103 protein-coding genes, 1 tRNA gene, 2 pseudogenes and 1 riboswitch (1 of these 107 running past the window's edge) are annotated in these 114,545 nt (G+C 59.6%); of the genes and pseudogenes, 38 read left to right on the forward strand and 68 right to left on the reverse strand.

Features of this window, described 5'->3' with window-relative positions:
* Positions 1–207: 207 nt before the first annotated feature.
* From AC3WR3_RS03800 to ppx, 3 genes are all read left to right on the forward strand, one after another.
* The gene (locus tag AC3WR3_RS03800) at positions 208–720 is read left to right on the forward strand and encodes a glycine cleavage system transcriptional repressor (protein ID WP_139434884.1); all 513 of its coding nucleotides are present in this window, start codon (positions 208–210) and stop codon (positions 718–720) included.
* A 76-nt stretch (positions 721–796) separates the two neighbouring features.
* Positions 797–2,866, forward strand: coding sequence for a polyphosphate kinase 1 (gene ppk1 / locus AC3WR3_RS03805; protein ID WP_247626569.1), 2,070 nt, complete (start codon positions 797–799; stop codon positions 2,864–2,866).
* Entirely contained in the window at positions 2,856–4,346 is a 1,491-nt protein-coding gene (gene ppx, locus AC3WR3_RS03810) for an exopolyphosphatase (protein ID WP_319913397.1), read from the forward strand. The genes ppk1 and ppx overlap by 11 nt, the downstream gene beginning before the upstream one ends.
* Before the next feature lie 58 nt (positions 4,347–4,404).
* Here the strand turns inward: ppx and mgtE are convergent, their stop codons facing one another.
* From mgtE to AC3WR3_RS03880, 14 genes are all read right to left on the reverse strand, one after another.
* On the reverse strand, positions 4,405–5,748 hold the full coding sequence (mgtE, locus tag AC3WR3_RS03815; RefSeq protein WP_202046125.1) for a magnesium transporter: 1,344 nt from the start codon (positions 5,746–5,748) through the stop codon (positions 4,405–4,407).
* A 124-nt stretch (positions 5,749–5,872) separates the two neighbouring features.
* Positions 5,873–6,042, reverse strand: a riboswitch (M-box (ykoK) riboswitch).
* Positions 6,043–6,221: 179 nt separating this feature from the next.
* The gene (gene flgL / locus AC3WR3_RS03820; RefSeq protein WP_404836744.1) at positions 6,222–7,430 is read right to left on the reverse strand and encodes a flagellar hook-associated protein FlgL; all 1,209 of its coding nucleotides are present in this window, start codon (positions 7,428–7,430) and stop codon (positions 6,222–6,224) included.
* Positions 7,431–7,433: 3 nt separating this feature from the next.
* A complete protein-coding gene (locus AC3WR3_RS03825) occupies positions 7,434–9,422 on the reverse strand; it encodes a FlgK family flagellar hook-associated protein (protein WP_492291215.1) in 1,989 nt (662 codons plus the stop codon).
* A 3-nt stretch (positions 9,423–9,425) separates the two neighbouring features.
* Positions 9,426–10,538 carry a flagellar assembly peptidoglycan hydrolase FlgJ gene (gene flgJ, locus AC3WR3_RS03830; RefSeq protein WP_319913393.1) on the reverse strand — a complete coding sequence of 371 codons (1,113 nt, stop codon included), beginning with the start codon at positions 10,536–10,538 and terminating at the stop codon, positions 9,426–9,428.
* Between the two features lie 115 nt (positions 10,539–10,653).
* Entirely contained in the window at positions 10,654–11,751 is a 1,098-nt protein-coding gene (locus AC3WR3_RS03835) for a flagellar basal body P-ring protein FlgI (RefSeq protein WP_111910118.1), read from the reverse strand.
* Between the two features lie 61 nt (positions 11,752–11,812).
* Positions 11,813–12,484: a flagellar basal body L-ring protein FlgH gene (gene flgH / locus AC3WR3_RS03840; RefSeq protein WP_139434917.1), complete on the reverse strand. Its 672-nt coding sequence runs from the start codon at positions 12,482–12,484 to the stop codon at positions 11,813–11,815.
* 16 nt (positions 12,485–12,500) lie between these two features.
* Positions 12,501–13,289 (reverse strand): flagellar basal-body rod protein FlgG, encoded by a 789-nt coding sequence (flgG, locus tag AC3WR3_RS03845; protein WP_010675290.1) that lies wholly within the window; start codon positions 13,287–13,289, stop codon positions 12,501–12,503.
* Between the two features lie 14 nt (positions 13,290–13,303).
* Positions 13,304–14,050 carry a flagellar basal-body rod protein FlgF gene (gene flgF / locus AC3WR3_RS03850; protein ID WP_492291216.1) on the reverse strand — a complete coding sequence of 249 codons (747 nt, stop codon included), beginning with the start codon at positions 14,048–14,050 and terminating at the stop codon, positions 13,304–13,306.
* A 146-nt stretch (positions 14,051–14,196) separates the two neighbouring features.
* The gene (flgE, locus tag AC3WR3_RS03855; protein ID WP_492291217.1) at positions 14,197–15,555 is read right to left on the reverse strand and encodes a flagellar hook protein FlgE; all 1,359 of its coding nucleotides are present in this window, start codon (positions 15,553–15,555) and stop codon (positions 14,197–14,199) included.
* A gap of 10 nt (positions 15,556–15,565) precedes the next feature.
* A complete protein-coding gene (locus tag AC3WR3_RS03860) occupies positions 15,566–16,303 on the reverse strand; it encodes a flagellar hook assembly protein FlgD (RefSeq protein ID WP_492291218.1) in 738 nt (245 codons plus the stop codon).
* A gap of 105 nt (positions 16,304–16,408) precedes the next feature.
* Entirely contained in the window at positions 16,409–16,828 is a 420-nt protein-coding gene (flgC, locus tag AC3WR3_RS03865; RefSeq protein ID WP_005329775.1) for a flagellar basal body rod protein FlgC, read from the reverse strand.
* On the reverse strand, positions 16,828–17,226 hold the full coding sequence (gene flgB / locus AC3WR3_RS03870; RefSeq protein ID WP_005329774.1) for a flagellar basal body rod protein FlgB: 399 nt from the start codon (positions 17,224–17,226) through the stop codon (positions 16,828–16,830). The genes flgC and flgB overlap by 1 nt, the downstream gene beginning before the upstream one ends.
* Before the next feature lie 62 nt (positions 17,227–17,288).
* Positions 17,289–18,113 carry a CheR family methyltransferase gene (locus tag AC3WR3_RS03875; protein ID WP_005329773.1) on the reverse strand — a complete coding sequence of 275 codons (825 nt, stop codon included), beginning with the start codon at positions 18,111–18,113 and terminating at the stop codon, positions 17,289–17,291.
* Between the two features lie 17 nt (positions 18,114–18,130).
* On the reverse strand, positions 18,131–19,042 hold the full coding sequence (locus tag AC3WR3_RS03880; protein ID WP_025327540.1) for a chemotaxis protein CheV: 912 nt from the start codon (positions 19,040–19,042) through the stop codon (positions 18,131–18,133).
* Between the two features lie 236 nt (positions 19,043–19,278).
* Here AC3WR3_RS03880 and flgA point away from each other — a divergent pair, with 236 nt between their 5' ends.
* From flgA to AC3WR3_RS03895, 3 genes are all read left to right on the forward strand, one after another.
* Entirely contained in the window at positions 19,279–19,884 is a 606-nt protein-coding gene (gene flgA / locus AC3WR3_RS03885; RefSeq protein WP_310650727.1) for a flagellar basal body P-ring formation chaperone FlgA, read from the forward strand.
* Between the two features lie 94 nt (positions 19,885–19,978).
* A complete protein-coding gene (flgM, locus tag AC3WR3_RS03890; RefSeq protein WP_025327542.1) occupies positions 19,979–20,299 on the forward strand; it encodes a flagellar biosynthesis anti-sigma factor FlgM in 321 nt (106 codons plus the stop codon).
* A complete protein-coding gene (locus AC3WR3_RS03895; protein WP_265436682.1) occupies positions 20,296–20,712 on the forward strand; it encodes a flagella synthesis protein FlgN in 417 nt (138 codons plus the stop codon). The genes flgM and AC3WR3_RS03895 overlap by 4 nt, the downstream gene beginning before the upstream one ends.
* Before the next feature lie 33 nt (positions 20,713–20,745).
* On the opposite strand, the gene yfcE is transcribed toward AC3WR3_RS03895, so the two are convergent.
* The gene (gene yfcE / locus AC3WR3_RS03900; RefSeq protein WP_492291219.1) at positions 20,746–21,300 is read right to left on the reverse strand and encodes a phosphodiesterase; all 555 of its coding nucleotides are present in this window, start codon (positions 21,298–21,300) and stop codon (positions 20,746–20,748) included.
* A gap of 10 nt (positions 21,301–21,310) precedes the next feature.
* The gene (locus AC3WR3_RS03905) at positions 21,311–22,948 is read right to left on the reverse strand and encodes a peptide ABC transporter substrate-binding protein (protein ID WP_139434861.1); all 1,638 of its coding nucleotides are present in this window, start codon (positions 22,946–22,948) and stop codon (positions 21,311–21,313) included.
* 301 nt (positions 22,949–23,249) lie between these two features.
* Here AC3WR3_RS03905 and AC3WR3_RS03910 point away from each other — a divergent pair, with 301 nt between their 5' ends.
* Positions 23,250–24,173, forward strand: coding sequence for a DMT family transporter (locus AC3WR3_RS03910; protein ID WP_202046134.1), 924 nt, complete (start codon positions 23,250–23,252; stop codon positions 24,171–24,173).
* Positions 24,174–24,342: 169 nt separating this feature from the next.
* Here AC3WR3_RS03910 and rsuA read toward each other — a convergent pair whose 3' ends face one another.
* Positions 24,343–25,035 carry a 16S rRNA pseudouridine(516) synthase RsuA gene (gene rsuA, locus AC3WR3_RS03915; protein WP_106886353.1) on the reverse strand — a complete coding sequence of 231 codons (693 nt, stop codon included), beginning with the start codon at positions 25,033–25,035 and terminating at the stop codon, positions 24,343–24,345.
* Between the two features lie 174 nt (positions 25,036–25,209).
* Here rsuA and AC3WR3_RS03920 point away from each other — a divergent pair, with 174 nt between their 5' ends.
* A complete protein-coding gene (locus AC3WR3_RS03920) occupies positions 25,210–26,397 on the forward strand; it encodes an HD-GYP domain-containing protein (RefSeq protein WP_492291220.1) in 1,188 nt (395 codons plus the stop codon).
* On the opposite strand, the gene AC3WR3_RS03925 is transcribed toward AC3WR3_RS03920, so the two are convergent.
* Both AC3WR3_RS03925 and fsa read right to left on the reverse strand, forming a co-directional pair.
* Complete coding sequence (locus tag AC3WR3_RS03925; RefSeq protein ID WP_139434855.1) at positions 26,394–26,582, reverse strand: hypothetical protein; 189 nt, start codon at positions 26,580–26,582, stop codon at positions 26,394–26,396. The genes AC3WR3_RS03920 and AC3WR3_RS03925 overlap by 4 nt on opposite strands.
* A gap of 114 nt (positions 26,583–26,696) precedes the next feature.
* Positions 26,697–27,350, reverse strand: a complete 654-nt coding sequence (fsa, locus tag AC3WR3_RS03930) for a fructose-6-phosphate aldolase (RefSeq protein ID WP_201994331.1) — start codon at positions 27,348–27,350, stop codon at positions 26,697–26,699.
* A gap of 127 nt (positions 27,351–27,477) precedes the next feature.
* On the opposite strand from fsa, the gene AC3WR3_RS03935 reads away from it, so the two are divergent.
* From AC3WR3_RS03935 to AC3WR3_RS03955, 5 genes are all read left to right on the forward strand, one after another.
* The gene (locus AC3WR3_RS03935) at positions 27,478–28,374 is read left to right on the forward strand and encodes a glycyl-radical enzyme activating protein (RefSeq protein WP_342059943.1); all 897 of its coding nucleotides are present in this window, start codon (positions 27,478–27,480) and stop codon (positions 28,372–28,374) included.
* A gap of 4 nt (positions 28,375–28,378) precedes the next feature.
* A complete protein-coding gene (locus tag AC3WR3_RS03940; protein ID WP_492291221.1) occupies positions 28,379–30,811 on the forward strand; it encodes a formate C-acetyltransferase/glycerol dehydratase family glycyl radical enzyme in 2,433 nt (810 codons plus the stop codon).
* 95 nt (positions 30,812–30,906) lie between these two features.
* Complete coding sequence (locus AC3WR3_RS03945) at positions 30,907–31,653, forward strand: DeoR/GlpR family DNA-binding transcription regulator (RefSeq protein WP_139434846.1); 747 nt, start codon at positions 30,907–30,909, stop codon at positions 31,651–31,653.
* Positions 31,654–31,790: 137 nt separating this feature from the next.
* Complete coding sequence (locus AC3WR3_RS03950) at positions 31,791–32,684, forward strand: EamA family transporter (RefSeq protein ID WP_139434844.1); 894 nt, start codon at positions 31,791–31,793, stop codon at positions 32,682–32,684.
* Between the two features lie 136 nt (positions 32,685–32,820).
* Positions 32,821–34,626 (forward strand): extracellular solute-binding protein, encoded by a 1,806-nt coding sequence (locus AC3WR3_RS03955; RefSeq protein ID WP_492291362.1) that lies wholly within the window; start codon positions 32,821–32,823, stop codon positions 34,624–34,626.
* Positions 34,627–34,712: 86 nt separating this feature from the next.
* On the opposite strand, the gene AC3WR3_RS03960 is transcribed toward AC3WR3_RS03955, so the two are convergent.
* Positions 34,713–35,105 carry a DUF2750 domain-containing protein gene (locus AC3WR3_RS03960; RefSeq protein ID WP_492291222.1) on the reverse strand — a complete coding sequence of 131 codons (393 nt, stop codon included), beginning with the start codon at positions 35,103–35,105 and terminating at the stop codon, positions 34,713–34,715.
* A 94-nt stretch (positions 35,106–35,199) separates the two neighbouring features.
* Positions 35,200–35,757 (reverse strand): hypothetical protein, encoded by a 558-nt coding sequence (locus tag AC3WR3_RS03965; protein ID WP_139434840.1) that lies wholly within the window; start codon positions 35,755–35,757, stop codon positions 35,200–35,202.
* A 248-nt stretch (positions 35,758–36,005) separates the two neighbouring features.
* Here AC3WR3_RS03965 and AC3WR3_RS03970 point away from each other — a divergent pair, with 248 nt between their 5' ends.
* Complete coding sequence (locus tag AC3WR3_RS03970) at positions 36,006–36,254, forward strand: TIGR02647 family protein (RefSeq protein WP_139434838.1); 249 nt, start codon at positions 36,006–36,008, stop codon at positions 36,252–36,254.
* Here AC3WR3_RS03970 and AC3WR3_RS03975 read toward each other — a convergent pair.
* The 7 genes from AC3WR3_RS03975 to AC3WR3_RS04005 form a co-directional block, all read right to left on the reverse strand.
* On the reverse strand, positions 36,241–36,537 hold the full coding sequence (locus AC3WR3_RS03975) for a hypothetical protein (protein WP_342059947.1): 297 nt from the start codon (positions 36,535–36,537) through the stop codon (positions 36,241–36,243). The two genes, AC3WR3_RS03970 and AC3WR3_RS03975, sit on opposite strands and share 14 nt — an antisense overlap.
* Before the next feature lie 95 nt (positions 36,538–36,632).
* A complete protein-coding gene (locus AC3WR3_RS03980) occupies positions 36,633–36,842 on the reverse strand; it encodes a cold-shock protein (protein WP_005331438.1) in 210 nt (69 codons plus the stop codon).
* Between the two features lie 205 nt (positions 36,843–37,047).
* A complete protein-coding gene (locus AC3WR3_RS03985) occupies positions 37,048–38,148 on the reverse strand; it encodes a dihydrolipoamide acetyltransferase family protein (RefSeq protein ID WP_454009922.1) in 1,101 nt (366 codons plus the stop codon).
* A gap of 94 nt (positions 38,149–38,242) precedes the next feature.
* Positions 38,243–39,229: an alpha-ketoacid dehydrogenase subunit beta gene (locus AC3WR3_RS03990; RefSeq protein ID WP_202046144.1), complete on the reverse strand. Its 987-nt coding sequence runs from the start codon at positions 39,227–39,229 to the stop codon at positions 38,243–38,245.
* Entirely contained in the window at positions 39,222–40,319 is a 1,098-nt protein-coding gene (gene pdhA / locus AC3WR3_RS03995; protein ID WP_492291223.1) for a pyruvate dehydrogenase (acetyl-transferring) E1 component subunit alpha, read from the reverse strand. The genes AC3WR3_RS03990 and pdhA overlap by 8 nt, the downstream gene beginning before the upstream one ends.
* 261 nt (positions 40,320–40,580) lie before the next feature.
* Positions 40,581–41,597: a succinylglutamate desuccinylase gene (astE, locus tag AC3WR3_RS04000; protein ID WP_139434830.1), complete on the reverse strand. Its 1,017-nt coding sequence runs from the start codon at positions 41,595–41,597 to the stop codon at positions 40,581–40,583.
* Positions 41,598–41,869: 272 nt separating this feature from the next.
* A complete protein-coding gene (locus AC3WR3_RS04005) occupies positions 41,870–42,079 on the reverse strand; it encodes a DUF1127 domain-containing protein (RefSeq protein WP_005331430.1) in 210 nt (69 codons plus the stop codon).
* A gap of 523 nt (positions 42,080–42,602) precedes the next feature.
* Here AC3WR3_RS04005 and AC3WR3_RS04010 point away from each other — a divergent pair.
* Positions 42,603–43,496, forward strand: a complete 894-nt coding sequence (locus AC3WR3_RS04010) for a DNA replication terminus site-binding protein (RefSeq protein ID WP_492291224.1) — start codon at positions 42,603–42,605, stop codon at positions 43,494–43,496.
* A gap of 88 nt (positions 43,497–43,584) precedes the next feature.
* Here AC3WR3_RS04010 and AC3WR3_RS04015 read toward each other — a convergent pair whose 3' ends face one another.
* From AC3WR3_RS04015 to rfbB, 22 genes and pseudogenes are all read right to left on the reverse strand, one after another.
* Positions 43,585–47,427: a DEAD/DEAH box helicase gene (locus AC3WR3_RS04015; RefSeq protein WP_492291225.1), complete on the reverse strand. Its 3,843-nt coding sequence runs from the start codon at positions 47,425–47,427 to the stop codon at positions 43,585–43,587.
* Positions 47,428–47,633: 206 nt separating this feature from the next.
* Positions 47,634–48,287: a YceH family protein gene (locus AC3WR3_RS04020; RefSeq protein ID WP_042649459.1), complete on the reverse strand. Its 654-nt coding sequence runs from the start codon at positions 48,285–48,287 to the stop codon at positions 47,634–47,636.
* 171 nt (positions 48,288–48,458) lie between these two features.
* Positions 48,459–48,911: a glycine zipper 2TM domain-containing protein gene (locus AC3WR3_RS04025; protein ID WP_202046148.1), complete on the reverse strand. Its 453-nt coding sequence runs from the start codon at positions 48,909–48,911 to the stop codon at positions 48,459–48,461.
* A gap of 177 nt (positions 48,912–49,088) precedes the next feature.
* Entirely contained in the window at positions 49,089–50,804 is a 1,716-nt protein-coding gene (locus AC3WR3_RS04030) for a PglL family O-oligosaccharyltransferase (protein ID WP_404836760.1), read from the reverse strand.
* Between the two features lie 95 nt (positions 50,805–50,899).
* Positions 50,900–52,105 carry an LPS O-antigen chain length determinant protein WzzB gene (locus AC3WR3_RS04035; protein ID WP_492291226.1) on the reverse strand — a complete coding sequence of 402 codons (1,206 nt, stop codon included), beginning with the start codon at positions 52,103–52,105 and terminating at the stop codon, positions 50,900–50,902.
* Between the two features lie 247 nt (positions 52,106–52,352).
* Positions 52,353–52,676 (reverse strand): sugar phosphate nucleotidyltransferase, encoded by a 324-nt coding sequence (locus AC3WR3_RS04040; protein WP_492291227.1) that lies wholly within the window; start codon positions 52,674–52,676, stop codon positions 52,353–52,355.
* A complete protein-coding gene (gene rfbD / locus AC3WR3_RS04045) occupies positions 52,636–53,553 on the reverse strand; it encodes a dTDP-4-dehydrorhamnose reductase (protein ID WP_492291228.1) in 918 nt (305 codons plus the stop codon). Before rfbD ends, AC3WR3_RS04040 begins: the two co-directional genes overlap by 41 nt.
* A 6-nt stretch (positions 53,554–53,559) precedes the next feature.
* Positions 53,560–54,831 (reverse strand): sugar transferase, encoded by a 1,272-nt coding sequence (locus AC3WR3_RS04050; RefSeq protein ID WP_479759634.1) that lies wholly within the window; start codon positions 54,829–54,831, stop codon positions 53,560–53,562.
* Between the two features lie 53 nt (positions 54,832–54,884).
* The gene (locus tag AC3WR3_RS04055; RefSeq protein WP_492291229.1) at positions 54,885–56,321 is read right to left on the reverse strand and encodes a phosphomannomutase; all 1,437 of its coding nucleotides are present in this window, start codon (positions 56,319–56,321) and stop codon (positions 54,885–54,887) included.
* Positions 56,314–57,765 (reverse strand): mannose-1-phosphate guanylyltransferase/mannose-6-phosphate isomerase, encoded by a 1,452-nt coding sequence (locus tag AC3WR3_RS04060; RefSeq protein ID WP_479759630.1) that lies wholly within the window; start codon positions 57,763–57,765, stop codon positions 56,314–56,316. Before AC3WR3_RS04060 ends, AC3WR3_RS04055 begins: the two co-directional genes overlap by 8 nt.
* A 1-nt stretch (position 57,766) precedes the next feature.
* Complete coding sequence (locus AC3WR3_RS04065) at positions 57,767–58,765, reverse strand: WaaS/CpsH family glycosyltransferase (RefSeq protein WP_492291230.1); 999 nt, start codon at positions 58,763–58,765, stop codon at positions 57,767–57,769.
* On the reverse strand, positions 58,755–59,354 hold the full coding sequence (locus tag AC3WR3_RS04070) for an LbetaH domain-containing protein (protein WP_492291231.1): 600 nt from the start codon (positions 59,352–59,354) through the stop codon (positions 58,755–58,757). The genes AC3WR3_RS04065 and AC3WR3_RS04070 overlap by 11 nt, the downstream gene beginning before the upstream one ends.
* 3 nt (positions 59,355–59,357) lie before the next feature.
* Positions 59,358–60,395, reverse strand: coding sequence for a glycosyltransferase family 4 protein (locus AC3WR3_RS04075; protein ID WP_492291232.1), 1,038 nt, complete (start codon positions 60,393–60,395; stop codon positions 59,358–59,360).
* Positions 60,392–61,447: a hypothetical protein gene (locus tag AC3WR3_RS04080; protein WP_492291233.1), complete on the reverse strand. Its 1,056-nt coding sequence runs from the start codon at positions 61,445–61,447 to the stop codon at positions 60,392–60,394. The genes AC3WR3_RS04075 and AC3WR3_RS04080 overlap by 4 nt, the downstream gene beginning before the upstream one ends.
* Positions 61,448–61,640: 193 nt before the next feature.
* Complete coding sequence (locus AC3WR3_RS04085; RefSeq protein ID WP_479759621.1) at positions 61,641–62,543, reverse strand: glycosyltransferase family 2 protein; 903 nt, start codon at positions 62,541–62,543, stop codon at positions 61,641–61,643.
* Between the two features lie 23 nt (positions 62,544–62,566).
* Positions 62,567–62,716: pseudogene (locus AC3WR3_RS04090) on the reverse strand (DapH/DapD/GlmU-related protein); the annotation flags it as partial.
* 395 nt (positions 62,717–63,111) lie between these two features.
* Positions 63,112–63,618: an acyltransferase gene (locus tag AC3WR3_RS04095; RefSeq protein ID WP_492291234.1), complete on the reverse strand. Its 507-nt coding sequence runs from the start codon at positions 63,616–63,618 to the stop codon at positions 63,112–63,114.
* A 3-nt stretch (positions 63,619–63,621) separates the two neighbouring features.
* Positions 63,622–65,109 carry a lipopolysaccharide biosynthesis protein gene (locus tag AC3WR3_RS04100; RefSeq protein WP_492291235.1) on the reverse strand — a complete coding sequence of 496 codons (1,488 nt, stop codon included), beginning with the start codon at positions 65,107–65,109 and terminating at the stop codon, positions 63,622–63,624.
* Positions 65,109–65,936 carry an NAD-dependent epimerase/dehydratase family protein gene (locus AC3WR3_RS04105; protein ID WP_492291236.1) on the reverse strand — a complete coding sequence of 276 codons (828 nt, stop codon included), beginning with the start codon at positions 65,934–65,936 and terminating at the stop codon, positions 65,109–65,111. The genes AC3WR3_RS04100 and AC3WR3_RS04105 overlap by 1 nt, the downstream gene beginning before the upstream one ends.
* Positions 65,937–65,938: 2 nt before the next feature.
* Entirely contained in the window at positions 65,939–66,490 is a 552-nt protein-coding gene (gene rfbC, locus AC3WR3_RS04110) for a dTDP-4-dehydrorhamnose 3,5-epimerase (RefSeq protein WP_492291237.1), read from the reverse strand.
* 11 nt (positions 66,491–66,501) lie between these two features.
* A complete protein-coding gene (gene rfbA / locus AC3WR3_RS04115) occupies positions 66,502–67,365 on the reverse strand; it encodes a glucose-1-phosphate thymidylyltransferase RfbA (protein ID WP_492291238.1) in 864 nt (287 codons plus the stop codon).
* A complete protein-coding gene (rfbB, locus tag AC3WR3_RS04120) occupies positions 67,365–68,450 on the reverse strand; it encodes a dTDP-glucose 4,6-dehydratase (RefSeq protein WP_492291239.1) in 1,086 nt (361 codons plus the stop codon). The genes rfbA and rfbB overlap by 1 nt, the downstream gene beginning before the upstream one ends.
* A gap of 948 nt (positions 68,451–69,398) precedes the next feature.
* Between rfbB and AC3WR3_RS04125 the strand changes: the two genes are divergently transcribed.
* Together AC3WR3_RS04125 and AC3WR3_RS04130 are read left to right on the forward strand one after the other, a co-directional pair.
* Complete coding sequence (locus AC3WR3_RS04125; RefSeq protein WP_025327574.1) at positions 69,399–70,073, forward strand: response regulator; 675 nt, start codon at positions 69,399–69,401, stop codon at positions 70,071–70,073.
* Between the two features lie 23 nt (positions 70,074–70,096).
* On the forward strand, positions 70,097–71,455 hold the full coding sequence (locus tag AC3WR3_RS04130) for an ATP-binding protein (protein ID WP_492291240.1): 1,359 nt from the start codon (positions 70,097–70,099) through the stop codon (positions 71,453–71,455).
* Between the two features lie 387 nt (positions 71,456–71,842).
* Here the strand turns inward: AC3WR3_RS04130 and glk are convergent, their stop codons facing one another.
* Positions 71,843–72,811, reverse strand: a complete 969-nt coding sequence (gene glk, locus AC3WR3_RS04135) for a glucokinase (protein ID WP_492291241.1) — start codon at positions 72,809–72,811, stop codon at positions 71,843–71,845.
* A gap of 348 nt (positions 72,812–73,159) precedes the next feature.
* Between glk and AC3WR3_RS04140 the strand changes: the two genes are divergently transcribed.
* Entirely contained in the window at positions 73,160–74,014 is an 855-nt protein-coding gene (locus tag AC3WR3_RS04140) for a MurR/RpiR family transcriptional regulator (RefSeq protein WP_167402227.1), read from the forward strand.
* A gap of 161 nt (positions 74,015–74,175) precedes the next feature.
* On the forward strand, positions 74,176–75,615 hold the full coding sequence (pyk, locus tag AC3WR3_RS04145) for a pyruvate kinase (protein ID WP_139744459.1): 1,440 nt from the start codon (positions 74,176–74,178) through the stop codon (positions 75,613–75,615).
* 65 nt (positions 75,616–75,680) lie between these two features.
* Here pyk and AC3WR3_RS04150 read toward each other — a convergent pair whose 3' ends face one another.
* From AC3WR3_RS04150 to psrA, 4 genes are all read right to left on the reverse strand, one after another.
* Complete coding sequence (locus tag AC3WR3_RS04150) at positions 75,681–76,724, reverse strand: efflux RND transporter periplasmic adaptor subunit (RefSeq protein WP_492291242.1); 1,044 nt, start codon at positions 76,722–76,724, stop codon at positions 75,681–75,683.
* Between the two features lie 15 nt (positions 76,725–76,739).
* On the reverse strand, positions 76,740–79,802 hold the full coding sequence (locus AC3WR3_RS04155) for an efflux RND transporter permease subunit (protein ID WP_492291243.1): 3,063 nt from the start codon (positions 79,800–79,802) through the stop codon (positions 76,740–76,742).
* 163 nt (positions 79,803–79,965) lie between these two features.
* Positions 79,966–82,290, reverse strand: a complete 2,325-nt coding sequence (locus AC3WR3_RS04160) for an acyl-CoA dehydrogenase (RefSeq protein ID WP_492291244.1) — start codon at positions 82,288–82,290, stop codon at positions 79,966–79,968.
* A 47-nt stretch (positions 82,291–82,337) separates the two neighbouring features.
* Positions 82,338–82,991: a TetR family transcriptional repressor PsrA gene (gene psrA, locus AC3WR3_RS04165; RefSeq protein WP_025327582.1), complete on the reverse strand. Its 654-nt coding sequence runs from the start codon at positions 82,989–82,991 to the stop codon at positions 82,338–82,340.
* A 463-nt stretch (positions 82,992–83,454) separates the two neighbouring features.
* Between psrA and AC3WR3_RS04170 the strand changes: the two genes are divergently transcribed.
* Both AC3WR3_RS04170 and AC3WR3_RS04175 read left to right on the forward strand, forming a co-directional pair.
* Positions 83,455–84,195, forward strand: a complete 741-nt coding sequence (locus AC3WR3_RS04170; protein ID WP_492291245.1) for a phosphatase — start codon at positions 83,455–83,457, stop codon at positions 84,193–84,195.
* Positions 84,196–84,281: 86 nt separating this feature from the next.
* Positions 84,282–84,357 (forward strand) — tRNA-Thr (locus AC3WR3_RS04175).
* A gap of 183 nt (positions 84,358–84,540) precedes the next feature.
* Here AC3WR3_RS04175 and AC3WR3_RS04180 read toward each other — a convergent pair.
* The 3 genes from AC3WR3_RS04180 to AC3WR3_RS04190 are packed head-to-tail and all read right to left on the reverse strand — an operon-like array spanning position 84,541 to position 90,309.
* Positions 84,541–85,956: an efflux transporter outer membrane subunit gene (locus AC3WR3_RS04180; RefSeq protein WP_492291246.1), complete on the reverse strand. Its 1,416-nt coding sequence runs from the start codon at positions 85,954–85,956 to the stop codon at positions 84,541–84,543.
* The gene (locus AC3WR3_RS04185; protein ID WP_492291247.1) at positions 85,949–89,098 is read right to left on the reverse strand and encodes an efflux RND transporter permease subunit; all 3,150 of its coding nucleotides are present in this window, start codon (positions 89,096–89,098) and stop codon (positions 85,949–85,951) included. The genes AC3WR3_RS04180 and AC3WR3_RS04185 overlap by 8 nt, the downstream gene beginning before the upstream one ends.
* A gap of 17 nt (positions 89,099–89,115) precedes the next feature.
* Positions 89,116–90,309: an efflux RND transporter periplasmic adaptor subunit gene (locus AC3WR3_RS04190; RefSeq protein ID WP_265436618.1), complete on the reverse strand. Its 1,194-nt coding sequence runs from the start codon at positions 90,307–90,309 to the stop codon at positions 89,116–89,118.
* A gap of 152 nt (positions 90,310–90,461) precedes the next feature.
* Here AC3WR3_RS04190 and AC3WR3_RS04195 point away from each other — a divergent pair, with 152 nt between their 5' ends.
* The 3 genes from AC3WR3_RS04195 to AC3WR3_RS04205 all read left to right on the forward strand — a co-directional run bounded on the left by AC3WR3_RS04195 (position 90,462) and on the right by AC3WR3_RS04205 (position 93,167).
* Complete coding sequence (locus tag AC3WR3_RS04195; RefSeq protein ID WP_139434716.1) at positions 90,462–91,103, forward strand: TetR family transcriptional regulator; 642 nt, start codon at positions 90,462–90,464, stop codon at positions 91,101–91,103.
* A 99-nt stretch (positions 91,104–91,202) separates the two neighbouring features.
* The gene (locus tag AC3WR3_RS04200) at positions 91,203–91,871 is read left to right on the forward strand and encodes a class I SAM-dependent methyltransferase (protein ID WP_492291248.1); all 669 of its coding nucleotides are present in this window, start codon (positions 91,203–91,205) and stop codon (positions 91,869–91,871) included.
* 117 nt (positions 91,872–91,988) lie between these two features.
* Entirely contained in the window at positions 91,989–93,167 is a 1,179-nt protein-coding gene (locus AC3WR3_RS04205) for a dicarboxylate/amino acid:cation symporter (RefSeq protein WP_492291249.1), read from the forward strand.
* Positions 93,168–93,231: 64 nt separating this feature from the next.
* Here AC3WR3_RS04205 and tesB read toward each other — a convergent pair whose 3' ends face one another.
* The 7 genes from tesB to rnm form a co-directional block, all read right to left on the reverse strand.
* Entirely contained in the window at positions 93,232–94,095 is an 864-nt protein-coding gene (tesB, locus tag AC3WR3_RS04210) for an acyl-CoA thioesterase II (RefSeq protein ID WP_454010198.1), read from the reverse strand.
* Positions 94,096–94,286: 191 nt separating this feature from the next.
* Complete coding sequence (locus AC3WR3_RS04215) at positions 94,287–94,658, reverse strand: endonuclease domain-containing protein (RefSeq protein ID WP_492291250.1); 372 nt, start codon at positions 94,656–94,658, stop codon at positions 94,287–94,289.
* Positions 94,659–94,824: 166 nt separating this feature from the next.
* Entirely contained in the window at positions 94,825–95,748 is a 924-nt protein-coding gene (gene rluB, locus AC3WR3_RS04220) for a 23S rRNA pseudouridine(2605) synthase RluB (RefSeq protein WP_139439557.1), read from the reverse strand.
* A 110-nt stretch (positions 95,749–95,858) separates the two neighbouring features.
* Positions 95,859–96,431, reverse strand: coding sequence for an SMC-Scp complex subunit ScpB (gene scpB / locus AC3WR3_RS04225; protein ID WP_025327615.1), 573 nt, complete (start codon positions 96,429–96,431; stop codon positions 95,859–95,861).
* A 35-nt stretch (positions 96,432–96,466) separates the two neighbouring features.
* Complete coding sequence (locus tag AC3WR3_RS04230) at positions 96,467–97,348, reverse strand: segregation and condensation protein A (protein ID WP_492291251.1); 882 nt, start codon at positions 97,346–97,348, stop codon at positions 96,467–96,469.
* A complete protein-coding gene (locus AC3WR3_RS04235) occupies positions 97,341–97,961 on the reverse strand; it encodes an L-threonylcarbamoyladenylate synthase (protein ID WP_010673702.1) in 621 nt (206 codons plus the stop codon). The genes AC3WR3_RS04230 and AC3WR3_RS04235 overlap by 8 nt, the downstream gene beginning before the upstream one ends.
* A gap of 129 nt (positions 97,962–98,090) precedes the next feature.
* On the reverse strand, positions 98,091–98,972 hold the full coding sequence (gene rnm / locus AC3WR3_RS04240) for an RNase RNM (RefSeq protein WP_492291252.1): 882 nt from the start codon (positions 98,970–98,972) through the stop codon (positions 98,091–98,093).
* Between the two features lie 421 nt (positions 98,973–99,393).
* On the opposite strand from rnm, the gene AC3WR3_RS04245 reads away from it, so the two are divergent.
* The 9 genes from AC3WR3_RS04245 to AC3WR3_RS04285 all read left to right on the forward strand — a co-directional run bounded on the left by AC3WR3_RS04245 (position 99,394) and on the right by AC3WR3_RS04285 (position 109,214).
* Positions 99,394–101,031: an anthranilate synthase component 1 gene (locus AC3WR3_RS04245; protein WP_454010190.1), complete on the forward strand. Its 1,638-nt coding sequence runs from the start codon at positions 99,394–99,396 to the stop codon at positions 101,029–101,031.
* 80 nt (positions 101,032–101,111) lie between these two features.
* Positions 101,112–101,711: an aminodeoxychorismate/anthranilate synthase component II gene (locus tag AC3WR3_RS04250; RefSeq protein WP_005323478.1), complete on the forward strand. Its 600-nt coding sequence runs from the start codon at positions 101,112–101,114 to the stop codon at positions 101,709–101,711.
* Between the two features lie 9 nt (positions 101,712–101,720).
* The gene (trpD, locus tag AC3WR3_RS04255; protein WP_429107508.1) at positions 101,721–102,734 is read left to right on the forward strand and encodes an anthranilate phosphoribosyltransferase; all 1,014 of its coding nucleotides are present in this window, start codon (positions 101,721–101,723) and stop codon (positions 102,732–102,734) included.
* Positions 102,731–104,230 carry a bifunctional indole-3-glycerol-phosphate synthase TrpC/phosphoribosylanthranilate isomerase TrpF gene (gene trpCF, locus AC3WR3_RS04260; RefSeq protein WP_492291253.1) on the forward strand — a complete coding sequence of 500 codons (1,500 nt, stop codon included), beginning with the start codon at positions 102,731–102,733 and terminating at the stop codon, positions 104,228–104,230. Before trpD ends, trpCF begins: the two co-directional genes overlap by 4 nt.
* A 74-nt stretch (positions 104,231–104,304) precedes the next feature.
* Entirely contained in the window at positions 104,305–105,498 is a 1,194-nt protein-coding gene (trpB, locus tag AC3WR3_RS04265; protein WP_319916574.1) for a tryptophan synthase subunit beta, read from the forward strand.
* Positions 105,495–106,301, forward strand: coding sequence for a tryptophan synthase subunit alpha (trpA, locus tag AC3WR3_RS04270; protein ID WP_492291254.1), 807 nt, complete (start codon positions 105,495–105,497; stop codon positions 106,299–106,301). Before trpB ends, trpA begins: the two co-directional genes overlap by 4 nt.
* A 1,065-nt stretch (positions 106,302–107,366) precedes the next feature.
* A complete protein-coding gene (locus tag AC3WR3_RS04275; RefSeq protein ID WP_492291255.1) occupies positions 107,367–107,894 on the forward strand; it encodes a hypothetical protein in 528 nt (175 codons plus the stop codon).
* A gap of 297 nt (positions 107,895–108,191) precedes the next feature.
* Positions 108,192–108,725 (forward strand): hypothetical protein, encoded by a 534-nt coding sequence (locus AC3WR3_RS04280; protein WP_492291256.1) that lies wholly within the window; start codon positions 108,192–108,194, stop codon positions 108,723–108,725.
* A gap of 162 nt (positions 108,726–108,887) precedes the next feature.
* Entirely contained in the window at positions 108,888–109,214 is a 327-nt protein-coding gene (locus AC3WR3_RS04285; protein ID WP_492291257.1) for a hypothetical protein, read from the forward strand.
* Here AC3WR3_RS04285 and AC3WR3_RS04290 read toward each other — a convergent pair.
* Positions 109,201–109,466, reverse strand: a pseudogene (locus AC3WR3_RS04290) (metal-dependent hydrolase); the annotation flags it as partial. The gene AC3WR3_RS04285 and the pseudogene AC3WR3_RS04290 sit on opposite strands and share 14 nt — an antisense overlap.
* Positions 109,467–109,494: 28 nt before the next feature.
* Here AC3WR3_RS04290 and AC3WR3_RS04295 point away from each other — a divergent pair.
* From AC3WR3_RS04295 to AC3WR3_RS04305, 3 genes are all read left to right on the forward strand, one after another.
* Positions 109,495–110,289: a hypothetical protein gene (locus AC3WR3_RS04295; protein WP_492291258.1), complete on the forward strand. Its 795-nt coding sequence runs from the start codon at positions 109,495–109,497 to the stop codon at positions 110,287–110,289.
* Between the two features lie 113 nt (positions 110,290–110,402).
* Positions 110,403–111,035, forward strand: coding sequence for a hypothetical protein (locus AC3WR3_RS04300; protein ID WP_492291259.1), 633 nt, complete (start codon positions 110,403–110,405; stop codon positions 111,033–111,035).
* A 463-nt stretch (positions 111,036–111,498) separates the two neighbouring features.
* Positions 111,499–111,741 (forward strand): DUF3297 family protein, encoded by a 243-nt coding sequence (locus tag AC3WR3_RS04305; RefSeq protein ID WP_005302916.1) that lies wholly within the window; start codon positions 111,499–111,501, stop codon positions 111,739–111,741.
* A gap of 268 nt (positions 111,742–112,009) precedes the next feature.
* Here the strand turns inward: AC3WR3_RS04305 and AC3WR3_RS04310 are convergent, their stop codons facing one another.
* Together AC3WR3_RS04310 and AC3WR3_RS04315 are read right to left on the reverse strand one after the other, a co-directional pair.
* Entirely contained in the window at positions 112,010–112,444 is a 435-nt protein-coding gene (locus AC3WR3_RS04310) for a DMT family transporter (protein WP_492291260.1), read from the reverse strand.
* A 10-nt stretch (positions 112,445–112,454) separates the two neighbouring features.
* Positions 112,455–112,943: a DMT family transporter gene (locus tag AC3WR3_RS04315; RefSeq protein ID WP_492291261.1), complete on the reverse strand. Its 489-nt coding sequence runs from the start codon at positions 112,941–112,943 to the stop codon at positions 112,455–112,457.
* A gap of 67 nt (positions 112,944–113,010) precedes the next feature.
* On the opposite strand from AC3WR3_RS04315, the gene AC3WR3_RS04320 reads away from it, so the two are divergent.
* Positions 113,011–113,937, forward strand: a complete 927-nt coding sequence (locus AC3WR3_RS04320; RefSeq protein WP_492291262.1) for a LysR family transcriptional regulator — start codon at positions 113,011–113,013, stop codon at positions 113,935–113,937.
* A 150-nt stretch (positions 113,938–114,087) separates the two neighbouring features.
* A protein-coding gene (locus AC3WR3_RS04325) for an ElyC/SanA/YdcF family protein (RefSeq protein ID WP_492291363.1) crosses the window boundary here: on the forward strand, positions 114,088–114,545 show its 5' end (the start). 646 nt of this gene lie beyond the right edge of the window; the window shows 458 of its 1,104 coding nt (coding positions 1–458); it begins with the start codon at positions 114,088–114,090; its stop codon lies beyond the right edge, outside the window.

Here is a 114,545-nt window from a genome sequence, read left to right on the forward strand (position 1 = left end):
GGGCAACACTCTACCACGGGGGAACCCCGGCAGGCAGAGCTGAAATCAACGCCGCTCCGGCATTCGCGTTTTTTCACTAAATTTGCGTGAGGCGGGCTTCATATGGCCTGTCGCAGCAGGCACAATGCTAGAGCCTATGGACGTTTCGGCGCACAGAGTCGCGGCCAGGCGTCAATGACCCACGCAGTCCCATTCAAGGAGAGCAGGATGCAAAAGCAATTGGTCGTCACCGTGATCGGCGCAGACAAGCCCGGCATCGTCGAGAGCCTGGCCGATACCATCACCCGGCAGCAGGGCAACTGGCTGGCCAGCTCCATGAGCGAACTGGCGGGGCAGTTTGCCGGCATTTTGCACGTCGCCGTGCCGGACGAACACTACCGCAGCCTGTGCGAGGCACTGGTGATGCTGCCGGGTCTCACCGTGAGCTTCGCCGAAGGCCAGCTCAGCCCCGAGCCCGCCAACCAGCTGATGCTGAGCGTCACCGGCAACGACAGGCCCGGCATAGTCCACGAGGTGGCCAGCATACTGCGCCAGCTCAACATCAACGTCGCCGACCTCACCACGGGGTGCGAGCCCGCCCCCCACTCCGGGGCACCGCTCTTCTATGCCCATGCCCTGGTGGCCCTGCCGCCCCAGCTCGAACTCGACGATCTGATCACGGCGCTGGAGTCCCTCTCCGACGATCTGGTGGTCGACATCGATCACGATCTGACCGAATAACGCGGGTTGTCATAAATTTGTCATGGTTTGACGCCATAACTTCCGCGCAGACGCAACCTGAGTACAGAGGCACCAGATGAGCACCGACAGGCAGTATGAAGAGAAAGAGCTTAGCTGGCTCTCATTCAATGAACGGGTGTTGCAAGAGGCAATGGACAAGACGGTCCCCCTCATCGAGCGGGTCCGTTTTCTGGGGATCTTCTCCTCCAACCAGGATGAGTTCTTCAAGGTACGGGTCTCGGACGTCAAGCGCCGCATCCTCATCAACGAGGTGCACGGTGGCGATGACGAGGCCAAGGTGTTGCTGCGCGCCATCCAGCAGAAGGTGATGGCGCTCGGCGAGGCGTTTGACAACACCTACAAGGAGTTGCTGATCGCCCTGGCCCGCCACAACATCTTCCTGGTCAACGAGAACCAGCTCTCAGAGGCGATCCAGCAGTGGCTGCGGGTCTTCTTCAAGGAGAAGGTGCTGCGTCACATCATCCCCATCCTGCTCAACAAGGAGGTCAACCCGGTCAAGTTCCTCAAAGACGAGCACACCTATCTGGCCATCGAGATGAAGAAGAACGGCCAGGTGATCCAGTACGCCCTGGTGGAGGTGCCGACCGACGATCTGCCCCGCTTCTTCCAGCTGCCGCCGGAGGGGACCCGCCGCAAGAAGCAGATCATCATCCTGGACAACGTCATCCGCTTCTGTCTCGATGAGATCTTCAAGGGCTTCTTCGACTACGACGAGATAGCGGCCTATGCGGTCAAGCTGACCCGGGATGCGGAGTACGATCTCTCCGACCAGCTGGATCTGAGCCTGGTGGACAAGATGAGTGACGGCTTGAAGCAGCGCCTCACCGCCATGCCGGTGCGCTTCGTCTACGAGCGGGAGATGCCTGCGGCCATGATAAGCTTCCTGAAGCTCAAGCTGCAGATCAGCTCCTACGACGCCATCATGCCCGGCGGGCGCTATCACAACTTCAAGGATTTCATCGGCTTCCCCAACGTGGGCCGGGACTATCTGGAAAACCCCAAGCTACCGGCCCTGGATTGCCGCGATTTCGATGGCTTCGTCAACGCCTTCGACGCCATCACCAAGCAGGACATACTGCTCTACTACCCCTATCACAAGTTCCACCACTTCACCGAGCTGGTGCGCCAGGCGGCGTTCGATCCGGCGGTCAGCGCCATTCGCATCAATATCTACCGGGTCGCCAAGAAGTCGCGGATCATCCACTCCCTCATCGACGCCGCCAACAACGGCAAGAAGGTGACTGTGGTGGTGGAGCTGCGCGCCCGCTTCGACGAGGCGGCCAACATCGACTGGGCCAACATTTTGACCGATGCCGGGGTCAAGGTGGTGTTCGGGGTGCCCAGCCTCAAGATCCACTCCAAGCTCTGCCTCATCACCCGCCACGAGAATGGCGAGGCGGTGCGCTACGCCCATATCGGCACCGGCAACTTCAACGAGAAGACCGCCAAGATCTACACCGACTTCTCCCTGCTGACCCGCCACCCGGACATCACCGCCGAGGTGGAGGGGGTGTTCGAGTACATCGAGTACCCCTATAAACGCTACAAATTCAACCACCTGCTGGTCTCCCCCATCAACAGCCGCCGCCAGCTCTATCGCCTCATCGACAACGAGCTGGCCAACGCCAAGGCGGGCCAGCCCAGCGGCATCACCCTCAAGATCAACAACCTGGTGGACAGAGACCTCATCAACCGCCTCTATGCCGCCGGCCAGGCCGGGGTGCCCATCCAGATGATCATCCGCGGCATGTGTGCCCTGCGTCCCGGGGTACCTGGCCTGAGCGACAACATCCAGGTCATCAGCATCATAGACCGCTTCCTCGAGCACCCCCGGGTGATGGTGTTCCACAACAAGGGCAACCCCCAGCTGTTCATCTCCAGCGCCGACTGGATGAGCCGCAACATCGACGGCCGGATCGAGGTGGGCACCCCCATCTACGACGAGCGGCTGAAACAACGCATCCTGGACATCCTCGAGCTGCAGCTGAGCGACACCTGCAAGGCGCGGGTCATCGATGCCGATCAGAAGAACGAATACGTGAAGCGGGGCAACCGCCGCAAGGTTCGCTCCCAGGTTGCGATTTACGACTATCTCAAACGTATCGAGTCAAACAATGGACAATAGTCTGTACGCCGCTGTCGATCTGGGGTCGAACAGCTTCCACATGGTCATCGCCCGCCTCAACGAGGGGCGGATGCAGATCGTCGATCGCATCAAGGAGCGGGTTCGCCTCGCCGAGGGGATGGATGAGCAGCGCCGCATGTCGGCGGAGGCCATGGCCCGGGGGCTCGACTGCCTCGCCCTGTTCGCCGAGCGCCTCACCAACATCAAGCCGGATCAGATCCGCATCGCCGGCACCTACACCCTTCGCCGCGCCAGCAACGCCCGGGACTTCGTGCGCGAGGCGGCCGAGGTGCTCAACCACCCCATCGAGATCATCAGCGGCCAGGAAGAGGCGCGCCTCATCTATCAGGGGGTCGCCCATACCCAGCACATCGAAGGCCAGGTGCTGGTGGTGGACATCGGCGGCGGCAGCACCGAGCTGATTATTGGCGAGGGCTTCGAACCCAAGGCCCTCACCAGCCGCAAGATGGGGTGCGTCAGCTTCACCCAGAGCTTCTTTGCCAACGGCAAGCTGAGCGAGAAGGCCTTCAATAGCGCCGTGCTGGAGGCGCAGCACCAGCTCGCCCCCATCATCAACCAGTACCGCAAGCTGGGCTGGCAGAGCTGTCTCGGCAGCTCGGGCTCCATTCGCACCGTGCGCGACGTCTTGCAGGGGGAGGAGTGGACGGATGGCGCCATCACCCTGGCGGGTCTGGAGCGGCTGAAAGAAGAGATGCTCAGGCACAAGCGGGTCGACCAGCTCAAACTCGCCGGCCTCACCGAGGAGCGCCAGGGAGTCTTTGCCGCCGCCGTGGCCATACTGCTCGGGCTCTTCACCTCATTGCCCATCGAGCGGATGGAGTACTCCGACGGCGCCCTGCGCGAGGGGCTGCTCTATGAGTTCGAGGAGCGGCTGCAGCACCACGACATTCGCGAGCGCACCGCGCTGGCCCTCAGCTCCCACTACCACATCGACAAGCGCCAGGCCACCCGGGTGGAGCGGAGCGTCCTCGATCTGTTCGACGCCCTGAGCGATCCCTGGGAGATGCCCATCGAGCCCTATCGCGCCATCCTCGGCTGGGCGGCGCGGCTGCACGAGATCGGCCTTGCCATCAACTACAGCGGCATCCATCGCCACTCCGCCTACATCCTGCAGAACACGGATCTGCCCGGTTTCAACCAGGACGATCAGGCCCTGCTGGCGGCCCTGGTGCGCTTCCAGCGCAAGGGGCTCAAGCTCTCGGAGCTGCCCGCCCTGCCCAACCACGACGAGCAGACGGTGCTGCGCTGCATCCGCATCCTGCGCCTCGCGGTGGCGGCCCACCACAGGCGCCAGGACAACCTGTTGCCGGAGTGGCGGGTGCAGGCCGCCGGGGATCAGCTGGTGGTCACCCTGCCCACCGACTGGTGCGAGGAGAACCGCCTGCTGATCCAGAACCTGGAGAAGGAGCACCGCTATTGCCAGGAGCAGGGCTGGCCCCTGCTGTTCCAGCTCGGGTGATCGTTCACCTCAAACGAAAGAAGGCAGCCGATGGCTGCCTTCTTGCTTTCTGTCGTTGTCACTGCAGCTCGGGCAGCAGCCACTTGGCGATTTCGAAATAGATGATGAGGCCGGTGCCGTCCACCAGGGTAGAGATGAAGGGGGCAGAGACCACGGCCGGATCGATGCGCAGGCGACGCAGCACCATGGGGATGATGGAGGCGACCGCGGCGCTCCAGAGCACGATGGCAATGATGGTCAGGGTGACCACCATGCCGATCTGGGGACCCACCCCCAGGCTCCAGGCCCGTACCCAGGCGGCCAACGCAATGGCGGCCGAGATGAGCAGGCCGGTGGAGAGCTCCTTTCTCAGCACCGTGCCGAGGTTCTTCAGGCTCACCTCCCCCACCGCCATGGCCCGCACGATCGTGGTGGTGATCTGGGTGCCGCTGTTGCCGCCGGTGCCGATGAGCAGGGGGATGAAGAAGGCCAGGGCGATGGCCGCCTCCAGCTGCTCCTCGAAGGCCCGCAGCACTGTCCCCGTGTAGGCCTCCGCTACGAACAGGATGAGCAGCCAGCCCACCCGCTTGCGCCACAGCTGCCAGGGAGTGGCCTGCAGATAGGGGGTATCCAGGGGGGATGAGCCCCCCTGCAACTCCGCATCCTCGGTGGATTCGAGCTCCAGGATGTCGGCGGCGTCATCCACGTGGAAGACCCCCACCAGGCGCCCCTGATCCTCCACCGGCAGGGTCGAGATGTCGCGATCGATCAGCAGGCGGGCGGCCAGCTCCTGATCCGCCCGGGCGTTGATCCGCACCGCCTCCCGCTCCATCAGCTCGCTCACCGGTCGCAGGGGATCGGCGATGAGCAGGGACTTGAGGGAGACGCTGCCGAGCAGGCGCCGCTCGCCGTCGACCACATAGAGGTGCTGAAACAGCTGGGCCTTGTCCCAGGCGTCGTGGATCCGCCGCTTGGCGCTCTCCACCGTGGTGCCCTGGTCGACGGCCAGGTATTCGTGGCGCATGTTGGCACCGACCGACTCGCTCGGCCAATCGAGCAGGGCATCGTAGATGGCCTGCGCCTGGGTCGGGAAGCGGGCCAGCAGCCTGGTGCGATCCTGGGCACCCAGCTTGCGCAGGATGGCCACCATATCGCGCCGGGGAATGGCCTCCTGCAGCACGCCCACTATGCTGCCATGCAGGCGCAGCAGCAGCTGGCCCGCGCTCTCCGCCGACAGGGAGGCGAGCAGGGCGGCTCCTCGCGGCGCAGGGAGAGTATCGAAGACGCAGTTGAGCTCTTCCGGGCGCAGGGTCAGCAGTTGATCGGCCCGCTGCACCGGGTCCAGGTTGTGGTCGAGCCAGCCCTGCAGGGCGGCGAGATCGAGCAGTTGATGACGGTTGAGCAGGGTGTGTGTTTTCTTCATCACAGATATCCTCATGTGATTTCAGGCAGGGCCTGAAGGCAACCGGCTCGCACCGGTCGCTGTCGACAAGAAAACAGCAATTTGATTGACGAGTAACAGGCAGGAAATGACGCCGTCCGGCGTGTTTTCATCCCCACGTACCAGCTTTAGCACTGCATAACGTATCCGGCATGCCGGAAGCCACTTGGGTTGACACCTTAATCCGATGAAAACTGTCCTGATCTTGGGCGTCTCTGGACGTCGTGAGATCAGTGGCCTGTGTTTATGCAGGAGCCTCGCCTAACGAGATGCTGCGAAAAATGCGCGCCACCTGGGTGGTGCGGGCGGCATCATCTGTCCGGGGCCTCCCCGAGTCAAGGCCATTGGGCTGCTGGCAACGGGTTGTTACAAATTGGGCGGGAAGCGGGCCGTCCATGAAAAGAACGCTCCCCCGGGCCTGGGCCACGGGGGAGCGGGCGATCAACGGGTAGATATCAGCGGATATAGTCGAACAGGGTCAGCTTGCTTATCTTGCTGAAGGCGAGCTGGGAGGCGCTCATGGCCGCGTCCTCCTTGGAGAGCGCCGCAATCACCTCGTACATGTCCGCCTCGGAGACCTTGGCCCTCGCCTGCTGGTTCAGGGTGCTGAGCCCGTCGTTCGACCCCATCACCTGCTCCAGGCTGTTCATCCGGCCACCCAGCTCGCCGAGCCCCCTGTCTATCTTGGTTCTGGCGTTGTTCATGTGGGTGGTGGCATCCGCCACCGCCAGCTGGAAACCGTCCGCCGAGAGGCTGGGGTCGCGCAGGGCGGTGAGGAAGTCGGACATGCCGTTGAGCACGCTGTCGTTCTTCGGCTTGTCCAGCACGAAGGTCTGATCCGCCCCCCCTGCCGGCAGGTCCAGGGTCAGCTCCAGCCCGTTGAAGGTGATCTTGTTGCCCGCGCTGTAGTCCCCGTCCTGGATCAGGCCACCGCCGCTGTCCCGGATCTCGTACCTGTCCGGCGGGCCCACCTGAGTGCTCACGGTGAACGAATTGCTGGCAAGAGACGAGTCGTAATTGTTGCGATAGAAGCTCTCGAAATTTCCCTGATCCCCCACCCCTACCTTGATGTTGGCGCTGGTGCCACTGGCGGTGCGCCGGGTCGCCACCATCTCGAACAGATCGAAGCCGGAGTCATTGGCCGGGATCTGCACCGTGGAGGAGACCTGGATGCTGCGCTGCCCGGTGTCCCCCTGGAATACATAGTTGCCGCTCGCATCTTTCACGAAGGGCTGGGTCTTGCTCTGGTTGCCGCCGAAGATGAACTCCCCCTGGGAGTTCTTGCTGTTCATCAGATCGAACATCTGCTTCTGCAGCCCCTCCAGTTCGCTCGCGATGGCGTTGCGCTCCTCCGAGCCCATGGCCGAGCTGTTGGCCTTCTGGATCAGGGTCTGGGCGCTCAGCATGGCGTTGTTGAGGGAGGTGAGCACAGTCTCCTCGTGACCCAGGCTGTTCTCCAGCAGGCTGCCGTTGACGCCGTACTGCTTGAAGAGATCGATCTCCTTGGTCAGCGCCAGCTTCTGGCTCATGCCGGAGGGATCCTCCCCCGCCCGGGAGAACTTGTCCCCCGAGATCAGCTGCTCATAGGCGGTATTCTGGCGCTCGCTCACCTTGCTCATGGAGGACAGGTTGCGGTCATAGATCATGTTGGTGGTGATGCGCATGACTTACCTCACGGAAGACAACAGGGTATCGAAGATGGTCTTGGCGGTATTGACTATCTGGGCCGAGGCGGCATAGGACTGCTGGAAGCGGATGAGGTTGGCCGCTTCCTCCTCCAGGTTGACCCCGGAGACGCTCTCGAAGATGGCGGTGCTCTGGGTCAGCTTGGCCTCATTGGCCTGCAGCAGGGTCTTGGCCTGGCTGGCCTTGTTGCCCACCCCGGTCACCAGGGCGCTGTAGGCGTCGTTGAAGGTCATCTTGTCGTTGCTGGTGGCGGCGTTGTTGTTCTTGCGCACCAACTCCTTGTTCTGCAGCTCCGCCAGCGCCAGCCCGTTGCCGTTGTCGGCAAAGCCATCCTTGTTGTAGCTCAGGGTGAAGCTGTCGCTGGCCTCCACCTTGCCGGTGATGCTGAAGTCGTAGCCCGGGGTCAGGGCCGGCACTATGGGTGTGCCCAGCGGCAGTTCGAGGGCGGACATCAGGTTCTGCCCCTTGGTGGAGGCGGGGGCCACCCCGAGCAGGTTGTTGTTCTTGTCATAGACCTCGTAGTTGCCGCTGCCGTCGATCTTGATGACCTGGGGAGCGCTCGGGTCCAGGGTATTGGTGCCAAAGCCCGACCCCGTGCCTGTGTTGTAGACGCTGTTGACCTTGATCTCGCCCGAGCCCAGGTTCTGGGAATGCTTGTCCGCCTTGATGGGGGATGCCAGCGCAATGTCTTCTGGCCGGGTGGCGGCCTGCGCCATGCCGGCGGCGGCGTGCTTGGTGGGTTGCAGCACTATCTTGTCGCCCCCGACCGGGGTGCCGGACAGGTCGATCTCGATGCCGTGCCCGGCCACCTCGAACTTGGCGGGGGGCGTGGTGCCGGTCGCCACCGCAGTCCGCTGGCCTGAGCCGTCGATGGAGAAGACCTCATAATCGGTGCCGTTGCTGAACTGCACCTCGTAATCGAAGGTGGTCACTTCCGAGCCCTTGCCGGGCACGAAGTTGACGCTGGCCGCCCCGCTGCCCTGGTTGCCGGCATAGGGGAGCCCCTGGCTCCCCTTGAGGGAGAAGAGATCCCCTCCCAGCTCGTTGTCCAGATCCATGCCGAGGCGGTTCTGCTGGTTCATGGCATCGGCCATGGCGACCGCCAGCTGGCCCAGCTCCCGCTTGGCGGGCTCCAGATCGTTGCGCGCCGTGAAGAGGCCGCCGATGGCGCCCCCCAGATCCTTGTCATTGATGTTGGCCTGGTTGGCCCCCAGGGTGAGCTGCAGCCTCGCATCCCGGGAGTCCGGGCTGCCCGGCACCACCTTGAACTGGGCCACGCCGCCGTCCAGCACCAGGGAGTGCCCCGTGCTCATGTTGACCAGCATGCTGCCGTTGGGCTGGGTCACGGTGCGGATCTCCATCTTCTCGGAGAGCTGGCGGATCGCCTCGTCACGCTGATCGAACAGCATCAGGTTCTCTTCCGGCGAGCCCTGGGTGCGCACTATGGCCTGGTTCAGATCGTTGATGCTGTTGAGCAAGCTGTTCACCCTGTCCGTCTCGTCCCCTATGGTGGCGTTGATGGTGTCGCTCTGCTTGTCGAGCTGGGCGGAGAGGGTGTGGAATCTGTCCACCATGCCGCTGAGCTCGCTCAGGGTGGTCTTGCGCCCCCCCACTTCCGCCGGCGATTCGTTGGCGGTGTGGAAGGCCTTGAAGTAGGAGGTGATGGTGGTGCCCACGCTGTTGCTGGCATCCCCCAGCAGGCTGTCGAGCTGGAACAGCTGATCGTAGCGCGAGCCTGCGGCATGGTAGGCGGAGGTATCCCGGCGCACCTCAGCCTGGGCGTAGGCGTTGATGACTCGCTCGCTCACCATGTCGCCCGTGCCCAATCCGACGGAATTGGTGTAGATCAGGGTGCGTTCACGTACATAGCCCTGGCTGTTGACGTTCACTATGTTGTTACTGGTGGTCTGCAGCAGTCGCTGCTGGGCCAATACACCCGAAGTCCCGATTCCAAGCAGATCGCTTGCCATAGCTTACAGCTCCATCTCTGTGTTCCTGGTCGCAGCGTTGCCGGGCATCGAGTAGCCGGCGATGGCATCACTGCGCAACACTTGTTTAAGTTTGCTGGCGTACTGGGGATCGGTGGCATAACCGGCCTGCTGCAGCGCCTCGAAATAGCGATCCGGGCTGTCCACCTTGGCCAGCGCCCCCTTGTAGCGACTCCCCGAGGTCAGGAAGTCCACATAGTCGTTGAAGCTCTCTTCAAACGACTCGTAGGAGCGGAACGCCGCCTTCTGGCGCGACGCCACCCCTTGCTCGTACTCCAGGGTGCTCACCACGGCCTTGGGTCCTTCCCAGCGGGGATCGGCCTTGATGCCGAACAGGTTGTGGCTCATCTGCCCCTCCCCATCCTTGATCACCCGCTTGCCCCAGCCGCTCTCAAGAGCGGCCTGGGCCACCAGCACCGCCGGGCTCAGTCCCAGCTTGTCCGCCGCCTTCTTGGCCAGCGGCATCAGGCGCTCGACGAACTCCTCCGGACTGTCGAACACCTTGGCGCTCTCATCCAGGGCCGAGGCCCGCGGGCTGCTGCCCATGGGCGGCACGGTGCGATGGGGGCGTCTGGGCAGGTTCAACGAGGACTCGGCCCCATTCAGTCCACCCTTCATCTCGCTCTTCATTTCGTTATCAGCAAAATCTTTGCCAACTTTGGAGGCGGCGATCAGATCGTTGGAGGCGCTGGGGGCTTCATAAGGCTTGTAGACCCGCTCGGTGCGCTGGGGCAGCTTGAGCACCCGGCCGTCGTTATGGGTGAAGGTCTTCTCGGGGGAGAACTGTTTTGCCACCATCTCGGCGATGCCAAGGCCCCCCTTGCTCGACATGTCGGAGACCCGCTGCTCGTCCAGCATCCCCTCGTAGAACTGGGTGTAACTGCTGTTCATAGGGTTATCTTGGGTCAGCACCGAGTTGGCCTGGCGCATGCCCTTGAACAGGGTCTGGGTGAAGATGGACTCGAACTGGCGGGCTGCCGCCATCAGCGCCTCTTGCTTCCCTTCCTTGCTGTGGCTCATCTGGCGCAGCTTGTCCAGATTCTGAACGTCCTGCACCATGCCAAGATTGATACCACTCTGGGTGTCGAACTCTGCCATAACCTTCCTCTTTGCCGCCCGTGGCAACCTCTTGCCGCTCAAGAAATGACTGTTTTACCTGTTGGCTCTCCAGGCCGGCTGCTGCGCCAGCCCGGAGATTCGCCGAGACAGCCCGTTACAAGATGACCAGCTGCCCCTGAATGGCCCCCGCCTGCTGCAGGGCCTCCAGGATCGCCATCAGATCCCCCGGCGCTATCCCCACCTGATTCACCGCCCGCACCAGGTCATCCAGGGTCGCCCCGGTGTCGAGCTTGAACATACGCCCCGGATCCTGCTGCACGTTGATGGTGGAGTTGTTGGTGACCGCGGTCTCTCCCCCCGCCAGCGGATTGGGCTGGGAGACCTGCTGGTTCTCGGCGATGGTGACCGTCAGGCCCCCATGGCTGATGGCGGCGGGCCTCAGCTTGACCTCGCTGCCGATGACTATGGTGCCGGTGCGCGAGTTGACGATGATCTTGGCGGACTCGGTGGCCGGATCCACCTCCAGGTTTTCGATGGTCGCGAGGTAGGCGACCCGCTGACTCGGATCCCGCGGCGCGAATACCTTGATGGAGGTGGCGTCCAGGGCCTGGGCCGTGTTGGGGCCTACCAGATCATTGACCACGTCGGCCACCCGGCGGGCCGTGGTGAAGTCGGGCCGGTTCAGGTTGAAGGTGATGGTATCCCCCTGGGAGAAGGAGTTCGGCACTTCACGCTCCACGGTCGCCCCGTTGGCGATGCGCCCCACTGTGGGGGTATTGACCACCACCTTGGAGCCATCCGCCCCCTCGGCCCCGAGCCCACCGACCACCAGGCTGCCCTGGGCCACCGCATAGACGCGGCCGTCCAGCCCCTTGAGGAAGGTCTGGAGCAGGGTGCCGCCCCGCAGGCTCTTCGCCTCGCCGATGGCGGAGACGGTGACGTCTATGGTCTGGCCCGGCTTGGAGAAGGGGGGCAGATCGGCGTGGATGGCCACGGGCGCCACGTCCTTGATCTTGGGTTTGATGTTGTCCGGCACCTTGATGCCGAAGTTGTTGAGCATGGTCCTGAAGGTCTGCTCGGTGAAGGCGTTGTTCTTCTCGCCCGTCCCGGGCAGGCCCACTACCAGACCGTAGCCGATCAACTGGTTGCTGCGCACCCCTTCCACCGAGCTGAGATCCTTGATGCGGGAGGCGTGCGCCAGCCCGAGCGGCAAGATACAGCACAGCAGGCCAAGCAAACGGAGTCGGTTCATGACATCTCCTGACTAAACCATTCCGGCCCCGGGTCGCCACTGACGACCCGGGGCCCGAGTATTAAATGGGCCACCAGGGGCCGTTGAAGAAGCTGGTCAGCCACCCCTGTTCCTGGGTGTTGGCCAGATCGCCGGTGCCGCCGTAATGGATGCGCGCATTGGCGACCCGCTGGGACGAGACGCTGTTCTCCGAACTCACGTCCTCCGGGCGCACCAGGCCGGTGATGCGAATGTATTCGTTGCCGTTGTTGAGCATGATCCACTTCTCGCCGCGCACCAGCAGGTTGCCGTTCGGCAATACCTTGACCACGCTGACCGAGATGTTGCCCTGCAGGCTGTTGCTCTGATCCGCCTTGGCCTGGCCCTTGAACGCACTGCTCTGGCCGATGGAGGCCGACAAGTCATAGGGGCTCGCCGTCACCGGCACCCCGCCCAGGGTGACGGGCTCCAGCTCCATCTTGTTGTCCTTGCCGCTCTGGGTATTGGCCTTCTTCGACGCCGAGGTCGACTCCGCCAGCTCTATGGTGATGATGTCACCTACCCTATGGGCCTTGATGTCCGAGTAGATGCCGTTGACCTGCTCGGGCTGGAAGATGGCCCCGGTCGGGCGCACCGACACTGGCTCCGACTCGCCATACACGGGGGCAAATTCGGGGTCGTCGGGTCTGGCGGTATTGGGGGTGCTGGTACAGCCTGCCAGTGTCAGCAGGCCCAGCATCCATAGGGCTTTCATCATGGCTCTCCTTTCATCAGGTCCGCTGGGTCAGGAAGGACATCATGGAGTCTACTGCCGAGATGACCTTGGAGTTCATCTCGTAGACCCGCTGGGCCTGGATCAGGTTCACCAGCTCCTCGGTCACGTTGACGTTGGAGGTCTCCAGCATGCCCTGCTTGATCACCCCCAGTCCGTCCGCACCTGCCGTCCCCTGAATGGGGGCGCCGCTTGACTGGGTCTCGAGGAACAAGTTCTCCCCCATGGGTTGCAGGCCGGTCGGGTTGACGAAGTCGGTGGTGTTGATCTGGCCCACCACCTGGGACTGGCCATCCCCCTTGAGCTGGACGGAGACCTGGCCATCCTCCCCCACGGTCACGCTCTGGGCGTTCTCGGGGATCTGGATCTCCGGCTGCAGCGGGTAGCCGTTGCCCGGGGTGACTATGGTGCCCTCGTCATTGAGGGTGAACTGGCCGTTGCGGGTGTAGGCCGCGCTGCCGTCCGGCAGCTGGATCTCGAAGTAGCCGCGGCCGCTTATCATCAAGTCCAGGGAGTTGTCCGTGGTCTGGACGTTGCCCTGGCTGTGGTTTTTCTGGGTGGCGACCACCTTGGCCCCCGCCCCCAGCATCAGGCCGGAGGGCAGCTCGGTATCCGCCGAGGAGCGGCCACCTGGCTGGTTGATGTTCTGATAGAGCAGATCCTCGAAGATGGCGCGGGCCTTCTTGTAACCTACGGTGCTGGCGTTCGCCAGGTTGTTCGAGGTGACCGAAATATTGGTCTGCTGGGCATCGAGGCCGGTCTTGCTGATCCAGAGTGCAGGATTCATTTAATGCTCCTTGATTAGCTGATACGCAGCAGCTGGGTTTGGGCCTCGTCATTCTCCTCGGCGGTCTTCATGATCTTGACCTGAGTTTCGAACTGACGTTGCAAACGAATAAGGTTGGTCATCTCGTCGACCACGTTGACGTTGCTCCCCTCGAGGGAGCCAGCCAGCAGGCCGACCTCGGCAGAGGCGGCTTCCTTCTGGCCATCCTTGCGGCGAAACAGGCCATCCTGCCCCTTCTCCACCGCATCGCTCGGGGGATTAACCAGCTTGATGCGCTGGAAATCCTCCGGCAGGTTGGCGGCGGCTCCCTCGGGACGACCGCTGATGGTGCCATCCCGGTTGATCTCTATCTTCTCCATGGGCAGGGGCAGCACTATGGGCTGGCCTGCGTCATCCACCACGTTGAGCCCGGTGGAGGTCTGCAGATTGCCGGTGGCATTGAGCTGCAGGTTGCCCATGCGGGTATAGGCCTCTGTCCCATTGGGATCCTGCACCGCAATCCAGCCCGGGCCGTCGACGGCGACGTCAAGATCCCGCCCCGTGGTCTGCAGCAGACCGTGCTGCAGGTTTTGACCCGGCCGCTCCGTCATGGCGAACACCCGGGACGGCAGCCCTTCGCCAAACGCCTGCATGCTGCGCGCCTGCTCGAAGTCAGACTTGAAGCCGATGGTGTTGGCGTTGGCCAGGTTGTTGCCACGCACAGCCAGGCTGTTCATGTTCTCCTTGGCCCCGGACATGGCGATATAAAGCAGGTGATCCATGGGATCCTCCGTCAAACAGATGACTCTCGCAGGACAACTGCAAATTGAGTGCCAAGAGATATGGGAAGGGTGAAACAGCGGAGGAAAAAGCGACGCATCGGAAACGACAAGGGGCGCATGAGCGCCCCTTGTCACCGCGAAAAGACTTAGCGGATCTGCAGTATGTTCTGCTGCAGTGAGCTGTTCACTTCCAGGGAGCGGGAGTTCGCCTGGAAGTTGCGCTGGGCGGTGATGAGGTCCACCAGCTCTGTGGTCAAGTCCACGTTGGACTGCTCCAGGGCCGACGACTTGATGGAGCCGAAGGTGCCGGAGTTCGGGGTGCCCGGCAGGGCATCGCCGGAGAGCAGGGACTGGCGCCAGGAGGTGTCCCCCACCTGGGTCAGTCCCTGGGAGTTGGCGAACTTGGCCATGGCCACCATGGCTACCTTGACGGTGGTGGCGTTGCTGTAGGTCGCCGAGACTATGCCGTCCGCCCCGATCTCGACCTTGGTCAGCCGGCCGACGGTGGAGCCATCCTGGGTCAATTTGTTGACCTCGAACGGCGAGGCGTACTGGGTCACGGTGCCGAGCTTGAGCTCTATATCCTGGGTGCCATCGGCGCCATTGGTGATGATGCCGGCGCCCGGGGTGCCCAGCGGCTCGGTCTTGATGATGGCCGGCGTGGTGGGGGTCTGCATCTTGCCGGAGGCATCGAAGGTGACGCGGGCGCTCAGGGGGGCCTGGCTGACACCTGTGGCCATGGTGGTGGCAGTGCCGCCCACGACGTCGATGGGCTTGTCCCCTTCATACATGTACATGCGCCAGGCCGTCGGGCTCGCAGGCTGGGTCAGGTTCGCGGGATCCGCTTCCTTGACGAAGTACTGGGTGATGGTGTGCGGCTCCCCCAGGGAGTCGTAGATCACGACGGAAGTAGAGGAGGAGTAGGTGCTCGAATCCTTGGGATCGAACTTGGAGGCATCGGCGGCGCCATTGCCCGCCGCCAACGGCGAGGCGGTGGACGGCAGGTTGAAGCTTGCCTCTATCTTGGAGGTCTGGACCGGCTCGCCGGCCCTGTCCGGGATCTGGATGGGCTTGGTGGCGTTGATGCTCACCGCCTTGGGGGTGCCGTCGGCGTTGATCTCGTACCCCTGCAGGTAACCGCCGGAGTTGCTGACCATGTAGCTGCTTTCGTTGAGCTTGAAGGCGCCGGAGCGGGTGTAGCTGCGATCCAGGTTGGTCAGGCCATCGGAAGTCACGAAGAAGCCGTTGCCCTGGATGGCGAGATCCAGCGCGTTGTTGGTGAATTGCAGCGCCCCCTGGTGGAACTGCTGCGCCACCGCCCCCGTCGCCACCCCGTTGCCGACCTGGGTCTTGGCGTTGACGAAGATGGAGTTGGCGTAGACGTCGGCGAACTCGGCGCGGGACTCCTTGAAGCCGGTGGTGTTGACGTTGGCAATGTTGTTCGCGGTGACGTTCAGGTCTTTTTGAGCCGCATTGATGCCGCTGAGGGCATTGTTGAATGACATGTCTTTCTCCTTAGATCACTGCGTTAGAGGTCGAGGTCGGCGTCGTGGTCGACTTGCCGCTCGTCCCGCCAATTTCCAATACATCGGTCAGATAGATGCCACCCAGTCCCTTGAGCTTGAGGGTGCTGGGGTTGGTACTGGTACCCAGCGTGACGCTCTCCACCTTGGCATAGGTGAGGGCCGGCACGCTCTCGGACTTGCCATTGACGGTGGCGTGCGCCTCTATCGAATACTTCCCGCTCTTGGCGGCATTGCCCGACTTGTCCTTGCCATCCCACTCGAAGGCCACGTTCCCCTTCTGATCCCCTTCGATGGAGAACTCCTTGATCACCTGACCGCTTTCGTCCTTCACCGTCACCTTGACGTTGCTGCCACCGTCCCCGGTGGCGATGACGCCGGAGAGGGTGCTCCCCTTCTCCAGATAACCGGTGTTGGAGGGAATGAGCACGTTCTGGCCCACCAGGGCCGAGGCCTGCAGCGCCTGGCTGGAGGTCATCAGGCTGTTGAGGCTCTCCATCTGGGTGGAGAGGCTGCTGATCCCCTGGGACGTCGACATCGAGGTCATCTGGGAGAGCATCTGGGCGTTGTCCACCGGCTTGAACGGATCCTGGTAGGAGAGCTGCATAGTCAGCAGCTTCAGGAAGGACTCCTGGTCCAGCTCCTTCTTCTGGGTCGTGGTGTTGGTGGTATTGGTCTGGGCGGACGACGTCCGGTTGACCCCCAGCAGGCTGTCATAGGTATCTGCCACTTAGGATTCCCCCTCTGTCCGGGTTTGCCGGGCGCCGTACGGGTCGAACCCATGGTCGCGGCCATGCAGGCCGTCACTGATCACTGTCATCCGGGTTCACCTCTATCAGGACTTGCCGAGGCCGAGCGTCTGCTGCAGCATCTTCTTCGCCGCATCCGCCACCTGGACGTTGGTCTGGTAACTGCGCGACGCCGCTATCATGTCCGCCATCTCCTCCACCATGTTGACGTTGGGCTTGAAGATGAAGCCATCCTTGTCCGCCATGGGGTGGTTGGGGTTGTACTCCTTGAGCAGCGGCGCATCGCTCTCGACTATGCCCTTCACATCCACCCCCACCGAGGCCTGCTTGTCCGACATGGCCTGATCCAGCTGGGCGGCAAAGACTGGCCGCCTGGCATGGTAAGTTTTTTCCACGCTGGAGCTGACGCTGTCGGCGTTGGCCATGTTGCTGGCCACCGTATTGAGGCGGACGGACTGCGCGCTCATGGCAGAGCCTGCAATGTCAAAGACCTTGAACAAACTCATTACTGATCTCCTTTCAACGCCTTGAGCAGGCCGCTTATCTTGCCATTCATGAATTCGAGGGAGGCCTGGTACTCGAGGCTGTTGCGCAGGAACTCGCTGCGCTCCTGCTGCACATCCACCGTATTGCCGTCACCTGTATCTGGTTGCAGGGGGTTGCGATACTGGGTCGACCCGGGGGCATCCATCTGCAAGGCGAAATGCTTCTCGCTGGTGGTGGACAGCCCGAACCCTTGCTGGCTCTGGGCATCCTGCAACGCCTGGGAGAAGTTGATGTCACGGGCCTTGAAGCCCGGCGTATCTGCGTTGGCGATGTTGCTCGATAGCACCTCCGCACGCTTGGCGCGAACGCTCAGCGTGTACTGGTGAACACCGAATGCCTTGTCGAATGAAATTGCCATAGCGCACCTCCTGCTTCACGAATGTTTAGCAAGAGGTGTGCCAAAGAGGGACGAGGGGGGAGTTATTTGACCTTGTAGACGATGCCGGGGTTGCAGCGGATCATCTCGAACTTGTCGGTGAGGCCCGCCAGGGACTCCGAGGCCCCCAGCATCAGATAGCCGCCAGGATTGAGGCTGCTGGCAAACTGGTTGAGGATCTTGGACTTCACCTCTGGCGCAAAGTAGATGAGCACGTTGCGACAGAAGATGATGTCAAACTTGCCGAGCAGGCTGTAGCTCTCCAGCAGGTTCAGGGGCCGGAAGCTGGTCAATTTTCTGACACGCTCCGATACCCGCATCTTGTTGTCGCCGCAGGGCTCAAAGAACAGCCGCTTGCGCTCGGGTGACAGGCCGCGAGCCAGTGCCAGGCTGTCATAGACCCCTTCCTTGCACTGGTTGAGCATGGTGCTGGAGATGTCGGTCCCCACTATCTGCACCCCGCCCGGCAAGGTGCCGGGGCGTTTGACCTGCTGCTCCAGCGCCGTCATGGCGATGGAGTAAGGCTCCTGCCCGGAGGAGGAGGCCGCAGACCAGATCTTGATGGGACGACCACTCTTGCCGAGCTCGGGGAAGATCTTGTCGCTCAGCAGCTGGAACGGGTAGGTATCGCGAAACCACAGGGTTTCATTGGTGGTCATGGCATCGACCACGGCCATCTTGAGCTCCCGCTCGCGCACGTTCATCGCCCGGGTCACCAGTTCAGACAGACTCTCGATACCAAACTGAGTCATCAAGGGCGACAGACGGCTCTTGACCAGATACTGTTTGTTGTCACCCAGCACTATGCCGCTCTGCTGCGCCAGAAAATTGCTGAATTGCCTGTATAAGTCGTCCGAAAGTGTCTTCATGCAGTTGTTCTTCTTTATTAGAGGGCGCCTTGTACGGCCTTGGCCAACTCATCAGGCTGGAATTTGGCAATGAAGTTGTTCGCACCAACTTTCTGCACCATGGCCTGATTGAACACCCCACTGAGGGATGTGTGCAGGATAACATGCAAATCCTTGAGGTTGGGATTGTTGCGGATCTCGGCGGTGAAGGTGTAGCCATCCATCTCCGGCATCTCGATGTCGGAGATGACCAGGGCAATCTGATCGAGGATGGGGCCCTGCTTGGCCATCTCCAGCAACATGTTGAGGGCCTCCCGTCCATCCTTGGCCAGCACGCACTGCACCCCGATGGCCTCCAGCGCCCGCTGTACCTGCTTGCGCGCCACCGAAGAGTCGTCGGCGACCAGCACAGGACGGCCGTGGGGGTTGCGCTCCACGCTGGCTTCCACCAGCTCGGCACTCACCTCGGTGGAGACCGGCGAGATCTCGTTGAGAATGCGCTCCACGTCCAGGATCTCCACCAGCTCGCCATCCACCTCGGTCACCGCCGTCATGTAGTTGATGCGACCGGCGCCCTTGGGGGGCGGCAGGATGGACTCCCAGTTCATGTTGATGATGCGCTCGACCGAATGGACCAGGAACCCCTGAACGGATCTGTTGTACTCGGAGATGATGATGAAGCACTTGGAGATGTCCTGGATGGGGCGCTTGCCCATCGCCATGCTGAGATCGATCACCGAGATGGTCTGGCCGCGAATGTGCGCCACACCGCGTATGCAGGAGTTGAGCTTGGGCATGACGGTCAAGGGAGGGCACTGCAGCACCTCACGTACCTTGAATACGTTGATGCCAAATCTTTGACGTCCGTTGAGACGAAACAGCAGCAGCTCCAACCGGTTTTGTCCCACCAGCTGGGTCCGTTGGTTGACCGAGTCCAGAATACTCGCCATAAACACTCCCTAAAAAACGCTTGGCACTGATCGTGCATGTTGTGTGTGCATGCACATTGGCTTGCATCAGACTATCGATGTCTCGACAACCGAAATCTGCAGCAAGCATAGTTAACTGCGATGGTGTACGTGAACAACTTATCGACCGGTAAGCAAAAATGATTAATAGACTTTTCCTCATCTTACTGCCGTTTTGCAGCCTCTCTCACGCCATGGCATCCGAGGTGACCGACTATCTGCAGGAGCAGGCACAGACATTCGTCCTCGACCAGCTGGATGTCCCCCTCGATGCCCAGGCCGAGGTGACCGCCGGTACCATAGATGAGCGCCTCCCCCTGAACCACTGCGAAGAGGGGCTGACTATCTCCCTCCCGGCCAAGATGGAGATACGCCGCAACACCACCGTCTACCTCAAGTGCGAGGGAGACAAACCCTGGGATCTCTATCTCCCGGTGCGGGTCAGCATCCAGAAACCCTATGTGACCGTCGCGGCTCCCGTGGCCAAGGGAGACATACTGAGCGAGTCCATGCTGACCCTGGCCTACCAGGATCAGACCCTGATCCGCGGTGACTATCTCACCGACCCCGCCGCCCTCATCGGGGTGCGCAGCAAGCGTGAACTCAAGCCAGGCCAGCCAATCAGGCTGACTCAGGTCTGCGTGGTCTGCAAGGGGGACCAGGTCACCCTGAGTGCGGAAAACAGCAGCATGCAGATCAAAACCATGGCCCGAGCCTTGCAAGATGGCAGCTTCGGAGACATGATCAGGCTCGTCAACATTCGTTCGGGCAGAGCGGTGCAGGGCCAGGTGAGTGCCGTCGGCTCTGTGGTGGTCACATTCTGACTGTTTTATTAATGCAGCAATTTTTTTCTAAAGTTCTGACCGCCGTCACCGATAAACAGGTAAGCGAACAGCAAAGCAGACGAAGGTAAACCGTATGGCTATCAACAATATCAACAACTTGGCAAACAGCCGGTTGCAAAACAGTGGGACCAGTCAAGGTGTAGCCACCAAGTCCGCGACCTCTGCCGAGAGCAATCGTGCGGCGACCGTCAAGACCGACTCTGTCTCCTTGACCAGTGAGGCGCAGCAATTGCAACAGATGCAGAAGACCCTCAACACCGCCTCCACCGGTAACGAGAGCCGCGTCGAAAGCCTGAAGAAGGCCGTGGCCAGTGGGGAATACAAGGTCAACAGCGAAGCCGTGGCCAGGAAGATGTTCAGCTTCGAAGCGGATCTGGACAAACGACTGGGATGATGGAACTGCCTTCGCTGCTGCACGCCCAGGACGACAACCTCTCCCAGATGCAAGGTTTGCTGGCAGAGGAGTTTGATCTGCTCAAGGCACACCGGGCCCTGGCCTTGCCGGCGCTGGCCGAGCGCAAGCAGCAACTGCTTGAGGCCATCGAGACCCTGGACAAGACATTGGCCGAGCTGCCCGATCTGCAGCAACAACTCGGCGCCTTCCCGACCCAGGTGCAGGCCCTGCAAGCCAAGCTGGAAGCCTGTCAGGAGCAGAACAACCTCAACGGTCGGCTGCTCGAGCTCAGCATCATCTCCAATCGCCGCCTGGCGAGCTTTCTCAGCAAGTTGCGAGACAGCAACTCCCTGACCTATGACGCCAAGGGCAATACCCGCTCCGGCACCCGCTCCCTGGGTATCAAGGCCTAATCCTCTCTTCTTCCTTCTCTTGATGCCCGGCCGTCAGAGCACCAGTTCCATCAGCCTTGTCCCGTCGCGGCAGGCATGAATGCTCATGACACCATCCTCATACCGGCCATAGCTGGCCGCCCATTCTCCCCTCGGAAAACAGATGGATCCCGGGTTCACCAGCACCAGCTCCCCTTCTTGCCGCGCTTCTCGTTGCAATACGGGCAGGTGGGTATGGCCGCTGATGAAGAGGCTGCCCGCCGGCAAGGGCACCGCCTCGGGATCATAAAGATGACCATGGCTGACGAACCAGCGCCGACCGTCCACCAGCAACTGGTTGTAGGGGGCCGTGATGGGGAAGTGCAGCAGCATCTGATCCACCTCGGAATCGCAGTTGCCCCGCACCGCCATGATCCGGGAGGCCAGCTGGTTGAGCCGCGCCGCCACGGCGGCAGGCTCATACCCCGCCGGCACCGGATTGCGCGGGCCGTGGTTGAGCAGATCCCCCAGCAGCAGATAGTGATCCGGCTGCCAGGGGGCGAGCTGCGCCAGCACCTGCTCCAGGGCAGGCAGGTTGCCGTGCAGATCGGAAATGATGGCTATCTTCATCGCACACTCCTCATGGCTGGCTGAAGTAGAGATCCTTGGTGGCGATGGCCCCCTTCAGGTTGCTGCTCGGCAGGCCGCGCAGGGCGGGGTCCACCAGCCTCATCTGGTTGTAGTGATAGACGGGGATGACGGGCATCTCCTCCATCAGCAGTTGCTCGGCCTTGCGGTAGAGCCCGGTTCGGGCGGCGCCATCCAGAGAGTCAGCGGCCTGTTGCAACAGGCCGTCGAAGGCTGGGTTGCAATAGCCGCTCTCGTTCTGGGGATCCTGACAGCGGAAACTGCCCAGCATGGACGAGGGCTCGACATAGTCACCAAACAAGAAGGAGCGGGCCAGCATGAAGTCGCCGCTGTCCTTGGCCACCTGATAGGCATTCCACTCCATGTTGTTGAGGGTGACTTCCACCCCCAGCGGTTTCCACATGGCCGCGACCGCCAGGGCCAGCTTCTTGTGATTCTCCGAGGTGTTGTAGGTCAGCGTCAGCTTGAGGGGGTGGGCACTGTTGTAGCCCGCCTCCGTCAGCAGGGCGGCAGCCCTGGCCAGACGGGTCGGCATGTCCTCCAGGGCCAGCGCCGAACCAAGCTCTTCGTAATCCGGCATGCCGGGCAGCAGGGACCAGGCTGGCCGCTCCCCCTGACCGCTCACCTTCTCGGTCAGCAGGCGGCGATCCATGGCCATGGAGAGCGCCTGACGCACCCGCACATCCTGCAGTTCGGGGCGGCGCAGGTTGAAGGTATAGAGGTAGGTCCCCAGCAGCGGCAGGCCCCAGATCCGCTCCGGGGTCTCTTCCATGGTCTTCTGGTAGTACTCCAGCGCCACCTTGTTGGTGAGCTGGATCTCCCCCGCCTCGTAGCGCAGCCGCTCCGCGTGCTGGGAAGCCAGGGGCAGATAGGTCACCCGCTGGATCCGGGTATGGGCATCATCCCAGTACTGGGGGTTGCGCTCGGCTTCGATGCGCTCGTTCGGTACCCAGTTCACCAGCCGGTAGGGGCCGTTGCTGACCAGCTTGCCAGGCTGGGTCCACTGCTTGCCAAACTGGGTGATGGCTCGCTCGTTGACCGGCACGAAGGGGCGCTGGCTGATGAGCTGCAGGAAGTAGGGCACGGGCCGCTCCAGGGTCACCTTGAGGATCTGATCGCTCTCGGCCTCCACCCCCAGGGCATCAAGATCGAGGGCACCGGCATAGATGGACTGGGCGTTGTTAATGCCGGTCGCCAGCAAGAGACCGGCGGAGGGCGAGGCCTGCGCCGGGCTCAGCAGACGCCGCCAGGCGTAGACGAAATCCCGCGCGGTGAGTGGCTCGCCGTTGGACCACTTGAGCTGCGGACGCAGGAAGAAGCGCCACACCAGGCCATCCTCGCGCGTCTCCCAGCGCTGGGCCTGGGCCGGCACTATCCTGCCCTGCCCATCCTCGCTGACCAGCCCCTCGAACAAGTCCACCAGCACCACCTCCCCCGGGAAACCGGATCGGATCTGGGCAGGGTCGAGGGACTCGGGTTCGGCGCCGTTGCCCTTGACCAGGGTCTGTCTGTCAGAGAGCGCAGGCTGCTGCACCACTGTGGTCGCCTGCAACGGCGGCGCCAGCATCAGTCCGAGCAGCATGGGGGAGAGCCAGCGACGGGCTGGCCGGGCGGCGAAACGGTAAAGCATGAGATCAACCTCGTTCAATTCACTTTATTTCAAGAAGGGGGAAGGCCGGCGGCGCGCCTTAAAACGAATGCATGATGCCGCGCTTGTTATCCCCGAAGACGCCCCGTATTGTATCGGGCTTGCCCGGCAGATGGAGTCTTTCGGGCTATTTTTTTCAGGGGATTTTTCCCAACTGTCAGCCACGGGCGTGCAAGACCGCCTGACGGCCCCCTCGACTCGCCTCGAAAGAAGGTCAGTCAGGCCGCCATGGCGCTCGATGCAGGCATCAGCCCGGCTGATTTCTACCGGTTCAGGGGTCTTTATGGGGTATGAGTGGCTGGCGCTGGCTGCCGCCAGTTTATGGGCCGTCGCAGCCCTGATTTCCGTCAAACCGGCACGCCATCTGGGGGCCTTTGCCTACAGCCGCTGGCGGATGTTTCTGGTCAGCCTGATGCTGGCCAGCGCCAGCCTGGTCACGGGGGGCTGGCAGAGCCTCACCCAGAGCGCCCTGCCACTGCTGGCGTTGTCGGGGCTCATCGGCATCTTCGTCGGTGACACCGCGCTATTTGCCTGCATGAACCGGCTGGGGCCCAGGCGCAGCGGCTTGCTGTTCTCCTGCCACGCGCTCTTCTCCGCCCTGCTCGGGCTCTGGCTGTTTGGCGAACAACTCGGTGGCTGGCGTCTGGTGGGGGCCTTGCTGGTACTGGCGGGGGTCATGCTCGCCATCCTGTTCGGCCGCCGTGGCAACCCGCAGCAGGCGCAACAGCACAACGAGTGGGAACAGGTGCGCGGCCACCTCGGAGTCGGCATCGCGCTCGGCCTGACCGCGGCCCTGTGTCAGAGCCTGGGAGCTATCATCGCCAAGCCGGTGATGATGGCTGGCAACGTGGACGCGGTGAGCGCCTCCGGCATCCGCATGGGGAGCGCCCTGCTGGCGCACTGTGCCCTGCGGGTGCTGAGGGTGCCCCTGGCCATGCCGCACAACCCCATCAATCGCCAGGTGCTTGGCATGATAGGCATCAACGGCTTCCTGGCGATGGCCCTGGGGATGACGCTCATCCTGGTGGCCCTGCGCCAGGGGGACGTGGGCATGGTGGCCATCCTCTCCTCCACCACCCCGGTCATACTGCTGCCCCTGCTGTGGTGGCACTCGGGGGTGCGCCCTGCCCTGCCCGCCTGGGCCGGCGCCCTGCTGGCCACCCTGGGCACGGCCCTGGTACTGGGAGCGGGGTCAGTCGGGGGTTGATGCTGGGCTTCGCTCAGCGCCAACCTGCGCCCAATCCTCAGGATCGTCCGAATACGCTTCGCTATTCGAACCTACAAAATTCAATTGCTTCTGTCGGTTCGATTAGCCGCGTCGCGGCGCAATCGGACGCGGTAACCTCATTGCGAACCTTCGCCGTCGGATGGCGTGATTAAAACTGGGCCACTTCCTCGGCAGTCAGCTCCCGGTATTCCCCCGGTGCCAGCTCGTCGTCCAGGCCGAGCGCCCCGATCCGCTCCCGATGCAGCCCAATCACCTTGTTGCCGATGGCGGCAAACATCCGCTTCACCTGGTGGTACTTGCCCTCGTGAATGGTCAGCCTGGCCTCGCACTCCCCCAGGATCTCCAGCTGGGCGGGACGGGTCTTGTCGGTCTCGTTGCGCAGGTAGACGCCATCTTCAAACAGCGAGATGGCATCCTCGCTCACGGGGTCGGCCAGCCAGACATGATAGGTCTTGGCACACTCGTGGCGCGGCGAGGTGATGCGGTGGGACCACTTGCCGTCGTCGGTGATCAGCACCAGGCCTGTGGTGTCGAGATCGAGCCGGCCCACCACGTGCAGCTTGCCCATGGCGGGCTCATCCAGCAGGTGGAACACGGTGGCGTGATCGGGATCTTCGTTGGAGCAGACGTAGCCTTCCGGCTTGTGCAGCATGAAGTAGCGATTCTGCTGATTCAGGGTCAAGGTCACGCCATCAAACTCGATCAGGCTCTGCTCATTGATGTGGAAGGCGGGCTGCTTGACCAGGATACCGTCCACCATCACCTCCCCTTGACGGATCAGCTTGCCCGCCTGGGAACGGGTCAAATCGGAGCAATCGCAAAGAAATTTATCGAGCCGCATGCACAAAACCTCGGAATCCAACGTTATCAAGGGGCGTCATTATATAGGCCGGCCCCCACAACGCCAGCACTAAGGGAGAAGTTAGACAGATGGCGCCTGACGCCATGATGTGCCAGTGATAGACTGCCGACAGAGCGCCGACAACACGCATAATAATAATCCCAGGAAGCCACCATGAAGCCGACTCAGCCTCATCCCGTCATCCCCGTCAACCAGTTGCAACCTGGCATGTACGTGATAGCCATCGCCAGCCAGACCGGCGCCATGGAAATCGCCCAGACGGGGCTGGTGACCAACCGTCAGCAGGTGGATGCGCTGATCCGGCGCGGCGTGCTGACGGTGCGGGTGGATCTCGCCCGCAGCAAACTGCCCGGGATCGAGCAGGTCGTCTCCCCGAGCCCGGCCCAAAGCACAGGCTCGGCGCGTCCCGCAGGCAGTGGCGAAGGGCGCGAGCTCAAGATCCGCCGTCTCTATCAGGAGGCGCGCGAGCTGCAGGGCAAGTTCATTCGCCACCTCAAGGCCGGGGAACCCATCGACATCACCCCGCTGGCGGCGGTCGCCGAGGAGATGGTGGACACCATGTTCACCCATGGCGACGCCATGCTCTGTCTGGCGCGGATCCGGGCCAAGGATGCCTACCTGATGGAACACTCCATGAACGTGGCCATACTGCTCGCCAACTTCGGCCGTTATCTCGGGCTTGAGCGCAGCGTGCTCAAGGAGCTGACCCTGGGCGGCCTGCTCCACGACGTGGGCAAGATCATGACCCCGGACGAGGTGCTCAACAAGCCGGGCAAGCTGACCGACGAGGAGTTTGGCGTGATGCGCCAGCACGTGGTGCACAGCTACGACATCCTCAGCAATACCGCCGGCATCACCCCCACCATGCTGGAGGTGGCCGCCAACCACCACGAGCGCCTCGATGGCACCGGCTATCCGCAGCGGCTCAAGGGGGATCAGCTCTCCCTCTACACCCGCATGAGCGGCATCGTCGATGTCTACGATGCGGTGACGGCAGACAGGGTCTACAAGCAGGGGATGCAGCCGACCCAGGCGTTTCGCATCCTGCTCAAAGGCATCAACCAGCACTTTGATGCCGAGCTGGTCACCAAGTTCATCAAGTGCATGGGGGTCTATCCGGTGGGCACCCTGGTGCAGCTCTCCAACCAGCGGCTGGCGGTCGTGATGCAGCGCAACGAACAGCAGCCGCTCAAGCCGCTGGTCAAGGTGATCTATCACGCCACCCAGCGCCACTACCTCGAGGTGCAGTGGCTGGATCTCGCCAGAAACGGGGGGCAGGAGAGCATAGAGAGCACGGTCGATCCCAAGGAGTTTGGCATCAACCTGGCCAACTTCGTCTAGCGAACCTGGGACTCCGGTGCCTGCTCGCGGCAATAGCGGAGGAGGAACTCCTCATCCAGCGGGGAGAGATCGAAGCGGACGCAGGCCTCTTCGATGGCCCGGATGTCGTGTTCATGGTGTTCGCTGAGCCAGCGTACGGCACGGCGCAGATCCTCACCATGGGGCAGCAGGGTATGGTCGCTCATGGGATACCTCCGGTAGACAGCAAGGCGGCCAGCGAAGGTGGCCACCTCTTTCAAGTCTAGTCGGTCAATCCCCATCACCCGCGCCTCTTCACCCTCCCCCCTCTATCACTGCAATCAGCGGCCGAAGGCGCGCTGCCAATCCTGATCAAACTTCACCAGCGCCGCATCCACCGCAGGCACGTTCAGCAGCTGCTCCGCCACATCGAGCGGCAAGGTGATGGACTGGCAACCGGCCAGCAGGCAGTCAAGGGCCTGACGGGGAGTGCGAAATGACGCCGCCAGCACTTTGCTGTTCGGTGCATGCAGCTCAAGCAGCTGTTGCAGCTCCTGCACGGTGGCGATGCCATCGCCCCCCTGGGCATCCAGCCGGTTCACATAGGGAGCGACATATTCTGCGCCCGCCACCGCCGCCAGCCAGCCTTGCAACGGGGTATAGACAGCGGTACCCAGGGTCGGCACACCGTTGGCGGTCAGGCTCTTGATGGCCGCCAGCCCCTCTGCGCATACCGGGATCTTGATCACCAGATCCGGGTCCAGCTCACGCAGGGCAAATGCCTCGCGCACCATCTCGGTTTCGGTTTTGGCCATCACCTGGGCAAACAGTCGAGCCTTGGGTCCCAGCACGTCGCGCAGGGCGGGCAGCAGCTCGCAGAGCGGCAATCCCCCGGCGGCAGTAATGGAAGGGTTGGTGGTGACTCCGGCCAACGGCAGGATCCGTGACCAGCGACGCACTGCCGCCACATCGGCGGTATCGAGATACAGCTCCATCTCTAACTCCTTAACGGGATGTTCAATATGTCGCCATTCTAGCGATAAAACATCTGCAAATTACTTGATCGAAATCAAATCAACCTTCGAATGAAAGCAAATAGAATAAAAAACAAAAGGAGGCGGTATGATTTTCGACCTGCAACGATATTCAACTCACGATGGCCCCGGCATTCGGACCCTGGTATTTCTCAAGGGGTGTTCGCTGGCCTGTCTGTGGTGTCAAAACCCGGAGAGCCGCTCTCCCAAGCCGGACATCTTATTCGACCGGCGCCAATGCATTGAGGGATGCCAGCTCTGCAGCCAGACCTGTCCGGCAATCTTGCGTGACAGCGAGGGGATCCAGCTCAGCCGTTCAGCCCTCAAGGCCGAAGATATGGAACGGCTGCGCGGTCTCTGCCCGAGCGAAGCGCTGCAGGTGTGCGGTCGGGATGAAACCCTGGATACCCTGATGGACACCATACTGCGGGATCGCCCCTTCTTCGAGCGCAGCGGCGGTGGCGTCACCCTCTCCGGTGGCGAGCCGTTTATGCAGCCCGACTTTGCCGCCGCCCTGCTGGCCCGCTGCAAGGCACAAGGGCTGCACACCGCGGTCGAGAGCTGCCTGCATGTGCCCTGGCACCAGATTGAGCCAAGCCTCCCCTCACTGGATCTGGTGCTGGCGGATCTCAAACACGTGGATAAAGAGCGTTTCTTTAACTGGACCCGCGGCAAGGTGGAGCTGCCCATCGCGAACCTCAAACGCCTCGCCGAGCGCGGCGTGCCGATGCAGATCCGGGTGCCGCTCATTCCCGGCTTCAATGCCGACCGCGAATCGATCGAAGCCATCACCGACACCGCCGCCAGCCTCGGCACTGTGCAAGAGATCCACTTCCTCCCCTACCACACCCTGGGGGTGGGCAAATATGCCCTGCTGGATCTGCCCTATCAGGCGCCGGACACACCACTCGACGACCCCGATTTACTCCACTTTGCCCACGCATACGCCCAACGTCAGGGGCTGACCCCTGTGACCAGAGGATAAGATCATGACCCAGCTCGACCTCAATACCCTCAGCCCGCGGATCCGCGCCCACAAAGAGAGCCTGATCCACATCGTTCAGCCACCGGTCTGCACCGAGCGAGCCCGCCACTACACCGAGGCCTATCAGGCTCATCTCGCCCGCCCGCTGCCGGTGCGTCGCGCCCTGGCGCTGGCTCATCACCTCAAGGAACGCACCATCTGGATCAAGCACGACGAGCTTATCGTCGGCAATCAGGCCAGTCAGGTACGGGCGGCGCCGCTGTTTCCCGAATACACGGTGAGCTGGATTGAGAAGGAAATAGACGAGCTGGCAGACAGACCCGGTGCCGGCTTTGCGGTCAGCGAAACCGACAAGGCGATCATCCATGCCCTAACCCCCTTCTGGCGTGGCCAGACGGTGCAGGATCGCTGCTTCGGCCTCTTTACCGACGAGCAGAAAGCGCTGCTGGAGAGCGGCATCATCAAGGCCGAGGGCAACATGACCTCGGGGGATGCCCACCTCGCGGTCAACTACGAGGAGCTGCTCACGCTAGGGCTCGATGGCTTCAAGGCCAAGGTGGCCGAGCGGCGCAGTCGGCTGGATCTGGCGGATTGGGCCGATCTGCAGCGCGAGCAGTTCCTGCACGCCGTCGCCATCACCCTGGAGGCGGTCAGCGATCATATCGGGCGCTACGCCACCCTTGCCCGCGAGATGGCCGTGCAGGAGTCGCGCCCGGAGCGCCAAAGCGAGCTTGAGACCATGGCGCTCAACTGCGCCCACATCGCCCACCAGCCCCCCGAGACCTTCTGGCAGGCGCTGCAGCTCTGCTACTTTATCCAGCTCATTCTGCAGATCGAATCCAACGGCCACTCGGTATCGTTTGGCCGGATGGATCAGTACCTCTACCCCTGGTATCACCGCGAGGTGGAGCTGTCGGAATCCCTGCCTCGGACGCGCGCCATCGAGATGCTGCAAGGGTGCTGGCTCAAACTGCTGGAGGTGAACAAGATCCGATCCGGCACCCACTCCAAGGCCTCCGCTGGCAGCCCGCTCTACCAGAACGTCACCATCGGTGGCCAGAACTGGCGCGATGGTGCGGCCCATGACGCAGTCAACGGCCTCTCCTACGCGATTCTGGAGTCCTGCGGCCAGCTGCGCTCGACCCAGCCCAACCTCTCGGTGCGCTACCACGCGGGGATGAGCGAGGATTTCCTCGACGCCTGCATTCAGGTGATCCGCTGCGGCTTTGGCATGCCCGCCTTCAACAACGACGAGGTGGTGATCCCCGAGTTCATCAAGCTCGGGGTAAGCGTGGAGGATGCCCACCACTACGCCGCCATCGGTTGCATCGAGACCGCCGTGCCCGGCAAGTGGGGCTACCGCTGCACCGGCATGAGCTTTATCAACTTTGCCCGCATCCTGCTGGCCTCCCTCGATGGCGGCCGCGATGCCACCACAGGCAAGGTCTTCCTGCCCCAGCCCCAGTCGCTGCGAGACGGGAGCTTTGGCAACTTTGACGAGGTGATGGCCCGCTGGGATGAGCAGGTGCGCTACTTCACCCGCAAATCCATCGAAATCGACTGCGTGGTCGACAGCGTGCTGGAGGCGCAGGCCCATGACATCCTCTGCAGCACTTTGGTAGATGACTGCATCGAGCGCGGCAAGACCATCAAGGAGGGGGGCGCCGTCTATGACTGGGTCTCCGGTCTGCAGGTGGGGATCGCCAACTTGGGCAACAGTCTGGCTGCCCTGAAGAAACTGGTGTTCGAACAGGGTGCGGTGGATCAGCACGAGCTGGCCGCCGCCCTGGAGCAAGACTTTGCCGGGCTGGCGGGGGAGCAGCTACGTCAGCGCCTCACCAACGCAGCCCCCAAATATGGCAACGATCTGGACGAGGTAGATATGCTGCTGGTGCAGGCTTACCAGAGCTACATCGACGAGCTCAAGGGGCTGCACAACACCCGCTTCGGGCGCGGCCCCATCGGCGGTACCTACTATGCCGGCACCTCCTCCATCTCCGCCAACGTACCCTTTGGTGCCGCCACCATGGCCACCCCGGATGGTCGCCGTGCCCGCACGCCGCTGGCGGAAGGGGCCAGCCCCTCCTCGGGGTCGGATCGTCTCGGCCCGACGGCGGTGTTCAACTCCATCGGCAAGCTGCCCACGGCGGCCATCCTCGGCGGGGTGCTGCTCAACCAGAAGCTGAGTCCGGCCAGCCTTGAGAACGAGCGGGACAAAACCAAGCTGATGAGCCTGCTGCGCACCTTCTTCGAGGTGCACAAGGGGTGGCATGTGCAGTACAACATCGTCTCGCGCGAAACCCTGCTGGCGGCCAAGGCCAATCCGGATCAGTACCGGGATCTGGTGGTGCGGGTGGCCGGCTATTCGGCCTTCTTCACCGCCTTATCCCCGGATGCGCAAGATGATATCATCGCCCGCACCGAGCACAGTCTCTGACGGGGCGCGTCCCATGGCGCCCGTGACGTCATATGATTGGCAAGCCACCCCACGGGTGGCTTGCCGCTATCCACCACCTTGCATGCGAGCGCACCATGAATCCACGCCACCAACTGATCCTCACCCTGGTCCATCAGGCCCGCAAGATGAGCGTGGCCGAGCTGTCACGGCACACAGGGGTGTCAGAGGTGACGGTGCGCAACGACCTCACCGCGCTGGAGAAACAGGGGCTGCTCAGACGGGTACACGGCTCGGCCATGGCGCTGGAGACCGATGACCCGGATGCCCGGATGAACATCAACTACCTGCTCAAGGAGCGCCTCGCCGAGCGGGCCGCCCAGCTGGTGGAAGATGGCGAGACTGTCTTTATCGAAGGGGGCAGCGCCAACGCCATGCTGGCGCGCCACCTTGCCCTGCACAAGCGGGTCACCATCATCACCATCAGCAGCTATATCGCCCATCTGCTCAAGGACACCCCGGCCCAGGTGGTGCTGCTCGGCGGCCTGTTCCAGCATCAGAGCGAAAGCGTGGTGGGGCCGCTGACGCGCCTCTGTATCGAGCAGGTGCACTTCTCCAAGGCCTTCATCGGGGTCGACGGTTTTCACCCCGAGGTGGGCTTTACCGGCCGCGACATGATGCGGGCCGACGTGGTCAACAGCGTGCTGGCCAAGGGGGTGACCAATGTGGTCATCACCGACAGCAGCAAATTTGGCGCCATCCACCCCAGCCAGCTGGGTGCCCCGGGCCAGATCGGCGTGCTGGTCACCGACGATGCGCTGCCCGCCCCCATGCGGGCAGCTATCGCGGCCAAGGGGATCACCCTGCACTGCGTTGCAGCCTGAACCTGTCATTGCGGCTCGCCGCCTGGACCCGCCCCACCCTCCCCCGCTTGCGACTTGACGCCAGCCACCCTGTCGAGGGTATGCTCGTTTCCTTCCGGCGCCATCTGATGGCCCTGCCTCTCACACAAGGACGCTGTATGCAAGCCAAGGACAAGTGTCTGGCCGCCCTGGTCATTCTCTGCTGGGGACTCAACTTCGTGGCGATCAAATGGGGGCTGGAGGGCATACCACCGCTGCTGCTGGGGGCGCTGCGCTTCGTCGGCGTTGTCTTCCCAGCCATCTTGCTGGTGCCCAGGCCCGCCATGCCCTGGCGCTGGCTGCTGGCCTATGGCGGCGCCATCAGCCTGGGGCAGTTCGCCTTCCTGTTTTGCGCCATGAAGTTCGGCATGCCGGCGGGCATGGCCTCCCTGGTGCTGCAATCCCAGGTGGTGTTCACCCTGCTGTTCGCCATGATCTGGCTGGGGGAGCGCTGGCAGCCTCACCACTGGGTAGCGCTGCCGCTGGCGGGGGCCGGTCTCTATCTCATCGCCACCCATGGCGAAGGCAACCTGACCCTGCTCGGCTTCGTGCTGACCCTGTGCGCCGCCGCCTGCTGGGGCCTTGGCAACGTCATCAATCGCCAGATTGGGCTGCGTTACCAGACCGCGCTGCCGAGCCTTATCGCCTGGGGCGGCCTGGTGCCCATACTGCCCTTCTTCGCGCTCTCCTGGTTGTTCGAGGGGCCCGATGTCATTGCCACCAGCCTGCTCAACTTCAGCTGGCAGGGGCTCTTGTGCGTGCTCTATCTCTCGCTGGTCGCCACCTGGCTTGGCTACGGCCTCTGGGGGCGGCTGCTGATGCGCTATCCGGTGGCCCAGGTGGCGCCACTCTCCCTGCTGGTGCCCTGCGTCGGCATGGTGGCGGCCGCCCTGCTGCTCGATGAGCACCCCACGTCCCTGCAGTGGCTGGGATCCGGCCTGGTGCTGCTCGGCTTCGTGGTCCATCTGCTGGGCGGAAAAATGAGGTTGTTCAAGGCACAAGCCGAGCATTGACCTCGATGGGGAAACTTCCCATGATGAGACAGGCCCTCACGGGCCCCACAGCTTGACCCGGCAGGACGCCAACCATCAGGAGAGCAAGGACATGCTGCACAGTTCACCCTCGGTCATCCCCGCTTTGCCCCGTGTCATGCGGGCCGCGGCCATGATGCTCCCCCTCTGCTGGAGCGCCTTCGGCTGGAGCGCCACCCTGCCGGCGGATCTCAAGTGGGAGAGCAACGACACAGACCCCGTCTATGCCGATCCAGAGGCCAAACGGGGCGGCACCTTCCGTGACTTCATGTCGAGCTTCCCGCTCACCTTGCGCAAGTACGGGCCCGACTCCAACGGCGGCTTCGCCGGTTACGTCCGCGAAACCAATCTGCCCCTGCTCGCCACCCATCCGGTGACCGGCAATCCCATTCCCATGCTGGCCAGCGCATGGGCCTTCGGCGCCGACCACAAGACCCTCTATTTTCGCCTCAATCCCAAGGCGCGCTGGTCGGACGGCCAGCCCGTCACCGCCGATGACTGGCTCTTTACCCTCAAGATGATGCGCAGCAAGGAGATCAATGATCCCTGGTACAACAACTACTACAGCACCCAGATAAGCGAGGTCACCAGGTTCGACGATCACACCCTCGCCATCACCAGCGGCACCGAGAAGAGCCGGGAGGATTTGCTGGAATCTCTGCCGTTCAGCCCGGAGCCGAGCCATGCCATCCAGCTCACGGCCAACTGGGTCAAGGAGTACAACTGGAAGGTGCTGCCGGTCACCGGCGCCTACCAGATTGGCGAGCTGAAGAAGGGCAAGTCGGTCACCTTCAACCGGGTCAAGGATTGGTGGGGTGACGGGGAGCGCTATTTCCAGCACCGCTTCAACCCGGACCGGATAGAGATCAAGGTGCTCAGGGATCAGAACATCGCCTGGCAGCACTTCCTGCGCGGCGATCTCGACACCTTCCCGCTGGTCATACCCAACTGGTGGCACGACAAGAGCAAGACAGCGGAGTTCGAGAAGGGCTATATCGAGCGGGTCTGGTTCTACAACCAGACCCCGCAGTCCCCCATGGGGCTTTACCTCAACACCGCAGACCCGCTGCTCAAGGATATCAATGTGCGGCTCGGCATCCAGTACGCCCTCGCCCTCGACAAGATGATCGCCACCCTGTTGCAGGGGGACTACCAGCGCCTCAACAGCTACGGCTCGGGCCAGGGGGCCTTTACCAACACCGACATCAAGGCACGCCCCTTCGACCCCAGGCTCGCACGGGACTACTTCGCCAAGGCGGGCTTCACCAAGACGGGGCCGGATGGCATCTTGCAAAACGGCAAGGGCCAGCCCCTCTCCCTCAGCATCACCTACACCACGGCGGAGCATGCCCAGCGCCTGACCCTGCTGCGGGAAGAGGCGAAGAAGGCGGGCCTCAATCTGGAGCCGAACCTGATGGATGCCTCCGCCGGCTTCAAATCCATGCTGGAGAAGAAGCACCAGAGCGCCTGGATGGCCTGGAGCAGTGGCCGCTATCCCGCCTACTGGGAGCACTTCCACAAGGTCAACGCCAACAAGCCCCAGACCAACAACATCATGAACCTCGATGACGACGCCATCTCGGCCCTGGTGGAGCAATATGACAAGGCCTTCGACTTCGGCAAGAAGGCCGAACTCTCACGGCAGATCCAGCAGCGGCTCTATGAGCTGGCCAGCTTCGTCCCAGCCTATCAGGTCCCCTATACCCGGGCAGGCGCCTGGCGCTGGATAAAACTGCCCAAGACGCCGGCGACTCCCCAGAGCGATCTGCTCTACTGGCCCCTGGATGGTGCCAACTCGGGCTACAGCTTCGGCGGCCTGCTCTGGATTGACGAGCAGCTGAAAGCGGAGACGAAAGCCGCCATCAAGCAGGGCAAGACCTTCCCCCCCGTCACCCTGATCGACACCCGCTATCAACAGCCCTGAGCTCTCTCCACGCTCTGGCTCGGCGCAAACAAAAGACCCCGCACTGTGGCGGGGTCTTCTTTGTGGCAGCAGCGCCTGGACGGGGCTTAGCCGCGCTTGGCCTGCTTTTGCGCGATGGCGTCGGCCACGTCGGCCGGATCCAGCACTATGCCTTCCTGCTCCGGGGTCGGGAACACGGCCACGCAGAGCTCGTCCTGCTCCATGCCATCGACCCAGCGCTCCAGCCACACCTTGAGGGTGATGGACTGCGGCTTGCAGTCTGCCCACTCGCCTTCGGCCCAGGCCTTGGCGTATTCCGGATGCGGCCAGACCGGGATGCAGTCTTCGTCTTCGGTGGTCAGCATCATGACGCCGTGCTCGTCGGTCAGAACAAACAGCTCTTCGTGCTCGACCAGCTTGCTGATGAAGTGATCAAAGCGGTAGTCGGCGTTCAGTTGCAGCGCTGCATTGCGCTCGGTGTCGCTAAGTTCATAGCTCATTGGTCAAGTCTCTCATTCAATAAAGGGCGACATGTTCACATCTTGCTGGCGCCTTGTCCAGCAAGAGTGCTCAGTCGCCCCTGTTTCGGCGATCTCAGCCCAGCGCCGGGGTCACCAGGGTGATCTCCGCCGTCTCGCAGAAACGCTGGCGCAGCCAGTAGGCGGACTCCACCTCGACGAAACAGAGCTGATCCCGCCCGGCCTGCACACCTTGCATGATCTGCTCGAAGCGCGCCTGTTGCTGCTGCTGCCAGGCGGTCGCCAGCCCGGTGCCATGGGCTTCATCCACCACCTCGCGACGCAGCTCGAACAGGTTATCGGTGATCGGGCTGTTGATCTTGCCAGGGCTGTGCCAGTACATCAGCAGGTTGTCCAGCATCTCTTCGTCATAACTCGCCAGTGCATCCAGCTCGGGAGTATCCCCCTCGCCGCCGGTCCCGAAATCGCACCACCCCGCCGCCAGAGGGGCCAGGGTCTGGGCCCCGCCCCCCTTGCCATGCTGGCGCAGGGCGGCAACATCCGCCCCCTTGATGGAAGGCAGCCAGAGATCCCCCTGATGCTCATCGAGCAAGGGAAGCAACAAGGACGGAGCATAAACAGGAAAGCGGGGACCTAGGGTGTGCAGCAGAGATACCAGAGTGACAGTGATCATGAGACGCGCCTTGAGCTGGAAGACCTGGGTTCATACCTGGCCAGGGGGACAAAAGAGGGACCATTCTACCATGTTTAGCGGCACGCGGACTCTGCTCGCCCAGCCAGCCGGGGCGTGAGGCTTCCGGCCAAAAAAGCAGCGTTCGGGCACAGCCGGTCCAGACAAAGCCCAATACTTTGAGCCAGCGCCCACTAAAGTCAAACCGGGAATGCTAGTTTGCATACATCTTTAGCGTAAGGAGTGCATCCATGAGTGGGATCGACCAGGTTTCTGACGATTTTGTGAATGAGCTGAAAATACTGGCATGCTTTGATCCGGCGAACATGAGTCTGGGGATCAAGTTACGCAGCGACATGTCTGAAGAGTTGTGCCTGGCGGCGCAGCGCCTGCACAGCCAAGGCATGATCAGTGCCGTCGATGGCGGCTATCTGACCCCCTTCGGCATGACCATGCTGGAGCATCTTCAACACCTGCTGGTGGCACTCAAGCCGAATTGAGTTCCTGCGGCGCCCAGAGCGAGAAGTTGAGCAATTCCCAGCGCTTTCCCTGCCGCAGCAGACAAGCAAACAACAAAGGACCTTCGGGTCCTTTTACCTTGCCATCGATCAGCCACTCCCCTGCCCGCTTCGGGACAGGCTGCGCCTTGATCTCCTCGGGCTGCTCTGCCTTGCCCAAACGCACCTGCACGAATTGCTGGCACACGGTCACGGCCTCGCTGGCCGCGGGATCCGGCACGGGAGCATTGGCAAGCACCACGGTCAACAAGAGTGATGGGATCATGATGATGGTCATTGGCAAAGGTGGTTTATCAATATGCCATAAAACAAAAAGCCGTGGCACCAGAGGTACCACGGCTTTCTTAAATTCTGTAAGAATTACAGAGCAGTTACGTTCTCAGCCTGCGGGCCTTTCTGACCTTGGGTCACAGAGAACTGTACGCGCTGACCTTCAGCCAGGGTACGGAAACCGTTACCGCTGATAGCGCTGAAGTGAACGAAAACGTCCGGGCCGTTTTCTTGCTGGATGAAGCCAAAACCTTTGGTTTCGTTGAAAAACTTAACGGTACCGGTGATCATGTTAGACATATCTTTAACCTGTATTCAAAATAATTACTTATGCTTTTCAGCGGATAAAGCTCAAAAACGGGATTAACTTATGAACAACAGGAAAAGATGCAAAACATCATATTCATTGACATAACTAACGCCCTTTCAAGCTGGTTTAGATTATACGTGCCTTTGTCGATTACGCAACCAAATTTGCACCCCGCCAAGGGCAGGGTGCAATCACTTACGCATCCGCTGCTTCCAGTGCCTGAACCAGGGCTTTGAGGAAGCGCGCCGCCTCCCCGCCGGTACAGGCCCTGTGGTCAAATGTCATCGACAAGGGCAGTGCCCGGACCGGCCGCGCCTCCCCATGGATGAAGACCACTTTTTCGAACAATTTGCCCGCCCCTATGATGGCCACCTGGGGTGGCGTGACGATAGGACTGGCATAGCGGCCCGCGATGGCACCGAAGTTGGTGAGAGTGATGGTCGCCCCCTGCAGCATCTCTCGCGGCACGGCGCGTGCCTTCACATCGGCGATCATCCGATCCAGTCCGAGCCTTATGTCCGCCCTCTCCCGCTCGGCCACGTTCTCCATCACCGGCACATAGAGCCCGTGCTTGGAGTCGACGGCAATGGCCACGTTGACCTCCCTGAACAGCCGTCTTGACAGGGTATCCCCGTCAAACCAGGCATTCATGGAGGGCTCGGCACGACACGCCACTCCGATGGCCTTGATGAGGCGCACCGTCACGTCTTCGTCTGCCCGCCAGTGACGCAGGTCCACCTCGTCGGTGATGCTGACCGGCACCACTGTCTGATGGGAGTGCTCCATCGCCTTGGCCATGGCCCGGCGCGAGCCCTTGAGGAACTCGTTGCCGCTGCTCTGCAGCGCTTCGAAGGCGCTCTGCACGTCCTGCTCGGTCACCATGCCGGCGCTGCCAGTGCCCTTGAGCCTGTCGATGTCCAGCCCCAGTTTTTGCGCCAGCAGACGTACCGCCGGCATGGCCTGCACCAGGGCGCCACCGGGTGCCATGGCTCCCACCACGAAGTGATCCTCGATGTGCCGTTGATGGGCGCTGACCTTGCCCACCACAGTACCGTCGTCTTCACCTCCTTCGAACTCCACCAGGGGAGCACCGATGTGGAGTATGTCTCCCTCCTGGCCGCACAGCCTGGCGATCACTCCCGCCACCGGCGAGGGCACATCCACCAGCGCCTTGGCAGTTTCCACCGACAGCAGCACCTGATCGACACTCACGGTATCGCCGGCACTGACCTTCCATTCGACTATCTCGGCCTCGGCCAAACCTTCGCCCAGATCCGGTAATTTGAAAAATTTCATGACCAGTTCTCCATACGCGGGAACATCACCAAAGATTGACCGACTTCATGGCTCTTCCTTGCTCGGGCGCCTGGGCGCCAACAGTTGAGAGACGTCATAGCCACTTGTTCTCCATCAGTTGGTGAGCCGCATCCGCAATATCCTGCTCGGTGATGAGGTAATACTCCTCGTTGCGATAGTAGGGGACGGCGGCATCCACCCCGGTGAGGCGCTTTGGCGGCGCCTTGAGGGAGGTCAACGCCTCCTCGGTGACCCGCGCCACGATTTCGGCACCGACCCCGAAGCTGCCGCACGCCTCGTGCACCACCAGCAGACGCCCGGTCTTGCGCACCGAGGCCAGGATGCTCTCCATGTCCAGGGGCTTGATGGTGGCGAGATCCAGCACCTCGCACTGGATGTCCTGCTCCGCCAGCAGGGCGGCGGCTCGCATCACCTCCTGGATGCAGGCCCCCCACGCAACCACGGTGAGATCCCGTCCGGGTCGCAGGGTGAAGCAGACATCCAGCGGCAGGCCGACGCCGTCATCCACCACGTCCGACTTCATGGAGCGGTAGATGCGGTCCGGCTCGAAGAACATCACGGGATCCGGATCGCGAATGGCCGACAGCAACAGGCCATATGCCCGTCTCGGGCTGGAGGGGATGACGACCCTCAGACCCGGAATATGGGCAAACAGGGCTTCGACACTCTCGCTGTGGTGCTCGGGCGAATGGATGCCAGCGCCATAGGGGGAGCGGTAGACGATGGGACAGGATAGCCGGCCACGGGTGCGGTTACGCATGCGCGCCGCCTGGCAGATGATCTGCTCCATGCCGGGGAAGATGAAGCCCTGGAACTGGAATTCGGCCACGGGCTTGAGTCCCTGGGTCGCCATGCCGACCGCCACCCCGGCGATCAGCCCCTCCGCCAGCGGTGTGTCTATCACCCGCTTGAAGCCGAACTTGTCGCGCAGGCCCACGGTGGCGCGAAACACCCCGCCGTTGACCCCCACATCCTCACCCAGCACCACCACGTCGGGGTCGTGCTCCATCTCATGGTGCAACGCCAGATTGATGGCTTCGAGCAGTGTCATGTCACTCATGGTGTGTCTCCCCGCCGCGCTGCTGCATGCCCTTGGCGATGATGCGCTGACGCTGGACACGGTACTCCCGCGGCAGCTCGGCAAACTGGTAATCGAGCAGGGTTTCCGGCGCCTGCGGCGCCATGCCTTCATAGGCGGCCACGGCACGCTCGACCTCCCGGCCCGCCTCCGCCAGCAGCGCCTGCTCCTGATGCTCGTCCCACCAGCCCTGATCGGCCATGAACTGGCGCAGCCGCTTGACCGGCTCCTTGGCCCAGGCGGCTTCCACCTCGGCGGCCTCGCGATAGCGGGTCGCGTCGTCGGCCGTGGTGTGATCCCCGAGCCGGTAGCTGACGGCTTCGATCAGCGTCGGCCCCTTGCCGCTGCGGGCCCGCTCCATGGCGGCGCGGGTCGCCTCATAGACGGCCACCACGTCGTTGCCGTCGACCTGCAGGCTGCGCACCCCGGCCCCTATGCCCTTCTGGGCCAAAGTAGGCGCGCTCGACTGCAGCTTGCGTGGCACCGAGATGGCCCACTGGTTGTTGTTGATGATCATCACCATGGGGAGGTGCCAGACGCCGGCACAGTTGAGCCCCTCGAGAAAATCCCCCTTGGAGGTGCCTCCATCCCCTATGGTCACCACGGCGACCCTGGGCTGGTTGCGCAGCTTGAAGGCGGCCGCTATGCCGGCGGCATGGGTGATCTGGGTGGCGATGGGGACGCAGATGGGCAAGTCTTCCGACAACTCGCCATCGGCCTTGTAGAAGACACTGCCCCTTTCATCTCCGCCCCAATATTGCAGGTTCTGCTCCATGGGCACGCCCCGCACATAGAGGGTGGGCATGTCCCGGTAATAGGGCACATAGACATCCTCCGGCCGCATGGCGAGACCAACCCCGATCCCCACCGCTTCCGCCCCCAGGTGGGAGGGAAAGGTGCCGAGCTTGCCGGTTCGCTGCAGTGCTATCGCTTTCTTGTCGTAACTGCGCACCATCACCATGTTGCGGTAGAAGGTGTGCAGCATCGCCTTGTCCAGCCAGGTCGGCAGTGTCGCGACCGGGCGCCCCTCCTCATCGAGGTAACGAAGGAAGGGGATGTCGACATGGGTCATAACTGGCTCCTTGCCGTTGTCAGCGTCACCACCATGAGGTGACCCTTAGAATGTAAATAAGATGTTAAGCAAAGGGCAACGTGATTCATTCAGGTAAGACCAGTAGAAACTTCTTTAATTTCAGAAAGAAGATGAGATTTTCGGCGAGCAGAAACGAAGAAGGGAGCCCTTTCGGGCTCCCTCTCAGGGCGAGTTCGGGATCACGACCATCCTGGCCACGCCGCCAGGGGCGCAGGGTTGGTGTGAAAAGAGGGGCTCAGATCACGACCACAGGCGGGTGGGCACCACCAGCAGCATGGTCCGCTGGCCGATGGCCACGTTGGCATTGGGGAAGACCACCGCCTCCCGCGCTTTCTCTACCCTGTACTGGCGATCCCCGTCTTCCGCCAGCACAAACCCCTGGGGAAATTCGGTGAAATTGTCCACGTCGCTGGCAAACAGGAAACGAAACGCGGCCGTTTGCTTGTTGATCACCCGATCGATGGCAAAAATCGTGAAGTCATCCGCCCGCCAGGGCTCGAGCGCCACCTCATCCTGGGTCACCAACTCCTGCAGCGCCTGACGCGCCTCGATGAAGCGGGTCATGTCGTTCTCGCCAAAGGGGCGCACCTTGCCAAGCTCCACCGTGAAGGCATGAGCGCCATGCTGGTGCGAGCTGTAATAGCTGAAGGTGGTGGTCGGGCCGCTCGAGAGCAGTATGGTGCGCACTCCGCAGGCCCCGAGGAACTGCACCTGCTCCTTGCAGTGCGGCCGCTCGTGGGGGAAGGGGTAGACCGCAAACTTCTCGTGACGGGAGCCGCGAATGGCGGTGTGCAGATCGTAGTGATAACGGGGCCGGGCGGGATCGGCGAAGAAGCGGCTCACATACTGCTCCAGGCGCATGGCGCGAATGCGTTCCCGGTTGCACAGCCCCTCCCCCTTGCTGTGGGCACCACTGAAGAGCCGGTTCATGTTCTCCTCCACCTCGCGCGCCCCCTGGTTCATGGCGGCAGGGTTGCCAAAGAGGAACAGCACCCGGTGGCGGGCCTGAAGCTCCCCGCTGAGCAGCCGGGTCAGCAGCTGGTTGCAGATCTCGATGGGGGCAGTCTCGTTACCGTGAATGCCGCAGGAGAGCACTATGTCCTTGCGCCCGCCAGGCAACCCAGGCGCGGGCTCCAGGCAGAGCACGCCGGTGTCCCACACGCTCACCCGGGTGCCGTTGGCCAGGTCGAAGGCAAAGGGTTCGAGCTGCCACTCGTGGCGGCGGGTCAGGGCCAAAAAGTCATGCTGGGGAATCATCCATCTCACCCTCTTGTCTGGAATGCCATGGCCGGATTATACGCAAGGCAGCCGGGCTTAAAATCAGTTTTTAAACAAATTCAAACAGTAAGGATACAAAGTTGGCGAGGGATGATGACAATTCATGCCACTGGGGGCAAACAGAAGGAAAAACAGACAAGGGGAAAAACAGGAAGCGGCAACAGGGGAAAAATCAGGCTCGTCTGGGGGCGAAGAGCATCAGGCAGAGCAGTTCAGATCAGAAAGAAAACGAGGCATCCATGCCCGGCTGATCAACCACGCCAGAACGGCTTGGTGGTCTCTTGATAGCGGTCAGCTTCGTTCAGACCGATGTCCTTGAGCAGGTAGGCGGGCAGCTCGGAGAGCTGGCGACGGCTGCGGCTGCGTTCCAGCCAGGTCAGGACAGTCATCTTGACGCGAGCAACCAGATTCGATTCGCTGGAATCCTGGTAACCGGCTTCGGTATAAGTCATGTTGGCCATGATATGGCTCCTCTCTCTAGTTCTGCGCAAGGCTCGGATTTGATGCGCAAAGCTTAGTCAGGGCGAGGAGGTGCCTCAATTGACGAATTTTGATACATGGGATTAGTAAAAGTAATGGCTGATCTCGCCATGGGGTGAAACACAAAATATTGATTTATATGTAAAATATTAAACAGACATTCCCTCCCCCAGCCCGGCAGCATTTTCTCCTGCATCATCTGCTTCTAAGTATGCAGTTTCCCACGTTAGCTATGCAGAGCCCGAGTGCCAGGCAGGACGCGGCTACCTCGGCCCAGGCGCCAATTGTTAATCGTTGGATCACTTAAAGATCGTTATTTAACAGGATGATACAGACAGGCAACCCTCGGAAGGCGACCAGGGCTGCCACCCCCGGACGGCGCTTGAAAGGCGGCACTTGGCGCCTTCCCGTCATACTGGTATGGTTATTTATACAGTACTTTAATCATGCCCCCTGATCGTCACCTTTAGGGCGACGAATTGGGGAAACAGACAGGATATGCCGATGGACACCTTTACCCCCACCGCCGCCCTGCGTCAACAGATGGACGAACTGGAAGACGCCCTTGCCCGTCTCGCCAGACAGCTCGGCCAGCTCGAGTTGCTGGAGGCCCATGTCTATCCCCTGCCCGCCGTGCCGCAAGGGGAAGAGCACGATCCCATCGAGGCCATAGAGGTAGGCTATCTCTCGGGGGAGGAGGCGCTGGCCGCCACCCTGGCCGCCTTTCAGGATCACAGCGCCCGCCCCGGCTGCTCCACCAAGGCGACTCACCGCCTGCCTGGCTGGTTGCGCTTCCCCGCCGCCAGCGCCCCCCTGTTGCAGCCGCTGCTCGACGAGATCAACGGCCACAAGCTCGCCTTCAAGGCGCTGGTGCAGGCCGCCGGCGGGCGGGACGAGAAGTTCGAACTGGTGCACGGCGCACTGCCCGGGGTCATCACCCTGCAGGTCTATCGCAAGCTGACCCTGCTCACCGGAGAGCTGCATTCCCTCGGCTTCACCTGGGCCGACAAGCAGAGCATCAGCCGGCTCAGCCGGGAGCAGGTGCTGGAGATGCTGGAGCGCAGCCGCCGCTATGTGCCGGCGCTCTCCAGCAACGAGGAGTGGAGCAAGATGGTGGATCAGGAGGTGTACGACATCCGTCGTCTGCCGGCGGATGCGCAGCTGCGCATCCCCCGGCCGGTCAAGACCCATCCCATGATCAACCTGCTCTGGCAGGACAGGGAGCCGCGCAAGCAGCAGCTCAAGGCGAGCCTGCCCCTGCTGCTCTGCTCGGACAATCCGCCCAGCGTCACCCACCTCGGCCACTATCCGCCCAAGCTGCGCCAGGCCCGGCGGGATCGCAAGATTGGCGGCGAAGCCATCATAGAGCGGCTGCACCTCTATCGTTATCAGGGCTAGCGCCTCCTGGCCAGAGCCGGACCATGACTCCCTGAAACAGAGAGGGGGATGGCCACCAGGACCATCCCCCTCTCGCACCCAGCCGCCCCTAGCCCATCAGCAGCGCGCGCAGGCTCTCCACGTCCAGGCCGCGCACCTCGGACTGGCCGCTCAAGAGGCCATCGGCCAGGGCCCGCTTCTCGTCGTGCAGCGCCACTATCTTCTCCTCCACCGTCTGCTCGCACACCAGTCGATAGACGGTCACCGGCTGGGTCTGCCCCATGCGATGGGCCCGATCGCTCGCCTGATCCTCCACCGCCGGGTTCCACCAGGGATCCAGGTGCAACACGGTATCGGCCTGAGTCAGGTTGAGGCCTGTGCCCCCCGCCTTGAGGCTGATGAGGAACAGGGGAACAGGGTCGTGACGGAACCGTAGTATGGACTCCTGACGGGACTTGGCGGAGCAGCCCCCGTCCAGGTAGCAGTAGTCCCATTGCCGCTGCTCGATGCGGGCCCGCAGCAGGCTCAGCAGATCGACGAACTGGCTGAACACCAGCACCCGGTGCCCGCCATCGATGGCTTCTTCCAGCAGCGCCATGGCCTCGTCCAGCTTGCTGCTGGTCTGGGACCACTCCGGCATCACCAGCTCGGGAGAGCAGCAGAGCCGCCGCAAGCGGGTCAGGCCGCTCAGCACGTGCATCAGGGCGCGGCCATCGGCGCTTTGCACCTGCTGCACCACCTCGCGCCTGGTCGCCTCGTAGAGCTGACGCTCCTCGGGGGAGAGGCTGATGTGGTGGATGATCTCGGTCTTGTCCGGCAGCTCGGTCAGCACCTGCTGCTTGAGGCGGCGCAGAATGAAGGGGCTGATCACCGCCCGCAGCAGCGCCATGTGCTGGGGATCCTTCACCGCCTTGCCGAAGCGGCGCTTGAACTCGCCGAGGCTGCCGAGCAGGCCCGGATTGATGAAGGTGAACAGGCTCCACAGCTCGCCCAGGTGGTTCTCGATGGGGGTGCCGGAGAGGGCAAGGCGAAAATCCCCCTCGAGCTGGAACAGCAGCTTGGCACGCTGGGTGCCGGCATTCTTGATCTGCTGCGCCTCGTCCAGCACCATGCTCGCCCAGCGGCGGGACTTGAGGGACTGGGCCAGGCTGCCGAGCATGCCGTAGTTGACCAGGATGATCTGGCCCGCCCTGGCCTCCTGGATCAGGGTCTCCCGCTCGGCGGGATTCTCGAACACCACCACCTCCAGCTCGGGGGCGAACCGCGTCACCTCCTCCTGCCAGTTGGTGACCACGGACTTGGGCACCACCACCAGGGCGGGGCCGAGGTGCTGGCGCATGCGCAGCACCATGAGCGCCTGCAGCGTCTTGCCAAGGCCCATGTCATCGGCAAGACAGGCACCGAAGCCATGGTGGGCCAGGGTCGCCATCCAGCGTACCCCCTCCTTCTGATAGTCCCGCAGCGCCGTCAGGAGCTCGGGGGCACACTCCACCTCCTGCTGCCACTCCTGCTGCAGGGAGTGCCAGGCATCATCCCCGGCCGTGGTCACCGCCGACAGCAGGCGGGCCAGGGGGTAGGCCAGCTTGTTGTTGATGCGCTGCTCGGTATCCAGCATGGCCCCCAGCATGGTGAGGCGCTCCACCAGCTTGTCGCTCAGCATCAGACTGGTCTTCTCGTCGAGCTGAACGGTGCGCTGACCCGGGGTCAGCTGGCGCAGGATGAGGCGCAAGTCGAGGATCTGGTGCTCGTCCAGCGCCAGCGCCCCCTCCACCTGGAACCAGTCCTGGCGACGCTCGATGCGCAGGCTCAGGGCCGCCTCGTCGAGGCTCTTGAGACGGGCGCTGTCCTGATGCCAGTGAACGACCACTCCGGCGTCCACCAGCTCGGGCAGCGCATTGACCAGGGTCAGTGCCTGCTCACCGTCCAGCTTCCATTCGTTGCCCGGCAGGCCGATGGGCAACTGGTTGCGCAGCAACTGGGCCTCAGCCTTCTCGGCGGCCAGATCCCGTTGCCAGTAGTGATAGTCCCTGACGCCCTGGCGCACTATGGCCTCCCCCTTGCCAAGGGGCAACGGCGGCAGCTCCCCCTCCCGGGTCACCAGCTGGACCACCAGCTGACCATCCTGCCAGTCCAGCTGGACCGAGGGCACTCCGGGCCAGGGGGTCAGCTCGGCATTGCCGCTGAGCCCCTCGACCTGGCTGTGCCAGGGCAGCTCGGGAATGTCGTCCAGGGTGCGTTGCAGCTCGGCGAGCCCGTCCGCTGGCAGCAGCGGAATGGATTCCAGCGCAGGCAGTCTGTCCAGCAGCGCCTGCGGGGTCAGGATGAGCTGCCACAGATCCTGGGCCAGGGGCACTATGTGCGCCCCGCGCGCCGCGGCGGCCGGGCTCAAGACGGCGCTCATGCCCTGCTCGGTGGCGACCACCTGCAGCAAGGGGGCACTGATGGCCAGTTGCAGCTTCTGCCCCTTGGCGTTGAACAGGCGCGGATGGCTGGCCAGGGGGGCCCAGGCCTCCCGCGGCAGCTTGCTCATGCCCCGTGGCAGGGTGCGCACCAGGGCCCAGTCCGCCTCGTCGAGCAGGGCGGCATACTGGGTGGAGAGCAGGGCCGGATCGACCCGGCGCCCGGCTGTCCACTCCCCCTTGGTGCTCTGTTTCTGGATCTTGCACTCGAGCTCGGGCCCTTCTGCATGCAGCAGCCATACCAGCCGCTCCTGCGCCTTGCGCACGCCGCTGGAGCGCCCCAGCCCCTGCAACCAGTTGAGCCAGCTGGCCGAGGCGGGGGTCTTGTCGTCATCCTCGGCGTCGCTGGCCGCCTCGGGAGCCGGGGTGGCACGCAGTTGCTGCAACGGGGGACGCTCGGCCCCCTCCCCCAGCAAGAGGCGCAACAGATCCTGGCAGAAGGCCATCAGGCGATGGCGAGGCTCGGCCTCCAGCACATGGGAGAGATCCCACTTGTGCAGTATGGCCACCTGAGGGCTCTGCTCGCCGTGGCGCGCGAGGGCGCAGAGATCCAGCCAGAGGTAGCCCCAGTGGAGCTCCTCCAGCGGCAGTTGCAGGGTATCAAACAGGCCTATCGCCTGACCGTGACGATCACCGGCCCACTGTCCCAGCAGATCCGAAAGCAGGGGGAAATGGTTGCCAAGGCTGCGCTGCCACTTCTTGCGCTGCTCGCTGGCGAGCACGGGATCGGCCTGCTGCAGCCAGCCAAGCCAGAGCAGGGCGCTGAACATCCTGGGCCAGGGCTCGTGCGCCGCCACGGCCTGCCACTGCCCCAGCGCGCCGAGCAACCGCTCCGCCAGGGGCTGCTCATCCCCCTGCTCCGCCAGTTGTTTCAGGGCCGGCCAGTGAGTGGTCACCTCGCCGGCCAACGGGCCGCAGAGCCAGTCCCACTCGCTGGCCAGCGCCTCGAGGCGGCTTGCCAGCACAGGGGCGCAGGCCGCGGTCACGGACGCCAGCGGCCAGCGCGCGTCAGGCTCGGCATCGAGCAGGGTCTGCAGGGCGAAATGTTCCAGCAGCAGCTGTTGCCAAGCAGGGCTTGAGCCCGGCAGCAGGCGGTGGGCATCGGGCAGGTCCAGCAGGCTCAAGAGATCCGCGCTCTGGTAGTAGGCGGGGATCTGCCCCGCCTCCCCCAGGCAGAGTTCGCGCACCACTCCTTGTGCCATCTCCTGACCGGTGACCGAGGGGACCCGCGTCCAGTCCGGCATGGGGCAGGCCCCTCCCCGCACCGCCAGGATCAGGGTCAGGGTGCCCTCCGCCGTCAGACTCCACTGCTGCTCGGTGCGCAGCCGTATCAGCCCTTGCTGCTGCAACTGGTTCAGCATCTCCGTCAGCGCCTGCCCGGGCGAGCGCTGCGCGTACAGCGTGTCTTGCAAATAACGGGTACTGGCGGCGCGCTGCAGTTGCAGCTCGCTGAGCAGGGCATGGCAATCCGAAGAGAGGGTGAAGGCTGACATCAGAACTCGCGGGCAGGTGCAAAGGCGGAATTTTAACGGGAAAGCGGCGGCGGCTCGACCCTTAACCGCGAATTAGTACAAAAAAAGCGGTCAGGCTCATAAAAGCGGGGACAGGGAGCCGGGCAGCCCCTCTTCTGCGGGCGGCCAGCAGGGCATGAAAAAAGGCGCCGCAGCGCCTCTTGATGGGGTAAGCAAACTCGCCGGATTCAGCCTTCCAGGTGCGCCAGACGGGCTTCCAGGGCCTGCAACTGCGACTTGAGGCGCTCCACTTCCTCTTCCAGCTGGCTCAGGCGATCGGCGGCAGGAGAGGCATAGCTGCTGGCGGGAGCGGCCTCGGCCAAGGCTTCCAGATCGATTTCGCCGCCAAACAGGTGGGCATAGCGGGATTCCCGCTTGCCCGGCTCCCGGGGCAGCTTGACCACATAGGGTCCCCGCTCGACCAGCGCGGCCAGCACCGCATCCACCTCGGTCACATCGTCGAAGCTGCACAGCCGGTTGGTGCGCGAACGCAGCTCACCCGGGGTCTGGGGGCCCCGCAGCAGGAGTTCGCAGATAATGCCGAGCTCCTGGGCGCTGAACTTCAGTTCACCGAACTCGGTGTTGCAGAAACGGTGCTGGTAGCGGGGCACCCGGGCATTGAAGCCGGCGGTGTTGACCACCAGGCGGCGGCGGATCAGCTCGTCGATGACGGCGCGGATATCCAGCTCGGCGAGCTCGAGCACGGGTTCACGGTTGCTCTTCTGGTTGCAGGCATTGACCAGTGCATTGAGAGAGAGAGGGTACTGATCCGGCGTGCAGATCTCTTTCTCTATCAGGCAGCCGATCACGCGAGCCTCTAATGGGCCTAGTACTATCTCCACTTCAACCTCCATTGCCAAACGTTAAGGCCGTTATCTTAGCCAAGGCGCTCTCGCCGTCCAGCACGGAACCGCATTTTTGCGAGCCGATGAAACCCTTGATGAAACATCGTACAACCCGGCCACGGCCAAAGGGCAACACCATACCGCCAGGAAGCCAACACCAGGCAGCGCCTAGACGGACTTGTCGACCCGGGTATCCGTTCCCGTGGTCAGGATGCGCACCTTGTCCCCTTTATTGAACGTGAGCGCGGGATCCTGATCCTGCACGACGCTGAGCAGTTTGCCTGCCTCGGTCTTGATCAGCAGCTCGACTGTCTGCTTGCCCTGCACGCTCTGCTGGTTGCCCTGACGGCGACGGGAAGCCTCGGCCCCCGCCACTGCCCCCACAGTGGTGGCGACGGTCTGGCCAGAGCCACCGCCAAATTGGCTGCCGACGGCAGCACCCAGGGCGGCGGCCCCTATGGTACGAAGTGGCCGGGTTCCGCCCTGCTGGGGCGCCACCTCCTGGGTCAGGATGCGACTCTCTTGCACTGTGCCGTATTCCACCTGGGCGCTGGTGCCTGCGAGGGCCGGTGTGCCCATCAGGATGAGCAGGCTGGTAATGATGGATGCAATCTTCTTCACTATGTCGACTCCGATGACGACTGAGACCCGATGGCGCCGACACCGCGCCTGCGCGGCCCCGCCATCCCCATTCGGGAGACTACACCGCCGATCCTGACTGTGAGCTTGCCTGAGGTGGAAATGATCACGGCCGCAGGGCGGCCGTGATGGGATAAGGAGAAGCGGTGCCCGGCCCGCTCATGAGGAGGGCTTGGGCTCCAGGGTCGAAGCGACCGACTTGGCCGCCGAGGCGGTGAGCAAGGGCTCACCCGGATAGAGCATTAGCGCCTGGGTGCGCAGGCGGCTGGCCTCTTCGGTCCGTCCCAGCGCATTGAGGGCGATCACCATGTTGGCGTAGATGTTGGCCCTGGGGGTATGACGCACAAACGCCTGCCCCCAGTCGAGATAGGCTTCCAGTTCTGACTTGTTGTTGGCCTGCAAACCCACCATCAGGCGCACCGCATTGACGTCGAACTCCACCCGGGTCAGCCAGGCCATGGGGTTGACGATGTCGAGCAAGAGCGCAGGCTGCTTGTAGCCGCCGCGCTCATACTTGGTCACCACCCAGGCGGTATGCAGGGCCGTCAGCATGAAGGGAACGACGATCAGAGGGATGCCAATGGCCAGGAAACGCAGCAAGAGCCAGGGGCGATAGACATGCTCCCGCCAGTTGGCATGGCCAGCGCTTCCCCCCTCCTCCACCTCCGCATCCAGCACATGGATGAGCAGCAGCAGCGCCCACCACAGGGCAATGGCATGGTAGAAGGGATACTCGGTCTGGGTGTGCAGCAGTATGGGGATCACCAGGGCCAGCAAGGCACTCCCCCTGACCCAGCCAGCCCGACCCAGTCGCCACAGCAGGGCCCCGCCCATCAGCGCCATGCCGAGCATGGGGGCCAGCCCCCCCTCCACCGCCCAGTAGAGAAACTCGTTGTGGGGGTGATCCAGGTTGTACTCGATCTGCACCATGGCGGGATTGAGCGCCTTGTCCGCCATGTAATGCTGGAGGAACACGGACTCGAAACTGCCATAGCCCCAGCCGGTCCAGGGCGCCTCGGCAATCAGCCTGGCGGCATAGGGCCAGTAGATGGATCTCATGCCGCCGGACTGATACATCTCAAGCCCCCGCCTGGCCCCGGCCATCCAGTACTGGGAAGCCAGCCCGAGCGCTATGCCCAGCCCAACCAGCCCCAGCACCCGGCCCAGTTGCCGCTCGCGATGCAACTGCGGCAACAGCAGGATCAGGGCCAAGGCGCCTCCCAGCTGACCCACCCTGGACTGCAGCACCACCAGCAGCAAGGCGGTCGCCAGGATCACGGCATGACGCAGCCCCTTGAGCCAGGGGTTGACGTGCCCTCGCACCTGAAGCCATATCGCCAGGGCAAGCCCGGTCGCCATAAAGCTTGCCATCACATTGGGCTGCTGGAAGATGCCATAGGGGCGATTGGTCCTGGTGTCGTAGCCAATCCAGTTGCCCGGCACCAGCAGGTAGTACTGCACCAGGCCGAGCAGCGCCTCTATGGCGACCGCCCCCAGCAGCAGGTAGAGCAGCCGATCCCGCATCTGACGGTCCAGTCGCCACTGATAGAGGCAAGCGAGAAACAGCAGACCGGCAAACAGCCCCAGCAGGCGGGGGATGGCATAGTCCTTGAGCTCGAAGCCCGGATAAGCCATGGGCAACAGCAGCAGCAAGGCCCCCAGCCACAGGGCCGTCAGCAGCGGCGAAACCACCAGCCGCTGGCTGAGGGTGACCTGCCACAGTCCCAGCGCCATCACCAGGCTCGCGAAGATCCAGCCCCAGGCGTTGAAGGGCAGGTAGAGCCCGGCCCCGCCCGGGTTGTGCATGAAAAAGTGCATGCCCAGCAGCCAGTAGAGGATGCTGACCAAGCCAAAGATCCCTGTTGTTGTCCTCATCGTCCCTGATCCCTGCAGCGTCATTTCCATGGTGTCGTCACCAAGCGTCCAATACGTAAAAGGGGGCAACCGCCCCCTTGTTCACTTCCTTGCCATCATGCTGGCTCTGGCCTGCGAAACGCATGACGGACCAGCACTATGCCCACGCCCAGCATGCCGCCAAGCAAAGTGGCCAAAACCACGACCAGTGAGCGCTTGGGTTTGTCACGGCTCAGGGGTTCACTCGGTGAAGCCAGATAGGCGAAGGACTGGAACGGTAGCTCCTCCAGCTTGATGGCCTGGAGACTGCTGAGTTGCAGGCGCAGATCGCCGATCCCTGGGTTCATGAACTCGGGATTCTTGATCTCCTTGAGGATCTTGAGCTTCTCCGCCAGAGCGCGAGCCCCCAGGTCGATGGGCAGGCTGCCCTGATCCTGCAGGTTCTGCACCGGCGCCTCCAGTCCGGCCACCTGGGCGATGCGAAGACCGTACTCGGTACGCAGAATATCGTCTTGCAGCTGTTTGAGGGTATCGGCCTTGGCACTCTCATACTGGGTCTGCAGCGTCTTGATCCGGTTCTGCCAGATGGTATTGAGCTCCTTGCCCTTGGCCGCCGACTCCTGCATCTGTATGAAAGCGATGTATTGCGCCAGACGCTCCTTGGCCTCGGTCGCCGTGCCTGCGGCGAAGGAGAGGGTGACATCTTCGCGCAGTTTGTCCGGGGCCTTGGCACTGATCCCTTCAGTCATTTTCTTGAGCAAACGCCGCTTGTCTTGCGCGTCCGTTGCCCCGGACTGCGTCGCCTCGGCATCCAGATAACCTTTCTCCATCAGAAACTGACGCTTGTTATTGAAGCTGTTGAAGCTGTTTACAAAATCATCGTAGAGCGCCTTCTTATCGAAGGAGGTAAAAGCTGTCACCGGTATCTGGGCGTTGATCAGCTGGTTGATGTTGAGCTCGAGCGATTCCACCTCCTTGAGGGTAGGCTGTTTGATCTCGGCCTGACTGACCCAGACCTGGGGGGCCAGCAGGGCGTAGGCAATGCCTGCAATGGCAAATATGATTGCTGTCAGCAGGATCAATATTTTCTGACGCCACAGCATCAGAATCAGCTCGCGTAGATCAATCTCATCGCCAGAGGAGGCTTGCCAACCCTGAGGCAGCTGACTATCTGAGTTATCGAATACTTTTTTGTTCATACTGGGCTCTAAAGATGATGATGTTACTTCCAGAAAGGAGCCTGACGGTCTTTGTCCGGCAAGACTAATGGCACATTGTCCATGAGGGGCCACGCAATTGCCAGCGTCGAGCCAGGCCATCATAAAAATAGATGCCTGCCATCACATACAGGCTCACCGGACAGAAAGGCTTATCGACTATGGCTGCCCCTATTCCTTGTCCATCGAATACCAAAGCACAATACCGCTCAGCATCCCGCACATAGTTGGCAAACAGGCCATCCTGACGCTGGTCCACTGAAGCTGATAAGGCAACTAGCCCTCCATAAAAGATATAGCCGGCAAGGCAGGGACTACCGGCGAGGAAAGGCTCTACAAGCAGCGGGGCTGCTCATTCTGCAGCGGATAGCGAAAGTGCATGCCCCACTGATTGCCATCTCCCAATAACAGCTCGAAGCGAGAAAGATCCAGGGAAGTGCTGATGACCAAGATGTCGAGAAGGTCCGCCTGCATCGGGGGTCGACAGGGGGTAATAGATCATGGGTTTATCGTAGACGGGCAGCAATTGGTTACTGATAGCCAGGGTCGCAGGATAGAACCAAGTGGCCAAACAGCCGGCTAGTATGATGCCTTTACGCTGGATCATGGGACTCCATGGAATTAAGAGGGGCAACTCATGGGAAGGGACACGCATCCTCCGCCCCATGATCGGCATCTTGACTGACCAGCCAGAGAGTCATCTGCTTCTGCCAGGAAGGCAGCCTGATGCCAAAAACAGTGGAGAACAATCTGCAATCGAGCCTGGAGTTGAGCGGCCGACGGGCTGCCTGGGGCCAGTTCGCCGACGGAATGGGATTAATCGGAACGGAATGTGTCAGCAGCCCCAACCGACAGGCTTCTCGCACCAGTGCAGAGGCAAAGCCATACCAGCTTGTCTCCCCCCCGCAAGCCAGATGATACAAACCTCTCTTACCCGGATCGTTCAACACTTGTGTTAGCGCAAACACCGCTACCCTTGCCAGCCAGTGAACCTGAGTTGGTGCCCCCCATTGATCATCTACCACCTGAAGGGGGATCCCCGCCCTAGCACGGCAAAGGATGGTACGAGCAAAATGCGGGCCTTCCCCGCCATAGAGCCAACTGGTGCGAAAGATCAGGTGGTCAGGACATAGCGCTTGTATTACCTGATCACCGGCATATTTGCTGGCACCATAAACATTAAGGGGACAAGGCTTGTCCGTCTCATTCCAGGGCCTTACCCCGGAGCCATCAAATACATAGTCGGTGGAAAAATGCACCAGCAGGGCGCTCCGGGCCTTTGCTTCCTGGGCCAGGGTCATCACTGCTGCGTGATTGACACTCTCTGCAAGTTCAGGCTCAGCTTGCGCACGATCGACCGCCGTATAAGCGGCGCCATTGATGATGACATCCGGGCGGTGACGGTTCAGGGCATCCGTCAGGGAGCGCGGATCAGCAATGTCACACTCGCCTCTGCCCAGCGCCACCACTTCCCAAGGGAAGGTGTCATGGTTAAGAGCAGAAAAAAGGGCTCGTCCCAACTGGCCACGAGCCCCCAACAGCAAGATCCTCATCAGGGATTACCGTGCACCAAAACCTGTGAGGATAGTGCGGATGGTCTTGAACACGATGAGCACATCGAGCCAGAGCGAGAAGTGCTTGATGTAGTAAAAATCATGCTCAATCTTGATGCGCGTATCATCGGCATCGGCAGCATAACCGTGCACCACCTGCGCCCAGCCACTGATCCCCGGACGCACTATATGGCGATACATATAAAAGGGGATCTCCCGCTCGAACTGGTCGACAAAGGTACGCTGTTCCGGCCTCGGCCCAATCAGGCTCATGTCCCCCTTGAGGACATTGAAGAACTGCGGCAGCTCATCGATGCGCAGCTTGCGGATCACCTTGCCCACGCGGGTGACACGCATGTCACCGTCCTGGGCGAACTGAGCTCCTGCCTTTTCCGAGTCCTTGCACATGCTGCGGAACTTATAGATACAAAAATCTTTATTCCCCTTGCCGACACGGTTTTGCAAGAACATCACGGGACCCGGGCTCTCCAGCTTTATCAGCACAGCCGTTACCAACATCAGTGGTAAGAACAGAGGAATCGCGATCACCGCAGCCAGTATGTCCATGCCCCGCTTAATGAAGGCATAGACGGGGGACGGCAAGAGGGAGCCCAGCTGGTTCTCGTGCAGATGGTCAATCTTCACCCGGCCGGTGAGGGTCTCGCTGATCTGCTTGATGTGGTAGACGGGAATATGGGCCAGAGCACAGCGAGCGAGAAAACGCTCCCACTCACCAGCCAGCTTTTCATCTCGCAGGTCCGCCACCACGGCGTCATAGCGAACGGCACCCAGATCAGGTTTATCCAATAGACGCCACTGTACACAATCATGATGGGTCAGAGGCTGATAGTCACCAAAAGGCAGCAGTGCATACTTTGGAGTCCGATAGCGGCGACCAATGAAGTAAACCAGCCAGCAGCAGAGCAGCGCTACTACATATGACTCAAACAATACCTGACGGCTGTAAGGCAGACGCAGGAAGAAGAGGATTCCGACAAGCGCCCCATAGAGGGTTGTCACCGTGGGGATCATGTAGGCAACCGGGCTGGCCCCCGGATAGCGCAGAAAACGATGGAGTACTATCCCTGTCAGCAGAAACGCCACAAAAGCACCAACTAAGGTGTTGACTCTTACCGCATCGAGTCCCTCCCAAAAGCCCCATCCCCAGCGCTCGATGGCAGGTAAACACACAGCAAGCAAGGCTCCAAAGAAAAATAAGGAAGGGGGGCTTAATAAAGCACGCTCATACCAGCGTGAGTGACGGCGTTGATAACTCAATGTATTACCCCATGCGATTAAAATTTGTACGAATTGATTTTTGGAAGACTATTTTAAATCGATTTTTGCAAATAACCAAGGCACTGATTCACGATGGCCTTCGCCCTCTCAACGCTTTCAGACTCAGCATAACATCGGAGTTCAGGTGCATTGCCTGAAGGTCGAAGGTGTAATACATCGCCGCCTAAGAATACAATTCTCAACCCATCGGTTTGATCAACCAATATTATCTCAGCCTTATCGAAGTGAAGATCCAACATTAACAATGACATGTCGGAAACGCCTAGTTCAATTATTTTCTTACTTTTCTCTCTAGGAAAATCCTTGATTCTATCCGAGTAAGTAAATCTTTGGGGAAGATCACCAACCATTGCTGATATTTTTGATGATTGAGCACTAACAAACAATATCAATGCTGGCAAAACTGCATCCCGGGTTGGCAAAGGAGCCAAGGTCTGACCATTGAACGTCACCTGACTGCCAAGCAGGAATCCACCATTGGCTTCAAAGCCAGCAACAGAACCATATTTGAGGTTCAATGCTGGAAATGCCTCCAATACGTATGGCGAGCCAATCTTTGTATATGTGACATTTTCAAATTTACCACAAGAGCTCACGGCTGAATTACAGCTAATAGGGATAGCAACGGCTTCTATGCCTAATTTGGCGGCACACAGCAGACCCAATATATCGCCTCTCAACCAATTTCCTGATTCGTCAGCAACTAAAGGTCGGTCACCATCACCATCTGTAGAAAAAATGGCATCGAGATTGTACAACTGGGACCATTTCTTGGCCTTGTCTTGATCGGCTTCAGAAACTGCCTCGGTATCGATAGGCACAAAACTCTCTGTGCGTTCCAGAGAGATGACTTCAGCGCCTAATCTTTCAAAGAGTACGGCATAGATATCACGACCGGCACTCGAGTGCTCATAAATACCGAGTCTCATGCCAACAAGAGGCGGATTATCAAAAAGCGAGGTATAACGCTCCATATAGGCAGCAGCGGCATCAGTCCTTGGCTCCAAGCATAGCAGATCACTTGCAACCGAGAATGTTTCCTCTGCCGAAAGAATAGCCAATTCATCACTCTTGGAGATTTCGCCATCTGGGCGATAGAATTTTAGCCCATTTCGATCAAATGGAATATGGCTTCCTGTCACCATGATACAGGGAATACTATCTTTCATCGCTTTATAGGCCAGTGCCGGCGTTGGTATGACACCGTAATAGACAGGCTCCAATCCCATAGCCTTCAATGCCGTCGCACAGGCCATCGCCATGTCATAACTGCTGGGTCTATTATCAATGGCCAGCGCTACTTGATTGAAGCTGTAGGAAAACTTCATGACAGAAATAAAAGCGCAAGTGAATGCAAAACATGCTTCTGGAGTAAAATCCGTGACAAGACCTCTAGCGCCGCTGGTACCAAATTCAATGCCACTTTGATTTATGACATTCTTGCTCACAAGATCGCCTTGCTTAATCATACTTCCCTCCGTCAACCCGACCATATTTATCACTTAAACGAACAATGTCATCCTCATCGAGATATCTACCAGAGCGGATCTCAATCAACTCCAAATCAACCTTCCCCGGGTTTTCAAGCGAATGTATTGCACCAATCGGGATAAAAGTTGATTCATTTTCAGTAATCAGAAACTCTCGCTCAGCATTAGTCACTTTGGCAGTACCTGACACCACAATCCAGTGTTCCGCCCTATGATGATGCATCTGTGTTGATAAACGTTCTCCGGGTCTGATCAATATCTTTTTGACTTGATAACCATTGCCATCATCAATGGAGTCATATTGTCCCCAAGGCCTGTATACCTCACGGTGAGTTCTGTATTCTTTCCGGCCACGACGCTTTAGTTCTTCCACAATCGATTTGACATCTTGTACCTTATCTTTACTTGAAACAAGAATGGCGTCCTTTGTTTGAATGATGACAAGGTTATCTACACCTATGGTTGAAACTAGAACAGACTCGGCAGAAACGTAGTTATTATGACTTTCAGTCAAAATAACATCACCACGGCAAACATTACCACAAGAGTCTTTTTCTGAGATGTCCCACAAGGATGACCATGAACCCACATCATTCCAACCTGCATCCATTGGAACAACTATCGCATCCGAGGTTTTTTCCATAATGGCATAATCAATTGAATCGCTGGGACATTCACTGAACGCATCATGATTAATCCGAATGAAATCCAGATCACTTCTGACATCATCCATTGATGCCATGCATGCATCGTATATGTCAGGACGTGAGTTCTTCAATTCAACTAGGTAACGACGAGCACTAAACATGAACATGCCGCTGTTCCAGTAATATTCACCGCTCGCCAAATAGGTCTTGGCAATATCCAGATTTGGTTTCTCTACGAACTGATTAACACTATATGCTTTTGAGCATTTCTGGGGAGCATGCAACTCACTGCCACGATGAATATAACCATATCCCGTCTCTGGTGAATTGGGGACAATTCCAAATGTCACCAACTTTCCCGATTCGGCGAATGGGATGGCACTGTTGATAGCATTGGTGAATGCCTGTTGATCTTGAATCAAGTGGTCAGCAGCCAGCACCAACAATATCGGGTCATGAGCATCGCCGGCGTCTTGCAGGCTTTGTATAGCGGCTAGGGCTATTGCCGGTGCTGTATTTCTTCCTACCGGCTCAAGAATAATGTTATTGGCAAGAATATTGAGCTGGCGAAGTTGCTCGGCCACGATAAAACGGTGCTTTTCATTGCACAGGATAAGGGGAGCGGTACATTCGATATTAGCAAGCCGGTTTACAGTCTCTTGCAGCATCGAATTATTGCCATACAAGTTCAGAAACTGTTTTGGGAAATGCTCACGAGACATGGGCCAAAGCCTGGAGCCAGAGCCCCCAGCCATGATTACGGGAATAACAGCCATATTAATTTTCACTTTTTATCAACAAGTTATCAAGCCATGTAGATATGGACAACGCATCTCCACTCAGTGTGGAATCCAACATCTCATCCAGGTAGCGAGCACACTGTGAATCAGACCATCGCTTTCCTGTATTCCTGTCAATGACAACGACATCTTTCATGTCTGCATGACAAAGTACTGCCGCATTCGTCGTCACCAATTGATGTCTATCACCCAAGGTTTCCCAAGTCCGCATGGTGAGCCCGGTTTGATTGGCATTATGTATGTCTATAACATATTCACTATGTTCAGCCACATCAGTAATTGTTGCCCTTGCCAGTGGCTTGAATGTGAGCCACTCCTTAGGGGCAGTGCGCAAGGCTGGATCGAGAAGGTAGTAAAAAGCAAATTGCAATTTACTCTGAAAAAATATTTTCACATATACACTGGCATCATTTTCATGGGATAAAATGCGTTGTAAAACGGCTACACGATCACCATGATAGCTGCCGATGAAACTATATTTATATTTTTTGGCAACAGAATAACCGTAGCATTTTTTATCAGAATAGAACAGAGGTAAATAAGTGTATCCATACTTCATGCAATCAGCAATATCAAATGTATATGCTGCATCAGCTTTGACTGCCAATAAAGGAAACGTCTTTATATTTGAAATGGAATCCCAGCTGTAACAGATCACTCTTGTTTTTGGATTGAGTTTTTTAATTTTCTCGATCAGACAAGGAGATACACAAGTCCCTTTGACAATAATGACTTCAGCGATTTCAGAAAGCTTGTCAGCAATCGAATAGAAAATTTCAGCACTATATTTTTTGGCAGCTATATGGGCATATCCAAGAATATTAAACTTTATCAATGCCTTTTCTACTGAGGTACAGTGCGGCCGGTCAGAAAAAGAGAGTACCGACGCGTAGCGGCGTTCAAGCTCGGCTGTAAGTAAACTTTTATAATCAAAAAAATCCGGGCATATCAACACGGCACCAGCATTACTTCGCATCAACAGCCACCCATTGCCCACGTTGGAAATCAAACTGTTTAATCACTCTTGCCGGATTGCCTACTGCAATGGAGTTAGCTGGTATGTCTCTGGAAACCACTGAGTTCGCTCCAATGATGGAGGCCTTGCCAATGTTGACGCCAGGTAATACGACCACGCCTTCCCCAAGCCAAACATTTGACTCAATGACAACCGGCTTGGTATGCAATGCCCGCTCCCTGCAGATTGAATCAGGATGAGAGTGATCGACCCCGCTATAGCTGCCATGATTGAGGTCCGTGATAAAAACTCGACTTGCAATCAGCACATCATCACCAATAAGAACACTTTCCGCAGCAGCAATATGGACAGAATCATTAATCTGGCAATTATTGCCGATGATGATGTTCATTCCTTCTGAACCATGTGCTTCTAGCCTGCAATATCTTCCTGTAGTGAACCCCAGACCAATGTTGATATGTTTCTTCCCACGACATTCAAATGGGGTTCTTATCACTTTTGCATTGCGAAATCTAAATTTGGTGAAAATGACCTCTATTGCCAATCTAACACACCCAAAAAAACCATAGTGCTCTATATAAAATCGCATACTTTACTCCATCAACTCCTGATATACGCACAAGGTATCTTGATAGCATTTTTCCCAAGAGAATTTTTTTGCCTGAACCAGACCATCTGCTATCAGTTTTTTTCTAAGTGTGTCGGACTCAAGTTGGGTAAAGGCATCCCTGAATGCATCAACAGTAGCTTCCTTAACTAGCAGTGCAGCATCGCCAGCAACCTCGGGGATTGATGAAGTATGTACAGCGACAACAGGACATCCCGAGCGCATGGCCTCGGCTACCGGAATACCGAACCCTTCGTAGCTTGAGGGATAAAATAGGCAATAAGCCTTGTTGTAGAGCTCATTTAATCCACTATCAGGAACACGTCCCAGCCACTCGTACCTGCCAGGAATACACTCTTCCAACAATGCAGTTTCTTCAGGTGTCAGAGCCCCCCCTCCAACAATACTGAGCTTCAGATAGGGAAATAGGTGCAGCGTACGAACAGCAATCGTAAAGTTCTTATACCAACCGCGAGCTCCCACAAAAATAACGCTACAGTCTTTCTGTGCTCCTTCTATCGGAAAGTAAGACTCAGAAACTCCGTTGTAAACAACTCGAATTTTATCTCTCTCAATAGGACAAAAACGCATCAGGTCATCAGCTGTGTTTTGAGAAACACAAATCACCAGGTCGCTGTTTCTGATCGCCCTAAATTTCTGCCAAGAGTGCATCCAACGGGCAGGGCCTTTCCGATACAACTCATAAGTAAAATCATGTACGGTGGTGACGGTCCTGACGTTGCGAGTAGGTAGCCTGTAATGGGTAGAGTGGAAGATAATATCATCACCAAGCTGAGATGTGTCTACATCACGCCACCTTTCCAAGAAACGTTGGTCCCGTTTCACTAACGTACAATTCGAATCATGCAAAGAAATATTTTCCCCCATGACAGGAAAGAAACGCATATACGCCAGAGAAACCTTGTTCTCTTGCTGTAGAAAAGAAAGAAACTGGTTGAAATATACCGTGCAACCACCGTTATTTTGTAAGCTTTCAATAATCCCATCTATAACCAATTTCATAATATATGACTTTCCTTTTGGAATTTTTTTTCTTTTCTTGTTTTATCTAATAGATAGAAAACACTGACCGCGAGCATAAACAATGATGGACTAAAATAGCCAACCCCTCTAACAAAAAATTCCAGCACACTGGTTATTATTACCGTCGAAGCAAAGAGATCTTTCTTACTTTCGATACTTTTGGTGCGAACTTTCCTGCACAATGAGATCAATGCAACAAGGTAAACAACTAACAATATCAAACCAAATATTCCGAATTCTCCAACAATTTTAGGTGCAGTAGAGCCACCATCAAATTGATTTATATCAAAACCTAGCAATTGATATAGTTTCTCACTAACATCACCGGTTAAGGTCGTTATACCAAATTGCTGAAAACCACCACCTAACCAGGACCCGGTGAGTGTCTTTATGGCGTTATCCCATCCTTGATATAGCACAAGTACAGAAAGATTATCGCTACTGCCAGAAAGCGACAGGCGATCACTAAAATAACTAAGTTTATCTGCATCAATAAAAATGACCAGTGTACTCACTACAAGTAATAATGCGCATAGTGACAAAAACAAATTATTTCTCGTTGAGAGTAAATATGCAATAAGGACGGCCAACATCATTGTCATATTTTGAATATATGCAGCCCATCCCGCAACAAAGAGCAGCATTAATATGCCCTTTACTCTCGTTGTCGTTAGGCAATAGTAAGAGACGAACGGCGCTACAACTAGTGCAAAGTGTGATGGCTCTAAATAGATGAAAGAAGGTTTTGCTAAGCCGGTACCAAAAAAATCAATCTGACTCAAAGATATCAATCCATTACCGAACAGAACTATTGATATCACCATGCAGGATTTGTAAAAATAGTCATCACTCACCATTTTTAGTGATGTAGCAATCGATAATGCACAGCACAACATCAGGCTGAATGTTATGTAGCTCAACATAAAACGATTCAAGTCAATTTGATTGAAATGAAATCGAAGCATATTTAAAATATAGAAATGCAACATTATAAATAACAAAGAAAACATCAATAAAATAATGCTTTTCACGCTATATTCTAAACGAGAATTATTCCTACGCAGTAGTGAAAGTATGAGCAGTGCAATTAAAAATATGACCGATGAACAGAGAATTCCAATAGAGAAAGATGAGGCAAGTTTAAAAACCATCAGCATTGATGGCAATGCCATTATCATGAACCACCCAGATGGTAATAGCACTGGGAAACTAGAGACCTTCATATTACATTTTCAACCCGTCAAGAATACCTTTACCAATAGCGCTGCGCAGTTCGGGATTTTTTATTGTCAACATTCGAACAACCCTTGTCATCAGCGTATATGAGAGGCTGATAACCTTCTTTATTCCTCTAATGTTCTTCTTGATGAAATAGATACGATTTCGAGTGAGATGATACATACCAAAATGTGAGATATCCCCTCCCGTAGAACTGCCCACTTTGTGGTAGACTAATGCATTAGGAATTAATTCAACTAGAACACCTGATTGTACTATACGATATAGAAAATCAGTATCGTCATAATAAGCAAAATAGCGTTCATCCATAAGCCCGACACGTTCCCATACATCACGAGAGACCATGAGAAAGCAGGTAGGTGCATAAGTGAAACATGCACGTCTGATGGTTTGAGGCTGATATACCTCATCAATCAGAAAGTGTGGGGCAACCGCCCTGAGCTCATCGATTTCCCCACCTGCGTACCAAATGTTGCCCGCTGGATAATTCAGAATAAGTGGACTCAAGACCTTCACATTATCGTCTGTTGCCGCCTGAACCAGCTCTGAAAATACAGTCGTTTGCTCAAACAATAGATCATTATTAATGAAAACGATATAGTCACAACCATCACGCCCTGCGGCAAGTGCCCCCTGATTGTTTCCGGCAGCTACACCGACATTGTTGCCCTGATTGTCAATAAAGGTAGTTTCAATACCATACTGAGCGGCCAGCTCTCGTGCCAGACGAAGTGATTCGGGTTTCGAGCTGTTATCAATTACATAGAGAATAAAGTTTTTATAATTCTGGCATGCAAGGCTTTTAAAAAAGTCGGGTAACACTTCAGGTGTATTATAAAGGACCGTAACAAGACCTATTTTTGACGAATACACTATACTTTCTCCCATACATGCTTATCAAAATTATACTTTTTGATTATTCTTGCAGGATTCCCAGCGACTACGCTGTAGTCATCTACATTTTTAGTGACGACAGATCTTGCTCCTACAATGCAATTACGACCTATTGTTACACCAGGATTTATATGTGAACCGAAGCCAATAAAACTTCCGTCACCTATCAACACCGGCATACATACATCTTCTATTCTGTCACCTATTTTATTGGCTGCGAACACATCATTATATGGATGGACAACATCTACAATAGAACATCCGCCAGTAATAGATACATTATCACCTATTGATATATTGCATCGAGCAACGATATGAACATATTGTTCTATGTTAACGTTATTTCCAATTTTTATTACAATATCATTCTGTGGGTCAACAACTTCTAATCTAACGCCATCTCTAATAAAAACATTATCACCTACAGAAATATTCTTATGGTTGGAAATTAGCATAGGCTTTATTATTCTACTTTTGTGGCCAAAACTATGCATGAGAATCTTGTACTTTAGCTGACTATATATCAAAAACATGCCATTTATTATTTTGTCAAAGTACATATTTAACTCACCCATTTATTAGATTGGGAATCATATTTTTTAATTATTTTAGCCGGATTTCCTGCAATCATTACATAACCAGGAAACGATTTTGTCACAACCGCACCAGCACCAACAATACACCAGTCTCCTAGTGTGACATTAGGCATAATTTTACAACCAAAGCCAACGAATACATTTTCACCTAGAATTATTGGACCCTTATCATAAGACTCTTGTTGCATTATTGGTCCTGACTGTGGATCTAATCCGTGTGAGAGTGTACTTAAATACACATAGTCACTTAAAACAGTCCCCTCCCCGATTATAATTTGAGAGCCAGTATGTATATTTGCAAATCTACCAACATACACATTCTTATTTATTGTTATATTAGAGTCTGAATTACCTGTAACTATAAATGTCGCAGCATTATGGATGAACACATTATGAGGTGATATCTCAACTCTCTTATCTAGGAAAAATCTATATTTAATTTTATATATCAAGTTGATCAATCGTCCAATCATGAATCACACCTCGAGAATTTTTTTAATATTTTTTGCTTTTCTCAACACCAAATATCCACCTATTATTAGAGCTAGAACTGATACGAAATTTAGCATATATATTAAAATATCTATGCTCTCTTTTTTCGCCTCGACTAAACCGATAATAAAAATGAACGTTGACAGTGGATATATTGAGAAAATAAATTTATATCTAATAAAATAACTATGATCATCTAGTATATTTAACAATTTAAATGAATATATAAATAGTATTAGGAAAACTGAAATAGCCAGCCCTATAGGTACCGCATACATTCCATAGGAACTAATTAGAAAAATAGTCAATACAACGCTAATGACACTTTCTATTAGCGGATAGTGCATTATTTTATTCTGCTTAGCTTGAGCTATATATAATAGACCCAGTGGAGCACCAACTAACCTAACAAGATTAACAGCCATCAAAGATATAAATATATTTTCTACATGGATAGATATAGAATCTCCTACCCATAAATTCAAAATGTATGGTCCGATATAAAATGCTATTATTATAGCGATGATAGATAACCACATAACAATAAAAGTAAGGTTGTATAATAATTTGTTTAGATTTTTTGAAGAGTCACTTCTATTAGAGAGCTTCACCAACGGCTGTATTATTGGTGACATCGCGGCATTAATAAATCCTACAGCAGCGGTTACTAAGCTCATTCCCAATGAATAATATGCAAACTCATTAAAAGCATATTTTCCTACTAAGATCCCATTTAAACCGACCAACATAAAGGAAGCTAAATTAAAGACACTTATACCAATGAAATATGAAAAAAAATTTCCAAACCTGTACTCAGAATCATCTTTTGATGGTTGATTAACTAGAGTGTTCCTGAAAAAAGAATATGATATATATATCGTCAAGTAAGATAAAATATTAATGACTAGATATACATATGACATTACTTTAATGCCATATTGTGCCGACATTACAATGCAGACACCTAATATAACTCTTGACAATAGATTTATCATTGCTGGGATATCATTTCTCTCTATCCCAGTAAAAAACCCACTAAATACAGACGATATTAGACCAATAACAAATGATATAGCTACAACAAAAAAAGTTACCTTATCCTCTGATGCTTCAATCCCCTCTACTTCACTAAATAAAGAATAAAAACTATTATAAATTAAAACCAATAATAGACAACTAATTAAAATACCAAGCGAGCTTAAAATAATACCATTTTTTATTATCTGGTGCTCCATTATAGAGTCTTGTTTTTCTCTCGCGATTGTAATGTTTCTCGCAACCGTCAACTGACATCCAAAACCAATGAGAGCAAAGAATGCTCCAACTTGAATACTCAAATTCCATATCGAGAAGCTATCAATTGGTAGACGTTGCAATAAGAAAGGGGATATAACTATCCCCAATATTACATTTGAAAAGCCATTAATTATATTTGCTACTGAGTTCTTCAGCAGTCTATTAAATCCACTCATCAGTGTGCAGCCAAATGAGTTTTAAATTCCGCTATCATCAACTCAATGTCTTCGAGTACATTCCTTGGTTGATAATCAGGGATAAGAGATATGATTTTACTGATAGCTGTCTGAGGGAAGTTTTCATTTGGGAAAGGGATCTTATGCCACATAATCTCACATGCCGTGAACTTATGTAATACATCAGCTATTTGTCGTGCAGTAATATTATATCCTGCGGCGATATTGATGATTTGTCCCACACTCTCAGGATGAGTGGCCAAAGTTATACAGGCGCGGGCAACATCCGTCACCGAAACGTAATCTTTTGCATAATCCTGGTCAATATACATATCGACCTTGCCGTGATTGATGGCATTACGGGTGATCGCCGGCAAGAAAAGCGGACTGTGCAGGGCAACGCCATAGACATTGCTCGGTCTGACGATGGTAATATCGCGGCCACTTTTCAGACAGAGTTCTTCTGATACCAGCTTGGTGAGGTTGAACAGCCGGCGCTGATCATCGGAACATACCTTCAGATCATCTCCTTCTGCCGCCGAGTCCTGGTTCATGTATACACGGGTGGAAGAGACATAGAGGAGACGCTCAAACTTGCCTCGTGCCAGCAGATCGGCCAGCAAACGACAGTTGGCGTCAAACACACCCAGCGGAGCATTCTTGCAGTCGCCCTGCCCCGCACAGTAGATCACTGTCCCCAGATCGGTGTCAAATACACTTTCATCGTCGCGCGGCGGCACCCAGACATCCTGACCGGCAGCTTCCAGCATGCTGACGATCTCGCTGCCGATAAAGCCACGCCCACCAAACACTGTGTAACGTTTCATGCTCACCACCCATTCACCAGGTTGTCACGGATCTGGGCCAGCGTGGGCTGCACACTGTCTTTCGGTGACAACAGCGGCTCCGTCAACGGCCACTCGATCCCCAGTGCGGGATCATTCCACAACAACCCGCTTTCATCAGCAGGGTCATAGTAATCGGTACATTTGTATTGGAAATCGGCCGTTTCACTCAGTACGCAGAAACCATGGGCAAATCCAGGCGGAACGTAGAACTGGATCTTGTTTTCTCCCGTCAGCAAGACAGATTCATGCTGACCAAAAGTAGGAGAGTCTGGTCTCAAATCGACAGCAACATCAAATACACGACCCTGGGTCACAGTGACCAGTTTTCCTTGTGGTTTGGTTTTCTGGAAATGCAGACCGCGCAGTACATTTTGTGTAGAGCGAGAGCGGTTGTCCTGGACGAAATCCACGGTGATTCCAGCGGCCTTGTAACGCGCCTCTTGGTAGGTTTCATAAAAGAAACCGCGCTCATCACCAAATACTTTCGGTTCAATAATCAGCAGATCTGCAATTTTTGTTTTGATTACATTCATGTCGACATCTCTTATTTGATCAGACTCAACAAATACTTGCCATAACCGGTTTTTGCCATGCTGCTACCAATGCTCTTTATTTGATCACGGTTCAACCAGCCATTGTTAAGCGCAATCTCTTCAAGACATGCGATTTTGAATCCCTGACGCTTTTCAACGGTTTGCACGAACTGAGAAGCTTCAATCAGAGAATCATGGGTACCGGTATCAAGCCATGCGAAGCCACGCCCCAGCTGTTCTACCTTCAGTTGACCACGATCCAGATATGCCTGGTTGACACTGGTGATTTCAAGCTCACCGCGCTCAGAAGGCTTGATGCTCTTGGCGATCTCGATGACGGAGTTGTCATAGAAATACAACCCAGTGACAGCCCAGTTCGATTTCGGTTTTACCGGTTTTTCTTCGATGGATTTGGCACGGAACTCTTCATCAAATTCAACCACGCCAAAGCGCTCGGGATCCATCACCTTGTAACCGAATACGGTGGCACCTTCCTGATTGGCAATCGCCTTTTGTAACTGCTTGCCAAACGCCTGACCAAAAAAGATATTATCGCCAAGCACCAGGCAGACACTGTCTTGGCCAATAAACTCCTCACCCAGAATAAAGGCTTGGGCCAGTCCATCCGGTGACGGCTGTACCGTGTATTGCAGATTAATGCCGAACTGTTCACCATTGCCAAGCAGACGCTGGAAACTTTCCAAATCCTCGGGCGTCGTGATGATCAAGATATCCTTGATGCCAGCCAACATGAGTACCGACAGGGGGTAGTAAATCATCGGTTTGTCATATATCGGCAGCAGTTGCTTGGAAATGCCGCGCGTGATCGGGTGAAGGCGAGAGCCTGAGCCACCAGCCAGAATAATGCCTTTCATTACTTCTTCTCCCCGTACTGCTGATCGATCCAGGACTGATAGGATCCACTCTTCACGTTGTTGACCCACTGCTGGTTATCCAGATACCACTGCACTGTCTTGCGGATACCGGATTCAAAGGTTTCTTGCGGTTGCCAGGCGAGCTCGGCGCTCATCTTGCTGGCATCGATGGCATAACGACGGTCGTGACCGGGGCGGTCGGCCACGTAGGTGATTTGATCACGATAAGATCCTGCTTTCGGCACCATCTCATCAAGCAGATCGCAGATGGTATGCACTACCTCCAGGTTCTGCTTCTCGTTGTGACCACCGATGTTGTAGGTCTCGCCGATGACACCTGTGGTGACCACTGTATAAAGCGCGCGGGCGTGATCTTCTACATAGAGCCAGTCACGGATCTGGTCACCCTTGCCGTATACCGGCAGCGGTTTGCCATCCAGGGCGTTGAGGATCACCAGCGGGATCAGTTTCTCGGGGAAGTGATAGGGACCGTAGTTGTTGGAGCAGTTGGTAACCACGGTCGGCAAGCCGTAGGTACGACGCCAGGCGCGCACCAGATGGTCGCTGGAGGCCTTGGACGCAGAGTAGGGGCTGCTCGGGGCATAAGGGGTCGTTTCGGTAAAGAGCGGCAATGCCTCACCGGGAGCAACTTCATCGGGATGGGGCAGGTCGCCATATACCTCGTCAGTGGAGATATGGTGGAAGCGGAAGGCCTCCTTGCGCATCTCGTCCAGACCGTTCCAGTAGGCGCGAGCTGCTTCCAGCAGCATGTAGGTGCCGACGATATTGGTTTCGATGAAATCGGCAGGGCCGGTGATGGAGCGATCGACGTGGCTCTCGGCCGCCAGGTGCATCACTGCATCGGGTTGGTGGGCGGCAAAGACGCGATCCAGCTCGGCGCGGTTGCAGATATCTACCTGTTCAAAGGCATAACGTTCACTTTTTGCGACACAGGCCAAGGATTCCAGATTGCCTGCATAGGTGAGTTTGTCGAGGTTGACCACTGAGTCTTGGGTATGTTGGATAATGTGGCGAACAACGGCAGATCCGATGAACCCGGCACCGCCAGTCACAAGGATTTTCATTGAGAGGTTCCTGATTTCAATCTAACTAAATGAAAAGTAAATATTTTTATAAGGAGATATTGCTGTATGCCACCAGCTTATTTCTGGAGCAAAAATATGATTGTAGTGATTGGGTGAACGTTAAATTCCATAATTTGAGATGCTGTCCACTTGATTAGTTGGGCACATACCTCATACCAAGCACCAGGCGGCAGTAGGTAGAAATATTTCCTGTTCGCAATAAATTACGCTACCGCCCTTGAGTTACAGCTCCCAACATGCTGCTTTTAACCTGATTGTGTGCGCTGTTGGTCATCATATCCTCCAGCTTCTTGTTTTGGTTGATGTTTAACAATGGCGTCACATCACCTTGCTCACCCAGGCATTCCTGGCGCCCCATTGTTCACATCTTGGGCAGTTAAGAGCCCCAAACCCGATTTTGGGCCAGATTCTATCTTGTTTGACCCAAGGATGAACAGTCAAAACAACAGTCCACCCCCATGCAGGCTAGGATTCAATAAAAACCGTCCATAGGATTTTTCACTCAGTGCTCTTCAAGAGACAAGTTCACATCCAGACAAACGGAGCTACCCGGCATCTGACAAGGACGGAAAAATATAAATAATTCATAATCTTATGACCTAATTCAGTGATAACATAACCATCAGAATGACATTGTTAGACCGACACCCTGCCCCCTGAATAGTGCGCCTAGTATGTGCCAAGCCCCGGCCCGTGCGATAGGAACAGTCGCAACCCCTGATACTGAAGTGCTGGGTGAGCCCCAGGTTGCCGATAGCTTTGGTTGAGGGGTCATGGATCAGCCTGGTCACGGAGTGAGGCGGGGTGATGACAATAAAGGCAGGCACGATTCAGTCCCGATACAGGGGGGTTATGTAGGATCCTCGTTGACTCTCCCCCTTAGACACCCTCTAATTGACAGCCTGGACCCTTATCATCATGCATCTTATGAAAATCCTACTGGTCGAAGACGACAAGCTGCTCAATCATCACCTCACCACGCTGTTGACCGAGGCCCAGAATCAAGTCCACAGCACCGACAGTGCCCAGGTGGCGCTGCACTATGCGGCCGACTACCCCATCGATGTGGGCATCATCGATCTGGGCCTGCCTGACATGGACGGTCTGCAGCTCATCAGCCGGCTGCGCGAGCAGCAGATCCCCTTCCCCATCATAGTCCTGACGGCCCGGGGCAACTGGCAAGACAAGGTGGAAGGTCTGGAGGCCGGCGCCGACGACTATCTGGTCAAGCCCTTCCAGAAAGACGAGCTGCTCGCCCGCCTCAATGCCCTGGTGCGTCGCAGCGCCGGTTTCATCTCCCCCAGGGTGAAGGCGGGTGACTACGAGCTGGATCTCTCCCGCAAGGAGCTCACCGTCGCCGGCGAAGTCACTGTGCTCACCAGTTTCGAGTATCTGATCCTGGAATACCTGATGCGCAACGCCCGTCAGGTGGTTTCCAAGCAGCAGCTGCTGGATCAGCTCTATGGCGATGGCGAAGGGGATCCGAACACCATAGAGGTGATGGTGAGCCGACTGCGCAAGAAACTGGATCCGGAAGGGGTCATTGCCCCCATCTCCACCATCCGTCGCCAGGGTTACATCTTCAACCTCTCCTGCAGCTGATGCCTCGTTTCATGCTGCATCCCATGCAACTGATCCGCCGTTCGCTGCACCTCAAGCTGATGCTGAGCGCCATGCTGGTCATCGCGCTCATCATGACCTTCTCCGTCTATATCCTCTATCTTGGCCACGCCGAGGAGCAGGCGCAGAAGGCCAGCATCCGCATGCAGGAGAATCTCTCCAAGCTCTTCTCCTCCAAGCAGCCCGATCCCCATGCCATCACGGATCTCGGCAACATCACCCCGGATGCCATCGACCCCAATCTCGACACCCTGATCTGCCGTTCCGACGGTGAGCTGAGCTGGTCCAGCCTGCACATGCCGGAGGTGATCACCATCAAGGAGACCATCTGTCGGGATCTGATGAAATACCTTGGCGGCCTGGATCAGGACTATTTCTTCAAGCTGCACACCATCAAGAACGGCGAGAGCTACTTCATCTACAGCCTGCGCTTCCTGCGCAACCACGGCGACGGCCCCACCACCTACTACGTGGTCATGGTCGATTCCGCCAAGCGTTACCAGGCCCAGACCAGGGAGTATCTCTACCGCTGCATTCGTCAGGCGCTGCTCTCCTATTGCTTGCTCGGGGCCCTGCTGCTGCTGACCAGCTTCTGGAGTCTCACCTCCCTGCGCACCATGGCGCGGCAGATTGACGAGATCCGCGCAGGCTCCCGGGAGTCGCTCTCCAACGACTACGAGCGGGAGCTGACACCGCTGACCGAGTCGGTCAACCAGCTGCTGGAAAACGAGCGCCAGCAGACCCAGCGTTACCAGCACGCCCTGAACGATCTGGCCCACAGCCTGAAAACCCGGCTGGCGCTCATCCAGATCACCGCCCAGGAGCTCAAGCTCGGCCACGATATCCATGACAACATCAGTGAGCAGATCACCACCATGGATCAGATCATCCAGTACCAGCTGCGCCGTGCCGTCACGGGGCGAAAGCGCCTCGCCAGCAAGGGCACCGAGCCGGTGCCTCTCATCGAGAAGCTGCTGGCCAGCCTCACCAAGGTCTACCGTCACAAGAAGCTGCAAACCGGCTTCCAGTTTGATGACGACGTCTTCTTTCACGGTGAACAGGGCGATCTGATGGAGCTGATGGGCAACCTGCTCGACAACGCCTGCAAGTTCGCCATCAGCGAGATCCAGGTGCGGGTCAACCGCCAGGGCGGCGGCCTGCTCATCGTGGTGGAAGACGACGGCCCCGGCATCGACCCCGGCAAATCGCAGCAGATCTTCCAGCGCGGTGTGCGGGCGGACAGCTCCCCCGGCCAGGGGATAGGGCTCGCGGTGGTGACCGAAATCGTGCACAGCTATGGCGGCAAGATCCGGGTTGACGAGTCACCGCTCGGCGGCGCCAGATTCCATATCACCCTCCCCTGATACCGCAATAAGGGCCCATGCCATGGGCCCTTCCTTACCTCTATCTCAATGCAGGCTCTGCCCTGCCTGGATCCAGCACCTTCCAGCTCCTTCCATCATTCTCAGACCACTTTATGAGGGTTCACCGGCTCTGCCACATCCTCCTGGATACGGCGTCGCCTATGGTTCCCTCATAGGGGGAATGCCACGACATCAGGTGGACAGACATAAAAAAACCGGCCGCAAGGGCCGGTGAAACAGTTCAGGCTTGTCAGGTGACAATTCGCACCCAGCGGATGAAGACAGCTTCCAATTCCCTATGAAACCCTGTCCTCTTGAGTACGTGATGTCACTCTACGCCAGGGTCACTGAATCGGGACTGAACCATTTGCGCATTCTTTATCCGCCTCAGAGGCGGATCCCGAGGGACTGGCGCAGATAGGCCCCCGCCCCGAGCAGCCCGGGGCCTTCATGGGTGATGAGGAACACCGGAATCTCTTTGAGATAAGGCTTGAAGCGCCCCTTGTCCTCGAAGGCGACCCGAAAACCTGAGCCGATGAAGAACTCCAGGAAGCGGGGCACTATGCCGCCGGCGATGTAGACGCCGCCGAAGGTGCCCATGTTGAGGGCCAGGTTGCCGGCAAAGCGGCCCATCAGCACGCAGAACAGGCTCAGGGTGCGGCGGCAATCGAGGCAATCCCCCGCCAGCGCCCGCTCTGTGATGTCCTTGGGGGCAAAGGGCTCGGGTTCACGGCCATCGGATTTGACCAGGCCGCGGTAGAGATTGACCAGTCCAGGGCCCGAGAGAAAACGTTCCGCCGACACATGGCCCAGCTCGCCACGCATCACCTGCAGCACCGCATCTTCCTCTTCCGTGTTGGCGGCGAAGTCCACGTGGCCGCCCTCCCCCGGCAGACTGAGCCACTGCTCGCCGGCCTGCACCAGGTGCGCCACCCCAAGGCCGGTGCCTGCGCCATAGATGGCGATGGGCTTGCCGGCCACGGGCGCGGCGCCCCCCAGCTGGATGCGGTCACTCTCACCGAGCACGGGCACCGCCATGGAGACGGCGGTGAAATCGTTGATCACCTGCAGGCGATCCAGGCCGAGGTTGGTCTGCATCTCGCGGATGGAGAACTCCCAGCTGTGGTTGGTCATGGCGACCCAGTCACCATTGATGGGACAGGCGATGGCGATGCAGGCCTCGCCCACCTTGACGCCATGCTCCTCCAGATAGAGGCGCACCACGGCCTCGAGGCTGGGGTGGGCCAGCCCGGAATAGGTCTTTGCCTGGGAAATGGCGCCGGTCGCCAGCTCGCAGAGGGCCAGCCGGGCATTGGTACCGCCTACGTCGCCCACCAGCGCATGGGTATGCTGCATAACAAACTCCTTCGTTACCGACTCGGGGCGGCCCTTACCGTCCCGACATAATTATTTGGTTGCAATACTACCCGAGCCCCTTCCCTTGCGGCGCGTCGGATGAATGCAACTGTGCGCCCGCTCACAGTGTTGTTGCTTTGCAACATTTGTAAGCGTTTTCAAGGGACAGATGGAAGTTTGTAACCAAAAGCACGAAATAATTAGACATGAGTCATACTTTGTAGGGACGAGATTAGTTCCGATAAGCGCTTGTCTTGTATAGTCATCAAGTAGATTGGAAACCTGCTTGAGCTGTGAATTTAGTGCACAGACACTGAAGTTAAATTACAAAAATGCCTGGTGGTAATGATGAATACCCTCGATAAAATTACGAACAATTTGGAAAGTTTCAGTAAATCAGAGCGTAAGGTGGCTGAAGTGATCCTGGCGTCGCCCCAGACCGCCATTCACTCCAGCATTGCCACCCTCGCCAAGCTGGCCGATGTCAGCGAACCGACCGTCAATCGCTTCTGCCGTCGTCTCGATACCAAGGGCTTCCCCGACTTCAAGCTGCACCTGGCCCAGAGCCTGGCCAACGGCACCCCCTATGTGAACCGCCACGTGGAAGCGGAAGACGGGCCCGACACCTATACCGCCAAGATCTTCGAATCCACCATGGCCTGCCTCGATGCCGCCAAGAACAGCCTGGACATCTCCGCCATCAACCGCTGCGTCGACATCCTGACCCAGTCCAAGAAGATCAGCTTCTTCGGCCTGGGCGCCTCTTCCGCCGTGGCCCGGGATGCCCAGAACAAGTTCTTCCGCTTCAACATCCCCGTGGTGAGTTTCGACGACATCGTCATGATGCGCATGAGCTGCATCAACAGCAGCGAAGGGGATGTGGTGGTGCTGATCTCCCACACCGGCCGCACCAAGGCACTGGTGGAAATCGCGGCCCTGGCCCGTGAAAACGATGCCACCGTCATCGGCATGACCGCCAAGGATTCCCCCCTGGCCCGCGAGTGCAACCTGGTGCTCTCCATGGACGTGCCGGAAGACACCGACGTCTACATGCCCATGGCCTCCCGCATCGCCCAGCTCGCCCTGGTGGACGTGCTGGCAACCGGCTTCACCCTGCGCCGTGGCATGAAATTTCGCGAAAACCTGAAGAAAGTCAAAGAAGGTTTGCGCGAATCCCGCTTTGATACCCCGCATAATTCCTGAATCATTCGGGGGTCCGCCCCCGACTGTCTATGCCACCGGGCTTGGTGTAGTATCGTAATTTAATAACACAAGGCCACTCAGATGGCCTGCAGGCAGGCGCCATGCCACATGCTTGACGGGGCAGTATTTCAAGTCATATCAACTTCACATCGGAGTCTTTCATGCCAAGACGTACAAAGATTGTAACCACACTCGGTCCGGCGACCGATCGCGACGGCATCCTCGAGGGGATCATTCGCGCCGGTGCCGACATGGTGCGGATGAACTTCTCTCACGGCACTCCTGAAGATCATATCCTGCGCGCCAACCAGGTGCGTGAAATCGCCGCCAAGCTGGGCCGTCATGTGGCCATCATGGGGGACCTGCAAGGCCCCAAGATCCGCGTTTCCACCTTCAAGGATGGCAAGGTCTATCTCGCCATCGGTGACAAGTTCATCCTCGATGCCGCCCTCGGCAAGGGCGAAGGCTGCCAGGAGCAGGTCGGCATCGACTACAAGAGCCTGCCAAACGACGTGGTGGCCGGCGACATCCTGTTGCTGGACGATGGCCGCGTGCAACTGAAAGTCGAGCAGGTCGAAGGCACCCGCATCCACACCACAGTGACGGTGGCGGGCCCCCTCTCCAACAACAAGGGCATCAACAAGAAAGGGGGCGGTCTCTCCGCACCGGCCCTGACCGAGAAGGACAAGGAAGACATCAAGACCGCCGCCCGCATGAATGTGGACTATCTGGCGGTCTCCTTCCCCCGCAGCGGCGATGATCTGCGCTACGCCCGCGAGCTGGCCCGCGAAGCCGGCTCCAACGCCAAGATAGTGGCCAAGGTCGAGCGCGCCGAGACCGTCGCCAGCGACGAGGCGATGGAAGACATCATCCTCGGCTCCGACGCCGTCATGGTGGCCCGTGGGGATCTCGGCGTCGAGATAGGCGATCCCGAGCTGGTGGGCGTGCAGAAGAAGCTCATTCGCCACTCCCGCCGCCTGAACCGCGTGGTCATCACCGCGACCCAGATGATGGAGTCCATGATCAACGCGCCGCTGCCGACCCGTGCCGAAGTCATGGACGTGGCCAACGCCGTGCTGGACGGTACAGATGCGGTGATGCTCTCCGCCGAGACCGCCGCCGGCCAGTTTCCCATCGAGACGGTCACCTCCATGGCCAGCGTCTGCGTGGGCGCCGAGAAGCACCCTAGCCTGAACGTCTCCAACCACCGCATGAGCTACACCTTCACCTCGGTGGAAGAGGCCGTGGCCATGTCCACCATGTATGCCGCCAACCACCTGGAAGGGGTCAAGGCGATAGTGGCACTGACCGAGTCCGGCACCACACCGCTGCTGATGTCCCGCATCAGCTCCGGCCTGCCGATCTTCGCCATGTCCCCCCACAACAAGACGCTGGCCTGGACCAACCTCTATCGCGGCGTCACCCCGGTGCTGTTCGACGGGGACGAGAGCAAACCTGTCTACGAGGTGTGCCGCGAGGCACTGGACGTGCTCAAGGCCAAGGGTCTGGTCCAGAGCGGCGACATGGTGCTGCTGACCCACGGCGACAAGATGGAAACCGTGGGCAGTACCAATACCTGCAAGGTGATGATGGTCGAGTAATTTCCCTTCACCGGCACCAAAAACGGCTCCCGCGGGAGCCGTTTTTTTATGGCGCCAAACCCGGTTCAACCGCGAAACAGCGCCACCTTGTCGCCGTCCTGCAGGCTGCCGGCGCCGCGCACCACCACCCTGTCCCCCTGCTTGAGCGCCCCGCTCACCGCCACCTGCAGGCTGTCGCCAAACAGCACTGTGACCGGCACCCGGTTCACGGTCAGCGCCTCGCCGCGCTGCTCCACCTGATAGACCACGCTCCCCTCGGTGCCGAGCACCAGGGCATCCCGTGGCAGCAGCATGGTCTGCTGCTCTCCCAGGGGCAACGCCACCCGCACCGGCGAGCCTATGATGAAGCGGCCCGGCTCTGGCCTGAGGCGCAGCTCGATGAGGCGCGACTTGGGATCGGCGCTCGCCGCCCTCTGGTAATAGACGGCGTGGCCGCTAAGCTGCTCCCCTTCCACTCGCAACCTGGCCTTTGCTTCCAGCTGGCTGGCCCAGACGATGGGCGCCCGCAGCCGGATGTCAGGCTGCGCCGGGTTGACCAGCTCCAGCGCCCGCTCGCCCGCGTCCACGTGCTCCCCCGGCTGGATGAAGTGCTCGTTCACCACACCGTCGAAGGGGGCGAAGATGTGGGTCCTTTGCAACTGCGCCTCGATCTGGCGCACCTGTACCCGGGCCAGCTGCTCGGCCAGCTCCGCCTGCTCCACGTCATAGCGCGCCTTGTCGTACTGGCTCTGGGAGGCACTCTTCTGCTGGTGCAACCTATCCAGGCGCTGGAACTCGGCGCGGGCGTAGCGCAGGTTGCTCCCCTCTCTCGCCTGCTCGGCCCGGGACTGCTCCAGGGAGAGGCGCAGGATCGCGCTGTCCAGGCGCAGCAGCTCGTCCCCCGCCTTCACCCGGCTGCCGAACTCGGCAATCCACTCCACCCGGCCGCTCACCTCGGCGCTGAGCGCCGCCTGCTGGCGGCTCGCCACTGTGCCGCTGACCCAGATGCTGGCCCCCGCCTCCCCCTGGGTTACATCCGCCAGGGTCACTATCTTGTCTTGTGCCAGCGCGGGCAGCCCCCCTGCCAGCAGCAGGGCCCCCACCATCATCCTTGTGAACATATGCGTCATCGATAAGCTCCTTGCTCAGGCCCGCTGGCGCAGGGGTTGTGGGATCTCCGCCTGCTCCCCGAGACGGAGGAAGGCGGGTAACAGGATCAGGGTGAACAGGGTGCTGCAACTCATGCCGCCGACGATGACGGTGGCGAGCCCCCGGTAGATTTCGCTCCCCTCGCTCGGGCTCAGCATCAGGGGCAGCATGCCAAAGATGCTGGTGAGGCTGGTCATGGCGATGGGCCTCATCCGGCTTTGCAGGGCATCGGCCACCGCCGACTGGCGGCTCAGGCCGTCCCGCTCCGCCATCCGGGTCTGGTGCACCAGCAGGATGGCGTTGTTGACCACCAGCCCCAGCAGGATGACGAAGCCGATGATGGTCAAGAGATCCATCGGCAGCGGCACCAGGAGGCCGCTCAGGTGCAATGCCAGCACGCCGCCCACCGAGGCGAGCGGCAGGGTGAGCAGCACCAGCACGGCATCCTTGAGGGAGGCGAAGACCCCCCACAGCAAGATGAGCAGTATCATCACCGCAAACAGGAAGATGCTCCCCAGGTTGTCCAGCGCCTGCTGCAGGCTGTCGGCATTGCCGGCGACCCTCAGCTCGCCACCGGCGGGCAGCAGCGGCCGGATGGCGGCAAAGCTCTTGGTCTGCAGGGTCTCCAGCACCTGCTCCATGCTCATCCCCTCAGGCGGGGTGATCTGCAGGCTGATGCTGCGCCGCCCGTCGGCCCGAAAGATGCTCTCAGGCCCGAGGCCGGGCTCCACCCGCAGCAGCTCGCCGAGGGGGACGATGCGCCCGGACGGCGTCGCGAGCGGCACCGCCTTCAGCTCGTCCGGGTTGGCGGAGGCCTGACCCATCAGCAGGATGTCGAGCCGCTCCTCCCCGTCGAAATACTCGCCGACCCGCAGGCCGTCGCCGAAGGTCTGGATGATGGCGGGCATGGGGCTGCGATCCCAGCCCACCTCGGCCAGACGCCTGTCCTGGGGCACCAGCCGCAATTCGGGGGCGGTGAAATCGAGCCCGGGCTCAGGCCTTATCTGGGCCCCCGGCAAGTCCCGCTGCACTATGGCCATGCTCTGCCGCGCCGCCTGATAGAGCGCCGGCAGCTCGCCCCCCTGGATCAGCAGTGAGATGCCGTTCTCGCTGTCGAAGCCGCCAAACAGGGAGCCCTGACCACCGAAGGCCCGGGTATCGGGGATCCCCACCAGCAGCTGTTTCATCAGGAGCTGCTCCAGCGCCTTGATCTGACTCTCCTCTTTTGGCCGCACCCCGATCTGGGCACCGCCCGGGTAGCGCAATATGTAGTAGTTCTTGAGGGCCGGCTCCTTCTCCCCCTTCATGTAGGGATCGAGGCGGGCGATCAGGGTGTCTATCACTTCTTCGCGCTGGGCCTTGAGGTTGACCCCTGGGGTGAAGCTCATCCACACATCGATGGCGTCACGCTTCACGTCCGGCAGGTAGTTCATCTTGGGCAGCAGCAGCCAGCTGGCCAGCACAGGCCCCGTCATCATCAGGGCGATGATGGCCCAGCGCCGGGGGGCCGTGCCGGTCCAGCGGATCAGGTGGCGGGTGATGCGCTGCCACTGGCTGTCATAGGGATCCAGCAGCCGCTCAGACCCCATCCAGCGCGCCGCCACCGCCGGCAGCACTGTCACCGCCACCACCATGGAGACGGTGACGGCGCAGGCGATGGTGAGCGCCAGGTCTGCGAACAGCTGCCCCTCCACGTCGTTGAGCAAGAGTACCGGCAGGAAGATGGCGACCGTGGTCAGGGTGGAGGCCACCAGGGCGGTCCACACCTGCCGGGTGCCCGCCAGCGCCGCCTCGGCCTTGTTCAAATCCCCCCGCTCGTGGCGCCGGTAGATGCTCTCCAGCACCACGATGGCCGCATCGAGCACCATGCCGACGGCAAAGGCGATCCCCGCCAGGGAGATGATGTTGAGGGTGCGGCCCATCACCTTGAGCAGGCAGAAGGTGAGCATGATGCTGATGGGGATGGCGATCGCTATCATCAGGGTCGCCTTGAGCTGGCGCAGGAAGACCCAGAGGATGGCGCAGGAGAGCAGCACGCCGAGCCCCAGGTTCGCGGTCACCATGCCCACCGCCCGGTTGATGTAGAGGGAGGCATCGAACGACTGCTCCATGTGCAGCCCGACCGGCTCCAGCACCTCCCGGTTGAGCTCCTCCACCTTGGCCTTGATCCCCTCCAGCGCCGCCAGGGCATTGGCCCCGCTCTCCTTGAAGATCTGCGCCGCGATGGCGGTATTGCCGTTCTGGATGCGCAGCACCGGGTTCTCCTCCCGGGCCAGCCTCACCTCGGCCACATCCCGCAGATAGATGGGCAGGCCGTCCCGCCAGTCCACCACCTTGTCCCCCAGGGTTGCCACATCGTAGCGACCGGCGAAGCGCAGCTTGTACTCCCAGCGGCCGATGTCGAGGGTACCGGCAGAGACATCCCAGTCGGTGGTTGCCCGGCTGGCGAGCACGGGGATCTCCACCCCCAGCTCGGCGGCGCGATAGGGGTCGAAGCGGATCTGGATCTGGCGCTCGTTGATCCCCTCCACCTCCACGGTCGATACCCCGGGGATGCGCTCAAGCTCCGGCTTGACCCTCGCCTCGATCAGCGCCTGGTGATCGTCTATCTCCCCCTTGGCGCCAGGCAACTGCTGGATGAAGAAGAAGGTCAGGGTGTCGTTGCTGCTGTAGTTGTTAACGTAGGGACCGCCGATGTTGTCCGGCAGGCCGGAGACCCGGTTCAGCCGCGAGATGACGTCGAGCTGGGCCCGCTGCATGTCGGTGCCGAGGGCAAACTCCATGTCGATCTCGGTGAAGCCGGGGTAGCTGTTGCTGGTGAGGCTCTTGAGCCCCTGTACCCCCTGCATCTCCTGCTCGATGGGGTCGGTTATCTCCGACTCCATCTCCTGGGGCGAGGCCGAGCGCCAGTCCACCGAGATGTTGAGGTGCGGGCGGTCAATGTCGGGAAACAGCTGGACTGGCAGTCCCCGGATGCTGAGCAGGCCCAGCAAAAAAATCAGCACGACCGAGACCGCCACCCAGATGGGGCGTTCGATCGCCGTTTTGGCGAGGTTCATTCACTCTTCCTGAGTTTGTTGTTGTTGGCCATTCCGCTGGCCTTGCTTCCTGCCCCAAGGGTGGGGGCCATTGCATTTAACTGGAATTAATCGAGGTTGTAAATGCCTGGTTAACAAACAAAAAAACCGGCCACATGGGCCGGTTGTCGGTTCACTCTCGGGGTCAGGCGGCGTGCACGACCGGGTTCGGTTGAGACAGGCCTTCCAGCTCGCCCGGGGCGAAGTTGTCCACCTGGATCGCCTCGTAGCGCAGGGCATCGGCGGCCAGCAGCTTGTCGGCCTCCTCCTTGCCGAGGATGGACTGGGACAGGGCCGCGGCCACCAGCTCCGGCAGGGCCATCTTGCGAGGCAGCTTGCCCTCTTTCTGGGCCTGCACCAGCTTCTTCTCGATGGGCTGCACCACCACCATGGCCTGGAAGGCGCGCTCCATCAGACCGACAGGGTCAGCGTCATCCTTGCCCACGTAGCAGAGCGCGGTCAGGCGGTCGCGGAACTCCCCCGGCGTCATCATGGCCAGACAGATGGCGTGGCAACGCTTGTCTGCCGGCATCTTGTAGCCCACGCCGAACGGGAACACCACCCGTTTGAGCACGGCGCCCACCACCTTGTTCGGGAAGTTCTGGAAGAAGCCCTCGAACGCCTTGCCGATGAGGTAAAGGTTGCGCTCCACCGCGTACTGCACGAACGGCAGATCCGAGACCATGCGGCCCTGATCCTCGTAGTGCTTGAGGGTGGCGGAGGCCAGATAGAGGTGGCTCAGCACGTCACCCAGACGGGCGGAGATCATCTCCTTGCGCTTGAGATCGCCACCCAGCATCAGCATGGAGACGTCGGCACACAGGGCCAGCCCCTTGCTCATGCGAGAGAGCTGCTTGTAGTAGCGAGCGGTTTCCCCTCCCACGGGGGCATTGTTGAACTGCCCCAGGGTCAGCCCCTGGAACAGGGCGCCGAAGAAGTTGCCGGTGCCGAACGCGATGTGCTTCATCAGCAGGGCGTCAAACTTCTCGAGGCCACGCTCCACGTCGGTGTCGGCGGCTGCTTCCAGCTCGGCAAACACGTAGGGGTGGCAGCGGGTGGCACCCTGCCCGAAGATCATCAGGTTGCGGGTCAGTATGTTGGCCCCCTCCACCGTGATGGCGACCGGAATGCCCATGTAGGCGTAGCCGGTGTAGTTTTTCGGGCCGAGCTGGATGGCGCGACCGGCGTGGATGTCCATGGAGTCGTCCATCACCTGGCGCGCCATTTCGGTCATGTGGTACTTGGAAATCGCGGTGACGATGGCGGGTGCCTGGCCGAGATCCAGGGAACCTGCCGTCATGCGACGTGCCCCTTCCAGCTGGTAGGTGAGACCACCGATGCGGGCCAGCGCTTCCTGCACCCCTTCAAACTTGCCGATGGACATGCCGAACTGCTTGCGCACATAGGAGTAGGCGCCCACGGTGCGGCTCGCCATGTGGCCACAGGCGGTGCCCAGGGCAGGCAGCGAGATGCCGCGACCGGCGGAGAGGCACTCCACCAGCATGCGCCAGCCGCGGCCGGCGTAGTCCGGGCCGCCGATGATCCAGTCGAGCGGAATGAACACATCCTTGCCGAAGGTCGGACCGTTCAGGAACGCCAGCCCCATGGGGTAGTGGCGATCGCCGACCCGCACACCCGGGTGGTTGGTGGGGATCAGGGCACAGGTGATGCCGATCTCTTCCTTGTCACCCAGCAACTTGTCCGGATCGTACATCTTGAACGCCAGACCCAGCACGGTGGCGCGGGGCGCCAGGGTGATGTAGCGCTTGTTCCAGTTCAGGCGAAGCCCGAGGACCTCCTCCCCCTTGTACATGCCCTTGCAGACGATCCCCTTGTCCGGGATGGCGCCCGCATCCGAGCCTGCTTCCGGACCGGTCAGGGCGAAGCAGGGTACTTCCTTGCCGTTGGCCAGCCCCGGCAACCAGAAGTCCTTCTGGGCCTGGGTGCCGTAGTGCATCAGCAGCTCACCCGGGCCCAGGGAGTTCGGCACCATCACGGTGACCGCCACGCTCAGGCTCTTGGTGGCGATGCGAGTGACTATGGTGGAGTTGGCAATGGCCGAGAACTCGCGGCCGCCATAGGATTTCGGGATGATCAGGGCGAAGAAGCCTTCCTTCTTCAGGTAGTCCCAGACCGGCTCCGGCAGGTCCTTGGTCTCGTTGACGATCTTGAAGTCGTCCACCATGGCGAGCAGGGTCTCGACCTGATTGTCGATGAAGGCCTGCTCCTCGGCGCTCAGGGTCGCCTTGCCGTAACCATGCAGTTTCTTCCAATCCGGGTTGCCGCGAAACAGCTCGCCATCCCACCAGACGGAGCCGGCTTCCATGGCCTCCCGCTCGGTGGCCGACAAGGGCGGCAGTATCTTCTTGAAGATGCCGAACACGGGACGAGTTACCACCTTTTTACGGATGGCGGGCACGCCGAGTACCACGGCTATCGCCAGCACCAGCAGGACAAGCAATGTGATCATACCGAAGTTCCTTCTATTTCACTGTTTCCGTTGATTATTGTTAGGTGTTACACGGCCAGGGAGAGCCTGGTCGACTCCACGGGCGCCCCGACACCGGACGCCAGATAAGGAATAACGTTGCGCACCAGCCCTTCCACATCGAGCTGCTGGCCAAAATCGGCCTGGGCGATGTCACGCAGGGCATCGGCGGAAGCCATGGTGAACACGACTGTGCCCAGGGTGAAGTGCAGGCGCCAGAAGAGATCCGCCGGCGACAGGGCCGGGTTGGCCTTGGAAATCGCCTGGGTGATCCCGTGCAGGGTCGCCCCATAGTGGGTGGTGATGAAACGGCGCAGGTGGCCCTGACTGTCGATGTAGCCGCGCCCCAGCAACTGCATGAAAAGCGCCGGGCCGTTGGCCCGCACCGCCACCAGCTTCATCAGGGGATCGACGAAGCTCTCGAACACCTGCAGCAGGGTCAGCTGCTCCTGCACCATCAGGGTCTGCAGCCGCGCATCCAGCGCCGGCATGAAGATACTCAGGTAACGATCGAGCACCGCCTGGATCAGCTCCTTTTTGGAGCCGAAGTGGTAGTTGACCGAGGCCAGGTTCACATCGGCCTCGCTGGTGATCAGACGCAACGAGGTATCGGCGAATCCCCGCTCGGCAAACAGCACCTCGGCGGCATCGAGAATACGGTTTTTGGTATCGATTTTACTCACTGGACACCTCACTTAAACGAATGTTTAAAAAGTACGTTTCACGCCCAGTCATGTCAAGAGAATGTGAACAGGTGTTGGCGAAATGTTTTCAACCAAAAAAGCGGGAACAAGATGGGAACTTAGCGGCCAGGCCGGACTCTATATCTATGCCACTGCAATTAAACATTAAGTCTCGCCCAACTTGCGCCATGCTAGTTGGGCATTTTTTTATCCGGATGGCGGCGAAGATTGCGGGCGAAAAAAAACCGTCGCAGGGGCGACGGTGGGGAAAAGTGAGTCGAATCATCCAGTTTCGACTCATCGATGAGAGTTCAGGCTTGCATCGATGGGGCTATGCTCGCAGACAAAGGTGGTCAGACTTTGTCAGTCCTGGCGTAATTTGTGACAAAGTATGGCAAGCCGCCACATGGCCCGAGTCCGCCAATTTTGCTATGCTGGCGCCTCATGCCAGAGGGGAGAGAAGATGAAGTATACGGTCGATACCCACACGCACACCGTCGCCAGCACCCACGCCTACAGCACCCTTCACGATTACCTGCCCATTGCCAGGGCCAAGGGGATCAAGCTGTTCGCCACCACGGATCACGGCCCCGACATGGCCGATGCCCCTCACTTCTGGCACTTCGTCAACCTGCACGTGCTGCCGCGGGTGGTGGACGGGGTCGGCATACTGCGCGGTATCGAGGCCAACATCAAAAACATAGACGGCGAAATCGACTTCCCCGAGCGCTACGAGTCGCGCCTCGACATGATCATGGCCGGCTTCCATGAACCCGTGTTTCCTCCCTGCGATCAGGCAACCCATACCCAGGCCATGATCAACGCCATCAAGAGCGGCCGGGTCGACATGATAAGCCACCCGGGCAATCCGGCTTTTCCCATCGACATCCAGGCCGTGGTCAGGGCCGCCGCCGAATACAGGGTGGCGCTGGAGATCAACAACTCCTCCTTCAGTCACTCCCGTCCGGGCAGTGAAGGCAACTGCCGCGCCATCGTCGAGGCGGCGCGCGACCTCGGTGCCTATCTCACCTTCGGCTCAGACTCCCACGTGGCCTTCAGCCTGGGGGATTTCGACCACTGCCACCGGCTGGTGACCGAGGCCGGCTTCCCCGAGGAGCGGATCCTGGCGCGCTCCCCCCGCGCCCTGCTCGCGTTTCTCGAGAGCCGTGGCCGCGCCCACATTCCGGAATTCGTCGATCTCTGAAGTGTGCCCGTAACTCCATGAGCAGGCTCATAAAAACAGTCCGGGCTCATTGACTTGCCTGCACATTTTCGGGAATCTAGGGACAAGCCGGTGTAGCTCAGTTGGTAGAGCAGCGCATTCGTAATGCGAAGGTCGCAGGTTCGACTCCTGTTTCCGGCACCAGACATAGCAAGGCTCGCAGCGATGCGAGCCTTTTTCTATCTCGGTCTGGGCAAGCCTGGCGTTCGCGAACCGGGCCTGCGCTCGGCAGCGAAGTGTCCAGAAGAGGCGGCCATTTACACATAAAAACGGGGCGAACCCTGCGGTTCGCCCCGTTTTGTCACATTGTCAGCAACGGATGAGAGACTAGCCCTGCCCTTCGGAGGCCGCCGGGGCCTCCTTGGGGGCCTGCCAGCCACCGCCGACCGCCTTGTAGAGGGCGACCTGGTTGCTGAGCTGGGCCAGGCGGGTGCTGATCAGCCCCTGCCGCGCGCTGAACAGGGAGCGCTGGGCATCCAGCCTCGTCAGATAGCTGTCCACCCCCTGCTCGTAGCGGAACTCCGCCAGCTTGAAGTAGGTCTGGTTGGCATCCACCAGATCCTGCTGGGCCTGCAGCTGCTGCTGGTAGTCCGCCTGGGCGCCGAGGGTATCCGCGACCTCCTTGAAGGCGGTCTGGATGCTCTTCTCGTAGCTCGCCACCGCCTGCTTGGTGCCGACCTCGGCCACGTCCAGATCCGCCACGCGCTTGCCACCGTCGAAGATGGGCAGGTTTATCTGGGGCATGAAGGTCCAGGTGCCGGTGCCGCCGTCAAACAGCCCGCTCAGCTGGTTGCTGGCGGTGCCCGCCGTCGCGGTGAGCGAGATGGTCGGGAAGAAGGCGGCACGGGCCGCGCCGATATTGGCATTGGCCGCCTTCAGGCTGTGCTCCGCCGCCAGTATGTCGGGCCGCTGTTGCAGCAGGCTGGAGGGGGCCCCCACCGGGATCGGCGCCAGCTTCACCTCGGCCAGGGTCGCCGGTTGCCCTTCCAGCACCGGCACTTCTGTGCCGAGCAGCAGGGCCAGACCGTTTCTGTCCTGTTTCACCTGACGCTGGTATTGCGCCTGGCTGACCCGGGCGTTCTCGAGCGCGGTGCGCCCCTGCGCCAGCTCCATCTCGGAAGCCGCTCCCAGCCGGTACTTGTGCAGGGTCAGGGCATAGCTCTCCTGCTCGGTCGCCAGCGTCGCCTGGCTCAGGGCCAGCAGCTCCTGATCCGCCAGCAGGGTGAGATAGGCATTCGCCACCGAGGCGATCAGCGCTATCTGGGTGCTGCGCTGGGTCTCGATTTGCGCCAGGTAGTTCTCCAGCGCCTGATCTTTCAGGCTCTGGATCCGGCCAAACAGGTCCAGCTCATAGGCGGTGATGCCGATGTCGGCGCCGTACTGGCTGCTGATGCTCCCCTGCCCCGTGCTGCTGAGATCGTCGGATCCCTGCTGACGGGTGCCGGAGCCGCTGGCGGCCAGGGTCGGCAACTGGGCCGCCCGCTGGATCCGGTATCTGGCCTCATAGGCCTCGACGTTGAGGGCCGCGAGCCGCAGATCCCGGTTGTTCTCAAGGGCGGTGTCGATCAGCTTTTGCAGCGCCGGATCGAGGAACTGTTGCTGCCAGGGCGCCAGCGCCCCCTGGGTGGCGAGGTTCTCTTGCCAGGAGGCGCCTTGCGGCACCTCGGGGCGTTGGTAATCGGGGGCCATGGAGCAGGCCCCCAGCAGCAGCGTCACACTCAGGGCGACCAGGGTCTTAGTCATGTTGGGTCTCCTTGGTCAGCGCGGCGCGCTCCTCGGCTGAACTCTGCTTGGTGAAGTAACGCATCACCAGCACGAAGAAGAGCGGCACGAAGAAGATGGCCAGCACGGTCGCAGTGATCATCCCCCCCATGACGCCGGTGCCGATGGCGTTGCGGCTGCTGGCGCCGGCACCTGTGCTTATCACCAGCGGCAAGACGCCGAGGATGAAGGCGAGGGAGGTCATCAGGATCGGGCGCAGACGCTGGCGGGAGGCTTCCACCACCGCATCGCCGAGCTTCATCCCCTTGTCATGGAGCTCCTTGGCGAACTCCACGATCAGGATGGCGTTCTTGGCCGAGAGCCCTATGGTGGTGAGCAGGCCTACCTGGAAGTAGACGTCGTTCTCAAGCCCGCGCAGGGTAGCCGCCAGTATGGCGCCCAGTACCCCGAGCGGCACCACCAGCATGACGGAGAACGGAATGCTCCAGCTCTCGTACAGGGCCGCCAGACAGAGGAAGACCACCAGCAGGGAGATGGCGTAGAGCGCCGGCGCCTGGGAGCCTGCCTGACGCTCCTGGAAGGAGAGCCCGGTCCACTCGATGCCGATGCCTTCCGGCAGCTGTTTCACCATCTGCTCTATGGCCGCCATGGCGTCACCCGTACTCTTGCCCGGCGCCGCTTCACCGACTATCTCCATGGCGGAGACGCCGTTGTAACGCTCAAGACGGGGCGAGCCGAAGCTCCACTCGGTGCTGGCGAAGGCGGAGAAGGGCACCATCTGGCCCGCGCTGTTGCGCACGTACCACAGCTTGAGATCCTCCGGGTTCATCCGGAAGGGGGCATCCGCCTGCAGGTAGACCTTCTTGACCCGGCCTCTGTCGACGAAGTCGTTCACGTAAGAAGAGCCCCAGGCCGCCGACAGGGTGTTGTTGATGTCGCTGATGGAGAGCCCCTGGGCCAGCGCCTTCTCGTAATCGATCTTGATGTCGAGCTGGGGAGTGTCTTCCATCCCGTTCGGGCGTACCCGCACCAGGTTGGGATCCTGCGCCGCCATGCCGAGCAACTGGTTACGAGCCTGCATCAGCTTCTCGTGCCCCAGACCACCGCGGTCCTGCAGGAAGAAGTCGAAGCCGGTGGCCGTGCCGAGTTCCGGTATGGGAGGCAGGTTGAAGGCGAACACCTGTGCCTCCTTGATGCTGAACAGATAGCCCATGGCGCGGCCAATGATGGCGTTGGCACTGCGCGCTTCCCCCTGACGCTCGCTCCAGTCCTTCAACTTGATGAAGGCCATGCCGCTGTTCTGGCCGCTACCGGCAAAGCTGAAGCCCGCCACCGTCAGCACCGAATCGACGTTCTCCTTCTCGTTCTTGAGGAAGTAGTCGCGCATGTCGGCCAGCACCACCTCGGTACGCTCCTTGGTGGCCCCCACCGGCAGCTGCACCATGGACATGATGACCCCCTGATCCTCTTCCGGCAGGAAGGAGGTGGGCAGGCGCATGAAGAGCACCGCCAGCACCGCCAGCATGGCCACATAGATAATGCTGTAACGGGTCCCCTGCTTGATCACCTTGCGCACGCCGTTCTGGTAACGGTTGGCGTTGGTGTCGAAGAAGCGGTTGAACCAGCCGAAGAAGCCGCGCTGGGCACCGAACTCCCCGTGTTTCATGGGCTTGAGCAGGGTGGCACAGAGCGCCGGGGTCAGGATCAGCGCCACCAGCACTGAGAGCACCATGGCCGAGACTATGGTGAGGGAGAACTGGCGATAGATGGCACCGGTCGAGCCGCCGAAGAAGGCCATGGGCACGAACACCGCCGACAGCACCAGGGCGATGCCCACCAGGGCGCCGGTGATCTGGGTCATGGACTTGCGGGTCGCTTCCAGCGGGGAGAGTCCCTCCTCGCTCATCAGCCGCTCCACGTTCTCCACCACCACGATGGCGTCATCCACCAGCAAGCCGATGGCCAGCACCAGACCGAACATGGTCAGGGTGTTGATGGAGAAGCCGAAGGCCGCCATGACCCCGAAGGTACCGAGCAGTACCACGGGCACCGCTATGGTCGGGATCAGGGTCGCCCGGAAGTTCTGCAGGAACAGATACATGACGCAGAACACCAGGAAGATGGCCTCGATCAGCGTCTGCACCACCTCCTCAATGGAGATCTTCACGAACGGCGTGGTGTCGTAGGGGTAGACGATCTCCATGTTGGCCGGGAAGTACTCGGAGAGCTCACCCAGCTTGGCCCGGACATGCTCGGCGGTGTCCAGGGCGTTGGCACCGGTCGCCAGCTTGATCGCCACCGCCGCCGTGGCCTGGCCGTTGTAGAGCGCGGTCGCGTCGTAGTTTTCACCGGCGAGCTCGACCCGGGCCACGTCCTTGAGCAGCACCTTGGAGCCGTCCTGGTTCACCCGCAGCAGTATGTTGTTGAACTCCTCCACGGTGGAGAGCCGGGTCTGGCCCATGATGGTGGCGGTAAATTGCTGATCGCTCACCGCAGGGGTGCCACCCAGCTTGCCGAAGGCCACCTGGGCGTTCTGGGCCTGGATGGCGGCCTGCACGTCGGCCGGGGTCATCTGCACCCGGTTGAGCTTGTGGGGATCGAGCCAGACGCGCATGGAGTACTGGCTGCCGAACAAGGTGATGTCACCCACCCCGTCCAGACGGCTCAGGGGCTCCTTGATGTTGGCCACCACATAGTCCGCCAGGTCATCGTTGGTCATGGTGCCGTCGGTGGAGATGAAGGCGGCCACCATCAGGAAGCTGCTGGAGGTCTTCTGGACCCGCACGCCCTGCTGCTGCACCTCTTGGGGCAGGAGCGACATGGCCTGCTGCAGCTTGTTCTGTACCTGCACCTGGGCGATGTCGGGATCGGTACCCGGCTTGAAGGTGAGGGTCACGCTGACGTTGCCGGAAGAATCCGACTGGGCAGACATGTAGAGAAGGTGATCCAGCCCCGTCATGTTCTGCTCGATGATCTGGGTCACCGAGTCTTCCACCGTCTTGGCGGACGCCCCCGGGTAGCTGGCGGAAATGCCGACGGCTGGCGGGGCTATGGTCGGGTACTGGGCGACCGGCAGGCCTATGATGGCCATGGCCCCGGCCAACATGATCACCAGGGCAATCACCCAGGCGAAAATGGGTCTGTCTATGAAAAATCGTGCCATGAGGCGACTACTCCATCCTACTGCTTGGTGACCTGGGTCTGATCGGCTTGTGCTGTCGTGGTGGTGCTGGTGCGCTCAGCGGGCGCCACCAGGGCACCGGGTTTGACCTTCTGCAGACCGGCCACTATCACCTTCTCGCCGGCATCGAGGCCGGACTCCACCACCCAGCTGTCGCCAACCACGCGGCTGAGCTGCACTTCCCGCAGCTCGACCTTGTTGTCCGCGGTCACCACCATGACGGTGGCACCGCCTTTCGGTGTGCGGGTCACGGCGGTCTGGGGCACCAGCAGGCCTTGCGGGCGCTCCCCCTCCTGCAGGGTGGCGCGCATGAACATGCCGGGCAGCAGCAGATCATGGGGGTTCGGGACCAGGACCCGCAGGGTCACCATGCCGGTGGTCTCGTCCACTGTCACGTCGGAGAACTGCAAGGTCCCCTGCTCGCCGTACTGGCTGCCATCTTCCAGCTGGAAGCTGACCTTGGCGCCCTCCTGCTGGCCCTGGGTCAGCTTGCCGGCGGCGACCTGGCGCTTGAGGCGCAGCAGATCGGCGGTGGACTGACGCACGTCCACGTACATGGGATCGAGCTGGGAGATGGAGGTGAGGCTGTCCGCCTGCTGGGCGGTGACCAGGGCACCCTCGGTCACCGCAGACTTGCCGATGCGGCCGCTGATGGGGGCGGTGATCCTGGTATAAGCCAGGTTGATGTTGGCGCTCTGCAAGGCGGCCTTGGCGGCCCCGATCTCGGCAACCTGCTGCTTCCAGGCCGCGTCGGCGTCGTCATACTCCTGACGGCTGATGGCTTTCACCTTCACCAGCTCGGCATAACGCTGGGCCTTGAGGCGGGCGCTCTGCTCGTTGGCCTGCGCCTTGGCCAGATTGGCCTTGGCACTGGCGACGGCGGCCTGATAGACGGCGGGATCGATCTGGTACAGCAGCTGGCCGGCCTTGACGTCGCTGCCTTCGGTGAACAGGCGCTTGAGGATGATGCCATTCACCTGGGGGCGCACCTCGGCCACCCGCAGGGGGGCAGTGCGGCCGGTGAGCTCGGACATGAGTTGCAGCGGTGCGGCATGGAGGGTGACCACGTCCACGGCGGCAGGCGGCATCTCGCCCGCCCCTTGCCCGGCCTCGCCCTTGTCGCCACAACCAGCCAGCAGGCCACTTGCCAACAAGGCAAGGCCCACCGAACGTGCGAGAATGTGTTTATGCATGGAGTTTCTGAGCCTCTGTTTCAAACAAAAAAAACCACAAAACCACAGGGTTTATAGGGCCCCTGTTGGTAAAACTGCGAAGATGAGGCAATATACATACATTCATAAATGTATGTAAGTAACTTTTTCCCCTTTTAACAGGTACAGATCCGATGGCCAGAAGAACCAAAGAAGAAGCGCAGCAGACCCGCTGCCACATCATGAGCACGGCCCTGAATCTGTTCTGCCAACAGGGATTGGCGAAGACCAACCTGACCGACATCGCCAAGGCGGCAGACCTGACCCGGGGCGCCATCTACTGGCACTTCAAGAACAAGGAGGAGCTGTTCGTCACCCTGTGGGAGGAGCTGTGCGCCCCCCTCTCCCACCAGTTAGACGCCTGTGTGGATGAGCAGGAGCCGGATCCCCTCGGCAAGCTGCGCAGCTTCCTCAAGGAGGTGATGCACAAGATCAGCACCGAGCCCGCCCACCAGCAGATGTTCACCATCATGTTCAATCTGGAGTCGCTGGAAGGAGAGGCCATCTCCCTGCGGGATCACATGCGCGTGCAATCATTCAACTTCTTCCGGGATCTGGAGATCACCCTGGCCAACGCCGTGCGCCTCGGCCACCTGCCAGCCGACCTGGATCTGCACCGCGCCGCCACCCTGCTGCACTGCACCCTGGACGGTTACATCATCAACTGGCTGCACTTCCCGGAGCGCATCAACCTGATTCGGGAGGCCGACTTCCTGCTCGACACCCTGTTCGGTCTGCTCGCCAACCCCTCTCCCTCGCTCTTGCGCCGCCCCTGATGGCGCTGATGGCGCGCAGGACCATAGAGGCTCCTCAGCAGAACTGAACAGCAGGGGGCAAATTTGCTAGAGTAGCCGCCCACCCTAGAGACGAGCCCTATGCCACAGCCACAGTCACCCGCCCAAGGCACCCAGAGCGCTGCTCCGCTGGCGCCCCGCCCCGCCCTCATCGGCCAGGCCCACTCCCCCTTCCTGGCCCGCCTGCAGCCGGGCGCCCACCTGCTGGAAGCCGGCTGCGGCGCGGGGGAGGATCTGCACCATTTTCGGGAGCTGGGGTTCATGGTCACCGCCTTCGATGCCAGCCTGAGCCAGGCCAGCACCGCCTCGCGCCTGTGCGGCCAGCCGGTGCGGGTCTGCCGCTTCGAGCAGATGCACAACGTGCTGCCCTATGACGGCATCTGGGCCAGCGGCTCGCTGCCCTGCCTCACCGAGGATGAGCTGGCCCCCGCCCTGATGCACCTCGCCGGCCTGCTCAAACCCCAGGGGCCTCTCTACTGCTCCTTCCCCCATGGCGAGAATGACCCAGGCAACCCCTTGCCCCCCTCGCAAGGCGAATACCCGCTGCTGACCCGGCTCGATGAGGCCCGCTTGCGGCAGTTGATCGCCCCCCTGCCGTTTGAGCTGCATCAGAGCTGGTGCAGCGACGATGCGATGCACGGCCGCTGGCTCCATGCCCTGCTGATCCGCGACCCCAATCCCGCCACCATCAATCAATATCGCGGCCGTCGTTCCAGACAGGGTGCCCGACGTGATTCAGCATCCAGATAACAATATTTAACTCTGAGTTAACCAGGTGATGGCAGACAAGATGCGGCATTTGTGTTAAAAAGCGGCATTAAAATCAAGATTAAATAACAAAACAGACACCAACACCTGGATTCCCCCATGAAACTCGTCCTCAATCTGATTGCCGGCATCCTCGCCGGTCTCCTGCTCGGCCTCTACGCCCCGGAATGGGTCGCACGGGTGCTGTTCACGGCCAAGACGGTGATAGGTCAGCTGATCACCTTCACCATTCCACTCATCATCCTGTTCTTCATCATGAGCGGCATCGCCAGCCTGCCGAAGAACTCCGGCAAGCTGCTCGGCAAGACGGTGGCCCTCTCCTACTGCTCCACCATACTGGCGGGCCTGTTCGCCTTCACGGTGGCGAGCCAGCTGATCCCGCAGCTGACCACGGCCGCCGAGCCCACGGCGCAAGCCGCCATCAAGCTCAGCTCCTACATCAACCTCGAGATCCCGCCGCTGTTCGGGGTGATGTCGGCGCTGGCCGCCGCCTTCGTGTTCGGCATCGGCATCAGCGCCACCCAGGCCACCGACCTGCGCCGGGTCGCCGATCAGGGCCGTGACATCATCGACCGCCTGCTGGCCCGCGTGATCATTCCCCTGCTGCCCTTCTACATCGCCGGGGTCTTCGTCGAGATGACGGTGGAAGGCACCGTCTTCGCCACTCTCAAGACCTTTGGCGTGGTGCTGGTGATGGCCATCGTCATGCACTGGCTCTGGCTCAGCCTGCTCTTCATCGGCACCGGGCTGGCGCTGGGTCGCTCCCCCGCCATGCTGATCAAGAACATGCTGCCCGCCTACTTCACCGCGCTGGGCACCATGTCCAGCGCCGCCACCATCCCGGTGGCCCTGCAGGCCAGCAAGAACAATGGCGTGAGCGACGGCATCGCCAACTTCACCGTGCCCCTGTGCGCCACCATTCACCTCTGTGGCTCCACCATCACGCTGGTGACCTGCGCCACCGCAGTGATGTTCCTCTCCGAGCACCTGGCCATTCCGGGCTATGGCACCATGCTGCCCTTCATCATGATGCTCGGCGTCATCATGATTGCGGCGCCGGGCGCCCCCGGCGGCGGCGTCATGTCGGCACTCGGCCTGCTCACCTCCATGCTCGGCTTCGGTGAGGCCTCCATCGCCCTGATGATCGCCCTCTACCTGGCCCAGGACAGCTTCGGCACCGCCTGCAACGTCACCGGGGATGGCGTCATCGCCCTCTGGGCCGACCGCTTCGCCCAGGGCGAAGCGCCCCTGGCCGCACCGGAGCGGGACGCCGCCTGAGGGCCTGCACCACAATAAAAACGGGAGCCACTGGCTCCCGTTTTTATTGGCTGAATGCGGCGTGTCAGCCCCGGCGGCGGATCACCCCTTCCTGCATGGTGCTCGCCACCAGCACGCCGTCGCGGGTGAAGAACTGCCCGCGTACCAGGCCACGACCGCCGCTGGCGCTCGGGCTGTCCACCACGTAGAGCAGCCAGTCATCCAGCCGGAACTCCCGGTGGAACCACATGGAGTGATCTATGGTGGCCACCTGCATGTCCGGCTCCCAATACGACACCCCGTGGGGCTGCAGGGCAGCGAACAGGAAGTGGAAGTCGGAGGCATAGGCCAGCAGGTAGTTGTGGACCCGCTGATCGTCCGGCACAGTGCCGTTGGCCTTGAACCAGGTGTAGCGCAGGGGCTCGTGTACATCCGGGCGAATGGGGTCGACCAGGGTCACTGGGCGGATCTCCAGGGGCTTCTCGCACAGGATCTTGTCCCTCAGGGCCGCCGGGATCAGCTGCTCGTAGGGGCGCACCAGCTCCAGCTCGCTCTTGAGCTGCTCGGGGGGCGTGATGCCTTCGGGCATCTGGGCCTGATGCTCGAAGCCTTCGGCCTCCACCTGGAAGGAGGCGTTGAGGTAGAAGATGGGCTTGCCGCCCTGAATGGCCTTGACCCTGCGGGTGGAGACGGTCTGGCCGTCGCGGATGTTCTCCACGTCGTAGACGATGGGCTTGTTGGCATCCCCCGGACGCAGGAAGTAGGAGTGGAAGCTGTGGACCTGGCGATCCCCGGCCACCGTCTGCTTGGCGGCTGACAAGGCCTGCCCCATCACCTGCCCGCCAAACACGGATCGCAACCCGAGATCCTGGCTCTGGCCCCGAAACAGGCCCTCCTCGATCTTCTCAAGCGCCAGCAGTGCCAGCAGCTCATCCAGTACCTTGCTCATTGGTTTCTCCTGTATCTGTGCGCGAAAGGCTAACAAGCCAGTCCCGGCAGGGCAACCATCCTGATGCACATCTCACAGCAGCAACCCCCTCCCAGCCTCCCCCTTCAAAAGGGGGAGGAGCATGGTTATCTCTAACCCACACAGAGGCAACTCTGGCCCCCTCCCCTGGCAAGGGGAGGGATGGGGTGGGGTCAGACCTGCTCAAGCCATGCCCGAATCGAGACAACCACTCCGGGTAGATTTTGCATCACCTCCCTGTTGTTAAATCTCAATACTGTCAACGACAGGCCCGCCATATAGGCATCTCGTTGCTTGTCATAGCTCAAGCCCCGCTCGTCGAAATGGCTGTCGCCATCGACCTCGATGACCAGCAACCGCTCGGGGCAGTAAAAATCCGCAATGTATGGGCCTATGCCCTGCTGACGGCGAAACTTGACTCCCAGTTGCCCAGCCCGAAGCACCTGCCACAATCGCCGTTCGGGCGCTGTCGGATTGCCTCTTTGCTCACGCCGCTTGTCCAGCGTGGCTTCGCGGTTGAAAATGCGGATTGGCCTCTCGCCCATTGTTGTACTCCTTTGGCTACAAACCATTTCAGCGTAAACCACAACAACCCCCTCCCGGCCTCCCCCTCTCTGAGGGGGAGGAGAATCGCCGGCAACAAAAAAGCCCGCACCAGAGGGTGCGGGCTTGTTGGCTCGGCCAGACAACATCAGGCCAGAGGCGCCGGAATTACTTGCTGCCGGTGCCCGAGTTGCGGGTCGAGGCTTGCGGCTTGCGGCGGGCCGTGGTGGCACGGGCGCGCGGCTCCTTGCCCTGCATCTCCTTGTGGCGCTTGACGGCGCGACGGATCTGGGCGGCCTGCTTGTGGCGGGTGCTCTTGCCATCCTGCTGCAGGTCGACCTTGGACTCGGTCTCGTTGGGCAGGTTGACCAGGCCGCGCAGGTAGTTCACCTCGGGCAGTTTCAGCTCCTGCCAGCCACCGCGGGGGATGCCGCGATCCAGGGTGACATCGCCGTAGCGGATGCGCATCAGACGGCTCACCTGCACTTCCTGGGATTCCCACAGGCGGCGCACTTCACGGTTGCGACCCTCGGTCAGGGTGACGTTGAACCACTGGTTCAGCCCTTCACCGCCGGCCGGCTTGATCTTGTTGAACTTGGCCATGCCGTCTTCCAGCTGCACGCCCTTGCGCAGTCGCTGCAACATGGCTTCGGTGATCTCGCCAAAGACGCGCACCGCGTATTCCCGCTCCACTTCGTGGCTCGGGTGCATCAGCCGGTTGGCCAGCTCGCCGTCGGTGGTGAACAGCAGCAGACCAGAGGTGTTGACGTCGAGGCGGCCGACCGCAATCCAGCGGGCCCCGTCCATCTTGGGCAGACGATCAAACACGGTGGGACGACCTTCCGGATCGTGACGGGTACACATCTCCCCTTCGGGCTTGTGATACGCCAGCACGCGGCAGATCTGCTCCTCGGCCGCACGGGTCTTGACCTGGTGACCATCCACCCGGATCACGGCGTTCACTTCGACGCGATCCCCCAGCATGGCGACCTTGCCATCCACGCTGACCCGACCTGCGGTGATCAGGGCCTCCATCTCACGACGGGAGCCTTGACCCGCGCGGGCCAATACTTTTTGCAGTTTTTCACTCATCGGGTTTACCTGATTGTTGATCGCTGCCCGCTGACATAGCGGACAACATTGACTCCTGTGACGCGCCATCGGGCATCGTCACCACGTTCATTCTCAAGACGGCCTGCCGCTTATTGACCGTCGCTCCCCTCGCCCAGCATGACCGGCAAGGGGGAGTGCAGTTCGGGATCCAGCTCGGGGAGCTGCTCCAGACTCTGCAGATTGAAATAGTCCAGAAACTCTCGGGTGGTGGCGAGCAGCTCGGGGCGACCCACCACCTCCTTGTGACCTATGCTGCGCACCCAGCCGCGTTCTTTCAGGGTATTGATGATCTGGCTCGATACCGCCACCCCGCGGATGGCTTCTATCTCGGCCCGGGTGATGGGCTGACGATAGGCAATCAGCGTCAGGGTTTCCAACACGGCGCGCGAATATCGGGGCGCCCGTTCGCTCCACAGGCGCGACAGCTCCTCGGCGTACTCCTGGCGGGCCTGGAAGCGCCAGCCGGAGGCCACCTCCTTGAGCTCCACCCCCCGCTCGCTGTAGTCCTGCCTGAGCTCCGCCAGCAGCAGCTGCACATAGCGGCTGGTGACAGGGTAGTCCGCCAGCACGCTGCTTTTCAGCTCGCTGACATTGAGCGGACGACCCGCCACGAACAGCGCCGCCTCGATCAGGGTCTTCAGCCGTTCAGCCGGCAGCGCCATGGTCTGCTCCTCGCAACATCGGCCTCTTCAACCGTTCAGTGGGCAGCACCACGGTTGCCCTCCTCGCCCTGCTCGGCCAATGCAAAATGGATGGGACCCAACGGCTCGGCCTGCAGGATCCAGATCAGTTGCTCCTTGCACAGCTCCAGCAGGGCCAGGAAGGTCACCAGCACCCCCATGCGCCCCTCCTCGGCCCGCAGCACCTGCTCCAGCCGCAGGGTCTGCCCCAGGGAGAGCATGGCGAGGATCTCCGCCATCCGCACCCGGGTCGGGATCTGCTCGCGGCGGATCTGGTGATGTTCAAAATGAGTCGCGCGTTTTACCACACTTTGCATGTAAAGGGCGAGCTCAACCAGCGAAACATCGGGGGCCAGCGGCTTCAAGGCGCCAAAATCCGGTGGCAGGGCGGTGGCGATGAAGATCTCCCGCTCCAGCCTCGGCAAGGCGTTGACCCGCTCCGCGCCCAGCTTGTAGCGCTCATACTCCTGCAGCCGGCGGATCAGGGTGACGCGAGGGTCTTCCCCCTCCTCCTCGTCTTCCAGCTCCGGGGCCTTGGGCAGCAGCAGGCGGGATTTTATCTCCGCGAGCCAGGCCGCCATCAGCAGGTATTCCGCCGCCAGCTCCAGATTGAGCCCTTGCATCAGCTCCACGTACTCCATGTACTGGGCGGTGATCTGCAGGATAGGCAGGTTCAGGATGTCGAGCTGCTGACGCCGGATGAGGTAGAGCAGCAGATCCAGCGGCCCCTCGAAGGTGTCGAGAAACACCTCGAGCGCATCGGGCGGAATAAACAAATCCTGGGGCAGCTCATGGTAGGGCTGCCCCAGTACTTTCGCGATGGGCGGGGGAAGCTGTACCTCCCCCGTCGCACCCGGCGCGATCACCGCCTCGGGTACGGGTTCGGCAGTATCACTCAAACGGCGTCGGATCCCCGGCACCGCGACGGCGCAGCACGGGCTCGTCGTCGGAGAAGTCCACTACTGTGGTAGGTTGCTCGCCCAGATAGCCGCCGTTGACCACCAGATCCAGCTGCTTGCCGAGCTTGTCGGCGATCTCTTCGGGGTCGAACTCCGCCATCTCGGAGCCCGGCAGGATCAGGGTGGTGGAGAGCAGCGGCTCACCGAGCGCCTCCAGCAATGCGAGTGCGATATTGTTGGCGGGTACCCGGATGCCGATGGTCTTCTTCTTCTCGTTCATGAGGCGGCGCGGCACCTCCTTGGTGGCCTTGAAGATGAAGGTGTAGGGCCCTGGGGTGTTGTTCTTCACCAGCCGGAAGGCGGTGTTGTCCACCTTGGCGTAGGTGGAGATCTCCGAGAGATCCCGGCACACCAGGGTGAAGTCGTGGTTCGGCTCGATGCGGCGGATACGGCAGATGCGCTCCAAGGCGTCCTTGTTGCCCATCTGGCAGCCCAGGGCGTAACCGGAGTCGGTGGGATAGACGATGACGCCGCCGTTTTGCAGGATCTGCACCGCCTGGCTGATGAGGCGAACCTGGGGGTTGTCCGGATGTACGTAAAAATGCTGACTCATATGCTCTTCTCGCGATAGGGGCACACCGGGTGCCCGCTTCATGGTCAAGGGCCCCTTGGCCCATGACACTACCTTAACCTGTTTGGCACAGACTCGCCCGTACCAAAGATCCGTGTCCGCCCATTGTGCTCAGCGGCTGGCCAGCAGACTGGCATGCTGCTCCTGGCTGAGCCCGAAGTGACCGGGGTGGCCGAGCCAGAGCGGCATGCCCTCCTTGGGCAGCCACAGATGACGACCCAGCTCGGTCCAGTTGGAGGGGAAGTGAAAATCGGACCCCACCGAGATATAGAGATCGTGATCCTTGGCCCACTGGCCGAGGTTGGCCCGCTCCTGGGGGCTCTGCTGGGGCAGGGAGACCTCCATGGCATCGCCACCGGCCGCCTTGAAGGCCACCAGCAGCCGCTTGATCCACTTGGCGGTGAGGCTGTAGCGACTCGGGTGGGCCAGCACCGCCAGCCCGCCTGCGGCATGAATGGCCGCGATGGCCTCTCCCATCTCGGGCCACTCGGCGGGCACATAGCCCTTGTTGCCCCGGCTCAGGTACTTCTTGAATACCTTTTGCATGTTGTCGGCCACCCCGCGCGCCACCAGCACCCGGGCAAAATGGGCCCGGGTCACGGCGGCGTCACCGGCGAGCTGCTTGGCCTCTTCATAGGTGCCCGGGATGAGGCACTTCTCCAGACGGCGCCCTATTTCCTGGGCGCGCGCCTCGCGGCGGGCCCGCTGACCGGCCAGGAAGGTGACCAGCTGCGGATTTTTTTCATCCACCCCGAGCGCCACTATGTGGATCTCGTGGTGCTCCCACCCGGTGGAGATCTCGACCCCGCTCACCAGTCGCAACGGCAACTGTTCGTTCTGGATCGTCTGACGGACTTCATCAAGCCCGTCAAGGGTGTCGTGGTCAGTGACCGCTAACACCTCCACCCCTTTCTCGGCGGCGCGGCGCACCAGATCGGCAGGGCTCAGCACGCCATCCGAGGCCGTGGTATGACAGTGAAGATCGAATCTCATCGGCTTGTTTCGCTCTCATCAGGGGGCCTGCTTGGGAAAAAGAAGGCAAAAAAGCGACTTGACTTGGCCGCGGCTTTATCGTTTTCTGTAGGCACTTCATTGCAAACATCTTTTTACAGGACGCTATCATGCAAACGACTTCCATCCTGACCATCTGGTGGTGGCACACTCCCTGACATGCGGGCGTGTGGTCGTTGCTGTACCTGTAATCTGACAGCAAATTAAGAACCCAAAGAAAAAGCCCGCTGACCCCAGCGGGCTTTTTTATTATCCGGCAAATGGACCTGTGATGAAACCGACAATTCAGACAAGTGCACTGACATGGCGATGGCGAACTCGCTGACGTGACGAAAACCCAATCCCAACTCGAGAGAAACGCCATGACCATCGGTTACACACAACACATGCAAGGGAAGGCATTATGACAGGCAACAAGACCCGGTTACCCCTGGGCGAATTCGACACCATCCGGCTCAATGCCCCTTATGTGACAGATCCCCTGGCGCTCTACACCCAGCTCTGCCAGCACAAGCCCAACAACCTGCTGCTGGAATCGGTGGAGATCGACTCCAAGGCCGGCACCCAGAGCCTGCTGCTGGTGGATGCCTGCCTGCGCATCGAGTGCCGTGGCCGCACGGTGCGGGTCCGCGCCCTCACCAGCAACGGCGCCGCGCTGCAGCGCCTGCTCGAGCAGCGCCTTCCCGCCGTCATCACCCAGACCCGGGTGGCGGACGAGCTGCAGCTAGACTTCCCGGCCTCCGACCGCACCCTTGACGAAGACAGCCGCCTCAAGGGCAGCAGCGTGCTGGACGTGCTGCGCACCCTGCAACGGGAGCTGCAGTGCCAGCAGGGCAAAGAGGCCCTCTTCATGGGGGGCAGCTTCGCCTACGACCTCATCGCCTCCTTTGAAGACTTGCCCGAGGTGCCGGAAGGGAGCAACGACTGCCCCGACTACTGCTTCTATGTGGCCGAGACCCTGATCACCATAGATCACATCAAGCAGAGCACGGCCCTGCTGGCCTGCCTCTTTGGCGGCGAGCAGGACGAGCGCCAGCTCGATGAGCGTTACGCCCAGCTGACCGCACGCCTCGAGGCTTTCAAGCAGGCCTGCCAGCAGCCGCAACCGGGGGCACAGGGCGCCAAGCCGCTCACCGGCAACCTCCAGATCGACAAGAGCGACAAGCAGTTCTGCGCCGAGGTGGAAAAACTCAAAGGCTTCATCCGCCGTGGGGACATCTTCCAGGTGGTGCCGTCCCGCAGCTTCTCCCTCCCCTGCCCAGACCCGCTGGCCGCCTATCGCCGCCTCAAGCAGACCAACCCCAGCCCCTACATGTTCTATGTGCAGGACGAGGGCTTCACCCTGTTTGGTGCCTCCCCGGAGAGCGCGGTCAAGTTCTGCGCCGCCAGCCGCCAGGTGGAGATGTACCCCATCGCCGGTACCCGCCGCCGCGGCCTCAACCCCGATGGCAGCATCAATCTGGATCTCGACGGTCGCATCGAGCTCGAGCTGCGCCAGGACGAGAAAGAGGTGGCCGAGCACCTGATGCTGGTGGATCTCGGTCGCAACGACATCGCCCGCATCTCCGAGCCCGGCACCCGCTACGTGAAGGATCTGCTCAAAGTGGATCGCTACAGCCACGTGATGCACCTGGTCTCACGGGTGGTGGGCCGCCTTCGTGCCGACCTTGACGCCCTGCACGCCTATCAGGCCTGCATGAACATGGGCACCCTGACCGGCGCCCCCAAGCTGCGAGCCAGCGAGCTTATCCGCATGGTGGAAGGCAAGCGCCGCGGCAGCTACGGCGGCGCCGTGGGCTACCTCAACGGCGCGGGGGAGATGGACACCTGCATCGTCATCCGCTCCGCCTTCGTGAAAGCGGGCCTGGCCCATGTGCAGGCCGGTGCCGGCGTGGTCTATGACTCCAAGCCCCAAGCCGAAGCGGACGAGACCCGCGCCAAGGCGGCCGCCGTGCTGGCCGCCATCGCCGCCAGCCATGGCACCTCCCTGCAAGCCCTGAGCGCCCAGCAGGAGCAACATAAGGACGTGAGCCATGACTAACATCTTCCTGCTCGATAACTTCGATTCGTTTACCTACAACGCCTTGGCCGATCAGTTCCGCACTTCGAAGGAGCAGCCCCATGACTAACATCTTCCTGCTCGATAACTTCGACTCCTTTACCTACAACCTCGTGGACCAGTTCCGCACCCTCGGCTATCCGGTGCGCATCTACCGCAACAGCCTGCCGGCGAGCCGCATCATGCAGGAGATCGAAGCCTGTGACGGCGATGCCGTGCTGGTGCTCTCCCCGGGGCCGGGCGCCCCCCACGAGGCGGGCTGCCTCATCGATCTCATCAAGCTGGCCCGCGGCCGGGTGCCCATCCTCGGCATCTGCCTCGGTCATCAGGCCCTGTGCGAAGCCTACGGCGGCACAGTCGGGGCGGCCGGGGAAATCGTCCACGGCAAGCGCTCGCTGATTGAGCACAACGGTCACGGCGCCTTCGCGGGGCTCCCGAGCCCGCTGCCGGTGGCCCGCTACCACTCCCTGGTGGCGACCTATGTGCCGGAGGAGTTGCAGGTGATTGCCCACTATCAGGGCATGCCCATGGCCATAGAGCAACGGGACGAGCGGGTGCTGGGCTTCCAGTTCCACCCGGAATCCATCATGACCTCGGAAGGGGCCCGCCTGCTGACCCAGGCCCTCGCCCACATCACCCGTCCAGAAAGCCACGTGCGGTAAGGAGACCCCATGCATCAACATCTCAACACCCTCTATCAGGGGCAGTCTCTCACCCGCGACGCCGCTCGCGACGCCTTCGGCCAGGTGGTCCGTGGCGAAGTGGATCCCATCGTGCTGGCGAGCCTGCTCACCGCCCTCAAGCTCAAGGGGGAGACCCCGGAGGAGATCGCCGGCGCCGCCGAGGCCCTGCTGGCGGAGGCCCGCCCCTTCCCGCGCCCGGACTATGCGTTCTGCGACATCGTCGGCACAGGTGGCGACGGCCTCAACACCATCAACGTCTCCACCACCTCGGCCCTGGTGGCCGCCGCCTGCGGCCTGAAAGTCGCCAAGCACGGCAACCGCTCCGTCTCGAGCAAGTCCGGTTCGAGCGATCTGCTGGACAAGATGGGGATCAAGCTCGACATGAGCCCGGCCCAGGCGCGCCGCTGTCTGGACGAGCTCGGCATCTGCTTCCTGTTCGCCCCCCAGTACCACGCCGGGGTGCGCCACGCCATGCCGGTGCGCCAGGCCTTGAAGACCAGGACGCTATTTAACGTCCTGGGGCCGCTTATCAACCCCGCCCGCCCCAGCTACCAGCTGATGGGGGTCTATGCCCCCGAGCTGGTGCGTCCCATCGCCGAAACCCTGCTGGCACTGGGGCTGAAAACCGGTATGGTGGTACACGGCGCCGGGCTGGACGAAGTGGCCATTCACGGTCCGACCCAGGTGGCCGAGATCCGTGACGGCGAAATTCGCGAATACCTGCTCACCCCGGCCGACTTTGGCCTCGAGACCTACCCGGTCAGCGCCATTCAAGGGGGGGAGCCGGAAGAGAACCGCGCCATCACGGACGCCATACTGGCAGGGGAAGGCACTGCGGCCCACAACGCCGCCATCGCCGCCAACGTGGCGCCGCTCCTGGTGATGGCGGGCAAGGCCCCGGACTTCAAGCAGGCGGCCGCGCAGGTGCTGGCCAAGCTTGCAAGCGGTGAAACCCGCCTGCTCGCCCGGGCCCTCGCCACCCTGAGCCATCAGGAGGCATGATGTCAGTCAGTACTCACGGCAGCCAACAAGGCAGTACCACTCTTAGCAAGGATATCGAGATGCTCGACCCCCTCTCCTCCCCCGATGCCTTCCTGAATCGGGCGTCCATCAACCAGACCATTCTCGGCAAAATCGTGGCCGCCAAGCAGGAGTGGGTCGCGGCCCGCAAGCTGGCCCAGCCCCTGGAGAGCTTCCAGGGCGCCCTGGTGCCAAGCGATCGGGACTTCGAGGGAGAGCTGCGCGCAGGCTCCACCCGCTTCATTCTCGAATGCAAGAAGGCCTCCCCCTCCAAGGGCTTGATCCGCGACGACTTCAGCCCGGAGGCCATCGCCGACATCTATGGCAACTACGCCACCGCCATCTCTGTGCTGACGGACGAGCAGTTCTTCCAGGGGGATTTTGCCTTCCTGCCCAGGGTGCGCGGCCGGGTCAAGCAGCCGGTGCTGTGCAAGGATTTCATGATTGACCCCTACCAGGTCTATCTGGCCCGCCACTATCAGGCGGACGCCATCCTCTTGATGCTCTCCGTGCTCACCGACGAGGGCTATCGCGCCCTGTTCAAGGTGGCGAAAGAGTTAGGTCTAGGGGTGCTCACCGAGGTGAGCAATGCAGAGGAGCGGGATCGCGCCGTCGCCCTGGGCGCCCCCGTGATTGGCATCAATAACCGGGATCTGCGGGATTTGAGCGTGGATCTCGCCCGCACCCAACAGCTGGCGGCCGAGATCCCCGCCGATCGGGTGGTGATCAGCGAGTCCGGCATCAACCACCGCGCCCAGGTGGCGGAGCTGCGCGCCCATGCCAAGGGCTTCCTGGTGGGCTCCTCCCTGATGAGCGAGCCGGATCTGGAGGCGGCGGTGCGCAAGCTGGTGCTCGGCCAGAACAAGGTGTGCGGCCTCACCCGCCCCGAGGATGCCGCCGCCGCCCATCAGGCGGGTGCCGTGTTCGGTGGCCTTATCTTCGTCGCCAAGAGCCCGCGCTACGTGGACATTCCCGCCGCCCGCGCCGTGATGGCGGGTGCGCCGCTCTCCTATGTGGGGGTGTTTCGCAATGCCCAGCCCCAGACCATCGCCAAGACGGTGGAGGCCCTGAACCTCGCCGCCGTGCAACTGCACGGGGACGAGGACGCCGCCTATATCGAGACCCTGCGCCCCCTGCTGCCGGCAGGCTGCCAGATCTGGAAGGCAGTAGGCGTCTCTCTTGGCAAGGAAAGCGGCGAGCCCCTGCCCTCCCTCGACTACCCGGCGGATCGCCTGCTGCTCGATACCAAAGTGGGCAGCCAGAGCGGTGGCACCGGCCAGGCGTTCGACTGGGCCCTGCTGGCCCATCTCGATAAAGCCAGGCTGATGCTGGCGGGGGGGCTCAATCCCGACAACGCCCTGCAGGCGGCCCGGGTGGGCTGCGTGGGCCTTGATTTCAACTCCGGGGTGGAGAGTGCCCCGGGCCAGAAGGATGCGCACAAGCTGGCGGCGGCCTTTGGCGCCCTGCGCCAACTGTAAGAGTGCCCTGCGCACCCTCTGAACATGCACCAAATTAATGAACTGCATTTGCCTATAAGCACAAGGAATAATCTATGACCCTGCTCAATCCGTTTTTCGGTGAATTTGGCGGCATGTACGTGCCCCAGATCCTCATCCCCGCCCTGCTCCAGCTGGAGAAGGCCTTCGTCGACGCCAAGGATGACCCGGCCTTCGTCGCCGAGTTTCAGACCCTGCTGACCGAGTATGCCGGTCGCCCGACCCCCTTGACCCTGACCCGCAACTTGACCAAGGGGACCAAGACCCGCCTCTACCTCAAGCGTGAAGATCTGCTGCACGGCGGCGCCCACAAGACCAACCAGGTGCTGGGCCAGGCCCTGCTCGCCAAGCGCATGGGCAAGAGCGAGATCATCGCCGAGACCGGCGCCGGTCAGCACGGTGTGGCAACGGCGCTGGCCTGCGCCCTGCTCGGCCTCAAGTGCCGGGTCTATATGGGGGCCAAGGATTGTGAGCGCCAGAAGCCCAACGTGTTTCGCATGAAGTTGATGGGGGCCACCGTGATACCTGTGCACTCTGGCTCCAGCACCCTCAAGGATGCCTGCAACGAGGCGCTGCGCGACTGGGCTGCCAACTATGAATCGGCCCACTACCTGCTCGGCACCGCCGCCGGCCCCCACCCCTTCCCCACAATAGTGCGGGAGTTCCAGAAGATGATCGGCGAGGAGGCCAAGGCCCAGTGCTTCGAGAAGGAAGAGCGCCTGCCCGACGCGGTGATCGCCTGCGTCGGCGGCGGCTCCAACGCCATCGGCATGTTTGCCGACTTTATCGATGAGCCTTCCGTGCGTCTGATCGGCGTCGAGCCGGGTGGTCACGGCATCGAGAGCGGCGAGCACGGCGCGCCGCTCGGTCACGGCAGCAAGGGGGTCTTCTTTGGCATGCACTCCTACCTGATGCAGGACAACCAGGGCCAGATCCAGGAGTCCTACTCCGTCTCGGCGGGTCTGGACTTCCCCTCCGTCGGCCCCCAGCACGCCCACCTGGCCGCCATCGGCCGCGCCGAGTACCCCTCGGTGACCGACAAGGAGGCGCTGGACGCCTTCCAGGAGCTGGCCAAATCCGAAGGCATCATACCGGCGCTGGAGTCCTCCCACGCCCTGGCCCACGCCCTCAAGATGGCCCGCAGTGAACCGGAAAAAGAGCAGGTACTCATCGTCAACCTCTCCGGCCGTGGCGACAAAGACATCTTCACCGTTGCCGACATTTTCGAGAAAGAAGGAACCTTGTCATGAATCGCTACGCACAACTCTTCTCCCGTCTGGACAAGGTCAATCAGGGCGCCTTCGTGCCGTTCGTGATGCTAGGTGACCCCACCCCCGAATTGTCCCTGGCCATCGTCGATGCCCTGGTCGAAGGGGGCGCCGATGCCCTCGAACTCGGCATTCCCTTCTCCGATCCGGTGGCGGACGGCCCCACCATTCAGGGTGCCGCTCTGCGTGCCTTTGCCAGCCACACCACCCCGGACGACTGCTTCACCCTGCTCGCCCGCATTCGCGCCAAGTACCCGGAGCTGCCCATCGGCCTGCTGGTCTACGCGAACCTGGTCTATGTGCGCCACATCGACGGCTTCTACGAGAAGTGCCAGCAGGCGGGGGTGGACTCCGTGCTGGTGGCGGACGTGCCTGTGCAGATGTGCGAGCCCTACAAGGCGGCCGCCGACAGGTTCGGCATCGACAGCATCTTTATCGCCCCCCCCAACGGTGACACCGAGACGCTCAAGGCCGTTGCCGAGCTGGGCTCTGGTTACACCTATCTGGTGAGCCGCGCTGGCGTGACCGGCGCCGAGACCAAGGCCGGCATGCCGGTGGATGGCCTCATCAACACCTTGCGCGAGTTCAATGCCCCCCCCGCCCTGCTCGGCTTTGGCATCAGCGAACCGGCTCAGGTACGTGAGGCCATTGCCGCTGGCGCCGCCGGTGCCATCTCCGGCTCCGCCGTGGTAAAGATCATCGAGACCCACCACAAGAACCCGGAGCATATGCTCACTCGTCTGAAGGAGTTTGTGGAAGGGATGAAGGCCGCGACCAATCGATAAGGGACGGCATGGGTCACATGCCATTGGCCATGTCTGCAAAAAGGGAGCCTGATAGGCTCCCTTTTGTTATCCGGCGTCAGCGTTGGCTCCTCTTTAGGTCTGATTAGCGAAGCGTAATCAGACGTTCGCGACGTTGACCTGGTGGCGCGGCTTCGCCACGCAGTGGCACACCGTAGGGTGCAATAAGCGCAGCGCATTGCACCGCAGCAAATTTCCTTTCCACGGCAACGGACTCTCGCCGGATTCCCGAGCCTGCGGTTGACCCCTTGATGTGGCTTCGCCGCATGGAACGCGAGTGCTCTGCCCTCGACGGAGTTTCGCCCGCCCTTCGGGCTGGGGCGAGTGACTTTGGAAAGACCCAAAGTCACCAAAGGTCTTCTCCCCCGCCAAGCCGCCCGCCTACGGCGGATTCCCTCATCTCGCTCTCTGGGTCGGACGGAACGCCGCAGATGGTACATCCCTGTACCAACTGCGGCTGCGCCGTCATCCCTGACGGCGCTCCTGACCCATTGAGCTCGACTCGGCGCCTTGGAGGGGGATCAAAACCGTGCCAACCCGCAGCCCCCGTCGGGCCGTAAACATGCCCCCTCTCCCTCCGGGAGAGGGCTGGGGTGAGGGGAATATCCGTACTCGCTGCCAATCCAACAGCCCACTCAAAGCATCGGTTGCGCACTAATTGGTTGAACCTGCTCAGATTTTTATCAACCACACCTTCCAATGCCTCGATCAGAACCCTTAAGATAGCCAAACGACAATCCATCTCTCGGGGGTAAACCATGAGGGCGATTGATGGCACAGCACAGATTAAAAGCAGCAAGCTGGGGGCTGTCACTCAGGGGCGGTAGCGTTGCCCATGCTTGCCATCCCCGACTCCTTCGCTGTTTCTTTGCACAGGCTAATAGAAGCGTTAAGCAAGATGGTCAAGCGAATACATTCAAGTATCAGAGACATACTGGTGATATTTTGATTTTTTCATGGCAACTATCAGGGCAGAGCGGATTTATATGGAAAGCTCTGCTATCGGATTAGTGCCGCCTTCTATCTAGCCACTGTGAGACACATAATATGGATCTGTGGACACGATATCTCTTTGAGTCGCACCCAGAAAAAACCCTCCGCTTATGGAGCCAGAGGCTTAGCCTATTCCGCTTTTTTCGCGCATATGGCGGTCATGCCAACGATGATGACTCATTAGATGTCGCATATCGATACGAGTCATTCCAAGAGCTTGAAAAATTCCTGAACTTTCTAGGCGTAAATTTAATTAAGTACTCCGAGCAGTCTCTTCAGCCTCAGCATGGCGTTTCTTACAAGGGAGACGAATTTACAAACTTCCCGTCACTCATTGCCGGCACCAGATGGGTTCAGCAGCCTGGCCATAGCATCATAGCCGGCCAGAAAGTATTTATTTGGTGCGAGAGGGGCTTGATAAAGATTTCGATTGGGGAAAGCTATCAAGTTACAGAAGCAGATGTTGCATCTGCTGAGATGGTTGAAAAATTGCTGTTTGACTCAAACCTCGAGCGGATCGATCCACCTTTTGATACAAAGCACTACATTTGCCCTAAATATCACCCTACATATTTCACCTAACAAATGGTTCAAATCGCTCGCTTCGCTTACTGTGACGGGCTAAAGCCCCCCTTAACCAAACGTTATGTAATTATTCGTAGCTTTGAGTTTGGCATTGAACTTTTGACACCCACCTTTCTGAGCCTGGCGTAGCATACGCCAATATTCAAAAAATGGGTGTTCTGGCTCTATTAAAATATTAATTTTAAACCAACTTACCACTTAGGTGAATGTAAGGTGTCGCGGGGGGAAGGCTCTGCTATCGGACTTATGTCATCTTCCACCTAATAACTGTTAGCAACAAGGTAGCCGCAAGGAATGAACATAATAAATAAACTGATAAAAATATGCGCCATTTTCATTGTCATGGCAAGCATCGCATTTGTCGCGTTAATTGCATATGAGCGGCATGAATTAGACCAGAGAGACAATGCAGAGCTTACGTATGCCACCAAAGACACATGGACTTGGCATGACGAATATAAAAGAATACAAATTCATTATGACAAAGAGCTAGACAAAAGCACGCTCCGCAAGGTTAATACTCATAGCAGCTATGTCGTCTACGCCATAAAATCAAACGACCGCAAGCTAGAAACTCTTGTCCAATTCATCACCAAATGCACTCCAAACACAAAAATAGAGACATCAAGAAAATATAGTAACGGACAGCACATAACTCTTTCATGCAACAAGAATGGAACAGCACTTTCATACAATGCAGTATGGGGTGGAGCAGACACAGACTTTGTCTGGAATGAAGACCTTGATGGATTTAAATTCAACGTTGACTTTGGTGACTGGGATTTTACCAAGCTGGATCAAGAAACAACCCTTTCAAAGGCAAAGTAGGCTGCTAACAATACGCTCAACTGCCGCTTACTTCGTTAAAAAAATCAGGACACCCACCTTTCTGAGCTAGACATGGCATAGCCAACATTAAAAAATGATGGGTGACCCAGCTCAGCTTCATCTCAGCCACAAAGGTTAACTTTGAAAGATCTGAAAAATTACATGACAGAAATCAGCCGAAAAACAAAACAACTGGCCACCCTCTGCTTTTCCCTGTTTCTAATCAGACTCGGATTTCGCGCCTTTGTCTATGACCTGTTTTATCACAATCCGAATGATCCCTACGGTATATCGGATTTAATTGAACTGGCGTTAGCCCTCATGTATCTGCTAAGTCTGGGTCTCTGCATACTGCATGCCGTGTGGATATTGCTCCGGCACTGGGATCAAGGTGCCTTGGGAGCCTCAGCCCTGCTCGCCCTCTGCGCCATCCAGTGGCACAGCTATGACTATCTTCATCACTTGGCCGCCAGTCTCAGCATCCCCTAGGCCCCCTTCTCCACACCCGCCATCCCATCAATATCAGCATCACTACAGCCCCCGGCAACCAAGCCCAGTAGAGCCCTAAGAGGATCACTGCCTCACCTCGGGCGGTGAGATAGGCCTCCAGCTTGAAGGGGGCGACCCGGATCACCTGCCAGGGGGCGAAGAAAAGTTCGTCACGCCACGGCCAGAACCAGCAACCCCCTTGCCGCCGGTGGTGAGCGCATCGAGCAGGCGGTGGGGGAGCAGAGAGACCAGACGGTGGCGGAATGCTGGGAGTATTCCTATGGACAGGCAGACTCGTCTCCACCCATGGCTCAAAGCGCTTGCCATGGGTATCCATCTTACGCATCATTCACAATTTATAGAGTCATACGAAAACGGGATGGTTATGAAAAAAGGGTTATTCCTGCTTTTAATGCTGTTGCAAGCACATGTTTTAGCCGAAGGCCCCCCCCTGAAAGCCAAAGACTCGCTCGATTTTGTCCCCAAGGGATATGTTGTCTTTGAGAAAATCGAGGGGGACTTAAACAAGGATGGCCAGAGTGATATGGTCATCGTCATCAAAGGCACTGACAAGCGCAATGTCATTATTGACGAATACCGTGGTGAGCTGGATCGTAATCGGCGAGGTCTTATCATCGCGTTCAATACGGGGGAACACTATGAGCTGGCGCTCGATAACCCAAGCTGTTTCTCCTCAGAAAATGAAGATGGTGGTGTCTATTTTGCCCCTGAGCTTTGGGTCTCCGTAGAAAAAGGAATCTTGCAGATCCACTATGGCTATGGACGTTATGGTTACTGGTCTTACAAATTCAGATATCAGAACGCCGGTTTCGAATTGATTGGCTACGACATGAGCGAGAACCGCGGTCCCCTCGTCGAGCGGGTGACGAGCATCAACTTCTCGACCAAGAAAATATTAATAAAGGAGAACATCAATCAGGATGCACAAGAAGATGGTGACGAGATCTTCAAAGAAACCTGGAAACGATTCACCTTGCCAGCACCGTTTACCCTAAAAATGGTTGCTGACTTTGATGATTTTTACTACGACAAACTGTACAAAATAATTTCCTAGATACCATTTAGGGTATCTGGATGAAAAGACTACATATATAAAAAACGGTAAATCCAAGCAAAGGTAGCGTATACCCAAGGCTTTGTGAGAATTTGTATATACAAGGAACAGTAATGAATACAAATCAATTTGAGATGAGAATCCACAATCAACAGATTGCTTGGATTGCTCCTATAATAGAACAATGGGGACTACTCCACAAAGAATTCACTGAACAGAAGCAGTATAATGACTGTCTCTACTGGTATAATGAACGGGCTAATGTAAGCGCCTTTTCAGGAGCTGTTTGGAGAAGTGGCGGAATTGCCTTGGAAGAGTACTCCAGCCAAAAAGGTAACATAGATAACACGGTTAACGGCCGTGTTGATCTGTATTTTTCAAAGCAAGCTAATATCGCTATTGCTGAAGCAAAGATGGAATGGCTTTATTTTGGTAAACGAGCTAAATCAGACCTAGATGAAAAAATGAACTCGGTGGTGGGAAAGGCAAAGGATGATATAGAACATAGCCTAGGCCCCAGCGCCTATCACCTCGGCATAGGACTTTCCTTTATCGCTCCATATTGGCGAAAAAAATATGATGGTTCACAAGATATGCAGGCACTTAGGGCGTTGATAAGGTCATACGACTGTGCCTTCTATGCAATATTTGAATCCAGTCGTGATGTTATCAGTAGTAAAGGCAATGTTTGCAATGCAATAGTTCTTATTGGCACCATGCATGTAAAGCCAGAAGACATTGTATAGATATATAAACACTGTTATTTCTTAAGGTTTGGTCGCATGGCCTGCCCACAAAAATGTGGCTTCCCACCTCGCTCTATAACCAAATGTCATCATATAAAATGAAAAGGGAATTCTTGTGAGCTCTGAATATATTGAGGTAAGCAAACAGTTTTTTGTTGGGTGGGGAACATTGATGTTAATCAATGCTGTCCTCGCCCAAGGGAAGAACCGTAGCGGTTTAGTCTGGCTTTTCATTTCATTATTCTTAGGTCCTTTTACAACCTTGATATTGGCTTTGGTACCGAAGCTACCTGAAAATCAGTAAAAACATGGCAACCCCCATCTTTCGGAGCCGGTTATAGCCGCTGCCAGGGCAGCCACTGTAGCCGGACCTTGTCCACCCCCATTGGACGCAACCCAGCCTTGAGCCCATGGCGGGCATTGCCTACAATGACCCACTTTTTATCAAACTCAGGTCTATAAAATGAGCGACAACAAACCTGCACTGCCCGACCGTCTGGCGGCCAACCCGCGCAGCCCGCACCATGTGGCTGAGTGCTTCCAACACGAGATCGGCATTCGCGTGAACGGCAAGGAGCGCACCAATGTCGAGGAGTACTGCATCAGCGAAGGTTGGGTGAAAATCCCCTCCCCCAAGGCCAAGGATCGCTACGGCAACCCCATGCTGATCACCGTCAAGGGCACCGTCGAGGCTTTCTACGCCTAAGCGGCCCTGACCGCGCGCCTCGCTGGGCCCGCCGCCATGCTGTTCAGAACACCGGCCTTGCGCCGGTGTTCTGCTTTTGAGGGCGGCCCAGGGTTACAGGCGGCCTCTCTTCCTTTGTTCTCTTTTACCTTCCTGTTTCTTCCTTTCCCTCCCTTTCTTTCGCCTTTTCCCTTTCTCCAGTGCCCTGATCCGGCTGGCGAGCCGCCTTTTGCATCCCGGCAGGGCGGCGATCTTGTCATCCCTGCCGGTTTACCCAGGCCATCGCCGCTCACCCTCGGGAGCGCGACTTGCCGCCCTGCCAGCGTTGCAGCGCGGCCCCCGCCAGCACCAGCAGGATGCCGAGCAGATCGCTCGCGGCCAGCCGTCCGGCCAGGGCATCGAGCAGTGCGCCCCCCGCCAGCTGGCCCGTGACGATGAGCAGGGCGCAGGCCAGGGCGCCGACCCGGCCTATCGCCCAACTGCTGATGGCGACGAACAGCGCCCCCAGCACGCCGCCGAGCAGCAGCCAGGGATCGAGCCCGACGAGCCGCTCCCATGGCGCCCCTTTGAGGATGAACAGGGCGCCGAGCAGCCCGAAGCCGAGCAGGTGGTTGGCCAGCGACGCCGTCATGGCGCCCCGGGCGCTCGCGAGGCGGCCATTGAGGGTGCGCGACAGGCTCACCGCCACGCCGTTCAGCAGTCCCAGCAGGATCAGAAGGGTCATGGTGTGTCTCCTAGCCGAGTACGATGAGCAGGGCGCCGGCCAGCACCAGCAAGGCGGCGAGCCCGTCCTTCCCCGAGGGGCGGCGGCGGGCCAGCCCGAGCCAGCCGAGGCCATCGCACAGGGCACCAAACAGCAGCTGACCGAGCAGCAGCAGGGCCAGGGTGCCCGCCATGCCGAGGGGGGAGTTGAGGCACAGGGCTGCCAGCACCACGGTGAGCGCCCCCGGCAGGCCGCCGAGCCAGGCCCAGGGCGGGGCCGCCTCCGGCGTCGGGGGCCTTGGGGAGAGCCACCACAGGAGCCCGGCCACCAGGCTGCCGACCCCGTGGGCCAGCCAGCTCCCGAACCAGGGGTCGGTGGCGCGGGCCAGGGCGCCGTTCTGGGCGATCATCAGCGCCAGCAGCAGGCCGGCGGCGAAGGCGGCCAGGGCGCCTATGCTCTGGCCGAGTGTCTGGCCGAGGGCGGGGCGGCCAGGGCCGTGGTCAACAAGCGGGGGGATCATGGGGTTGCTCCTTGGTTGAACTGACGAGCAGGGTAAATTGTTTTTGATTTGGGGATAATCTACGCTTATGGAACAACATTGTTTCCATATCGAGAACAGCATGAACCAGGAAGCCTTCGCCCTGCTCCCGGCCTTCGTCGCCGTGGTGGAGTCAGGCAGTTTCTCCGGCGCCGCCCGCCAGCTCGGCCTCAGCAAGTCGGTGCTGAGCAAGAAGGTGAGCCAGCTCGAGCAGGCCCTCGGCTGCCAGCTCCTCTATCGCACCACCCGCTCCCTCACCCTCACCGAGGCGGGGGAGCGCTACTTCGAGACGGTGCGCCATGCGGTGCGCCTGGCCAGCGACGGGGAAGATGCCATCGGCGCCCTGCAATCGGCTCCCCGCGGCCTGCTGCGGGTGACTGTGCCCATGGTCTATGGCCGGCGCCACATCGCCCCCCTTGTCCCCGAGTTTCTCGCCCTCCACCCCGAGGTGCAGTTGCAGCTCGAGATGAGCGATGCCCGGCAGGATCTGGTGGCCGAGGGGTTCGACGTGGCGGTGCGCATCGGCGAGCTGGAGGATTCGAGCCTGGTCGCTCGCCGCCTCGCCCCCTGTCTCAGCACATTGTGCGCCGCCCCTGCCTACCTGGCGCAGGCCGGCACGCCCCGCACCCCGGCCGATCTCGAGCGCCACAACTGCCTCTTCTACTCCCTGTTTCGCGGCGGCACCCAGTGGCGGCTGCACGGGCCCGAGGGGGAGGTAGCCATCACCCCCAGGGGCAATTTCGAGGTCAACAACAGCGACGCCATCCACACCGCGCTGCTGGCGGGGCTCGGCATCGGCAACATGCCGGACTTCATCGTGGCGCGGGATCTCGCCGCCGGCCGGCTGGTGCCCGTGCTGCCGGACCATGCCCTGCCCGAGCACGGCATCTGGTGCGTCTATCCCAGGCGCCGCCACCTGCCCGCCAAGGTGGAGGCCTGGCTCGCCTTCCTGCAGGAGCGGCTGGGGCTGCGCTGAGGGGCGCCATCGGGATAACTGGAAGGGTTCACGTTTTTTTCATCGGGAAGGGAGTAGAGTAGGCAGCAAACCAAGCATCTGTTTTTATTGGAAAAGCATTCAGGGGACGAGCCACGGCATCGCGCCCCTCACCCCAGGGGGAGCCCCATGATGAAGAAAACCGCGATTGCCCTGACCCTCACCAGCCTGCTGACGCTGCCGCTCTTTGTCTCATCCGATGCCTGGGCCGCCCCGGTGCGCTCCCTGCAAAAGGAGCAGAATTACGAGCAGTACATCAGCAAGCGCCAGGTGGTGGACCAGCTGCTGGCGGACGCCGCCCGCATCTTCCACTCCCCCGCCCGGGTCTCGGATGCGGGCTTCACCGCCAAGATGCCGAGCAACATGGAGCAGGTGACCACCCTGCTGCTGGAGGCACACCAGCTCGAGCCCTATCGCACCGATCTGCTCATCTCGGCGGCCAACGCCCAGATCTACAACGGCAACGTGGACAGGGCCATCGCCCTGTTCGAGCAGGCCCTCACCGCCGCGCCGGACGATCTGGATATCAACACCTATCTCGCCACCTGGCTGCGCTTCAAGGGCGATCAGGCCAAGTCCGATGGCTACCT

The organism is Aeromonas sp. EU05-FHT14A05 (assembly GCF_058791175.1).

Excerpts from the sequence above, each read along its gene's own strand:
- AC3WR3_RS03800 (WP_139434884.1), top strand. The coding sequence starts at position 208 with ATGCAAAAGCAATTGGTCGTCACCGTGATCGGCGCAGACAAGCCCGGC.
- ppk1 (WP_247626569.1), top strand. The coding sequence starts at position 797 with ATGAGCACCGACAGGCAGTATGAAGAGAAAGAGCTTAGCTGGCTCTCA.
- ppx (WP_319913397.1), top strand. The coding sequence starts at position 2,856 with ATGGACAATAGTCTGTACGCCGCTGTCGATCTGGGGTCGAACAGCTTC.
- mgtE (WP_202046125.1), bottom strand. The coding sequence starts at position 5,748 with ATGAAGAAAACACACACCCTGCTCAACCGTCATCAACTGCTCGATCTC.
- flgL (WP_404836744.1), bottom strand. The coding sequence starts at position 7,430 with ATGCGCATCACCACCAACATGATCTATGACCGCAACCTGTCCTCCATG.
- AC3WR3_RS03825 (WP_492291215.1), bottom strand. The coding sequence starts at position 9,422 with ATGGCAAGCGATCTGCTTGGAATCGGGACTTCGGGTGTATTGGCCCAG.
- flgJ (WP_319913393.1), bottom strand. The coding sequence starts at position 10,538 with ATGGCAGAGTTCGACACCCAGAGTGGTATCAATCTTGGCATGGTGCAG.
- AC3WR3_RS03835 (WP_111910118.1), bottom strand. The coding sequence starts at position 11,751 with ATGAACCGACTCCGTTTGCTTGGCCTGCTGTGCTGTATCTTGCCGCTC.
- flgH (WP_139434917.1), bottom strand. The coding sequence starts at position 12,484 with ATGAAAGCCCTATGGATGCTGGGCCTGCTGACACTGGCAGGCTGTACC.
- flgG (WP_010675290.1), bottom strand. The coding sequence starts at position 13,289 with ATGAATCCTGCACTCTGGATCAGCAAGACCGGCCTCGATGCCCAGCAG.
- flgF (WP_492291216.1), bottom strand. The coding sequence starts at position 14,050 with ATGGATCACCTGCTTTATATCGCCATGTCCGGGGCCAAGGAGAACATG.
- flgE (WP_492291217.1), bottom strand. The coding sequence starts at position 15,555 with ATGTCATTCAACAATGCCCTCAGCGGCATCAATGCGGCTCAAAAAGAC.
- flgC (WP_005329775.1), bottom strand. The coding sequence starts at position 16,828 with ATGAGTTTGTTCAAGGTCTTTGACATTGCAGGCTCTGCCATGAGCGCG.
- flgB (WP_005329774.1), bottom strand. The coding sequence starts at position 17,226 with ATGGCAATTTCATTCGACAAGGCATTCGGTGTTCACCAGTACACGCTG.
- AC3WR3_RS03875 (WP_005329773.1), bottom strand. The coding sequence starts at position 18,113 with ATGAAGACACTTTCGGACGACTTATACAGGCAATTCAGCAATTTTCTG.
- AC3WR3_RS03880 (WP_025327540.1), bottom strand. The coding sequence starts at position 19,042 with ATGGCGAGTATTCTGGACTCGGTCAACCAACGGACCCAGCTGGTGGGA.
- flgM (WP_025327542.1), top strand. The coding sequence starts at position 19,979 with ATGGCTATCAACAATATCAACAACTTGGCAAACAGCCGGTTGCAAAAC.
- AC3WR3_RS03895 (WP_265436682.1), top strand. The coding sequence starts at position 20,296 with ATGATGGAACTGCCTTCGCTGCTGCACGCCCAGGACGACAACCTCTCC.
- yfcE (WP_492291219.1), bottom strand. The coding sequence starts at position 21,300 with ATGAAGATAGCCATCATTTCCGATCTGCACGGCAACCTGCCTGCCCTG.
- AC3WR3_RS03905 (WP_139434861.1), bottom strand. The coding sequence starts at position 22,948 with ATGCTTTACCGTTTCGCCGCCCGGCCAGCCCGTCGCTGGCTCTCCCCC.
- AC3WR3_RS03910 (WP_202046134.1), top strand. The coding sequence starts at position 23,250 with ATGGGGTATGAGTGGCTGGCGCTGGCTGCCGCCAGTTTATGGGCCGTC.
- rsuA (WP_106886353.1), bottom strand. The coding sequence starts at position 25,035 with ATGCGGCTCGATAAATTTCTTTGCGATTGCTCCGATTTGACCCGTTCC.
- AC3WR3_RS03920 (WP_492291220.1), top strand. The coding sequence starts at position 25,210 with ATGAAGCCGACTCAGCCTCATCCCGTCATCCCCGTCAACCAGTTGCAA.
- AC3WR3_RS03925 (WP_139434855.1), bottom strand. The coding sequence starts at position 26,582 with ATGAGCGACCATACCCTGCTGCCCCATGGTGAGGATCTGCGCCGTGCC.
- fsa (WP_201994331.1), bottom strand. The coding sequence starts at position 27,350 with ATGGAGCTGTATCTCGATACCGCCGATGTGGCGGCAGTGCGTCGCTGG.
- AC3WR3_RS03935 (WP_342059943.1), top strand. The coding sequence starts at position 27,478 with ATGATTTTCGACCTGCAACGATATTCAACTCACGATGGCCCCGGCATT.
- AC3WR3_RS03940 (WP_492291221.1), top strand. The coding sequence starts at position 28,379 with ATGACCCAGCTCGACCTCAATACCCTCAGCCCGCGGATCCGCGCCCAC.
- AC3WR3_RS03945 (WP_139434846.1), top strand. The coding sequence starts at position 30,907 with ATGAATCCACGCCACCAACTGATCCTCACCCTGGTCCATCAGGCCCGC.
- AC3WR3_RS03950 (WP_139434844.1), top strand. The coding sequence starts at position 31,791 with ATGCAAGCCAAGGACAAGTGTCTGGCCGCCCTGGTCATTCTCTGCTGG.
- AC3WR3_RS03955 (WP_492291362.1), top strand. The coding sequence starts at position 32,821 with ATGCGGGCCGCGGCCATGATGCTCCCCCTCTGCTGGAGCGCCTTCGGC.
- AC3WR3_RS03960 (WP_492291222.1), bottom strand. The coding sequence starts at position 35,105 with ATGAGCTATGAACTTAGCGACACCGAGCGCAATGCAGCGCTGCAACTG.
- AC3WR3_RS03965 (WP_139434840.1), bottom strand. The coding sequence starts at position 35,757 with ATGATCACTGTCACTCTGGTATCTCTGCTGCACACCCTAGGTCCCCGC.
- AC3WR3_RS03970 (WP_139434838.1), top strand. The coding sequence starts at position 36,006 with ATGAGTGGGATCGACCAGGTTTCTGACGATTTTGTGAATGAGCTGAAA.
- AC3WR3_RS03975 (WP_342059947.1), bottom strand. The coding sequence starts at position 36,537 with ATGATCCCATCACTCTTGTTGACCGTGGTGCTTGCCAATGCTCCCGTG.
- AC3WR3_RS03980 (WP_005331438.1), bottom strand. The coding sequence starts at position 36,842 with ATGTCTAACATGATCACCGGTACCGTTAAGTTTTTCAACGAAACCAAA.
- AC3WR3_RS03985 (WP_454009922.1), bottom strand. The coding sequence starts at position 38,148 with ATGAAATTTTTCAAATTACCGGATCTGGGCGAAGGTTTGGCCGAGGCC.
- AC3WR3_RS03990 (WP_202046144.1), bottom strand. The coding sequence starts at position 39,229 with ATGAGTGACATGACACTGCTCGAAGCCATCAATCTGGCGTTGCACCAT.
- pdhA (WP_492291223.1), bottom strand. The coding sequence starts at position 40,319 with ATGACCCATGTCGACATCCCCTTCCTTCGTTACCTCGATGAGGAGGGG.
- astE (WP_139434830.1), bottom strand. The coding sequence starts at position 41,597 with ATGATTCCCCAGCATGACTTTTTGGCCCTGACCCGCCGCCACGAGTGG.
- AC3WR3_RS04005 (WP_005331430.1), bottom strand. The coding sequence starts at position 42,079 with ATGGCCAACATGACTTATACCGAAGCCGGTTACCAGGATTCCAGCGAA.
- AC3WR3_RS04010 (WP_492291224.1), top strand. The coding sequence starts at position 42,603 with ATGGACACCTTTACCCCCACCGCCGCCCTGCGTCAACAGATGGACGAA.
- AC3WR3_RS04015 (WP_492291225.1), bottom strand. The coding sequence starts at position 47,427 with ATGTCAGCCTTCACCCTCTCTTCGGATTGCCATGCCCTGCTCAGCGAG.
- AC3WR3_RS04030 (WP_404836760.1), bottom strand. The coding sequence starts at position 50,804 with ATGAGGACAACAACAGGGATCTTTGGCTTGGTCAGCATCCTCTACTGG.
- AC3WR3_RS04035 (WP_492291226.1), bottom strand. The coding sequence starts at position 52,105 with ATGATGGCCTGGCTCGACGCTGGCAATTGCGTGGCCCCTCATGGACAA.
- AC3WR3_RS04040 (WP_492291227.1), bottom strand. The coding sequence starts at position 52,676 with ATGCCGATCATGGGGCGGAGGATGCGTGTCCCTTCCCATGAGTTGCCC.
- rfbD (WP_492291228.1), bottom strand. The coding sequence starts at position 53,553 with ATGAGGATCTTGCTGTTGGGGGCTCGTGGCCAGTTGGGACGAGCCCTT.
- AC3WR3_RS04055 (WP_492291229.1), bottom strand. The coding sequence starts at position 56,321 with ATGATTAAGCAAGGCGATCTTGTGAGCAAGAATGTCATAAATCAAAGT.
- AC3WR3_RS04060 (WP_479759630.1), bottom strand. The coding sequence starts at position 57,765 with ATGGCTGTTATTCCCGTAATCATGGCTGGGGGCTCTGGCTCCAGGCTT.
- AC3WR3_RS04065 (WP_492291230.1), bottom strand. The coding sequence starts at position 58,765 with ATGCGAAGTAATGCTGGTGCCGTGTTGATATGCCCGGATTTTTTTGAT.
- AC3WR3_RS04070 (WP_492291231.1), bottom strand. The coding sequence starts at position 59,354 with ATGCGATTTTATATAGAGCACTATGGTTTTTTTGGGTGTGTTAGATTG.
- AC3WR3_RS04075 (WP_492291232.1), bottom strand. The coding sequence starts at position 60,395 with ATGAAATTGGTTATAGATGGGATTATTGAAAGCTTACAAAATAACGGT.
- AC3WR3_RS04085 (WP_479759621.1), bottom strand. The coding sequence starts at position 62,543 with ATGGGAGAAAGTATAGTGTATTCGTCAAAAATAGGTCTTGTTACGGTC.
- AC3WR3_RS04095 (WP_492291234.1), bottom strand. The coding sequence starts at position 63,618 with ATGATTGGACGATTGATCAACTTGATATATAAAATTAAATATAGATTT.
- AC3WR3_RS04100 (WP_492291235.1), bottom strand. The coding sequence starts at position 65,109 with ATGAGTGGATTTAATAGACTGCTGAAGAACTCAGTAGCAAATATAATT.
- AC3WR3_RS04105 (WP_492291236.1), bottom strand. The coding sequence starts at position 65,936 with ATGAAACGTTACACAGTGTTTGGTGGGCGTGGCTTTATCGGCAGCGAG.
- rfbC (WP_492291237.1), bottom strand. The coding sequence starts at position 66,490 with ATGAATGTAATCAAAACAAAAATTGCAGATCTGCTGATTATTGAACCG.
- rfbA (WP_492291238.1), bottom strand. The coding sequence starts at position 67,365 with ATGAAAGGCATTATTCTGGCTGGTGGCTCAGGCTCTCGCCTTCACCCG.
- rfbB (WP_492291239.1), bottom strand. The coding sequence starts at position 68,450 with ATGAAAATCCTTGTGACTGGCGGTGCCGGGTTCATCGGATCTGCCGTT.
- AC3WR3_RS04125 (WP_025327574.1), top strand. The coding sequence starts at position 69,399 with ATGAAAATCCTACTGGTCGAAGACGACAAGCTGCTCAATCATCACCTC.
- AC3WR3_RS04130 (WP_492291240.1), top strand. The coding sequence starts at position 70,097 with ATGCAACTGATCCGCCGTTCGCTGCACCTCAAGCTGATGCTGAGCGCC.
- glk (WP_492291241.1), bottom strand. The coding sequence starts at position 72,811 with ATGCAGCATACCCATGCGCTGGTGGGCGACGTAGGCGGTACCAATGCC.
- AC3WR3_RS04140 (WP_167402227.1), top strand. The coding sequence starts at position 73,160 with ATGAATACCCTCGATAAAATTACGAACAATTTGGAAAGTTTCAGTAAA.
- pyk (WP_139744459.1), top strand. The coding sequence starts at position 74,176 with ATGCCAAGACGTACAAAGATTGTAACCACACTCGGTCCGGCGACCGAT.
- AC3WR3_RS04150 (WP_492291242.1), bottom strand. The coding sequence starts at position 76,724 with ATGACGCATATGTTCACAAGGATGATGGTGGGGGCCCTGCTGCTGGCA.
- AC3WR3_RS04155 (WP_492291243.1), bottom strand. The coding sequence starts at position 79,802 with ATGAACCTCGCCAAAACGGCGATCGAACGCCCCATCTGGGTGGCGGTC.
- AC3WR3_RS04160 (WP_492291244.1), bottom strand. The coding sequence starts at position 82,290 with ATGATCACATTGCTTGTCCTGCTGGTGCTGGCGATAGCCGTGGTACTC.
- AC3WR3_RS04170 (WP_492291245.1), top strand. The coding sequence starts at position 83,455 with ATGAAGTATACGGTCGATACCCACACGCACACCGTCGCCAGCACCCAC.
- AC3WR3_RS04180 (WP_492291246.1), bottom strand. The coding sequence starts at position 85,956 with ATGACTAAGACCCTGGTCGCCCTGAGTGTGACGCTGCTGCTGGGGGCC.
- AC3WR3_RS04185 (WP_492291247.1), bottom strand. The coding sequence starts at position 89,098 with ATGGCACGATTTTTCATAGACAGACCCATTTTCGCCTGGGTGATTGCC.
- AC3WR3_RS04190 (WP_265436618.1), bottom strand. The coding sequence starts at position 90,309 with ATGCATAAACACATTCTCGCACGTTCGGTGGGCCTTGCCTTGTTGGCA.
- AC3WR3_RS04195 (WP_139434716.1), top strand. The coding sequence starts at position 90,462 with ATGGCCAGAAGAACCAAAGAAGAAGCGCAGCAGACCCGCTGCCACATC.
- AC3WR3_RS04200 (WP_492291248.1), top strand. The coding sequence starts at position 91,203 with ATGCCACAGCCACAGTCACCCGCCCAAGGCACCCAGAGCGCTGCTCCG.
- AC3WR3_RS04205 (WP_492291249.1), top strand. The coding sequence starts at position 91,989 with ATGAAACTCGTCCTCAATCTGATTGCCGGCATCCTCGCCGGTCTCCTG.
- tesB (WP_454010198.1), bottom strand. The coding sequence starts at position 94,095 with ATGAGCAAGGTACTGGATGAGCTGCTGGCACTGCTGGCGCTTGAGAAG.
- AC3WR3_RS04215 (WP_492291250.1), bottom strand. The coding sequence starts at position 94,658 with ATGGGCGAGAGGCCAATCCGCATTTTCAACCGCGAAGCCACGCTGGAC.
- rluB (WP_139439557.1), bottom strand. The coding sequence starts at position 95,748 with ATGAGTGAAAAACTGCAAAAAGTATTGGCCCGCGCGGGTCAAGGCTCC.
- scpB (WP_025327615.1), bottom strand. The coding sequence starts at position 96,431 with ATGGCGCTGCCGGCTGAACGGCTGAAGACCCTGATCGAGGCGGCGCTG.
- AC3WR3_RS04235 (WP_010673702.1), bottom strand. The coding sequence starts at position 97,961 with ATGAGTCAGCATTTTTACGTACATCCGGACAACCCCCAGGTTCGCCTC.
- rnm (WP_492291252.1), bottom strand. The coding sequence starts at position 98,972 with ATGAGATTCGATCTTCACTGTCATACCACGGCCTCGGATGGCGTGCTG.
- AC3WR3_RS04245 (WP_454010190.1), top strand. The coding sequence starts at position 99,394 with ATGACAGGCAACAAGACCCGGTTACCCCTGGGCGAATTCGACACCATC.
- AC3WR3_RS04250 (WP_005323478.1), top strand. The coding sequence starts at position 101,112 with ATGACTAACATCTTCCTGCTCGATAACTTCGACTCCTTTACCTACAAC.
- trpD (WP_429107508.1), top strand. The coding sequence starts at position 101,721 with ATGCATCAACATCTCAACACCCTCTATCAGGGGCAGTCTCTCACCCGC.
- trpCF (WP_492291253.1), top strand. The coding sequence starts at position 102,731 with ATGATGTCAGTCAGTACTCACGGCAGCCAACAAGGCAGTACCACTCTT.
- trpB (WP_319916574.1), top strand. The coding sequence starts at position 104,305 with ATGACCCTGCTCAATCCGTTTTTCGGTGAATTTGGCGGCATGTACGTG.
- trpA (WP_492291254.1), top strand. The coding sequence starts at position 105,495 with ATGAATCGCTACGCACAACTCTTCTCCCGTCTGGACAAGGTCAATCAG.
- AC3WR3_RS04275 (WP_492291255.1), top strand. The coding sequence starts at position 107,367 with ATGGATCTGTGGACACGATATCTCTTTGAGTCGCACCCAGAAAAAACC.
- AC3WR3_RS04280 (WP_492291256.1), top strand. The coding sequence starts at position 108,192 with ATGAACATAATAAATAAACTGATAAAAATATGCGCCATTTTCATTGTC.
- AC3WR3_RS04285 (WP_492291257.1), top strand. The coding sequence starts at position 108,888 with ATGACAGAAATCAGCCGAAAAACAAAACAACTGGCCACCCTCTGCTTT.
- AC3WR3_RS04295 (WP_492291258.1), top strand. The coding sequence starts at position 109,495 with ATGGACAGGCAGACTCGTCTCCACCCATGGCTCAAAGCGCTTGCCATG.
- AC3WR3_RS04300 (WP_492291259.1), top strand. The coding sequence starts at position 110,403 with ATGAATACAAATCAATTTGAGATGAGAATCCACAATCAACAGATTGCT.
- AC3WR3_RS04305 (WP_005302916.1), top strand. The coding sequence starts at position 111,499 with ATGAGCGACAACAAACCTGCACTGCCCGACCGTCTGGCGGCCAACCCG.
- AC3WR3_RS04310 (WP_492291260.1), bottom strand. The coding sequence starts at position 112,444 with ATGACCCTTCTGATCCTGCTGGGACTGCTGAACGGCGTGGCGGTGAGC.
- AC3WR3_RS04315 (WP_492291261.1), bottom strand. The coding sequence starts at position 112,943 with ATGATCCCCCCGCTTGTTGACCACGGCCCTGGCCGCCCCGCCCTCGGC.
- AC3WR3_RS04320 (WP_492291262.1), top strand. The coding sequence starts at position 113,011 with ATGGAACAACATTGTTTCCATATCGAGAACAGCATGAACCAGGAAGCC.